The 115343-nt window shown below is 73.9% G+C and carries 77 protein-coding genes and 2 pseudogenes (1 of these 79 running past the window's edge); 43 read left to right on the top strand and 36 right to left on the bottom strand.

All coding sequences use genetic code 11. The features are described 5' to 3' along the window. Positions 1 to 254: 254 nt before the first annotated feature. Positions 255 to 1517 (bottom strand): BTAD domain-containing putative transcriptional regulator, encoded by a 1263-nt coding sequence (locus ACFV18_RS01405; RefSeq protein WP_380478123.1) that lies wholly within the window; start codon positions 1515 to 1517, stop codon positions 255 to 257. A gap of 280 nt (positions 1518 to 1797) precedes the next feature. Between ACFV18_RS01405 and ACFV18_RS01410 the strand changes: the two genes are divergently transcribed. From ACFV18_RS01410 to ACFV18_RS01425, 4 genes are read left to right on the top strand one after another with little or no spacing between them, the layout of a single operon-like run. Beyond that, the gene (locus ACFV18_RS01410; protein WP_380478124.1) at positions 1798 to 2403 is read left to right on the top strand and encodes a VOC family protein; all 606 of its coding nucleotides are present in this window, start codon (positions 1798 to 1800) and stop codon (positions 2401 to 2403) included. Positions 2404 to 2417: 14 nt separating this feature from the next. After that, on the top strand, positions 2418 to 3212 hold the full coding sequence (locus ACFV18_RS01415; RefSeq protein ID WP_380478125.1) for a LuxR C-terminal-related transcriptional regulator: 795 nt from the start codon (positions 2418 to 2420) through the stop codon (positions 3210 to 3212). A gap of 28 nt (positions 3213 to 3240) precedes the next feature. Further along, on the top strand, positions 3241 to 4284 hold the full coding sequence (locus tag ACFV18_RS01420; protein WP_380478126.1) for an alpha/beta fold hydrolase: 1044 nt from the start codon (positions 3241 to 3243) through the stop codon (positions 4282 to 4284). Beyond that, entirely contained in the window at positions 4281 to 4463 is a 183-nt protein-coding gene (locus ACFV18_RS01425) for a hypothetical protein (protein WP_380478127.1), read from the top strand. Before ACFV18_RS01420 ends, ACFV18_RS01425 begins: the two co-directional genes overlap by 4 nt. 73 nt (positions 4464 to 4536) lie before the next feature. Here ACFV18_RS01425 and ACFV18_RS01430 read toward each other — a convergent pair whose 3' ends face one another. The 12 genes from ACFV18_RS01430 to ACFV18_RS01485 form a co-directional block, all read right to left on the bottom strand. Then, the gene (locus ACFV18_RS01430) at positions 4537 to 4896 is read right to left on the bottom strand and encodes a hypothetical protein (protein ID WP_380478128.1); all 360 of its coding nucleotides are present in this window, start codon (positions 4894 to 4896) and stop codon (positions 4537 to 4539) included. 155 nt (positions 4897 to 5051) lie between these two features. Beyond that, a complete protein-coding gene (locus ACFV18_RS01435) occupies positions 5052 to 6287 on the bottom strand; it encodes a biotin carboxylase (protein ID WP_380478129.1) in 1236 nt (411 codons plus the stop codon). A gap of 11 nt (positions 6288 to 6298) precedes the next feature. Next, positions 6299 to 7456 carry a hypothetical protein gene (locus tag ACFV18_RS01440; RefSeq protein WP_380478130.1) on the bottom strand — a complete coding sequence of 386 codons (1158 nt, stop codon included), beginning with the start codon at positions 7454 to 7456 and terminating at the stop codon, positions 6299 to 6301. A 58-nt stretch (positions 7457 to 7514) separates the two neighbouring features. Next, positions 7515 to 9116 carry a tannase/feruloyl esterase family alpha/beta hydrolase gene (locus tag ACFV18_RS01445; RefSeq protein ID WP_380478131.1) on the bottom strand — a complete coding sequence of 534 codons (1602 nt, stop codon included), beginning with the start codon at positions 9114 to 9116 and terminating at the stop codon, positions 7515 to 7517. Positions 9117 to 9312: 196 nt separating this feature from the next. Beyond that, positions 9313 to 12027 (bottom strand): AAA family ATPase, encoded by a 2715-nt coding sequence (locus ACFV18_RS01450; RefSeq protein WP_380478132.1) that lies wholly within the window; start codon positions 12025 to 12027, stop codon positions 9313 to 9315. 75 nt (positions 12028 to 12102) lie between these two features. Next, entirely contained in the window at positions 12103 to 13941 is a 1839-nt protein-coding gene (locus tag ACFV18_RS01455) for a hypothetical protein (RefSeq protein WP_380478133.1), read from the bottom strand. After that, on the bottom strand, positions 13934 to 19219 hold the full coding sequence (locus ACFV18_RS01460) for a hypothetical protein (RefSeq protein WP_380478134.1): 5286 nt from the start codon (positions 19217 to 19219) through the stop codon (positions 13934 to 13936). Before ACFV18_RS01460 ends, ACFV18_RS01455 begins: the two co-directional genes overlap by 8 nt. Then, on the bottom strand, positions 19201 to 22428 hold the full coding sequence (locus tag ACFV18_RS01465; protein ID WP_380478135.1) for a hypothetical protein: 3228 nt from the start codon (positions 22426 to 22428) through the stop codon (positions 19201 to 19203). Before ACFV18_RS01465 ends, ACFV18_RS01460 begins: the two co-directional genes overlap by 19 nt. Then, positions 22425 to 23585, bottom strand: coding sequence for a Kelch repeat-containing protein (locus tag ACFV18_RS01470; protein ID WP_380478136.1), 1161 nt, complete (start codon positions 23583 to 23585; stop codon positions 22425 to 22427). Before ACFV18_RS01470 ends, ACFV18_RS01465 begins: the two co-directional genes overlap by 4 nt. 253 nt (positions 23586 to 23838) lie before the next feature. Further along, positions 23839 to 28530 (bottom strand): DUF6603 domain-containing protein, encoded by a 4692-nt coding sequence (locus ACFV18_RS01475; protein ID WP_380478137.1) that lies wholly within the window; start codon positions 28528 to 28530, stop codon positions 23839 to 23841. Beyond that, positions 28523 to 31075: a hypothetical protein gene (locus tag ACFV18_RS01480; RefSeq protein ID WP_380478138.1), complete on the bottom strand. Its 2553-nt coding sequence runs from the start codon at positions 31073 to 31075 to the stop codon at positions 28523 to 28525. Before ACFV18_RS01480 ends, ACFV18_RS01475 begins: the two co-directional genes overlap by 8 nt. A 143-nt stretch (positions 31076 to 31218) precedes the next feature. Then, entirely contained in the window at positions 31219 to 32382 is a 1164-nt protein-coding gene (locus ACFV18_RS01485; RefSeq protein ID WP_380478139.1) for a cytochrome P450, read from the bottom strand. A gap of 156 nt (positions 32383 to 32538) precedes the next feature. Between ACFV18_RS01485 and ACFV18_RS01490 the strand changes: the two genes are divergently transcribed. The 7 genes from ACFV18_RS01490 to ACFV18_RS01520 are packed head-to-tail and all read left to right on the top strand — an operon-like array spanning position 32539 to position 48744. Next, positions 32539 to 33435, top strand: a complete 897-nt coding sequence (locus ACFV18_RS01490) for a sterol desaturase family protein (protein WP_380478140.1) — start codon at positions 32539 to 32541, stop codon at positions 33433 to 33435. Between the two features lie 60 nt (positions 33436 to 33495). Continuing rightward, positions 33496 to 42777 (top strand): amino acid adenylation domain-containing protein, encoded by a 9282-nt coding sequence (locus ACFV18_RS01495; protein WP_380478141.1) that lies wholly within the window; start codon positions 33496 to 33498, stop codon positions 42775 to 42777. Beyond that, positions 42764 to 44398: a phytoene desaturase family protein gene (locus ACFV18_RS01500; RefSeq protein ID WP_380478142.1), complete on the top strand. Its 1635-nt coding sequence runs from the start codon at positions 42764 to 42766 to the stop codon at positions 44396 to 44398. Before ACFV18_RS01495 ends, ACFV18_RS01500 begins: the two co-directional genes overlap by 14 nt. A 20-nt stretch (positions 44399 to 44418) precedes the next feature. Further along, the gene (locus ACFV18_RS01505; protein ID WP_380478308.1) at positions 44419 to 46053 is read left to right on the top strand and encodes a phytoene desaturase family protein; all 1635 of its coding nucleotides are present in this window, start codon (positions 44419 to 44421) and stop codon (positions 46051 to 46053) included. 20 nt (positions 46054 to 46073) lie between these two features. Further along, entirely contained in the window at positions 46074 to 47129 is a 1056-nt protein-coding gene (locus ACFV18_RS01510) for an MDR family NADP-dependent oxidoreductase (protein WP_380478143.1), read from the top strand. Positions 47130 to 47156: 27 nt separating this feature from the next. Continuing rightward, on the top strand, positions 47157 to 48281 hold the full coding sequence (locus ACFV18_RS01515; RefSeq protein ID WP_380478144.1) for a Rieske 2Fe-2S domain-containing protein: 1125 nt from the start codon (positions 47157 to 47159) through the stop codon (positions 48279 to 48281). Beyond that, positions 48244 to 48744 (top strand): peroxiredoxin, encoded by a 501-nt coding sequence (locus ACFV18_RS01520; protein ID WP_380478145.1) that lies wholly within the window; start codon positions 48244 to 48246, stop codon positions 48742 to 48744. The genes ACFV18_RS01515 and ACFV18_RS01520 overlap by 38 nt, the downstream gene beginning before the upstream one ends. A gap of 19 nt (positions 48745 to 48763) precedes the next feature. Here the strand turns inward: ACFV18_RS01520 and ACFV18_RS01525 are convergent. Next, a pseudogene (locus ACFV18_RS01525) lies at positions 48764 to 49225 on the bottom strand (diaminopimelate decarboxylase family protein); the annotation flags it as partial. A 79-nt stretch (positions 49226 to 49304) separates the two neighbouring features. On the opposite strand from ACFV18_RS01525, the gene ACFV18_RS01530 reads away from it, so the two are divergent. Beyond that, positions 49305 to 49460 (top strand): hypothetical protein, encoded by a 156-nt coding sequence (locus ACFV18_RS01530; RefSeq protein WP_380478146.1) that lies wholly within the window; start codon positions 49305 to 49307, stop codon positions 49458 to 49460. Positions 49461 to 49648: 188 nt separating this feature from the next. Beyond that, the gene (gene thpR / locus ACFV18_RS01535; protein ID WP_380478147.1) at positions 49649 to 50239 is read left to right on the top strand and encodes an RNA 2',3'-cyclic phosphodiesterase; all 591 of its coding nucleotides are present in this window, start codon (positions 49649 to 49651) and stop codon (positions 50237 to 50239) included. A 165-nt stretch (positions 50240 to 50404) separates the two neighbouring features. Here thpR and ACFV18_RS01540 read toward each other — a convergent pair whose 3' ends face one another. Both ACFV18_RS01540 and ACFV18_RS01545 read right to left on the bottom strand, forming a co-directional pair. Next, positions 50405 to 51070, bottom strand: coding sequence for an ABC transporter ATP-binding protein (locus tag ACFV18_RS01540; RefSeq protein ID WP_380478148.1), 666 nt, complete (start codon positions 51068 to 51070; stop codon positions 50405 to 50407). Continuing rightward, positions 51067 to 52176, bottom strand: a complete 1110-nt coding sequence (locus ACFV18_RS01545; protein WP_380478149.1) for an ABC transporter permease — start codon at positions 52174 to 52176, stop codon at positions 51067 to 51069. The genes ACFV18_RS01540 and ACFV18_RS01545 overlap by 4 nt, the downstream gene beginning before the upstream one ends. Positions 52177 to 52279: 103 nt before the next feature. Here ACFV18_RS01545 and ACFV18_RS01550 point away from each other — a divergent pair, with 103 nt between their 5' ends. The 6 genes from ACFV18_RS01550 (at position 52280) to ACFV18_RS01575 (ending at position 58057) form a co-directional block, all read left to right on the top strand. Continuing rightward, positions 52280 to 52876 (top strand): TetR/AcrR family transcriptional regulator, encoded by a 597-nt coding sequence (locus tag ACFV18_RS01550; RefSeq protein ID WP_380478150.1) that lies wholly within the window; start codon positions 52280 to 52282, stop codon positions 52874 to 52876. A gap of 44 nt (positions 52877 to 52920) precedes the next feature. Continuing rightward, complete coding sequence (locus ACFV18_RS01555) at positions 52921 to 53196, top strand: hypothetical protein (RefSeq protein WP_380478151.1); 276 nt, start codon at positions 52921 to 52923, stop codon at positions 53194 to 53196. 338 nt (positions 53197 to 53534) lie between these two features. Next, on the top strand, positions 53535 to 54176 hold the full coding sequence (locus tag ACFV18_RS01560) for a hypothetical protein (protein WP_380478152.1): 642 nt from the start codon (positions 53535 to 53537) through the stop codon (positions 54174 to 54176). Continuing rightward, the gene (locus ACFV18_RS01565) at positions 54173 to 56131 is read left to right on the top strand and encodes a GMC oxidoreductase (protein ID WP_380478153.1); all 1959 of its coding nucleotides are present in this window, start codon (positions 54173 to 54175) and stop codon (positions 56129 to 56131) included. Before ACFV18_RS01560 ends, ACFV18_RS01565 begins: the two co-directional genes overlap by 4 nt. After that, complete coding sequence (locus ACFV18_RS01570) at positions 56128 to 57312, top strand: ferritin-like protein (RefSeq protein WP_380478154.1); 1185 nt, start codon at positions 56128 to 56130, stop codon at positions 57310 to 57312. The genes ACFV18_RS01565 and ACFV18_RS01570 overlap by 4 nt, the downstream gene beginning before the upstream one ends. A 76-nt stretch (positions 57313 to 57388) precedes the next feature. Then, entirely contained in the window at positions 57389 to 58057 is a 669-nt protein-coding gene (locus tag ACFV18_RS01575; protein WP_380478155.1) for a ribonuclease H, read from the top strand. 9 nt (positions 58058 to 58066) lie between these two features. Here the strand turns inward: ACFV18_RS01575 and ACFV18_RS01580 are convergent, their stop codons facing one another. Together ACFV18_RS01580 and ACFV18_RS01585 are read right to left on the bottom strand one after the other, a co-directional pair. Continuing rightward, positions 58067 to 58558, bottom strand: coding sequence for a flavodoxin family protein (locus ACFV18_RS01580; protein ID WP_380478156.1), 492 nt, complete (start codon positions 58556 to 58558; stop codon positions 58067 to 58069). Between the two features lie 168 nt (positions 58559 to 58726). Then, on the bottom strand, positions 58727 to 61150 hold the full coding sequence (locus tag ACFV18_RS01585) for a glycoside hydrolase family 65 protein (protein ID WP_380478157.1): 2424 nt from the start codon (positions 61148 to 61150) through the stop codon (positions 58727 to 58729). Between the two features lie 184 nt (positions 61151 to 61334). Between ACFV18_RS01585 and ACFV18_RS01590 the strand changes: the two genes are divergently transcribed. Together ACFV18_RS01590 and ACFV18_RS01595 are read left to right on the top strand one after the other, a co-directional pair. Continuing rightward, entirely contained in the window at positions 61335 to 62378 is a 1044-nt protein-coding gene (locus tag ACFV18_RS01590) for a zinc-dependent alcohol dehydrogenase family protein (protein WP_380478158.1), read from the top strand. A gap of 20 nt (positions 62379 to 62398) precedes the next feature. Further along, on the top strand, positions 62399 to 63082 hold the full coding sequence (locus tag ACFV18_RS01595; RefSeq protein WP_380478159.1) for a pyridoxamine 5'-phosphate oxidase family protein: 684 nt from the start codon (positions 62399 to 62401) through the stop codon (positions 63080 to 63082). Between the two features lie 52 nt (positions 63083 to 63134). Here the strand turns inward: ACFV18_RS01595 and ACFV18_RS01600 are convergent, their stop codons facing one another. Beyond that, entirely contained in the window at positions 63135 to 64007 is an 873-nt protein-coding gene (locus tag ACFV18_RS01600) for a universal stress protein (protein WP_380478160.1), read from the bottom strand. A gap of 222 nt (positions 64008 to 64229) precedes the next feature. Here ACFV18_RS01600 and ACFV18_RS01605 point away from each other — a divergent pair, with 222 nt between their 5' ends. From ACFV18_RS01605 to ACFV18_RS01625, 5 genes are all read left to right on the top strand, one after another. Continuing rightward, a complete protein-coding gene (locus ACFV18_RS01605; protein WP_380478161.1) occupies positions 64230 to 64385 on the top strand; it encodes a hypothetical protein in 156 nt (51 codons plus the stop codon). Positions 64386 to 64469: 84 nt separating this feature from the next. Beyond that, on the top strand, positions 64470 to 64628 hold the full coding sequence (locus tag ACFV18_RS01610; RefSeq protein WP_380478162.1) for a hypothetical protein: 159 nt from the start codon (positions 64470 to 64472) through the stop codon (positions 64626 to 64628). 100 nt (positions 64629 to 64728) lie between these two features. Further along, complete coding sequence (locus tag ACFV18_RS01615; protein WP_380478163.1) at positions 64729 to 65892, top strand: radical SAM protein; 1164 nt, start codon at positions 64729 to 64731, stop codon at positions 65890 to 65892. Between the two features lie 69 nt (positions 65893 to 65961). Then, positions 65962 to 66765: a class I SAM-dependent DNA methyltransferase gene (locus tag ACFV18_RS01620; protein ID WP_380478164.1), complete on the top strand. Its 804-nt coding sequence runs from the start codon at positions 65962 to 65964 to the stop codon at positions 66763 to 66765. 15 nt (positions 66766 to 66780) lie between these two features. Further along, positions 66781 to 68091 (top strand): MFS transporter, encoded by a 1311-nt coding sequence (locus ACFV18_RS01625; protein ID WP_380478165.1) that lies wholly within the window; start codon positions 66781 to 66783, stop codon positions 68089 to 68091. A gap of 6 nt (positions 68092 to 68097) precedes the next feature. Here the strand turns inward: ACFV18_RS01625 and ACFV18_RS01630 are convergent, their stop codons facing one another. After that, positions 68098 to 68232 (bottom strand): hypothetical protein, encoded by a 135-nt coding sequence (locus ACFV18_RS01630; protein WP_380478166.1) that lies wholly within the window; start codon positions 68230 to 68232, stop codon positions 68098 to 68100. Positions 68233 to 68395: 163 nt separating this feature from the next. Between ACFV18_RS01630 and ACFV18_RS01635 the strand changes: the two genes are divergently transcribed. Together ACFV18_RS01635 and ACFV18_RS01640 are read left to right on the top strand one after the other, a co-directional pair. Then, positions 68396 to 68812 (top strand): hypothetical protein, encoded by a 417-nt coding sequence (locus tag ACFV18_RS01635; RefSeq protein ID WP_380478167.1) that lies wholly within the window; start codon positions 68396 to 68398, stop codon positions 68810 to 68812. 94 nt (positions 68813 to 68906) lie between these two features. Next, entirely contained in the window at positions 68907 to 70475 is a 1569-nt protein-coding gene (locus ACFV18_RS01640; RefSeq protein WP_380478168.1) for a multicopper oxidase family protein, read from the top strand. 48 nt (positions 70476 to 70523) lie between these two features. On the opposite strand, the gene ACFV18_RS01645 is transcribed toward ACFV18_RS01640, so the two are convergent. The 5 genes and pseudogenes from ACFV18_RS01645 to ACFV18_RS01665 form a co-directional block, all read right to left on the bottom strand. Continuing rightward, positions 70524 to 71057 carry a hypothetical protein gene (locus ACFV18_RS01645; RefSeq protein WP_380478320.1) on the bottom strand — a complete coding sequence of 178 codons (534 nt, stop codon included), beginning with the start codon at positions 71055 to 71057 and terminating at the stop codon, positions 70524 to 70526. A gap of 95 nt (positions 71058 to 71152) precedes the next feature. Continuing rightward, positions 71153 to 71821 (bottom strand): annotated as a pseudogene (locus ACFV18_RS01650) (lytic transglycosylase domain-containing protein); the annotation flags it as partial. A 118-nt stretch (positions 71822 to 71939) separates the two neighbouring features. Beyond that, a complete protein-coding gene (locus ACFV18_RS01655; protein WP_380478169.1) occupies positions 71940 to 72851 on the bottom strand; it encodes a 2-hydroxyacid dehydrogenase in 912 nt (303 codons plus the stop codon). Between the two features lie 107 nt (positions 72852 to 72958). After that, the gene (locus ACFV18_RS01660; protein ID WP_380478170.1) at positions 72959 to 73633 is read right to left on the bottom strand and encodes a response regulator; all 675 of its coding nucleotides are present in this window, start codon (positions 73631 to 73633) and stop codon (positions 72959 to 72961) included. 88 nt (positions 73634 to 73721) lie between these two features. Continuing rightward, on the bottom strand, positions 73722 to 75032 hold the full coding sequence (locus ACFV18_RS01665; RefSeq protein WP_380478171.1) for a sensor histidine kinase: 1311 nt from the start codon (positions 75030 to 75032) through the stop codon (positions 73722 to 73724). Positions 75033 to 75199: 167 nt separating this feature from the next. Here ACFV18_RS01665 and ACFV18_RS01670 point away from each other — a divergent pair, with 167 nt between their 5' ends. After that, the gene (locus ACFV18_RS01670; protein ID WP_380478172.1) at positions 75200 to 76132 is read left to right on the top strand and encodes an ATP-binding cassette domain-containing protein; all 933 of its coding nucleotides are present in this window, start codon (positions 75200 to 75202) and stop codon (positions 76130 to 76132) included. Then, positions 76122 to 76883, top strand: coding sequence for an ABC transporter permease (locus tag ACFV18_RS01675; protein ID WP_380478173.1), 762 nt, complete (start codon positions 76122 to 76124; stop codon positions 76881 to 76883). Before ACFV18_RS01670 ends, ACFV18_RS01675 begins: the two co-directional genes overlap by 11 nt. Before the next feature lie 83 nt (positions 76884 to 76966). On the opposite strand, the gene ACFV18_RS01680 is transcribed toward ACFV18_RS01675, so the two are convergent. From ACFV18_RS01680 to ACFV18_RS01705, 6 genes are all read right to left on the bottom strand, one after another. Then, entirely contained in the window at positions 76967 to 77746 is a 780-nt protein-coding gene (locus ACFV18_RS01680; RefSeq protein WP_380478174.1) for a GntR family transcriptional regulator, read from the bottom strand. Positions 77747 to 77918: 172 nt separating this feature from the next. Next, positions 77919 to 78707 (bottom strand): sulfite exporter TauE/SafE family protein, encoded by a 789-nt coding sequence (locus tag ACFV18_RS01685; protein ID WP_380478175.1) that lies wholly within the window; start codon positions 78705 to 78707, stop codon positions 77919 to 77921. Continuing rightward, complete coding sequence (locus tag ACFV18_RS01690) at positions 78704 to 80170, bottom strand: rhodanese-like domain-containing protein (RefSeq protein ID WP_380478176.1); 1467 nt, start codon at positions 80168 to 80170, stop codon at positions 78704 to 78706. Before ACFV18_RS01690 ends, ACFV18_RS01685 begins: the two co-directional genes overlap by 4 nt. Positions 80171 to 80238: 68 nt before the next feature. Further along, on the bottom strand, positions 80239 to 81438 hold the full coding sequence (locus tag ACFV18_RS01695; RefSeq protein WP_380478177.1) for an FAD-dependent oxidoreductase: 1200 nt from the start codon (positions 81436 to 81438) through the stop codon (positions 80239 to 80241). A 226-nt stretch (positions 81439 to 81664) separates the two neighbouring features. After that, positions 81665 to 83200, bottom strand: coding sequence for a M1 family metallopeptidase (locus tag ACFV18_RS01700; protein ID WP_380478178.1), 1536 nt, complete (start codon positions 83198 to 83200; stop codon positions 81665 to 81667). Between the two features lie 305 nt (positions 83201 to 83505). Continuing rightward, positions 83506 to 84684, bottom strand: coding sequence for a LuxR C-terminal-related transcriptional regulator (locus ACFV18_RS01705; RefSeq protein WP_380478179.1), 1179 nt, complete (start codon positions 84682 to 84684; stop codon positions 83506 to 83508). Between the two features lie 231 nt (positions 84685 to 84915). On the opposite strand from ACFV18_RS01705, the gene ACFV18_RS01710 reads away from it, so the two are divergent. The 7 genes from ACFV18_RS01710 (at position 84916) to wecB (ending at position 100190) form a co-directional block, all read left to right on the top strand. Beyond that, the gene (locus tag ACFV18_RS01710; RefSeq protein ID WP_380478180.1) at positions 84916 to 86193 is read left to right on the top strand and encodes an acetyl-CoA carboxylase biotin carboxylase subunit family protein; all 1278 of its coding nucleotides are present in this window, start codon (positions 84916 to 84918) and stop codon (positions 86191 to 86193) included. A 210-nt stretch (positions 86194 to 86403) separates the two neighbouring features. After that, the gene (locus ACFV18_RS01715) at positions 86404 to 90141 is read left to right on the top strand and encodes an amino acid adenylation domain-containing protein (protein WP_380478181.1); all 3738 of its coding nucleotides are present in this window, start codon (positions 86404 to 86406) and stop codon (positions 90139 to 90141) included. Positions 90142 to 90185: 44 nt separating this feature from the next. Then, positions 90186 to 95195 carry an amino acid adenylation domain-containing protein gene (locus tag ACFV18_RS01720; RefSeq protein ID WP_380478182.1) on the top strand — a complete coding sequence of 1670 codons (5010 nt, stop codon included), beginning with the start codon at positions 90186 to 90188 and terminating at the stop codon, positions 95193 to 95195. A gap of 89 nt (positions 95196 to 95284) precedes the next feature. Next, the gene (locus ACFV18_RS01725) at positions 95285 to 96622 is read left to right on the top strand and encodes an MFS transporter (RefSeq protein ID WP_380478183.1); all 1338 of its coding nucleotides are present in this window, start codon (positions 95285 to 95287) and stop codon (positions 96620 to 96622) included. 13 nt (positions 96623 to 96635) lie between these two features. Then, the gene (locus ACFV18_RS01730; protein ID WP_380478184.1) at positions 96636 to 97826 is read left to right on the top strand and encodes an ATP-grasp domain-containing protein; all 1191 of its coding nucleotides are present in this window, start codon (positions 96636 to 96638) and stop codon (positions 97824 to 97826) included. A gap of 104 nt (positions 97827 to 97930) precedes the next feature. Next, positions 97931 to 98449: an isochorismatase family protein gene (locus ACFV18_RS01735; RefSeq protein ID WP_380478185.1), complete on the top strand. Its 519-nt coding sequence runs from the start codon at positions 97931 to 97933 to the stop codon at positions 98447 to 98449. 571 nt (positions 98450 to 99020) lie between these two features. Then, a complete protein-coding gene (gene wecB / locus ACFV18_RS01740) occupies positions 99021 to 100190 on the top strand; it encodes a non-hydrolyzing UDP-N-acetylglucosamine 2-epimerase (protein ID WP_380478186.1) in 1170 nt (389 codons plus the stop codon). Positions 100191 to 100224: 34 nt separating this feature from the next. Here wecB and ACFV18_RS01745 read toward each other — a convergent pair whose 3' ends face one another. Continuing rightward, the gene (locus ACFV18_RS01745; RefSeq protein WP_380478187.1) at positions 100225 to 101115 is read right to left on the bottom strand and encodes a universal stress protein; all 891 of its coding nucleotides are present in this window, start codon (positions 101113 to 101115) and stop codon (positions 100225 to 100227) included. 294 nt (positions 101116 to 101409) lie between these two features. Here ACFV18_RS01745 and ACFV18_RS01750 point away from each other — a divergent pair, with 294 nt between their 5' ends. The 3 genes from ACFV18_RS01750 to ACFV18_RS01760 all read left to right on the top strand — a co-directional run bounded on the left by ACFV18_RS01750 (position 101410) and on the right by ACFV18_RS01760 (position 103503). Beyond that, positions 101410 to 102102: a response regulator gene (locus tag ACFV18_RS01750; RefSeq protein ID WP_380478188.1), complete on the top strand. Its 693-nt coding sequence runs from the start codon at positions 101410 to 101412 to the stop codon at positions 102100 to 102102. 114 nt (positions 102103 to 102216) lie between these two features. Continuing rightward, on the top strand, positions 102217 to 102510 hold the full coding sequence (locus ACFV18_RS01755; RefSeq protein ID WP_380478189.1) for an SHOCT domain-containing protein: 294 nt from the start codon (positions 102217 to 102219) through the stop codon (positions 102508 to 102510). A 15-nt stretch (positions 102511 to 102525) separates the two neighbouring features. Continuing rightward, positions 102526 to 103503, top strand: a complete 978-nt coding sequence (locus ACFV18_RS01760) for an Acg family FMN-binding oxidoreductase (protein WP_380478190.1) — start codon at positions 102526 to 102528, stop codon at positions 103501 to 103503. A 2-nt stretch (positions 103504 to 103505) separates the two neighbouring features. Here the strand turns inward: ACFV18_RS01760 and ACFV18_RS01765 are convergent, their stop codons facing one another. Further along, on the bottom strand, positions 103506 to 105224 hold the full coding sequence (locus ACFV18_RS01765) for a GAF domain-containing protein (protein WP_380478191.1): 1719 nt from the start codon (positions 105222 to 105224) through the stop codon (positions 103506 to 103508). A gap of 309 nt (positions 105225 to 105533) precedes the next feature. On the opposite strand from ACFV18_RS01765, the gene ACFV18_RS01770 reads away from it, so the two are divergent. Beyond that, positions 105534 to 108311, top strand: coding sequence for a GNAT family N-acetyltransferase (locus ACFV18_RS01770; protein WP_380478192.1), 2778 nt, complete (start codon positions 105534 to 105536; stop codon positions 108309 to 108311). Positions 108312 to 108363: 52 nt separating this feature from the next. Here ACFV18_RS01770 and ACFV18_RS01775 read toward each other — a convergent pair whose 3' ends face one another. Next, positions 108364 to 108591, bottom strand: a complete 228-nt coding sequence (locus tag ACFV18_RS01775; protein ID WP_380478193.1) for a DUF1918 domain-containing protein — start codon at positions 108589 to 108591, stop codon at positions 108364 to 108366. 226 nt (positions 108592 to 108817) lie between these two features. Between ACFV18_RS01775 and ACFV18_RS01780 the strand changes: the two genes are divergently transcribed. Continuing rightward, positions 108818 to 109516 (top strand): CBS domain-containing protein, encoded by a 699-nt coding sequence (locus tag ACFV18_RS01780; protein ID WP_380478194.1) that lies wholly within the window; start codon positions 108818 to 108820, stop codon positions 109514 to 109516. 29 nt (positions 109517 to 109545) lie between these two features. Here the strand turns inward: ACFV18_RS01780 and ppsA are convergent, their stop codons facing one another. Beyond that, a complete protein-coding gene (ppsA, locus tag ACFV18_RS01785; RefSeq protein WP_380478195.1) occupies positions 109546 to 111912 on the bottom strand; it encodes a phosphoenolpyruvate synthase in 2367 nt (788 codons plus the stop codon). A 257-nt stretch (positions 111913 to 112169) separates the two neighbouring features. Continuing rightward, entirely contained in the window at positions 112170 to 112721 is a 552-nt protein-coding gene (locus ACFV18_RS01790) for a hypothetical protein (protein WP_380478196.1), read from the bottom strand. 779 nt (positions 112722 to 113500) lie between these two features. On the opposite strand from ACFV18_RS01790, the gene ACFV18_RS01795 reads away from it, so the two are divergent. Then, a protein-coding gene (locus tag ACFV18_RS01795; protein ID WP_380478197.1) for an LPXTG cell wall anchor domain-containing protein crosses the window boundary here: on the top strand, positions 113501 to 115343 show its 5' portion. Its footprint extends 446 nt past the window's final position; only the first 1843 of its 2289 coding nucleotides appear in the window; the start codon lies at positions 113501 to 113503; its stop codon lies off the right edge, out of view.

Below are 115343 nucleotides of genomic sequence, written 5' to 3' on the forward strand. Positions count from 1 at the left end.
ACGGCCGCATCCCAACACGCGGCGCAGCTGACCACAGGCGACGGCCAGCGCGCGGGCAGCGCGGCGTTCACGACCCGGCCGACAGCCCCGGCACGGGCGCGGGGAGCACAGCGGAAATCGGCCAGGCAGGACGGCGCACCAGCCGATCAACCGCATCCCGCAGCGCGCGGAGCGTCGCACCAACCGGCCGGCCGCATCCCAACACGCGGCGCAGCTGACCACAGGCGACGGCCAGCGCGCGGGCAGCGCGGCGTTCACGACCCGGCCGACAGCCCCGGCACGGTCGCGGGGAGCACAGCGGAGATCGGCCAGGCAGGGCGGCGCACCAGCCGATCGGCCGCGTCCCGCAGCGCGCGGGGCAGGTGGCCGCAGGCGGCGGCCAGTGCGCGGGCGGCCTCCGGCTCACGTTCGGAGCGCTCGCGGCCGATCATCCGGCCGAGCAGCTCCAGCGCCTCGTCCGGGGCCAGCGGCCCGACCGGGACCTCGATCGAACTCCCCTGTCCCGCCGGACCGTTGAGGACGATGATCGCCGCGCTCCCGGGCGTCTCGGGCAGCAGCGGCCGGATGCCCATGACGTCGGCGGCGCCGTCCAGCACGACCAGGATCCGGCGGTCGGCGAGCAGCCGGAGGTACAGGGCGCGGCGCTCGGCGAGGCTTGCCGGTACTGCCTGTTCCTCGACGCCCAGCGCGCGCAGGAAGGGCGCCAGGTAGCCGGGGGCGTCCTCCGCACCGTGCAGGTCGGCGTACAGCTGCCCGTCGGGGTGGTCGGGGCCCGCGAGGTGGGCGGCGCGGACCGCCAGTGCGCTCTTCCCGGCTCCCGGCGGGCCGGTGACCGTGACGACCTGCGACTGCGTCCGCCCCGATGCGGTCAACAGCTCGGCGATGACGGCGAGTTGGGCGAGTCTTCCGGTGAAGTCGGCCGGATCGGGCGGAAGTTGGAAGGGCCGCAGCACCGGCCGGGCGGCCCCGGCCCTGAGCTCGGCAGAAGGCCCGGCCCCCGACAGGTCGGCTTCGCGAAGTGCCCGCAGCGCCTCCTCCCGGCGTCCGGCCAGCATCCGGCGCTCGTGGTCGGCGAAGGGGCCCGGTACGCCGTCCAGGGCCGCCGGGCCCTGCCAGAGGCCGAGCGCGGTGGTCAGCAGCTCGTGGGCGCGCTGCGGCTGCCAGTTCAGGCGGGCGGTGGCGGCGTCGGCGAGCGCGGACAGGAAGACCGTCCGGTCGATGAGTGCCGGATCGACGTCCAGGCAGTATCCCTTGCCGACGTGCCGCAGCAGGTTCCCGTCGCCGCCCAGCGCGCTGCGCAGCCGGTACATGTTGCCCGGGAGCGCCCCGGCCCGGTCGGGCGCCTCGTCCCCCTCCTCGCCCCAGACCCCGTCGATGATCTCACCGACTGTCACCGGCCGGCCGGCGTGCGCGAGGAGTACGGCGAGCACGGCCCGGTCCCGGGCCCGGTTGATGCGCAGCTCCTGGCCCGCGCGCCGGGCTTTCAGGGGGCCGAGGGTGGTGAAGTGGAGCTCCAACGCGCCCTCCCCGCAGTGATCATGTTGACGTTCCGTCATGTTATAGCTCTGCCCCGCGCCGCCCCTGGGCCCGCACCGGGAACCCAGGCCCGGCAACCCGCACCCGGGAACCCAGGCCCAGCAACCCGCACCCGGGAACCCAGGCCCAGCAACCCGCACCCGGGAACCCGGGCCCGGGTACGGGCCAGGGTTCGACACGGGCTCGACGGGCCCGCGTTCCCGGGATCGTCTGCGGTGGAGGCCGAAGGACGGCTTCCCGCACAGCACAGGGAGCCGACTGATGGCGGAATTCAAAATCGAGGTTCTGGTCCTCCCGGTCTCGGACGTGGACCGGGCCAAGGAGTTCTACACGCGGATCGGGTTCCGCGAGGACGTCGACCACTCCGGCCCCGGCGGCTTCCGGGTCGTGCACCTCACCCCGCCCGGCTCGGCCGCCTCGCTGATCATCGGCAGCGGTGTGACCGACGCGGCGCCCGGCTCCGAGCGCGGCGTGCACCTGGTCGTGGACGACGTCCTCGCGGCCCGCGCCGAACTGGTGGCGGCCGGGGTCGAGGTCAGCGAGGTCTTCCACGACGCGGGCGGCGTCTTCCACCACGCGGGCACCGCCGGGCGGGTCGCCGGCCCGCACCCGCAGCGGCGCTCGTACGGTTCCTTCGCCTCGTTCGCCGACCCGGACGGCAACCTCTTCGTCCTGCAGGAGGTCACCACCCGCGGGCCCGGCCGGATCAGCCAGGTGGTGCACCGCTCCGCCGCCGAACTCGAATCGGCGCTCCGCGACGCGGCGGCCGCCCACGGCAGGTACGAGGAGGAACTCGGCCACCGGGACGCCGACTGGCCCGCGTGGTACGCCGCGCACATGGCCCGCGCGGCCGGTCTCGACAGCTGAACGGAGGAAACGGCATGGCCGAGCGGGCCGAACTCACGGCGTTCGTGACCTCCGCATCGGGCGGTGCCCTCCTGCTGCGCGGCGAGGCGGGGGCGGGCCGGAACGCGCTGCTGCAGCACGCCGCCGCGCTGGCGGAGCAGCAGGGCCGAACTGTCGTCCGGGCGGCGGGCGTCGAAGTGGAGTCCGCGCTGCCCTGGGCGGGCCTGCACCAGCTGCTCCACCCGCTGCTCGCCGAGCTCGCGCGGCTGGACGACCGGACCCGGGAAACCTTCGACTCGGTGTTCGGCGGGCCCCGGAGCTGCCCGCCGAACGTCATGACACTCGGCATCGCCGTCCTCCGTCTGCTGGAGCTCGCCACCGAACAGCGGCCGCTGCTGCTGGTCCTCGACGACGGGCAGTGGCTGGACGAGGCCAGCGCCGACGTCTGCGGCTTCGTCGGCCGGCGCCTGGCGGGCCGCCCGGTGCAGTTGCTGGTCGCGGTCCGCAGTGGCCTCCCGTCCCGCTTCGACGCCGCCGCCCTGCCCGAACTGTCGCTCACCGCCCGCCCCGGCGAAGACGCGCCGGCCCCGGACGAACTGCGCGCCGCCCGGGCGGCCCGCCGCGCCTGCGCCCCGGAACCGGGTGCGCTGACCTGGCAGGAACGCCGGGTCGCCGACCTGGCGGCCGGCGGCCTGACGAACAAGCAGATAGGCGTGCGGATGCACCTGTCACCGCGCACCGTCAGCTCGCACCTGTACCGCGTGTTCCCCAAGCTGGGCGTCACCAGCCGGGCGGCACTGCGCGACGCACTGAGCCGCGCCGCCGGATGACACCTCCGCCACCGAAAGGCATCCAGACATGATCAGCAGGCGTATCTTCACCACGGCACTCGGCCTCGGCCTGGGCGCCACCGCCCTCCCGTCCGGCGCGCACGCCGCCGCACCGGCCCCGACCGTCCCGAGCAGCACGCCGGGCACCCGCACCGGCTTCACCGACCTGAAGCGCGTCCGGGCCGGCGTGCTCGACATCGGCTACGCCGAGCTCGGGCCGCAGCACGGCCCGGTGGTCATCTGCCTGCACGGCTGGCCCTACGACATCCACAGCTTCATCGACGTCGCCCCGCTCCTCGCGGACGCCGGCCACCGGGTGATCGTGCCGTACCTGCGCGGCCACGGCACCACCACCTTCCGGTCGCCGACCACACCCCGCAACGCGCAGCAGTCCGCGATCGCCCTCGACATCCTGGCCCTGATGGACGCCCTGAAGATCCGCCGGGCGGTCCTGGCCGGCTTCGACTGGGGCTCGCGGACCGCCGACATCATCGCCGCGCTGTGGCCGGAACGGGTCAAGGCCCTGGTGTCGGTCAGCGGCTACCTCATCACCAACGTCCCCTCGCAGCAGAACCCGCTGCCCCCGAAGGCCGAACACACCTGGTGGTACCAGTACTACTTCGCCACCGACCGCGGCCGCCTCGCCATGGAGACCCGGCAGAACCGGCACGACCTGTGCCGCCTGGTGTGGGACGAGGTCTCCCCCACCTGGGACTTCGACGACGCCACCTTCGAACGCACGGCCGCGTCCTTCGACAACCCCGACTACGCCGCCATCGTGATCCACAACTACCGCTGGCGCCTCGGCCTCGCCGACGGCGAACGCCGCTACGACCACTACGAACAGCTCCTCGCCGCCCGCCCGGAGATCACCGTCCCGACCATCACCCTGGACCCGGCCCTCGACCCGTTCCTGCCCTCCACCGACGGCAGCGCCTACCGCAGGTTCTTCACCGGCGCGTACGAACACCGCGTGCTCCCCGGCATCGGCCACAACGCCCCGCAGGAGGCCCCGGCGGCCTTCGCCCGGGCCGTGCTGGACGCCGACCGCCTGACGACGGTGCGCGGGTGACCGGCCCCGAGCAGGCCGCGGAGCTGCGCCGAATCCGGTTCGGCGCCCTCCCGCAGCGGATCCCTTTCGCGGACATGGTCGAGGAGCGGCCCGTCCCCCCGACGAACCCGGCGGCCGCCTTCGACCCCGACAGCCAGGCAGTGCGCTTCTCCTGCCTGGCCGCCGACCTGGGCCTCTGAGCCCCCCGCTGACAAGCTGTCACCGCGAAGTGGCCGCTGGACGGACGCCGCCGACGGCGCATCGGAGTGGGGATCAGGCGGGGACCACCCGGTAGCTCAGCGCCGGCCGCGGCAGGTCGGACTGGGCCAGCGAGCCGGTGGCCCACGGGTTGGCGTCGGTGCAGCCCGCGCCGGAGTACAGCACCACGGACGCGGAGCCGGAGGCGACCTGGACCGACCGGGCGGGCGTCGCCAGCGTGTGGCACGTGCCGAAGTCGTCGAGGTCGACCACGGTCACCGCGCCACTCCCGCCGGTGCCCAAGTAGAGGTGGGCGCCCGGCTGCAACGGGGGCCAGCCACCGGCCTGGGCCGATCCGGCACCGAGGCCGATCACGGCCGCGAGGAGGGTCGCCGCGACGGCCGAACCGCGGAGCATTGCCTTGGGTGTGAACATGTGAACCACCTTTCCGTGGGTGTGAGGGTGTTGCTGAAGGGTGCTGCTGCAGGGATCGGCCGGTACTCCGCCCGGAGCCTCCAGCCCTGCTTCTCCGGTTCGGCGATCAGCCCGATCGGCAGACCCGGAGCCGGGCCTCCGGGCCCGGAGGCCCGTCACTCGATCTCGTACATCCCGGCTCCGTCGAGGTACCGCACCGTGTTGAGGTCGCGCTGGAGCACCGCGTCCACCGGGTGCTCCAGCGTCAGGGTCGCCGGGTAGCCCCGGTCGTAGACGGTCGGGGTGATGGGGTCGCCGGGTTCGACGTGCACGGTGAGGTCGCGGAAGCTCTCCAGCTCCCGGATCCGGTCGAGTGCCCGGTAGCGGACCAGCCGCCCGGCCGCCGGGGCGACCAGTGCGGCCCAGGCGAACGCGTGGCGCCGCCGGTAGCCCCGGCCGGCCCGGGCCCGGAACCGCTCCGGGCGGGCACAGGCGTCCACGATCCACTCCAGCTGGCCCTCGCCCAGCACGTGGGCGGTGTAGTACGGGAGTCCGGACATCCGGGCGCCCGCCTCGATCAGCCGCGGGCCGTCCGGCGTCAGCTTGATCTCCAGGTGGGCGGCGCCGTGCCGGATGCCGAGCGCGTCGAGTACCTGGCGTCCGTACGCGGCGAGTTCGGCCACCGGCGGTTCGTCGGAGCGCAGCAGCACCTGGGCCACGACCAGGTCCCGTACCCCGTTGGCCGTGATCCGCTCGGTGCGCCAGGCGTCGGTCAGGTGGTGGATTCCCCCGCTGCCGACGGTGTTCAGGATGTACTCGGTGCCGACCAGGTACTCCTGGGCCACCACCTCCTCGATCGGCTCGCCGTGAACCGTTCCCCGGCTGCGGAGCCCGCGCAGCGCCGCGGCCGACTCCTCCGGCGTGTCGCAGCACGTGACGCCGTCGCCCCAGTAGCTGCGCAGCGGCTTGACCACCGCCACCCCGCCCAACTGTTGGTGCCAGGCGCGCAGTTCGCGCTCGTCCCCGGTGCGGAGCTGCCGCATGACGGGGACGCCCCGGGCCCTGAGCGTCTCGATCTGCAGGTACTTGTCGCGCCGCGCCGCGCTCAACTCCGTGCCGTTGGTGGGCAGTTGGAGCTTCTCGGAGAGCGCGTCGGCGAGTTCCACCCCGGTCTCCCGGCCCGCCAGCACCGCGAGCGGCTTCAGCGCTTCCAGCTTCGCGGCCAGGGCGTCCACCTCGCCGTCGTGCACCAGCACCTCGCTGAACCGCGAGGAATCCACCGGCTCGACCCCGAAGGGGAGTTGGGGCGTGCTCTGCACCTGGACGACCTCGCCGCCCACCGCCCCGAAGGCGTCGATGTGGCCGTAGGCCGCCCCGAACGCGTCGACCACCGCCACCCGGAACGCGGACATTCTTCTGCCTCCTACTGATCGGTCGGAACTGCCGTGAGCGAAAGAACCTCCCGGCGCAGCGCGAGCAGCCGGTGGACGGCGTTCGTGAGCACCTGCCGCACGCCGAACCCCGAGGTGCCGGAGTGATCGGCGTGCAGGATGTCGCTCTCCCCGGCCTGCGCGCCGATCGCCCGGCGGGTCAGCCCGGTCCGGTCCGGGAACGCCTCGGGCACCATGCGCCGGGTGATACCCAGGTGCACCATGCGGAAGTCCACGAATCTGTCGATGAGTTGGACCAGCCGGGCGGTCCCGGCCTGGTCGAGCACCAGCCTGCCGTCCCGTACCGCCTGCCACACGTTCACGCCCAGGCTGGAGGCGCTCCGCCACTGGGCGACGACCGGCCGGGCCCAGGACGGGAAGTAGGACATCGCCTGGTCCAGGTAGCTGCCGTAGTCCACGGTCGGGGGCTGCAGGACCAGTTCGAGCAGCTGGACGCTGGGCATGAACGCCCCGCTCGCTCCGCGCGGCCCGCCGGGGTGGCCCAGGTGGAAGTGCCGGAAGTGGCCGAACGCTTCCCCGGACAGTCTGCGGTAGCTCGCCATGTGCGAGGTGAACTCCGCGACGCAGCGCGCGGCGTCCTCCAGGGCCGCCGCCGGCTTCACGGCATCCGGCGCCGTGACCAGCGCGCGCAGGCCGTAGGCGGCCGACCTGGCCCACGGCTCGGAGAGGTAGTGGCCGAGGTAGAAGTCCCGTTCCAGGGTGCCGAGTCGGCCCTGCGAGAACACCCTGATGTCGCCGCAGCGTTCGTACTCCTCGCTGTTCACGTCGATCAGCAGCTCGTAGCTCAGGTACGGGTCCAGCGAGGGGAACCTCGCGCACTGCGCGGAGATCAGCTCCGTCAGCTCGCGGGGCGCGGCCCGCGGCCCGGCGGGAGCGAATCCACCGCGCATGAACAGCAGGTCGAGCTGCGTGACCCGGGCCGCCCGCGGGTCGTCACCGAGCGCCCCGAGACCGGCCACCATCTCCCGCTGTTTGCAGGCGAGTTGGCTGTACGTCAGGCCGCCTCGCCCGAGCTCGGCCAGGTCTCCTGGAAGGTCGTGCAGAACGTAGTCGCGAAACGGCGAGGAGGACCGGACGAGCGCACGAGGTCCGGAGTCCGCGGAACCGTTGAAGAGATCGTTGCTGTCCACTTCCACTCCTTGTCCGCAACCGGAACGGGGGCGGGCCGCCGACCCGCCCCGGCTCAGCTCAGGGCTTGACGCAGCGGAAGCTGCTCGCGGCGGTCGGGTCTCCGTAGGCGTAGCGGGAGACCATCGGGTAGCGGCACACCTCGCGGGCGAGGTTCCGGCCGTCGGCGGTGGGCAGAGTGGCGTGCAGCACGCCGGGGGCCTGCCCCCGCTCGACCCAGGCGGTCAGCGCTGCCAGGTCGTCCGCACCGTTCAGCGCGCAGTGCGCGACGCCGGGCGCCAGGAAGAGCCGGTAGAAGCCGTCGACCTTCGCGCTGCCGCCCATCCTGGCCTCGACGCGCTTGCGGTAGTCGACCGTGCCGGCGGTGGGGATCACCGGGTCGGCGTCGCCGTGCCAGGTGAGCAGCTTGCCGCCGGCGTCGCGGAACGCGGAGAGGTCCGCGTCCCGGCTGCCGATGACGGTGTCGTACTCGGCGCGGGCCTTGCGGAAGATCTCCTCGAACTGCGGGTACGTCAGGTTCGCCGAGCTGAACCCGGGCTGCTTCTGCACGAACGTGGCGACCCACTGGGCGGGGACGATGAACGGCCGGCCGGTGGTGACGCCGTCCGTGGTGGTGCTGGTGGCGAGGGGGCCGAAGTCGGCGCCGACCGGCAGTCCGTACCAGAGCCGCTTGCCGTCGCTGGAGCGCGGGCCGTCCCAGATCCGGCGGACCACGTCGGCGTCGGCGGCGCTGATCGTGTACTCCTTGCCCTCGCACACCACCTTGGTGCCGATCAGCCGGCGCGGGTCGAAGTCGCAGCGGTTCGGGTTGCTGATCAGCCCGTCGGCGATGCCGTCGAACTTGTCGCAGGCCTTCAGCGCGGCCTGGTTGAACGCGTTGAACTCGCACGTGGTGGGGTACGTGTGCTGCTGGCTCATCACCACCTGCGGCCACAGCGTGGCCACCTCGAACTGGTTCCAGTTGATGGCGGGGGCGGCGGCATTGATGCCGTCGAAGTCGGTGGGGTGGCGCTGCGCCTCCAGGTAGCCCTGGCGGCCGCCGGTGGAGCAGCCGTTGAAGTAGGAGCGGAACGCGGTGTGGCCGTACACGCCGTCGACGACCTGCTTGCCGACGACCGCCATCTCGTGGACGGAGCGCGAGGCGAAGTTCTCCAGCAGCGCGGCGTTGACCTCGCCCTCGGGGTTGAGGCCCCAACTGCTGTCCAGGCCACTGGTGTCCACGCCCGCGTCGGTGGTCGCCGCCGCGTAGCCCTGCTTGACCGCCCCGGCCACCGAGCCGATGCTCCCGGCGGCGTACGCGGCGCCGCCGACCGCCTGGAAACGCCCGTTCCACCCGGACTCCGGCAGCCAGATCTGCACCGTGGCACGGTCGTTGGCGCCCGGGTGGGTCAGCGTGACGGTCACCTCGCAGTGCGCCGGGACGTCCTCGACCTGCCCGCCGCCCAGCGGCGGGGAACCGGGCACCTGGAACGTGCCCGCCGGCACGGCCGTGGCCGTCACCGACTCCACGGCGACACCCTCCGGGGCCGCAGGCCGCAGCGGGCCGCAGGTGAACGGGGCGGGGCCGGAGGCGGCCGGAGCCGCGCTCGCCGGCACGTTGACGGCCGCGGCCGCCGCCAGCGAGAACCCTGCTGCGGCGAGCCTCAGAAGCCGTCGGTCCATGTCTCTCTCCTCGAACTCGGGAATCGCGCGACCACTGTCACCGACCCACCGACTCGGGCACATCAGTCATCTGACGGCAGACTTCCGCGGGCCCGGGCGGCCCGTGGACACCTCGGACACCCGCTCTGCTCCTCCTGACGGGTCACGAGGGGCGGCCGGACCTCCGGTCGCTGTCGCGACCCCGCTTGATGCTCCCTCAGCGGGCGGCGAGGGCCCCGTCGAGCTCGCGACGGCTGGAGATCCCCAACTTGCCGAACACCTTCCGCAGGTGCCACTCGACCGTCCGCGGGCTGAGGAACAGCTGGGCGCCGATCTCCGCGTTGGGGTGCCCACCGGCCGCGAGACGGGCGATCCGCGCCTCCTGCGGGGTGAGTTCCGGCCCGCCGACCGTGCGCTTGCGCACCGTCTCGCCGGTGGCCAGCAGCTCGCGCCGGGCCCGTTCCGCGAACGCCTCCAGGCCCGTCCGCGCGAACTCCTCGTGCGCGGCCCGCAGTTCGTCGCGGGCCCGGGACCGCCGGTTCTGCCGGCGCAGCCACTCGCCGAACAGCAGCCGGGCCCGGGCCTCGAACACGCCGAGCCCGCCCGCGCCGAAGTGCCCGACGGCCTCGCGGTAGCGCTCCTCGGCCTGCCCGGGCTCCCCGGCCAGGGCCTCGGCGACGGCGTGCGCGCCGAGCGCCCACGGCGTGCCGGCCCGGGCCCAGTCGGCCAGCCGCTCCCGGGCCCCGGCCGCCGCGGCCGCGTCGCCGACCCGGACGGCCGCCTCGACGAGCTCCCCGCACGTCCAGTGGTGCACGGCCAGGTCCTGGTACCGCGCACCCCGCAGCGCCGCCTCCAGTGCGAGCGGGTAGCCGCCCAGGCCGTTGTGCAGCACCGCCCGTGCCCACGCCGCGCTCGCGGTGAGCCGTCCGAGGCCGCGCCGCTCGCCCTCCCGTTCGGCCGCCCCGATCGCGGCCAGGGCCGGGTGTTCCCGGCCCTGGTACGCACCGAGCAGGGCCGTCACGGCCAGGCGCGTCGCCGTGCCCGCCGCGTTCTCGACGGCGCTCGCCCCGGCCAGCAGTTCGCGGGCCTCTTCGAAGCACCCCGCGAAGCCCAGCGCGGCCGCCCGGTACGGCAGCGCCACCGCGAGCGTCGACAGCGTGCCCGTCGTCCGGGCGGAGCGCACGGCCCGGTCGGTGACGTCCAGCCAGGCCCCGAGGTCGCCCAGTTCGGCGGCGGCGTTCGCGGCCGCCCACAGCAGGGCCGGGTCCTCGGCCTCGGTGACCTCGCGCAGCGCCCGCGCCAGCAGCGGGCGGGCAGCGGCCGGCCCGTCCGTGGCCCACCCGGCCAGGGCGCGCAGCAGGGCACCGGCCGCCTCCCCGCCGGGCGGCAGTGCCCGCGCCACCTCGCTGACCCGCCGCAGCGCCGAGTCGTCCGCCCGCCCGGCCCGGACGGCCGCGCCGAACGCCGTGAGGCAGGTCTCCCGCGCGGCGGCCGGGTCGAGCCCGCCGAGCCGCTCGGCCGCCTCCAGCAGCGGCCGCACCACGCCGGGCCCCTGATCGGTCAGGTCCGACGCCTTGGCCCGCAGCCGGTGGACGCCGGCCTGCTGCAAGGGGTCCAGCGCCCCGAGTTCGGCGGCGGCGAGCAGGTCGGGCACCCGGGCCGTCAGACCGGCGGCCAGGTACGCCGACGCGGCCGCCAGCGCCCGCCGCGCCCGGCCCTTCGGGTCGGGGGTGAGCGCCGCGGCCCGCTCCAGGAACGAGGCGGCGGCGGCCCGGCCGCCGCGCGCCAGCGCCCGGTCGGCGGAGCACTCCAGGCCGTGGGCCACCTCCTCGTCCGGCCCGGGCGCGGCGTGCGCCCGGTGCCAGGCCTGCCGGTCGGGGTCGCGCCCGCCGTCGGTGGCCTCGGCCAGGGCCCGGTGCGCCGCCCGCAGCGTGGCGGCGTCCGCGCCGCGCCGGACGGCCGAGCGCACCAGCGGGTGCCGGAAGCGCACCACCGCCCCCACGGTGATCAGGTCCCCGGCGGGCGCCGCCGCCTGCGGCCCGATACCCATCCGGCGCAGCGCGTCCCACAGCAGCGGCCCGTCGCCGACCGGTTCGACCGCGGCGACCAGCAGCAGGGCGCGGGTGTCGGCGGGCAGTGCCTCGATCCGCCGCCGGAATCCGTCCTCGACCCGGGTCGCCAGCGGCCCGGCCCCGGGTTCGCCGAAGCCGAACGCCAACTCGGCGGCCGACAGGCCCCGGGGCAACTCCAGCAGCGCCAGCGGATTCCCGCCGGTCTCGGCCACGATCCGGTCCCGCACCCGGGCATCCACCGGCCCGGGCAGCACGCTGTCGAGCAAGGTCCGCGCCTCGGCGTCGGCCAGCCCGCCCAGCAGCAGATCCGGCAGCCCGGCAAAGCCCTCGTCCCCGGCCCCGTCGGCGGCCCGCTCGGCGAACACCAGCGCCACCGACTCGGCGTCCAGCCGCCGCCCGACGAACGTCAGGATCCGCTGGGACATCAGGTCCAGCCACTGCGCATCATCGACCAGACACACCAGCGGCACCTCCGCCGCCGCCTCCGCGAACAGCCCGAGCACCGCCATCCCGACCAGCAGCATCTCGGGCGCCGCCCCGCCGCTCAGCCCGAACGCGACCCGCAGCGCGTCCTGCTGCACCTGCGGCAGGCGTTCCAGCCGGTCCAGCAGCGGCGCGCACAGCCGCTGCAGCGCCGAGTACGCGAACTCCGCCTCGGCCTCCACCCCGGCCGCCCGCACCACCTGCAACTGACCTGCCAGCGCCGCCAGTTGATCCAGCAGCGCGGACTTCCCGACGCCCGCCTCCCCGCGCAGCACCAGCACCCGGCTGCGCCCGCCGCGCACCTCGCGCAACAGCCGCTCCCACTCCGCCGACTCCCGCTCCCGTCCGAGCAGTTGACGCTTCCCCAGTTCCGCCATGTCCCCTCCGGTGCAGACCCCCTCCCGGAGGAACTGCACCCATCCTACGAACCCTGCCCGGAAGCCGGGCCGGCGTCAGTGCGGCGGCTCCGGAGTGTCCACCAGCAGGTCGAACGCCAGCCCGCTCGCCCCCTCGCCCCGCCCCGCGCCGCGCTTGGCGCCGAGCCACACGCACACCCGGCCGCTGCGCCACCGCGTCCGGTGGTAGGCGACTGAGAGCCGGGTGCCGGTCTGCGGGACTTCCTCCTGGTTGACGAAGTACCCGTGCGGCGTCGCCGCGTCCAGGCCCTCGCGCAGCAGCGAGGTCCTGGGCTGGACGGGCGGCAGGACGTCCACCACGTCGGGCATCGCGGCGCGTTGCAGTTGGACGGTGCGGTTGTCACCGGGGACGTGCACGGGGATGAACGGGATCCAGTTCTCGGGGACGGAGTTCATCGCCTCGTAGGCGATCGGCGCGAGCGGCGCGTCCGGCGGGGCGGGCGGGTGCAGGCGCAGGTGGTGGGCCCGGATCTCGGCGGCGACCTCGCTGCCCCGGCGGCCCGGGCCGGTGGGGCGCGGGACGGTCAGCTCGATGCCCCAGACCAGGTCGGCGGCCTCGTCGCGGATCAGCGACACCTCCTCCAGCGCGGGGCCGTCGGCGACCTTCGGGACACTGGCGGGCAGGAGCAGGCTGGTGTCGGCGGCGGTGCCGGGGCCGGCGTCGATGGTGTCGAGGGTGTACATCGACCAGCGCTGCCAGTCCTCGTCCAGGCCGGTGCCCGCCGGGGTGATCCACCGCCGCTGCCCGAACACGTCGGTGATCGCCAGGCCCTGGATCGACGCCAGGGTGCCGACCGGCAGTTCGCACGGGAGCTGGAACCAGTTGTTGCTGTAGACCAGCGCGAACTCCAGGAAGATCAGCCGGGCCAGGTCGGTGCTGTCCGGCGACACCGCGGCGAAGTTGGTGCCGCCGTCCTCCACCGCCCACCAGCGCGGCAGCGGCATGCCCGCGTAGCGCAGCGGCGCCGGGAAGACGGTGCGGTTGATCGGCGGGAGCGGCGGTTCGGCGCCGCCCACGGGGTGGTCGGGGTCGATCGAGAAGGCGTGCCAGTCGAGTTCGCCGCCGGGGAACTCCTGCGCGGTGAGCACCTTCTCGGTGCCGTCGGGGGCGGTCCCGGCCACCGAGAAGCGGTGTTCCAGGCGGCGCGGGTCCCAACTGGCGTCGCCGTTCGGCTGGTCGATCAGGTCGTCGAACCAGGCGACCAGGCGCTTGCCGAGAGCGTCGAGGGCGGGGTAGTGCAGGTGCAGGATGTCGTTGATGCCGTCGGAGGCGTGGCCGCCGTCCTTGATGTGCCGGTAGAGCTGGTAGCCGTCCATCCGGCGTCCGGCGACGGCCTGCAGGGTGGCCCAGGTCTCCGGGTCGGACACCCGGGGCGCGTCGGTGTCGGTGGTCGGGTCGGGCAGCGCGATCGGGTACAGCCGGACGTACTGGCCGCGGAAGTCGAAGGCGATGTCGGCCAGCACCTGGTCGCGGCCCAGCAGTTTGAGCCACCGCCGGCCGATCGCCAGCCTCAGGTCGAAGGCGATCCGGTCGCTTCCGGCCGCGAACGCCGGTGGGCGCCGCTCGGCGAGCGCCTCCAGCGGCCGGTCCGGCGGCAGCGGCTCGGCGGCGCCGCCGGCGGGGCGGAAGCGGCTGGGCCGGGCGCCGGCGATCGAGTAGGTCGCGGTGACGGGTGAGCCGCCGTCGGTGGCGCGGAACTCGCCGAGCTGCCACTGCCGGGTCAACAGCCAGAGCGGGTCGCGTACTTCGGCCCGCAGCGCCCGCTGGAAGTCGGTGGTGCGCGGCCGTCCCTCCAGCCGGTTCCACACCCCGACGGCCGGGTTCGACCGTCCGGCGAGCGCCTTGGGCAGGTCGGCGATACGGGGCTCAGGCATGGGCGGCCTTCCAGCGCTGGTTGGCGGTCGCGAGGTCGGTGGAGATGGTGATCGGCTGCCGGGTCGCGGACATCACGGTGGCGGGCAGCAGTTGGGCGTAGGCGGTGTTGTCGAGGTGCTCGGGTTCGACGCCCCGGGCTTTCGCCAGGTCGAGGGTCTCGCCGATCGCGGCGATCAGGTCGTCGGTGTTCCAGGTGCCGGTGCGCACCGGCGGCACGACCAGCAGCATGGCCTGCGGCGGCTGGGAGTCCGGCCCGTCGTAGTGCAGCGCGATCCCGGTGGTCTCGCGGTCGGCGGGAATCACCTCCGTCCATTCGTCGAACAGCAGGCCGACCTGGGTGCTGGAGGGAATCGGCGGGGCGGGCGCGTAGTGGGCGGTGAACAGCACCTTGTCCTCGGTGATGGCCGCGCCGGAGGCGAACTCCATGGCCAGCCAGTGGTCGTTCGGCCGGTAGGGCAGCTGGATCGGCGTCAGTTGCGGTTCGGCGGACTGGAGCAGGTTGCCGAGCAGGCCGCCGGGCCCGCGCAGGGCGTCGCTCAGCAGGACGGCCTGCTCCCACAGCCGGGGCTTGTCGCGGACCCGGGCGATGCCGTGCGCCCAGTCGTCGATCGGGAAGTCCCGTCCGAACGGGGGCTGGGTGAGGTGCTGGACGAGGGTGCCGCTGTCGGCGAGGGCGTTCTTCCAGTCGGCGGCGAGCTGCGGGCCGGGCGTGAACTCCGGTACGGCGAGGACGTCCTGGCCGATCAGCGCCTTGAGCGCCTCGATCGCGGCGGCGACCTGGTCCGGCCCGGTGACGGCCGCGTCGTACGCGGCGAGCGCCCGGTCCGCGCCCGCGAGCCGGGCGAGGACCTCGGTGTGCAGCGCGCCCGCCCGGTCCAGCAGGTCGCGGCAGAACAGCACCACCCGGTCCTGGAACGGCTGGAGGCTGAGGTCGGTCGGGTCGAAGGCGGTCAGCGGGAGCTTGCCGGCGACTTCGGCGAGCAGGCCGCTGAGCGTGGTGCGGACGGTCCTGGCCTCGGCCCGGAGCGAGGCCAGCTTGTTGGCGAAGGCCTGCCGCCGTCCGGTGATGATCCCGCGCAGGACGGCGGGCAGCGCGGGCAGCGGCGTGGTGGGCGTGGTGGCGATCAGCCGTTCCGCCTGTTGCAGCAGCCGGAACCGCTCGGCGGCGGAGGTGGGAGGCGGCAGCGCGTCGTAGGCGGCGAGCAGCGCGTCCGCCCGGGCCAGGGCCCTGGTCATCCGGTCCGCGGCGTCGGCCACGGCGGCCAGCACCTCGGTGAAGACGCCGCGCCGCCACATGGCGAGTTCGCCCCAGCCGCTGCGGACCATGCCGAACCCGGCGGCGGTGGTGACCAGGTTGGCGTACCCGGTGAGCAGGGTGTCGACGGTGGCGAGGATCTGCTCGCGCTGCGGTGGGGCGCCCGCCGGGTAGAGCGGTGCCAGCGTGGCGAGGTAGCTCTCGACGTCCGTGCGCAGCACGTCGAGGGAGGCCCGGACGGCGGCGGGGCGTTCGCGGGGCAGCGAGACGGCCTCGTCGGCGGCCCGGTCGGCGGGGGCCGGTCCGGCGGCGGGCATCAGGTCGGTGGGGCGCAGCGGCCGGGCGGTGGTCAGCAGCGGACGCAGCACGCCGATCAGCGGGGCGAGTTCGAAGAAGGTGAGCTTCCCGGCGACCCGGTCGGTGTAGTGGATGGTCAGTGCGGCGTCGGGCCGCGGGTTGTCGAGGGCGATGACGGCGCCGGTGATCCGGTCGTCGAGGTCGGTCATGGCGCTGTCGCCCGCCGGGCGCACCGCCCAGAGCAGGTCGATGGGTTGCAGGTGGAGGTCGAACTGGCTGAGGGTGCGGCTGCGGGGCTGTCCGGTGATCGGGTCGGTCCAGGTGACTCGGGCGACGACGCCGGTGGCGGGCGGCAGCAGTGCGGGCAGCCAGGCGTTGACGGCGGGTTCGGCCTGGGCGCGCGGGGTGTTGTGGGACAGCGGCGGCGCGCCGGTGTCGGGTTTGAGGCCGGGGGTGAGGCGCAGGCCGAAGCGGTGGGTGAGGGTGGTGCCGCTGCGGGGGGTGGTGACCACGGCGGGTTCCGGCGGCAGTCCTTCCTTGGCGTACGCGTCGAGGGTGGCGGAGGCGCGTTCGGGGTTGCCGAGCAGTGCCTGGTGGGTGCTTTCGGCGATCGCGAGGTCGGAGAGCGCGTCGTGGACGTCGAGCAGGTCCTGGACGGAGCGGTCGACGACGGCCTGCTGGGTGGCGTCCACGGCGGGCAGGCCGTCCAGGCCGAAGGGGTAGGTCTGCGGCGCGTCGCCCCTGGTGAGCAGGCGGACCAGGGCGAGGCCGTCGATGACGTTGTGGGCTTCGATCTGGCCGATCGCGAGGGGTGTGGCCGGGTCGGGCCGGTCGGCCTGGCCGGGGACGGTGTCGGCGATCCGCCCGGCCCGCAGCGGGAACTCGAGGCGCAGCGCGGAGATCAGGAAGTCGACCTCGGCCTGTTCGTGGGCGTCGTGCAGGGCGCGTTCCAGCCGGTAGCCGAGCAGGGCGCCCAGGGACTGCCCCTGGCGCATGCCGTCCAGCAGGCCGAGGGCGATCCGGACCCGCCCGGAGCTGAGGTTCACGGCGAACGAGCCGGGGTTCTGCGGTGAGCCGTTGGCGAGGTAGCCGGCCCGCAGGACGGCGGCGGTGCGGGCGTGGCCGGGTGACGGGGCGTGCAGGTGGCCGCCGTTCCTGGCGTCGTGCAGCAGCGGCCCGCTGCCCTGGAAGACCTGGGCGAGCGGCCCGGTCAGGGTGATCTCGGTGAGGGTGCTGGTGTCGCGGCGGCGGACGTCCTCCAGCCAGCCGTAGACGCCCAGGTGGAGGCCGCGGGTGGCGGGGGCGGTGCCGTCGGGGCCGTAGCGCAGTTGGGCGAGGCGCTCGTTGGCGAGGCCGAGGCGCCAGGCGTCGAGCCGGTAGGTGGCGCAGTCCAGGTGTTCGGCCAGGACGCGTTCCAGCCGGGCGGTGGGCAGGGTGGTCAGCAGGTCGAGCGCGGCGGCCTGTTCGGCGAGCCGGGCGGTGGCGGGGGCGGTGCCGAGGATGCGGGGGATGTGGTCGACGACCAGGCGGGTGGGGTCTCCGGTGATCTCCGGTGCGGGCGAGTAGAGCCGCCGGAACCGGCTCTCGCTGGGCAGGCTCTGGCCGGGCGCCGGGATCCTGACGTGGATGAACGCCGGGTCGGCGGCGGCCTGTTCGGCGGGGCCGGCGATACCGGCGGCGATGGCGAGTTCGGTGGCGGCGTCGGCCCAGCCGAGCAGCAGCGCGTGGCGGGCCAGCAGGTACAGCAGCGCGGACGGCAGGTCGTCGTCGGGGAAGCCGGCCTCGGTGCGGATGGTCTCCAGGTCGGTGCGGGCGTGCGCGGCCAGCCACTGGAGGTAGTTGGCGCCGTCGGCGGTGTAGGGCCGGATCGGGTCGGTCTCGGAGAGCGGCCGGTCGTCGACGGGCGGGGCGAGCAGCGGGTGCTGGGTGTCGGCGAACAGGCGGCGGGTCAGGTCGGGGTCCTGGGCGTTGCCGGTGTCGGGGTGGCCGAAGCGGGTCAGCAGGGCGCGGATCGGGCCGGGCTGGTTGAGCCGTTCCAGGGCGGGCAGGACGGTCGAGCCGAGGGCGCCGAGGTTCTCCCGGTTGAAGACGTCCTCGACGCTCAGCGCGTACCGCTGGTAGTACTCGGCGGAGGTGGGGTGCGCGGCGAGGATGTCCAGCAGGTGCTGGTGGGCGTCGGCGCCCTGGGCGCCGAGATGGGCGACCTTGCCGGTGGCGGCCTGCCAGTCGGCGGCGGCGGCCTGGAGCACGGTGTACAGGCCGCGGCGGTGGGGCGCGACGGGGTCGGTGTCCGGCCAGGCGAGCCGGGAGAACGCGGTGGTGGGCAGGATCCCGTAGGGCTGCCGGCCGATCTGCACGGCGGGGAGGGGGCCGCGGCCGGAGACGTGGCCGAGGAAGTACTGCCGGGTCTGTTCGACGACGGCGCGGCCGAACACCGGGTGCAGCACGGTCTGCAGGTGGTTGCCCCAGGTCGCGGGCCACAGGGCGGTGTCGGCGGCGCGGGCGTCGCGCTGGTCGGTGGTGTCGGCGCCCGCCATTCCGGCGAGGTCGGCGGGGTCGAGGCCGAGCAGTTCGGCGAACCACTGGCCGTCGGTGCGGGTGGTCCAGTCCGCCCCGGCGGGGGCGGCGCGCAGCCCGGTGGCGGAACGCAGCCCGGCGTCGGCCTGCTGGGTGGGGTCCACGCCGGCGGGTGCCTGGGCGCTGTTGTTGGTGGGGGTGCCCTGGGGCAGCAGGCCGAGCCCGGCGGGGCTGCGGAGTTGCCGGGTGAGCCGGTCGGTCAGGTCGGCGGCGGACTGCTCCGGGGTGGACTGGGCGCGCAGGCCCAGCACCACCAGCCGGTCGAGGCCGCCGGCCAGGTCGGCGGTCAGCGGGATCCGGAAGCCCATGCCGTCGGTGACGGCCCGGTCGAAGTCGGTCAGCCAGCGCAGTGCGTCGGGGACGGTCAGTACGCCGGTGGTCTCGTCGGCCTTCAGCGGGTCGGTGGAGCCCGGGTCGGGGCTGACCGCGAGGCTCGCCGGGACGGGGTTGCCGACCAGGTCGAGCACCTTGGTGCCGCCGGCCCAGCCGAGCAGCCGCAGCCGGTCGGGCAGCAGGCCGGCCGTGGCGGCGACCGTCCAGGACTGCGGGGCGATGCCGGTGTCCGGCGGCCGGGGCACCACGGGGAAGGCCACCAGGACGGCGTCACCGCTCTCCAGCGGGGCGGCCTCGATCCCGGCGGGCCGGCGGGCGCGGATCACCGCCGCCCTGGCCTGGCCGACTGCGGCAAGCAGCGCGGTGTCGGCGGCCCGCAGTTTCAGGCGGTCGCCGTGGGCGCGCCAGACCGCCGTCCAGTAGTCGGCCGTCGGTTGCCGGTCGGCGGCGGGCAGCGCGGTGGTGGTGAGGACGACGAGGACGGTGGTGCCGGCGGGGACTTGCATCGGCCGGTCGCCGGGGTTGGCCGGCCGGTGGTTGCTCAGCAGCCAGGTGGCCCGCCCGGGGGCGATCCGGCCGACCAGTTCGTGCCAGGCCGCGCGGTCGCCGACGGGGTTGCCGCCGGTGCGCCACAGCGCCGTCCAGTAGGCGTCGAGCGCGCCGAGTTCGGCCTCGGTGGGCCGGGGTTCGAAGGTGTCGACGGACCAGTCGTCGGGGAAGACGCGCACCAGCAGTTCGGTGGCGGTGAACGTGGTCTCGATCCGTACCGGGCCGAGCAGGACGGGGAAGTCGTCGCTCAGGGCGTTGTCGGCCATACCGGGAGCATCTCCTGTGCGTGAATGGCGACCATGATCGGCGCCCGGAAGAGGATGTAGGCGATATCGGCCGAGCTCAGCCGCGAGTACCACAGCGGCAGTGCCGCGTCCTCGGTGTGCTGCTGCTTGGTGTCCGGGTCCTCCTCGGCGGGGTCGAGGGGTGCCAGCGGGACGTGCGTGGTGTCGGTGAACTCGACGAAGCCGAGCTGGTCCGGGTCCACGTGCTGCCAGCCGAGGTCGTTCCACAGTTCGACCGGCGGTGGCGGGCCGGGCTCGGGTTCGTTGAGGCCGAAGCGGGGTTCGCCGGGGCGTTCCTTGATGACGAAGAACCAGCCGGGGTCGCCGGGCGGGTTGCCGCGCGCCTCGGCGGCGTCCAGGTCGAAGCCCAGCAGGTAGATGTCGGGTTCGACCTTGGCCTCGTAGAGCGGCAGCCGGACCAGGTCGGGCGTCGGGTGGTCCTCGTCGGGCAGCGGCGCGGGGATGCGTTCCCCGGTGGTGATCGGGTTTCCGGCGTCGTCCAGCGGCCAGGCCGCCCGGTGCGCGTACACGGCGGTGTTCGGGTACTTCTTCAGCAGTTCGCCGCGGATCACCAGCACCAGGTCGTCCTTCTGCGCGGTGCCGGGCAGCTGCCGGTTGTCGTTCTCGCCGAGCAGCGCGGCGGGGCCCCAGCGGTGGATCGGCTTGATGTCGTAGAGCCGCTCGCGGCGCTGCTCGGGGCTCTCGCCGGGCGGGGAGAGCGCGGCGCGCGGGTCCCAGAACTGGCGGAACGGGGTGCCGCGCTGGTCGGTCGGGTACTCGCGCCACAGCATCAGCCGGGCCATCTCGTGGTTGAGGCCGACCAGGAAGGACTCGATGAAGCGGCGGTTGTTGGCCAGCAGGGTGATCGAGTTCGCCGGGATCAGGCCGAGGTTGGGCGCGAACACGTCCGTCGACAGGTCGAGCAGCGACCGGTACATCGGCAGGTCGATCACCGGGTAGGCCATCGCCTCGATGAACTCCTCGGCGAACGGACGCAGCCGCTCGGGCACGTCCACCGAGCCGAGCAGGCACCGGGGGACGGTGGTGTCCGCACGCAGCCCCTGCAGCACCGTGTCCGTCGTCCCGGCGACACCGAGCGGTTCCCGGGCGGGGGCCTGCCCGACGGCGGTGGCCGCGTCCCAGCCCTGGTAGAGCTCGGTCAGCGCGTCCTTGAACCGCTGTGCCTCGGGGCTGTCGATGGTGCCGCCGGTGGTCGGCGGGACGGGGTCGCCGAGGTCCTTGAGGACGAAGTCCGGGCTGTGCGGCAGCGCGCCGACCGGGTCCGCCGCCGCCAACAGGCCGACGCCGGGGTGCAGTTCGTGGTCGAGCTGGTCCGGGGTGACCAGGGCGGCCGGTTTGACCTTGGGCGCGGCGGCGGTGACGGCGCCGGTGTCGGCGTCCATCCGGGGCAGCAGCGCCTCGGGGGGCTGGTCGGGCGGGAAGGTCAACGAGCGCATCAGCCGGGCGCCGGGGCGGGTGAGGCGCCGCATCGTCGCGGACAGCGGCGCGGCCGCGACCCGGCTGGCCGCCACCTGGAAGCCGACGGCCAGCTGCTCGGCGCCGGGGTCCGCCCCCGCGAGCAGGGCCGGCCCGGGCCCGGGGGTGGTGACGCGGGGGTGCGCGGGCGCGGTCAGGGTCAGGTACTTGCCGGTGGGCGGCGGCGCCACCGCACCGGCCGGGGCGGCGGGCGGGGACAGGTGCTTGACCTGGAGCCGGTGCCCGACCTCGCGGGCCAGCTGGGCGGCGCGGATCTTCGCGTTGGCCGCCAGGACGTCGCCGATCTGGGCCCACGCGGCGTCCATGAACTCGTCCTGCCGCGCCTGGACGACCTTGGTGCCGAAGTTCGCGGCGACCCGGTGGCGCGGGTCGAGGTTGAGCCGGTGCACCCAGTTGCGGTTGGCGGGCGAGGGCAGCGGCTGCCCGGCGCCGTCGATCAGCAGGTGGTTGGTGAGCGCGTGCCAGCGGCCGTACAGCGGCGGGGTGATCACCGGATCGACGCCCGCCGACAGCGACCGGGCCTGGTCGGCGGGCAGCGCGGCGTGCACGGCCGCCGGGGTGGCGGACTGGTACGCCTCGGCCAGGTTGACCAGCTTCGCCAGCGCCTGCTCGAAGGGGTGCGGGTACGGCGCGGCGGGCGGCGGCTTGTCGTACCAGTTGTCCCAGTTCTCCCAGTCGTCGATGGGCTGCTCGGGCACCTGGAGGGCGCCGCCGAGCTTCAGCACCCCGCCGATCGCGGCCGGCGTGGTGATCGGCGGCAGGCCCGGCCCGGCCGAGCGGTGCACGTCCAGGTCGCGGCGGCCGACCGCGGGGTCGGGGCGGCGCGGCTTCAGCAGCCGGACCAGGTACTCGAAGTCACCGGTGGCACCGGTGGTGAACGACCAGCGCAGGTAGTAGGGCAGTTGGCCCTCGCCCTTGCGGTCGGGGTAGTGCGGGCCCCAGCTGGAGTACAGCGCGCCCGGCGCCTGCCCCGGATCGAAGCCGAGCCCGGCGAGCCGCCCGGTCTCGAACGCGGGCACCAGGAACGCCTCGTACGCCCGGTCGTGCTGAAGGTGGCGCGGGCAGACCAGCCGCGAGCAGGCCCGGTCCGGGTCGGTGCGCAGGATCCCGGCGAGCGCCCCGAGCACCGGGTCGCCGGGCCCAGTGAGCTCCCGGGCCACCGCCTCGTCCAACGAGCCGTTGACGTGCACGTGCGCCCAGGCACCGAGCTGGTCGGGCGGCGGGAGGGCGTTCGGGTCCTTGACGGTGACGAACGGCAGCGGGGTGCCGCCCCCGCCCTCCTCGAACTCGGCGGGCGCGCCCGTCGCGTCGGTCCGGGCAGCGAGCACGACGAGCGCCAGCCAGGGCGCGAGGCGGTCGGTGGAGCCGTCGGCCACCGCGGGGCTGTAGCGCCAGGGGAAGTCCTCGTCGTAGAACTCGATGTGCGCGAGGTAGTTGGGCTCGATGTTGGTGGTGCCCGGCAGCGGCTCCCGCCGGGAGACCGCCCGGGCCTCGACACCGACCACGTCACCGGGCCCGTAGAGCTGCACCGCCCGCTCGACGCTCCGACCGAGCGGGGTGCCGTCCAGCGCCTCGCCGCTCAGCAGCAGCTTGACGGGGATGGTGGCGCGGGCGGCGGCGCCCGGGTCCTGGGTGATCCGGGTGGACAGGCCGGAACGCAGCCACGGCAGGAACGAGTAACCGTTCGCGGTCATGCGCCGCTCCCCTGGAACAGCTCGGTGGCGGCGGTGAGTTCGGTGGCCGCCGGATCGGCGGCGGCCAGTCCGGAACGGGCGGCGCCGCCCGCGACGAGCACCCGCTTGTCGGGCAGAACCGCCGCGGCGAACCCCCACCGGCCGGTGAGCAGGCCCGGTTGGGCCGTCCAGCTGTCGGTGGCCGCGTCGTACTGGACGACGCTGCGGTACCCGGCCTCGTCCGCCTCGCTGCCGGTCCCGCCGATCACCAGCACGGTGCCGGTGCCGACGGCGACGGCGCGGTGCTGGGCGCGTCCGGCGGGCATGTCCTTGGCGGCCGTCCAACTGCCGGTGGTGAGGTCGTACTTCTCCGCCGTCCGCCGGCTGACCGGGTCGAAGGTGCCGTCGTCCCCGGCCCCCGGAGCGCGGCCGCCGGTCACCAGCACCGTGGTGTCGGACAGCGCGGTGGCCTGGTGCAGCGCGCGCGGACGCAGCAGGCTGCCGGTCGGACTCCAGGTGCCCGTGGCCGGGTCGTACAACTCGCAGAAGGCGAGCGCCGGATCCTGGCCCGTCCCGACGGCGGCGGCGCCACCGACCACCAGCACCTTGCCGTCCTTGAGCACCACCGCGACATGCCCGGACCGGGCGTCCGTGAGCTCCCCGGCCGCCGTCCAGCTCCCCGCCACCGGGTCGTACAGCTCTGCGGACCGCAACGCCTTGATGGTGCTCCCGGACCGCACGGCGCTCCCCCCGGCAACCAGCACCTTGCCACTCGGCAGCAGCACCGCGCTGTGCCCCCAGCGGGCCTGGCTCATGCTGCCGACCGGGCTCCAGGTGTCGGCCGCCGGGTCGTACACCTCGGCCGTGGCCAGCCCCGGCGCGGTGGAACCGCCGATACCGCCGCACACCAGCACCTTGCCGTCGGCCAACGCGACCACCGCGTGCAGCCGCCGGGGCGAGGGCTGGGTGGCGGTCGCCGTCCAGGTGTCGGCGGCCGGGTCGTAGGCGACGGCCCGCCCGAGAGCGGCACCACCGGAATCGGTGCCGCCCACCACCAGGACCTTCGAGGTCCCCTTGAGCACGACCGGCCTGTCGTGCTGCCCGTACCAGGCCGTGGCCCCGGTCAGATCATGGGCGGCGGTCCACTTCGCTGCGGCCGGCGCGATGGTGCTGGTCATGGGAGTCGAACCTTCCGTCATGGGGACTTGCGAGTTCACCGGGGAGCGAGCCGGACCGGTCATGGTGGAAGAACCTCCGCCGCGGCGAGACGTAGCCGGCAAGCACCGGAACCCTCCGGCACCGGGCGACCGACGCTCCGGCGGCACCAGCGAGTCGGACCGCCCACCGACCGCCGCCCCGAACACCGGACCGCCACCGCCGCACGCCCCCACCCCGCCGCAGGACCGGCCATGCTCGCGCAACCCTCCGTCATCAGGGGACGTACACCTCGGCGGTGACGGCGAGCTCGACCGCCTCCGGCCCGGGTGCCGCCGCGCCGGCCCGCGCGGTGCCGCCGGCCACCAGCACCCGGCCGTCCGTCAGTTCCGCGACCGCGAAGCCGAAGCGGCCGGTGCCGAGCCCGCCGGTGAGCGTCCAGCTGCCGAGGGCGGGGTCGAGGACGGCCACCTGGCGGAAGCCCGTCTCGAAGGCCGGCCCTCCCGTGCCGCCGAGGAGCAGGACCAGGCCGGAGCGCAGGGCCAGGCAGCGGTGTCCGCGGCGGCCGCCGCCCGGCATCGGGCCGAGGGCGGTCCAGGTGCCGGTGGCCGGGTCCCAGACCTCGGCGGTGGCGAGGCTGCGCGGGTCGTAACCGCCTGCCGGGGCCGTCGCGTCGCCGCCGGTGACCAGCACCCGGCCGTCGGGCAGCAGCGTGGCCTGGTGGCCCTTGCGGGCGGTCAGCAGGCTGCCGGTCGGTGTCCAGGTGCCGGTGGTCGGGTCGTACAGCTCGCAGTGGGCGAGGGCGGCGTCCGGTCCGCCGGTGGGCAGCGCGCCGCCGACCACCAGGACCTTGCCGCCCGCCAGCAGGACGGCCCGGTGCCCGGTGCGGGCGTCGGTCATCGCGGGGCCGGTGGCGGACCAGGTGAGGGTGGCCGGGTCCAGCAGTTCGACGGTCGCCAGCGCCCGGCCGCCGGCGCCGGTGCCGCCGGTGACCAGCAGTCGGCCGTCGCCCAGCGTGGTGGCGGCGTGCCCGTGGCGGGCGGTGGCGAGCGCGGCGGTGGACGACCAGGTGCCCGGCGCCGGGTCGTAGACCTCCGCCGAGGCGAGAGCGCCCGCGGTGCCGAGGCCGCCCGCGACCACCACCCGGCCGTCGCCGAGCCTGCTCGTGCTGTGCCCGGAGCGGGCGGTCGCCAGCGCGGGCGCGGCCGTCCAGGCACCGGCCACCGGGTCGAACAGGGCCACCGAGCCCTGCGCCGATCCAGCGGCATCCGCTCCCCCGGCCACCAGCACCTTCCCGTTGGCCAGCCGAACCGCCTCGACCTCCCCGGCGGGCACCGGCAGCCCTCCGACCGCACTCCACGCACCCGGCGCGGCGGGCGACCCGACGGCCTCCTCCTCCGGGATGACGTGCAGCCGGCCCGCCAGCGCCCCGTCCCGCCCGATCCAGTCGGCGAGCGCGTCCTCGGCGGTGGCCCGGCTGCGGAAGGTCCCGCCGACGCCCCCGGCCGGCGGGTGCGCCTGGACGTTGTTGCGGAGGTTCGCGACCACGAAGCGCCGGTCGGTGAGCCGCACGGTCTGCTCGGCCGCGAACGGCTGGCGCAGCTGGGCTTCCCGCTGCGAGATCGGCGAGCGGCTGGTGCTGCTGCCCTGGAGCAGTTGGCCGAAGATCGCGGGGCTGACGTCGTGGAAGCGTTTCGGCGCGGCGACGGCGGAGCGGGCCGCCATCGGGACCACCCGGCGTGCGGCGGCGGCCGTCGCGGGCGCGCCGCTGTCGATGATGTGCAGTTCGTACCGGGCGCTGCGGCGCACCACCCGCGGCGAGAGCAGGGTGCCGGCGGCCGCGGTCAGCTCCAGTCCGGCGTCCTGGGTCTCGTACGCGGGGCGGGAGAGCTTGGCGGCGTCGTCCAGGTCCTGGAACTGCGCCATCGCGAACCTGTCGCCGGTGACGGAGACCCTGGCGAGGCCGCTGTCGGGGGCGGGTGCGATGCCGAACCGCCGCCCGTCGCTGGGCCGTTGGGCACCGATCCGGTCCAGCCGGACATCCAGCGGGACCGCTCGCTGACGGACGAACAGGGTGCCGAGCGGGTGCAGCACCAGCTGGTCGGTGGGGGGCAGCTGCCGAAGGGTGACCAGCGGGTTGAAGCCGCCCGAGGGCAGCTGGGTCTGCCAGCTCTCGATCTTGCCGAACTCGCCTGCCAGCAGCGGGAGTACGGCCACCGGGGGCAGGGTGGTGTTGTGTTCCTCGCCCCAGGTGATGTCGAAGTCGGCGGAGATCTCGAAGAACAGCAGCGAGATGGAGCCGCGGCCGTGCGCCCGCCAGGGCGCGGGGCCCTCCAGCGCGAAGTTCAGGTCGATGCCGAACACGCCGACGCCGAAGGCCTTCAGGGTGACCCCGGCGGAGATCCGGATGGTGAACGCGAACGGCGAGAAGCGGAACAGCGCGTCGAAGGAGAGGTGCCCCTCGATGCCGAACCCGCCGAAGCCCAGCCGGAGTTCGGCGGCCGCGCCGAACTGCACGGTGTTGCTGGTGACGGCGAAGTAGCCGGAGACCCGGATCAGTTGGCCGGGCCGGTTGAGGATGTCCACGGAGAGCCGCTTGGGCACCGGGAACGGCAGCGGCGGCGGCTTGAAGGACGGGTGGAAGCCGCCGACCGTCAGCACGAAGTCCGGCGCGTCGCCCCAGGCGACCAGCAGGCCCATCCCGCCGTCGATGGTCATGGTCAGTACATGCGAGTCGAAGAGTTCGGCGAAGAACCAGAGCCTCGATTTGTCGACCTCCAGCGCGCCCACGAAGTTCACCTGGAGCGCCAGCAGCGGCAGGTCCTTGCTGGGCAGCAGGCACTGGAGCACGCCGAGGATGGCGATGTCCCCGGGCGGGATCTCGATGACCACGCCGAGCGAGACGCTGACCAGCGTGGGTGTCCCCCAGCCGATCCTGGCCATCGGCCCGATCAGGAACCGGCCCTGCTCGGGCGGGAAGAAGCGGCGCAGGTCGGAGAGGATCCGGGGGGCGTTGGCGATGACGTCCTTGGGGAACATCACCGATTCGACCGAGCCGGTCCGCACGCCCTCCGCCAGGGCCTGCAGGTTCATCGCCCGGTTCAGCCCGATCAGGCCGCCGACCGCCAACAGCGTGAATCCGTAGCCGAGTTGGATACCGGTGGAGCCGAAGTCGGTGGTGATCACGATCAGCAGCGAGAAGCCGCTGCCGCCGTCGGGCATCCGGGTGCTGATCAGGCCGATCGCCTTGAGCTCGACCAGTCCGGCGAAGTCCAGGTCGAGGGCGCCCGCGTACTCGCCGCGGTCGGGATCGAAGGACAGGAACCCGCCGCCCTTGACCGCCCCCGCGTCCACCGACAGACCCACGCCCTTGGGCGGTTTGAAGCCGAAGGTGAGATCGACGGGGCCGAGGTTGCCGTCCCCGCCGGAGCGGAAGGCCACCTCGGCGTTGAGCCCGATCTGCTCCACCACGGCGGTGACGGGGCCGAGTTGGGCGCGGAAGGACGCGCCGAGGCCGATCGGCAGCCCGTCCGGTCCGGGCGCGGCGGAGATGGTCAGGCCCTGGATCTCCAGCGGGCCGAGCTCCAGGTGCGCCGGGAGCTGGAGCTCCAGGTTGGAGGTGCCGCGGAAGTAGAAGCCCTGCCGGTAGGAGAGACCGACCGTCAGATCGGTGCCGAGGGTGAACCCGCCGGCGGGCAGCACGGCGCCGACGAAGCCGTCCGCACCGGCCGGGGAGAAGACGAACTCCAGCCCCTCCAGGCCGAATTCGGCGAAGAAGTCGACGGCGTCCCCGACCAGCCGCACCCCGCCCGCGCCGGAGATCCGGCTCAGCTGGAGCCGCGTGCCGTCGGCCTGGCCGAACAGGATGCGCGGCTGGTCGGCCGGGCCGGACCGGTCCACCTGGACGTCGATCGAGCCCTTGGCGTGCACCGGCGCGGAGGAGGACTCGAAGCCCAGCACCATGTCGATGCCCCGGCCGGGCCGCACCAGCAGCGCCACGCCGCCCTGCAGGTCGAGGTCGCCGCGGATGGTGACGGCGATGTCCGGCCCGAGCTCGAACCGGAAGCCCTGCGTCCCGGTGAACGAGGGCAGCAGCGCCAGCCCGGGCGGGGCCCCGTCGGCGGTGGCGGGCAGCGGCAGCAGCCGAATCGCGGCGGCCATCTCGGCCGAGGGCTGGACGCGCTGGAACAGCACGGCGGCCAGCGCCCTGGTCCGCGGCCCGAACGGGTCCGGCGTCGCGCCCTGGACGGCCAGCGCGGTGGACGGCACGACCCGCTGGCCTTGGACGTTGGCGCCGATGCTGCGCAGCAGGTTGTCGAGCTGGTTGAGCAGCTCCGGCTGGTCGAAGTTCGCGGTGCCCCAGCCGAAGGCGTCCTTCAGCACCTGCGCCGGGTCGGCGAGCGTCCGCGGCAGGTCGCCGAGGTCGAGCGCGAGGTGTTGGTGGGGCGGCCGGTTCCCGGTGGGCGGCGCGTAGGCGGACTTGACCACGCCGAGGCCGCGCAGCGCGAAGCCGAGGTTGGGGTGGTAGCGCTGCAGGTAGCTGACGATCAGGTGGTCGAGCAGCTGGCCGGGGAAGAGCGTGAGGAAGCCGTCCGCGCGGAGCGTGTCGGGGATGGCCGAGGCGGGCGCGTCCGCGATCGCGTGGATGCCCTTGATGAGTGCCTGGACGGCGCCGAGGGCCCGCTTGACGTCGTCCGGGGAGAACGACACCGCCGCGGAGGCCCCGCCGTCGCCGACCGTGCCGTCGACGTTCAGTCCGCCGTCGCCGAGCAGCGAGTGCAGGCTGTCGTAGAGCGTCTCGACGGCGGCCCGGAGGTCGACGAACGGCTGCGGGATCGCGGTGACCGTCCAGCCGAGGCGGCGCAGCAGTCCGATGAACGCGGCGGGGGTGGCCAGGCCGTCGCGCAGTGGCAGCAGCGCCTGGCCGATCTCCGCCAGGATCCGTTCGAAGGTGCCCGGCTCACTCATGCTTCCTCTTCTCCGCCTTGGACTCCGGGTAGAACTTCCGGTCGAGGAGCGCGTGGAAGGTCGGGTCGACCCGGTTGACGATCAGCCAGGCGCAGACGTGGCAGAAGTCGGTCTCGCCCTGGCGCATCTTGCAGCGGCCGGTGGGCCGGTAGTGGGCGCCCGCGAAGGTGGCGCCGCCCTCGAAGATCCCGATCGTCCGGGCGCCCTTGCAGGGCGGGCTGAAGTCCGGGATGTCGACCGGGGTGTCCTCCTTGGGGTTGGTGTCCTCGTGGTTCGGATCCTGGTTGAGCGGGCTCTGGTTGAGCTGGAGGAACCTCAGCACCTCCGGTTCCACCACCTGGAGCGGCTGGTGCTGCTTGTCCTTCAGCGGGACGAAGACGATCGAGCCCTTCGCGAAGGTCGGGAACGGGGCGCTGCCCGCCCGGGTGAGGATGATCGCGCCCTCGCCGGGCAGCACCTGACCGACGATCAGCCCTTCCAGGTAGTGCGCGGGGTCGGTGTCCAGCGGGAGCTGTCGGCCGCCCGGCGCGATGCCGAAGTTGCGCACCCGCACCTCGGACAGGAGGGTCTTGGCCTGCTGCCACTCCGCCGTGTTCCGGCTGCCGATGGTGAGCTTGAGGCCCTGGACGGGGCTGGTCACGTTCACCGAGTCGGCCAGCAGGACCGCGGCGGTGCCGATCCGGGGCAGTTGGAACCACTTGACCTTCGCCGGGTCGATGCGCCGGTCCGGGGCCGCGGCGACCCGCAGGAAGCCGAGCCTGGACACGTTGTCCCCGATCAGGTCCTCGGGTCGTTCCTCGTCGGGCCCGCCGTCGCCGCGGAACTCCTCGTACTCGTCGAGCAGGTTGAAGCTGTGGCCGAACTCGTGGGCGATGGTGTCGATGACTTCGGCGAAGTTCACCGGGATGTCGGCGACCGGGTCGCGGCGCTGTTCCCGCTTGTCCGTGGCGTTGGCGTAGACGTACGCGACGCCCTGTTCGGTGTTGACGGTCTGGGCGGTCACCGTCCGGACGTTGAAGTTGGTGCCGCCGTCCACGCTGTCGTTGACGATCAGGGCGATCAGGCCCCGGCTGGGCTGGAAGTGCTGGTCGTCGGGCTGCCACACGGCGCCGACGGCGGCCGTGGAGCCGGTGATCTTCAGGCTGCCGACGTAACGCATCAGCGTGGTGGCCGGGTTGAGCTCGGTGGGGTCCATGTACAGCTCGGGCGGGTGCCGGCGCGGGTCGAGGGTCAGGTTCCGGGTCGGCCTGTTCCGGTAGAACTCGTACACCCGGGCGACGAAGGCCTGGACCACCGGGTCCTTGACGGCGTCGGCGGCGGGCCTGGCCACCGGGCCGAAGCCCGAGAGCCGGTCCGCGAACCGGGGGCCCAGGCGGAGGCCGAAGAAGGTGTCGCGGGCGTGCAGGTACCCGACCGACTGGTGCAGCTTCCAGGCCTTGACGAGGTCGTCGTCGATCTTCTTCGGGTCGAAGACGAGGTCCTGCGCCTGCCACTTCGCCACCAGGCCGGTCCGCTGGTCCCCGCGCATGGGCAGCCCGACCAGGCGGACCAGCTCCTCCAGGCTGTAGAGGTTGCCTCCGCCGATCTGGTTGGTCGGGATCGGGAAGCCGGTGCCCTTCGCCTGGCCGGCCTCGGTCCGTTCCTCGCCGGCCGCGACCCGGAAGCCGCAGGTGACGGTGTGCTGCTGGGAGGCGGTGAAGGACTTGAAGGCGTTGAAGCTGGTGCGCAGCATGCTGTACGGCTCGTGCGCGGGCTTCTCGAACATCTCGTGGATGGCCCGGGTGACGAGCTCGTCGAACTTCGGGCGGTCCTGTTCGCGGAACCCCTCGGCGAGGAACAGCACGTTGTGCTTGTCGGCGAGGGCCGCCGGGTCGCCGCCGCCCAGCTCCCAGGTCAGCGCGTGGTCGGCGCCGTAGTCGACCACCCACACGTTCAGCAGCTGTGCGCCGCCCAGGCCGGGGAACAGCCCGGACAGCACCCATGGGGTGCCCGGCTGGGTGGGCAGCACACCCCGCAGGCGGCCGGTGGGCGACACGGCGAGCTGCCGGGCGTCGGCCGGTACCAGCTGGACGTACCCGTGGCCGGTGATGTCGCCGATCAGGTCCGTCCCGGCGCCGGCGTCGTCGCTGAACTTCGCGTACAGCGACGGCTGGGCGTGCGCCACGGTGGTGTCGAGCGCGGTGGTGATCGAGTCGTTGCCGAACCACCAGCCGACCACCGACCGGTGGACCTGGAGCCGGCCGACGATGTACTGGTCGGCGGTGTGGGCCTGGAACAGGAAGACCCCGGGGGTGGTGGCGGTGACCTGCCCGGTCGTGCTGTTGTAGGTGGGCAGGCCCTCGAACCGGTGGCCCTTGTCGTTGAACGGGGCGAAGAAGTCGACCGTGACCTGGCCGGGCGGGACCGGGGTGAGCACGAATCCGTTCGTCGCGGGCACCGCCACCTGGCGGGTGGCCAGGGTGAGGGTGAGCGGCGGCGTTCCGCTCAGGGCCAGGTGCAGGTCGCTGTGCGGGAAGATCAACAGGTCGGGGGTGGGGTCGGCCACGGGGGACCTCCTGTCCAATGCTTCGCAACCGTACTGACCGGCGCGGGGAAATTCGACACGAACGCGGCGTCAATGCCTCGAAAGGGGTCATTCGCCCGACCGATCGTCAGATCATGTCCCACACAAGGGAGTTGACGCCCGGCCTACCACTCCACCCGCAGGACGCGCGGGCTGCGGGTGGTGCTGCCCAGGCGCCACTCGACGGCCGCGCCCGGCCCGGCGAGCCGCAGGCCGGGGAGCCGGGCGGCGAGCCGCTGCAGGACGACCTGGAGCTGGGTGCGCGCCAGCCAGGTGCCCAGGCAGTGGTGCGGGCCCGCGCCGAAGGCCAGGGTGGGTGCGGGCAGCGGGGCGAACAGGTCGCCGGACAGGCCGTCCGGGAACACCGCCGGGTCCCGGTTGGCACTGCCCAGGCAGACCGCGACCGTCGCGCCGCCCGGGATCCGCACGTCGCCGACCTCGACGGCCTCCACCGCCCGACGGGTGGTGAACTCGTCGTCGCCCAGCGGGATGTGGTGCAGCAGCCACTCGGTGGCCAGCCGCGCCCGCTCCGCCTCCGCGAGCCGGGGCCAGCTCTCGGGCCGCTCCCCCAACAGGTACAGCAGGGCGTTGGCGAGGGTGCCCGCGACGCTGTCGCTGCCGCTGGCCACCAGACCGCCGAGCAGGTACGTCAGCTGCTCCTCGGGAATGCCGCCGAGCCGGTCGGCGGCCTGCACCAGCCGGCTCGCCAGGTCCTCCCCCGGCCGGCCCCGCCGCCCGGCCAGCAGCTCGGCCGCGAACCGCGCGAACTCCCGCTGCTCGGAGGCCACTTGGCCCTCCGAGTCGGAGGCGTCGACGGTCACGCAGGCGGCCCACCGCTGCAACCACCCGGGCTCCAGGCGGTCCACCCCCAGCAGCCGCTCCGCCACGGCGAACGGCAGGACGGAGGTGAGATCGGCGACCAGGTCGGCCGGCGGTCCGGCCGCCACCAGGCCGTCCAGCAGCAGCTCGGCCTCCGCCTCCACCCAGGGCCGCCAGTGGGCGACGGCCCGGGGCGTGAACGCGCCCTGCGCGGTGCGCCGCAGCCGCTGGTGGCCGGATCCGTTCTGGTTGTAGAGCGACGCCGGATCGGTGGACACGTTGAGCGCGCCACCGCCCCCGGGCTCCAGGTCGCGGACGAACCGCGGGTCGGTCAGCACCTGCCGCACCTCGTGGTACCTGGTCACCACCCAGGCCGCCGAGCCGTCCCGCAGGGTGGCCGACCGCGGCGGGGCCGGCTCGGGAAGGTCCAGGGCGTGCAGCGGCGGAAGTTGGGCGATCGGGCCGGGCATGGCACCTCCACGTGGGCGACCGGAATTTTCCGATTACGCTAGCTGATGGATCGTCAGATTTTCTTCAGCCGTGCCACGTCGGTTCCGCAGCGACCGCCCGCCCTGCGGTTAGCATCGAATCCCGTTCAGTTCGGTGACGATTCATCTGGAGGGCCGTTGAACCGGGAAAGATCCTTTGGTCCGGCGGCCGGATTTCGCACCGTTCTGCGGTACGCCTCCTATCCGGTCCTGCTGTGCACCGTACCCGCCTGGGCCACGGCGACCCTCCACGAACACTGGGACATCGGCCGCGTCCTCGCCCTGTTCCAGGTCGGCACCATCAGCTACCTCTGGGCCCTCGAACGGCTCATCCCCTACCGGCGGGACTGGCACCCCGGCGCGCGTGAACTCCGGTGCTACGGCGTCTACTTCGTCCTGACGATGGTGGGCGGGGCGCTCGGCCAGCTGCTGGTCGCGGCGCTGGTCGCCCGGCTGGCGCCGCCGCATCCGGCCCTTCCGCTCCGGGCGGAGATCCCGCTCGCCCTGCTCACCGGTTCGCTGGCGAAATACCTCTTTCACCGATGGTCGCACCACCAGCCGTGGCTGTGGCGGCTGCACGGCGTCCACCACGGGCTGGACAAGGTGAACGTCACCAACAACGGCGTCAATCACCTGCTCGACGTCCTGCTCGGTCAGGCGGTCGTGCAACTCGCGCTGGCCTGGCTCGGTTTCTCCCGGGAATCCGTTTTCTGCACCTCCCTGTTCGTCGTCGCCCAGGGATATTTCGTCCACGCGAACATCGATGTCCGAATCGGCCGGCTGAACCATGTACTGGGCAGCCCGGAACAGCACCGGCTGCACCACAGCACCGAGTTGGCCGAGTCCGGGCACTTCGGCGCGGACCTCGCGATCTGGGACCACCTGTTCGGCAGCTTCACCTGGCGGCCGGGGCGCCGCCCGGTGGCGGTCGGACTGCACGACCCCGCCAGTTTCCCGCCCACCACCAGCGTGCTCGCCAGCCTGCTGCACCCCTGGCGCCCCGCTCCCGACGCCACCACCGGATCCTCCAGCTGACCCGGTCCTGCCACCCCCCACCCGTCCCCTGCAGGGGCGCCACGAGACACGGATTGGATCATGACGGACTCGACCGACCAACCCCAGGACCGGATCGCGATCATCGGCATCGGCTGCCGGTTTCCCGGCGGAGTCCGCGACCACCGAAGCTTCTGGCGCAACCTGATCGAGGGCCGGGACTGCATCGTGCCGACCCCGGCCGACCGCTACGACACCACCACCCTGGCCAGCCGGGACCGGGCCAAGCCGGGCCGCCTGATCGGCGCGCGCGGCGGCTACATCGACGGCATCGACGAGTTCGACCCCGAGTTCTTCGGCATCAGCCCGCGCGAGGCCGAACACATGGACCCGCAGCAGCGCAAGCTGCTGGAGGTGGCCTGGGAGGCCCTGGAGGACGGCGGCCAGCTGCCGAGCCGGCTCGCCGGAACCGAAGTCGGCGTGTACGTCGGCGCGTTCACCCTCGACTACAAGATCCTCCAGTTCGCCGACCTCGGCTTCGACACCCTGGCCGCGCACACTGCGACCGGCACCATGATGACCATGGTGTCGAACCGCATCTCGCACTGCTTCGACTTCCGCGGCCCCAGCGTCTCGATCGACACCGCCTGCAGCTCCTCGCTGGTGGCGCTGCACCTGGCCCGGCAGAGCCTGTTGCGCGGCGAGACCGATCTCGCCCTGGCCGGCGGAACCCTGCTGCACCTGGCACCGCAGTACACCATCGCCGAGACCAAGGGCGGCTTCCTGTCCGCCGAGGGCCGCTCGCGCGCTTTCGACGCGACGGCCGACGGCTACGTCCGGGCCGAGGGCGTCGGCGTGGTGGCGCTCAAACGCCTCTCGGACGCGCTGCGCGACGGCGACCCGATCCACGCGGTGGTGCTCGGCAGCGGCGTCAACCAGGACGGCCGCACCGACGGCATCACGGTGCCCAACCCGGACGCCCAGGTCACCCTGGTCCGCCGGGTCTGCGCCGAGGCGGGCATCGCCCCGGGCAGCCTGCAGTACGTGGAGGCGCACGGCACCTCCACCCCGGTCGGCGACCCGATCGAGGCACAGGCGCTGGGACGGGTCCTCGCCGAGGGCCGGGAGCCGGGCGCCCGGTGCTACGTCGGCTCGGTGAAGACCAACATCGGGCACACCGAGGCGGCCGCCGGCATCGCCGGGCTGGTCAAGACGGTGCTGGCGCTGAAGCACCGCCGAATCCCGCCGCACATCAACCTGGAGCGGCCCACCGACGCGATCGACTGGGCCGCGCTGCCGTTCGAGGTCCCGACCCGGGCGGTGGACTGGCCCGCGCACGAGGGCCCGGCCCGGGCGGGCGTGAACTCCTTCGGCTTCGGCGGCACCAACGCCCATGTGCTGCTGGAGGAGGCGCCGGTGCGCCCGGCCGCCGCCCCGGCCGCGCGCCAACCGGCCTGGAGCGTCCTGCCGTTGAGCACCCGGGACCCGGCCGGGCTGCCCGAGCTGGTCGCCGGGATCCGGCAGGAACTCGCCGGCACGGACGGCCCGCCGGTGGCGCCGGCCGACCTCGGCCACACCCTGGCGCGGCGCCGCGAGCACCACGAGCACCGGCTGTCGGTGGTGTACCGGCCGGAGTCCGGGGAGTCGCTGGACGAGGCGCTCGCCGCCCACCAGCGCGGCGAGCCGCACCCCCGGGTACTGACCGGCCGGCGGCTGGAGCGCGCCCAGCGCCGGCTGGTGTGGGTGTTCACCGGGATGGGCCCGCAGTGGTGGGGCATGGGCCGGGGCCTGTTCGAGACCGAGCCGGTGTACCGCGAGACGGTCGAGCGGTGCGACGCCGAGATCCGCCGCCAGGCCGGCTGGTCGCTGCTGGACGAACTCGCGCGCGGCGAGGCCGAATCGAGGATGGCCGAGACCTGGCTCGCCCAGCCCGCCAACTTCGCCGTGCAGCTCGGCCTGGCCGCGCTCTGGCGCAGCTACGGGGTGTGCCCGGACGCGATCGTCGGGCACTCCACCGGTGAGGCCGCCGCCTTCCACGAGGCCGGGGTCCACGAACTCGCCGAAGCGGTCGGGGTGATGCTGCACCGCAGCCGGCTCCAGCACCGCCTGGCCGGGACGGGCGGGATGCTCGCCGTCGGCCTGACCGAGGCGGAGGCCGCCCGCCGGATCCGGGCCTGCCAGGACCGGGTGTCGGTGGCCGCCGTCAACAGCCCGTCCTCCGTCACCCTCTCCGGAGACCTCGACGCCCTCGGGCAGCTGGCCGCCGAGCTGGAGCGGGAGCAGGTCTTCGCCCGCTTCCTGCCGGTCCAAGTGCCGTACCACAGCGTGCGGATGGACCCGATCCGGGACGAGCTGCTCGCCGCGCTGGCCGATCTGAAGCCGCGCCCGGCCGAGGTTCCGCTGTACCTGACGGCCCGTGAGGGGCGCGCCCACGGCACCGAACTGGACGCCGGCTACTGGTGGCAGAACGTCCGCGAGCCGGTCCGGTTCCGCTCCGCCATGGACCTGCTGGCCGAGGACGGCCACCAGGTGTTCCTCGAGATCGGCCCGCACCCCGTCCTCGGCCACGCGATCCGCGAGTGCCTGGACGGCCGGGAGGCAACGGGCTGGACGGTGCCCTCGATCCGCCGGGAGGAGGACGAGCCGGAACGTTTCGCCAGGTCGCTGGCCGAACTGCACAACCTGGGCGTCGAGTTGGACTGGGAGGCGCTGCAGCCGGGCGGCCGCCCGGTGCCGCTGCCGGGCTACCCCTGGAAGCGGGACCGGTACTGGGTGGAGCCGGCGCCGGTCGAACAGATCCGGCTCGGACGGCTCGACCATCCGCTGCTGGGCCGGCGCACCGCGAACATCCGGCCGACCTGGGAGGTCCAGCTCGACCTGGAGCGGCTGCCCTACCTGGCCGACCACCGGATCGAGGACGCCGCGGTGTTCCCGGCCGCCGGCTACCTGGAGATGGCCACGCAGGCGGTGCGGGTGCTGACCGGCGCCGACCGGGCGGTGCTGGCGGACATCGAGCTGCCCAAGGCGCTGTTCCTCTCCGAGTCCCTGCCGCCGACCGTCCAACTGGGCTTCGACTCCGACGGCGTGAGCTTCTCCGTCGCCTCCGTCGGCGCCGAGCGCACCATCCACGCGACCGGCGTGGTCCGCACCGATCAGCGCCGCGGGCCCGCCGCCGCGCCGGATCTGTCGGCGCTCCGGGAACGCGCCGCCCGGCGGCTCGACCGCTCCGGCTGCTACCGGGAGCTCGCCGACCTGGGCTACCGGTACGGCCCGGCGTTCCAGCGCATCGAGGAGGTCTGGATCGGCCCCGGGGAGGCGCTGGCGCGGATCTGCCCCGCCGAGCCGCGCCCGGCGGACGCCGACGCCGCGCACGTCCACCCGACCCTGCTGGACGCCTGCTTCCAGGCCCTGCTGACGCCGCAACTCCTCGACGGGGACCGCCAGGAGAGCGGCATCCGGCTGCCGCTGTCGATCGGGGAGGTGAGCCTCGACCAGGTCGGCCACCGGCCCTTCTGGGTGCACGCGACCGTCACCCGGGAGAGCGCGGACGAGCTGATCGGTGACCTCGCCCTGTACGCCGAGGACGGGAACCCGCTCGGCCGGGTCACCGGGTTCCGGGCGGCGGGCGTCGAGGGCGCCTCGGCCTCCGCGGGCCTGGCCGCCATCGACGGCTGGCTGGCCGAACCGGTCTGGATCGACCAGCCGTTGGAGAGTGCCGACGCGCCGCCGCCGCAACGGCTGCTGGTGTTCGCCGACGCGCACGGCCTCGCCGAGGAGCTCGCCGCGCAGCTGCGCGAGCGCGGCGGCGCCTGCCACCTGGTGCGCCCGGGCGCGGAGTACCGGCACGGCGGCGACAGTTCGACCGTCCGGCCCGGCTCCGCCGCCGACCTGCGCGAGCTGTTCGCCGACCTCGACGGCGGCTTCGACACCGTGCTGCACCTGTGGAACCTGGACCTGCCGTCGATCGACGCGGTGGGCCGGGAACAGTTGGCGCACTGCGGCACCCTCGGCGGCTGGTCGCTGATCACGCTCGCCCAGGTGCTGCCGTCCGCCCGGCCCGGCGGGCGGCTGCACATCGTCACCCGGGGCGCCCAGGCGGTGGCCGAGGGCGATCCGGTGGAGCCGCTGGGCGCGCCCGCCTGGGGCATCGGGCGGGTGCTGTGGCAGCAGGAACTCGTGGCGCAGCGCGGCAAGTTGATCGACCTGGGGGCGGCGGCCGAGCCCCGTGAGGAGGCGGCGGCGCTGCTGCGGGAGCTGGCGGTCGCCGACGTGGAGGAGATCGCGCTGCGCGGCGAGCGGCGCGCCACCTGCCGGCTGCGCCGGCCCGCCGGGCTCACCCGGCCGCTGCCGCTGCGGCTGCGCGCCGACGGCAGCTACCTGGTGACGGGCGCGTTCGGCGCCCTCGGGCAGTTGCTGTGCCGGACGCTCGTCCGGCGCGGCGCGCGGCGGCTGATCCTGGTCGGCCGCACCGCGCTGCCCGCCCGCGAGCAGTGGGCCGGGCTCGACCCGCACAGCCCGGCGGGCAGGCGGGTGGCGTTCCTGCGGGAGTTGGAGGCGCTGGGGGCGCACCCCGTCCCGGTGCCGCTGGACGTGACCGACGAGGCCGCGCTGGCCGACTGGCTGGCGGACTACCGGCGCCGTCAACTCCCGCCGGTGCGGGGCGTCTTCCACCTCGCGGGGCAGGTCAGGGACGCGCTGGTGCCCGAGCTGGACCGGGAGGTGTTCGACGCCGCCTGGGAGCCGAAGGTGGTCGGCGCGCACATCCTGCACCGGCAGCTGCGTGACGAACCGCTGGACCACTTCGTGCTGTTCGCCTCCATCGCCTCCGTGCTGACCACCGCCGGGCAGACCAACTACGCGGCGGGCAACGCCTTCCTGGACGCGCTGGCCCACCACCGCCGGGCCCGCGGGCTGCCCGCGCTGAGCATCGACTGGGGTCCGTGGGCGACGGGCATGATCGAGGAACTGGGGCTGGTGGGCCACTACCGTGATGCGCGCGGGATGAGTTCGCTGCCTCCGGCGGCGGGCATGGCCGTGCTGGAGCGGGTGGTCGGGCAGGACCGGGCGCAGCTGCTGGTGGCCACGGTCGTCGACTGGCCGGTGTTCCAGGCGTGGTACGCCTCGCCGCCGGCGCTGGTGGCGGAGCTGGCGGCCGCCGCCGACGTCCCGCAGGCCGCCCCGGCGGGCGGGTTCCCGGCCGCTTTCCGGGCCGCGGACGCCGGGGTGCGGCGGCAGTTGGTGGCCGAGCGTTTCACCGAGCTGGTGGCGAACGTGCTGCGGGCGAAGCCGGAGCGGATCGATCCGGCGGCGGGCCTGAACAGCCTCGGTCTGGACTCGCTGCTGGCGATGGAGCTGCGCGCCCGCGTCCACGCGGAGCTGGGCGTCGCGCTGCCGGTGGTGACGCTGCTGAGCGGCGACCCGTTCGACGAGCTGGTCGAGCGGCTGTACACCGGGCTGTTGGAGTCCGCGGCGGCCGACGGGCCCGTGCCGGAGGCGGAGGTGGAGGTGCACACCGACGAGCACCGGTATCCGCTGACGCACAACCAGAAGGCCCTGTGGTTCCTCAAGCACCTCAACCCGGACGCCTTCGCCTACAACATCGGCGGTGCGGTGGAGATCCGCACCGAGCTCGACCCGGAGCTGATGTTCGAGGCCTTCGGGGTGCTGCTGGAGCGGCATCCGTGCCTGCGGGCCAACTTCGTGCTGGAGGAGGGCCGGGCCGTCCAGCTGATCTCCCCCGAGGCCCGTCCGGACACCGGCCTGTTCGACGTGCAGGACCGGGAGTGGGACGAGATCCACGACATGATCGTCCGCGAGTACCGCAAGCCGTACGACCTCGAACGGGACCCGCTGGTGCGGCTGCGGCTGTTCAAGCGCGGACCGGACCGCTGGGTGATCATGAAGGCGGTGCATCACATCGTCTCCGACGCGATCTCGACCTTCACCTTCATCGACGAGCTCTTCACCCTGTACGAGGGGCGGCGGCACGGCCGCCCGGTCGAGCTGCCGCCGGTGCCCGCGCGCTACCTGGACTTCCTCAACTGGCAGAACCGGCTGCTCGCGGGGCCGGAGGCGAAGCCCATGCTGGACTACTGGCGCGGCCACCTGCCGGCCGAGGCGCCGGTGCTCGGCCTTCCCACCGACAAGCCGCGCCCGTCCGTGCAGACCCACAACGGGGCGTCCGAGTTCTTCCGGCTGGACGAGGAACTCAGCTCCCGCGTCCAGGAGTTGGCCCGCGAGCACGATGTCACGGTGTTCATGGTGCTGCTCAGCGCGTACTACCTGCTGCTGCACCGGTACTCCGGGCAGGACGACATCATCGTGGGCAGCCCGGTCACCGGCCGCACCCGCGAGGAGTTCGGCTCGGTCTACGGCTACTTCGTCAACCCGCTGCCGCTGCACGTCACGCTGGCCGACCGGCCGTCGGTGGCCGAGCTGCTGGGCCGGGTCCGGGAGACCGTGCTGGGCGGGCTGGACAACCAGGAGTACCCGTTCGTCCTGCTGGTCGAGCAGCTCGGGCTGCAGCGCGACCCGAGCCGCTCGGCGGTGTTCCAGGCGATGTTCATCCTGCTCACCCACAAGGTGGCCACCGACAAGTACGGCTACCACCTGGACTACATCGAACTCCCGGAGGAGGAAGGACAGTTCGACATCACGCTGTCCGCCTACCAGGACCGGGCGGACGGCTGCTACCACTGCGTGTTCAAGTACAACACCGACCTGTTCGAGCCCGCGACGATGGAGCGGATGGCCGGGCACTACCGCAACCTGCTGGACGCGCTGACCCGGGCCCCCGCCGGGCAGCCCGCCGACCGGCTGCCGCTGCTCGACGACGCCGAGCGGGAACGGCTGCTCGACCGGTGGAGCGGCGCGAGGCGCACCGAGCCCGCCGAGGTGCCGGTGCACGAGCTGATCGCCCGGGTCGCCGCCGAGCGGCCCGAGGCCGTCGCCGTGACCCTCCCGGCGCCGGACGGCACCGCCAGGCGGCTCGACTACGGCGAACTCGACCGCCGCAGCCGCCGGGCCGCCGGGCAGCTGCGTGAACTCGGCGTCCGGGACGGTGCGGTGGTGGCCCTGTGCCTGGACAAGTCGCCGGAGCAGATCGTCGCCCTGCTGGCTGTGCTCCGGGCCGGCGGCGCCTACCTGCCGCTGGACCCCGGGCACCCGGTGGACCGGCTCGCCTACATGACGTCGAACGCCGGCGCCGTGCTGCTGCTGACCGACCGCACCCGGCCCGAACTGGCCGGCCTCGCCCCGCGGATGCTGACCCTCGACGAGCTGGACCGGGCGCCCGGGAGCCCGGCCCCCGAGCCCGCCGTCGCACTGGACGCCCCCGCGTACGTCATCTACACCTCCGGCAGCACCGGCCGCCCCAAGGCGGTGCGGGTCAGCCACCGCAGTCTGGCTTCGGTGTACGCCGGCTGGCGCGCCGAGTACCGGCTGGACAGCGAGGTCCGGGTCCACCTCCAGATGGCCGCCCAGTCCTTCGACGTCTTCACCGGCGACCTGGTGCGCGCCCTGTGCTCGGGCGGCCACCTGGTCCTGGCCGACCGTGACCTGCTGTTCGACACCGCCCGGCTGTACCGGACGATGCTGGACGAACGGGTGGACTGCGCCGAGTTCGTCCCGGCGGTGGCCCGCGGCCTGCTGGCGCACTGCGAACGCGCGGGCCACCGGCTGGACTTCATGCGGCTGCTGATCGTCGGCTCGGACGCCTGGAAGGTCGAGGAGCACCGCCGCCTGCACGCGCTGTGCGGCCCCGGCACCCGGCTGGTCAACTCCTACGGGCTGACCGAGGCGACCATCGACAGCGCCTGGTTCGAGGGCCCGGCGGACGGCCTCGAACCGGGCCGGATGGTGCCGATCGGCCGGCCGTTCCCGAACAGCGCGCTCTACGTCCTGGACGAGCACGGCGAGCCGGTGCCGCCCGGGGTGACGGGCGAACTCTGGGTCGGCGGCGCGGGCGTCGCCGACGGATACGTCGGCGACCCGGAGCAGACCGCCGAGCGCTTCACCGTGCGCACCCCGGGCGGCCGGCCGGTACGGCTGTACCGCACCGGCGACCTGGCGCACTGGGCGGCCGACGGCACCGTGCGGCTGCTCGGCCGGGCCGACAACCAGGTCAAGGTGCGCGGCCACCGCATCGAGCCCGGCGAGATCGAGACCCAGCTGGCCGCGCTGCCCGGCATCGCCCAGTGCGCCGTGACGGTGCGCCAGGTCGACGACGGCGGCGGGGTGCTGTGCGCCTACTACGTCCCCGAGCCCGGGGCGCGGCCGGACCGGCGTGAACTGCGCCGCCTGCTCGCCGACCGGCTGCCCGCGTACATGACGCCCTCGCACCTCACCGAGCTGCCCGTGCTGCCGCTCACCCCGAACGGAAAGGTGGACACGGCCGCCCTGCCGTCGCCCCGGTTCGACCCGGACGACAGCGAACCCGAACCGCCGGCCACCCTGTTCGAGGTGCGGATGGCCGCGCACTGGGAGTCCCTGCTCGGCGTGGAACGGGTCGGCCTGCAGCACGACTTCTTCGAGGCGGGCGGCAGTTCGATCAAGCTGATCGAACTGATCCACCACCTGCGGACCGAGTTCAACGTCTCCATCCCGGTCAGCCTGCTGTTCGAGTCCACCACGCTGCGCGGCATGGCCCGGACCCTGGAACACGTCATCACCGGCCGGATCGCCGGCGCCCAGCCGTACCTGTGCTTCAACCCCGGCGAGGCCGCCGACGGGACGGTGTTCTGCTTCCCGCCCGCCGGTGGGCACGGCCTGGTGTACCGGCAGCTCGCGGCGCACCTGACGGAGTACCAGTTCGTCGCGTTCAACTTCCTGACCGGCGAGGACAAGGTGGCGCGCTACGCCGACCTGATCGAGTCCTTCCGCGAGCAGGGCCCGTACACGCTGCTCGGCTACTCGCTCGGCGGCAACCTCGCCTTCGAGGTGGCCAAGGAGCTGGAGCGCCGGCACCACGAGGTGCCGCACGTGCTCATCGTGGACTCCTACCGGATCACCGACTCCTTCGCCCTCGAGGACGAGCACCTCGACGCGTTCGAGCGGGAACTGCGCGAGCACCTGCACCGGCACACCGGCTCGGACGTGGTCGCCGAGGAGACGCTGAGCCAGGCCCGGGAGTACCTGCACTTCTGCGCCCGCACCCCGAACCTCGGCGCCGTCCGCTCGCTGATCAGCGTGATCTCCGACCAGGAGAAGGTCCCGTTCTACGCGGCCGGCAACCAGGGCACCTGGCACGGCAGTTCGACCACCCGGACCACGGTGTTCCGCGGCTTCGGCAGCCACGCCGAGATGCTCGACCAGGACTTCGCCGCCCGCAACGCGGAACTGACCCGCGACATCCTCACGGGAGGAGCGACCGGTGCCGCGGGCTGAGGACGGACCCCGGGTCATCATCATCGGCGGCGGGGTCGGCGGGCTCGCCACCGGCTGCTACGCCCGGATGAGCGGGATGCGGACGCAGATCTTCGAGAAGCACGTCCTGCCGGGCGGCTGCTGCACCGCCTGGTCCCGCAAGGGCTACCTGTTCGACTACTGCATCGACTGGCTGATCGGCACCGCCCCGGGCAACGACGCGAACCGCGTCTGGCGGGAACTCGGCGCCCTCGACGGCAAGACCGTCACCAACTTCGACCTGTTCAACCAGGTGGTCGACGAGCACGGGCGGGCGGTGAGCTTCTACAACGACCCCGACCGGCTGGAGCGCCACCTGCTCGACCTCTCGCCCGCCGACGCCCGGCCGATCCGCGCGTTCTGCCGGGACCTGCGGCGCTTCGCCGCGCTCGACCTGCACCCCTTCCTCAAACCGTCCGCCCTGATGACGCCCCGGGAGAAGCTCGCCACCCTGCGGACGGTGCTGCCGTCGTTCCGGCTGCTGTGGCGGACGGCGGCGACCCCGCTCAACACCTTCGCCGACCGCTTCCAGGACCCGCTGCTGCGCCAGGCGTTCCGCAACATCCTGTTCCAGGACCCGGACGGCTTCCCGCTGCTGCCCTACCTGTACAGCATGGCCGCCGCCCGCAACCTCAACGCCGGTTTCCCGCAGGGGGGTTCGCTGGGCCTGGCGCGTTCGGTCGAGCACCGCTACACCTCGCTCGGCGGCGAGATCGCCTACCGCGCCCGGGTCGAGCGCGTCCTGGTCGAGGACGGGCGCGCGGTCGGCGTGGAACTCCGCGGCGGCCGGCGGCACTACGCCGACCACGTGGTGGCGGCCTGCGACGGCCGGACCGCCATCTATCGCCTGCTGGAAGGCCGTTACACCGGGCCGCGGATCGACCGGCTCTACCAGGACGTGCTGCACCAACCGGGCACCCTGTTCCCGGCCGTGGTCTCGGTCTTCCTCGGCATCGACGGCGAACTCGACGCCGGCGGCCCGCACTGCACCACGTACCTGCTCCCCGCCGAACAGGCCGCCGAACTGCCCGGCGCACTCCAGCGCGGCCTGGTGGTGCAGCAACGCTCGCACTACTCGGACGGCTTCGCCCCGCCGGGCAAGTCGGTGATCCACTGCACCTACTTCAGCGACTACGACCACTGGAAGTCGCTGCGCGGCCGGGACCGCCGGGCGTACCGGGCGGAGAAGCAGCGGGCCGCCGACGTGGTCCGGGGCTTCCTGGAGCGGCGCTACCCGGGGATCGGCGGGCGCATCGACCTGATCGAGGTCGCCTCGCCGGCCACCATGGAGCGCTACACCGGCAACAGCTTCGGCAGCATCCTCGCCTGGAAGGCGTTCTCCGGCGCCGACGACCTGGTGACCAAGCTGATCAACCGGGACCGGATGCGCCTGCCCGGGCTGAGCGGGTTCTCCATGGCCGGCCACTGGGCCAGCCTCGGCGGCCTGATCCGCGCCGCCTCCAGCGGCCGGTTCGCCGTCCAGTTCCTCTGCGAGGAACTCGGCCTGGAGTTCCGGGCCTGGGAGAGCGACAACCAGGACCCCTGGCAGCCCGGCCAGCTCGGACACCTGCCCCAACTCGCCCGCTGGAGCGCGTCGGCATGACGGAAGCACGCAGACAGACCATGATCGTCATCGGCGGTGGCCTGGGCGGACTGTCCACCGCCTGCTACGCGCAGATGAACGGCTACCGCAGCACCGTCCTGGAGATGCACGAACTGCCCGGCGGCTGCTGCACCGCCTGGGACCGCGGCAACTTCACCTTCGACTGCTGCATCAGCTGGCTGCTCGGCTGCGGACCGGGCAACGAGATGCACCAGATCTGGCTCGAACTCGGCGCGCTGCAGGGCAAGCAGATGCGGCACTTCGACGTCTTCAACATCGTCCGCACCGAGCACGGCGAGGTGTACTTCTACTCCGACCCGGACCGGCTGGAGGCCCACCTGCTGGGCATCTCTCCCCAGGACGCCCGCCCGATCCGGGAGTTCTGCGGGGGCTTGCGCAAGTTCCGTGCCTGCCTGGCGAGTTACCCCTTCCTCAAGCCGGTCGGGCTGATGGGCACCATGGAACGCTGGCGGATGCTGGCCGGCTTCCTGCCCTACTTCAACGTCGTCCGGCGCTCCATCGGCACCCTGATGACGGACTACTCGGCGCGGTTCCGGCACCCGCTGCTGCGCGAGGCGTTCAACTACATCCTGTACGAACGCCACCCGGCCTTCCCGGTGCTGCCGTTCTACTTCCAGCTCGCCTGCCACGCCGACCTCTCCGCCGGCGTGCCCGAGGGCGGCTCGCTCGGGCTGGCCCGCTCGATCGAGCAGCGCTACCTGCGGCTCGGCGGCGAGATCCAGTACAACGCCAAGGTGACGGAGGTACTGGTCGAGGACGACCGTGCCATCGGCGTGCGGCTCAGCGACGGGCGCGAGCTGTTCGCGGACATCGTGGTCTCCGCCGCCGACGGCCGCACCACCCTGATGGACCTCCTCAAGGGGCGCTATCTCGGCGACACCTACCGGGAGTTGTACACCAGCACCATCAAACAGCCGGGCATGGTCTTCCCCGGCTACGTCACCGTCTTCCTCGGCCTGCGCCGCCCCTTCCCCGAGGGCGAGCCGTGCACCACCTACCTGCTGGACCAGGACCGGGCCGCCACCCTGACCGGCATCCGCCACCCCAGCATCAACGTCCAGTTCCGCAGCCGGCACTACCCCGAGCTGTCACCGGCGGACACCACCGTCGTCTACGCCAGCTACTTCTGCGACATCGCCCCCTGGCGGGCCCTCAGCACCGGCCCGGAGCAGCAGAGCCGGATGCGCAGGGGCGAGGAACTGCACACCCTGCCGACCGGGCGCGGCCGCGCCTACCAGACCGCCAAGCGCCAAGTCCGGGACACCGTCGTGGACTTCCTCGACCTGCGCTACCCGGGTCTGAAGGCCGCCGTCGCGGTCAAGGACGTGTCCACCCCGCTCACCCAGGTCCGCTACACCGGCAACTACGACGGCACGGTGCTCGGCTGGCAGCCGTTCGTGACCAGCGGCGAGACGCTGGAGCAGGAGATGAAGCGCAACGGCCCCGTGCTGCCCGGGCTGCGGAACTTCTACCTCTCCGGCGTCTGGGCGACCACCGGCGGCCTGATCCGCGCCGCTGCCGCCGGACGCCACGTCATGCAGTTCGTCTGCCGTGACGACGGCGTGCCGTTCCGCGCCGAGATCGACCGCAGCGCGCCACCGCCCACCCATCTCGTCGTCCCCGTAGGCCGTTGAGCCGTTGAGGAGAGCGCACCGTGCAGATCGCCAAGTGGGTCGTCCAGGAACACCTCGACGGAGTGCCCGACGCCCGTCGGATGTACCGGAAGGTGGTGGAGGACATCGACGTCAGCCTCCGGGACGACGAGATGCTGTTCCGCACCCGCTACCTCTCGCTCGACCCCTACCTGCACGGCATCACCCTGGACACCCCGCTCGGCGACCTGATGGGCGGCGACGCCGTCATGGAGGTGCTGGCGGCCGGGCCGCGCGCCCGGTTCGCGGTCGGCGACCTGGTCCAGGGCTACGGCGGCTGGTGCACCCACCTGGTGGGCACCGGGGAGGCCCGGCTGTGGCAGACCGGGACCTTCCCGATGGTTTTCCCGGCCTACCGCCGCCTCGACCCCGCGCACTACGACGACACCCTGCCGATCAGCACCGCGCTGGGCGTCCTCGGTGGCCCCGGTATGACCGCCTGGGGCACGCTGACCAAGTTCATGACCGTCCGCCCCGGCCACACCGTGCTGGTCAGCGGCGCGAGCGGCGCCGTCGGCTCGCTGTTCGGGCAGCTCGCCGCCCGGGCGGGCGGCCGCGTCATCGGCACCACCAGCTCCGAACAGAAGGCCGAGCACCTGGCCAGCCTGGGCATCGAACCGCTGGTCTACCGGCACGGCGACCACCCCGAGCGGATCGACGGCCTGCTGCGGAAGGCCGCCCCCGACGGGATCGACCGCTACCTCGACAACCTGGGCGGTGCGATCACCGACGCGGCGTTCACCATGCTGAACGTCGACAGCCAGGTCGCGGTGTGCTGGCAGTGGGCCACCCAGGTCGGCAACGACCACACCGGGCCCCGCCTGCTGCCGTACATCCTCTTCCCGCGCACCACCATCCGCGGCATCTTCGCGCCCGAGTGGTTCACCGAACCCAACTGGACCGCACTCCGCACCGAGGTCGGCGGGCTGGTCCGCAGCGGCGAGATCGTCCACCGACAGACCGTCCACCACGGCTTCGACGCCATCCCCACCGCCTACCAGAGCCTGTACGGCGACGCCCGCTCCGCGAACCGGGGCAAGGTCGTCGTCGGACTCTGAACCGGGCGACCAGAATCAGGAGGACTCATGCGACCGTCCCGGACCTTCGGGCAGGTCACCCAGCAGGGCCCGACGCCGGGCGACGCCGCACTGCCGCCGGCCCTGCCCTGCCCCGACGGCTGGTCCGCGCTCGCGTTCGGCGCCGAGCTGCGGCCCGGCACCGTGCTGACCCGTCAACTCGCGGGCGAGGACGTCGTGCTGTACCGGCAACGCGACGGCCGCGTCCGCGCCACCCGCCCCTACTGCCCGCACCTGGGCGCCCACCTCGGCCTGGCGAAAGTCACCGGCAACAACCTGGTCTGCCCGTTCCACCGCTTCGCCTTCGGCCCCGACGGACGCTGCGTGCGCACCGGCTACGGCACCCCGCCGCCCAAGACCGCGCTGACCCACCTTCCGGTGCGCGAGGTGAACGACGCCGTCTTCGTCTGGCGGCACCACGACGGCCGGGAGCCCGACTGGGAGATCCCGGCCTGGCACGTCCTCGGCCACCTGCCGGCCCGGCACGCCACCTGGGAGATGGCCGGCTACGCGCAGGACGTCATGGAGAACTCCGTGGACGTCGGGCACTTCCGCACCCTGCACGGCTGGTCGCGCGGCGAACTCGCCGCCCCCGTCCGCTTCGACGACAAGACCTTCCACGTCTCGATGCGGGTGCAGGAGCAGTTCCCGCTGCTCGGCCGGCGCCAGGTGGACGTCGAGGTCGACGGCTACGGCCTCAGCTGCCTGCACACCGACATCCACACGCCGGCCCTCGGGCTGAAGATGTGTTCGCTGGTGATGGCCACCACGACCGCACCGGGCCGGATGCAGTTCCGGCAGGCCAGCCGGTTCCTGGTGACCGAACCGTCCCGGCTGTCGCCCGCGCTGGCCCGGACGGTCAGCCGGTCGCTGTCCCGGCTGCTGGCCGGCCCGATGTTCCGCTTCAGCTGCGAGTTCACCGCCGCCGACTTCCCGATCTGGTCCACCAAGCAGTACCTTGCCAGGCCCCGGCTCGCCGCCGGCGACGGGCCGATCGGTCCGTTCCGGCGCTGGTCCCGGCAGTTCTACCCGCCGGCCGCCAACGGCCGGCTTCCGCTGCCCACCACCCTCGCCACCTCCGAGGAAGGACACCACGATGGCCAGAGCGCCCGAACCGGGCACGCCCGCCCCTGACTTCACCCTGCCCGGCGTCCAGCTCGACCAGGACACCGCCCACCGCCGCGAGTTCCGGCTCGCCGACGCCGCGGGAAGCCCGCTCGTGCTGGTCTTCTACCCCGGCGACGACACCCTCGTCTGCACCAGGCAGCTCTGCTCCTACAACTCCGAGCTCCACCAGTTCACCGAGCTCGGCGCCACCGTCTGGTGCATCAGCGGCCAGGACCTCGACAGCCACGAACGCTTCGCCCGCAAACGCGGCCTGCACCTGCCCCTGCTGTCCGACACCGGGGAAGCCGTGGCCAGGGCCTACGGCATCACCGCACCGGGCATCGGGCTGCGCCGCTCGGTGTTCGTCCTGGACGGCGCCGGGACCGTCCGCTGGCGGCACGTCGCACTGGCCGGGCTGACCTTCCAGCGGCCGGACACGCTGCTCAGGCAGCTCGCCGCACTGGGCTCCTCACCGGCCGCCCGGGGGTGAGTCCCGGGCCGTGCACCGGTCAGCGGCCGACCTCGCGGGCGCGGAAGTCCTCGACGCTCTCGCGGCGGATCAGCAACCGGGCCCGGCCGTCGCGGACCGCGGCGACGGCCGGGCGGCCCACCAGGTTGTAGCTGGAGGCCATCGACAGGTGGTAGGCGCCGGCGGCGGGGACGGCCAGCAGGTCGCCCGGCCGCAGGTCGGCGGGGAGCGGCGCGTCCCGGGCCAGCACGTCACCGGCCTCACAGTGGCAGCCCACCACGTCGAACGGCCTGCTCGGGGCGGTGCCGCACCGGCCGAACGCCCGGACCGTGTAGGCGCAGCCGTAGAGCGCGGGCCGCGGGTTGTCGCTCATGCCGCCGTCCACGGCGGCGAAGGCCCGCCCGTCGGCGGTGTGTTTCACGGACAGGACCCGGTAGACGGCGACCGCCGCCGGGGCGGCGATCGCCCGCCCCGGCTCCACCGTCAACCTCGGTACGGCCAGGCGGATCGGGCCTGCCCTGACAGAACGTTGACGGCCTGGCGGGGCGCGCGTCAACAGGCCGTACGGATCGCCTCGGGAGGTGAGCGTCTTCCGTACCGCCCTCGGTGACCGCGAGCCGCTGGGTGTCACCGTGCTCACCATCGACCCGCAGCTCGCCGCGCCCGCACCGGCCCCGCTGCCGGCCGGCGGCCCGGCTGTGGTGCTTCCCCGGGAGCTCGGGGAAGTCGCGGCCTGAACCGCCACCGCGTCGGCCCCGGTTCCGGACGGCCCGCTGTCGCCGTTGAACCACCCGTTCGGGAGACGCCCCTTCGTTCGGATCCGGCCACCGCTCCCGCCGGGGAGCAGCGGGGCGCGCGATGTGTACGGTGGGTGGGGGTGGTGGCCGTACGGAGGCCGCTCGGGAACTGAAGGCGGTGCTGGGCGGTGAGCCTCCCGGAGTCCCCGACCCGGCGCATCTTCGTGGCGCTGGCCCCGCCCGACGAGGCCAAGAACGAACTGGCCCGCGCCCTTGCGCCGGCCTACGCCGCCCACCCGCAACTGCGCTGGAACCGGATCGAGGACTGGCACATCACCCTCGCCTTCCTCGGCGAACTCCCCACCACCGCCGTGCCGTTGCTGCTCTCCGCGCTGTCCGGCACCGCCGCCTCGCAGCCCGCCCTCGCGCTGCGCCTGCGCGGCGGCGGCCACTTCGACGACCGGCTGCTGTGGAGCGGCATCGACGGCGACCTGGAGGGCCTGCACCGCCTCGCCGCCGAGATCCGCCGCCTCGTCCGGTCCTGCGGCATCGACTTCCTGGAACGCCCGCTGCGCCCCCACCTCACCCTGGCCCGCGCCCGCCGCGACGACCCCCTCGGTGTCCCGGCCGTCGCCGCCGCCCTGGCCGGCTTCACCGGCCGCACCTGGCACACCGAGCACCTCCACCTGGTCGGCAGCAACATCGGCCGCGGCCCCGGCCCGATCCACTACCGGGACATCACGGCCTGGCCGTTCGCCACCGCCACCACCCGCCCGTAGTCGGATCGCCTCGACCGGCGGGGGCCGGGGCCGGGGCTCCCAACTGCCCAGCGCCGCCGAACCGGACGAGAACCGGGAGCAGGCGCTCGGCGCGCCGCGCGACGGCCTCGCGGTGGGGCTGCTCGGGGTAGCCGGGCCGGACGGCGTTGGGTGGCTGACGCCGTCTCAGTTCCGTCCGGCCGCCATGTCGATCGTGTCCCCCGCCGCGTCGGTCACCACCGGGTCGTGGGTGGCGACCAGCGCCACGCAGCCGCGGGCTTTCGCGGTGCGGGCGATCAGGTCGGTGAGGGTGCCAGCCTGCTCGCGGTCCACGGCGGCGGTGGGCTCGTCGATCAGCAGGAGCCGGGGTTCCAGGAACAACGCCCGGGCGAGGGCCACGCGTTGGCGTTCGCCGCCGGAGAGCTGGTCGGCGCGGTGGCGCAGCCGGTGGCCGAGTCCGACCTCGTCGAGGGCCGATTCCGCTGCGGCGCGCAGCCGCCGCGCGGGGCGGCCGGCGATCGAGGCGGCGGCGAGGAGTTGTTCGACGGTGGTGAGTCCGCCGAGCAGGTTGCCGCTCTGGAACATGTAGCCGATCCGTTCGCGGCGGACCTTCGCCCGCTCCGCGTCCCCGAGCGCCGCCAGGTCGGTGTCGCCGAGCAGTACGTGGCCCTCGTCGGGGCGGAGCATCGCGCCGGCCACGGCGAGCAGCGTGGACTTCCCGGAGCCGGAGGGTCCGACGAGTGCGGTGAGGATGCCCGGGCGGCAGGTGGCGTCGATGCCGCGCAGTACGGGTGTGCGTGCGTCGCCGTGTCCGAGCGAGACGGTGATGCCGCGCAGGGTCAGTGAGGTCATCGTCCGGCTCCCAGCATGGTCATCGGGTCGGCGGTGGCGACCCGGCGGAGGGTGAGGGCGGCGCCGGCGAGGGCGGCCAGGGCGACGGTGCCCATGGTGGCGGCGAGCGCCAACCCGGGGAGGCTGAACGGGACTTCGGTGCCGACCAGCAGCCCGACGGCCGAGGCGAGTGCGGCGCCGGCGACGGTTCCGCCGAGGACGACGGCCGCGGCCTGGACCAGGGTGTGGCCGAGGAGCCGGCGCCGGGAGGCTCCCATCGCGCGCAGCAGGGCGAGTTCGGGCCGGCGTTGGACGGTCCAGACGCCGAAGAACGCGCCGACCACCAGGGGGGCGATCAGGTACAGGAAGAACTGGATGGACGTCATGGTGACCCGTTCGCCGGTGTAGCCGGGCGCGGCGGCGAAGGCGTCGGCCAGCGGGACGGTACGGGTCCCGAGCTCGCGGTCGGCTCCGGTGAGGTCCGAGGTGCCGGCCCGCAGGGCGATCGCGCTGTACTGGTGCGGGAGTTCGGCGGCGGGGGTCTTCGCGCCGGGCGTGGTGAAGCGGATCCGCTGCCAGGTGGCGGTGGTGACGTAGCCGGCCGGGACGTGGCCGTAGGAGGCGCGGCCGGTGATGCCGGTGACCTTGAGGGCGATGCCGAGCCGGTCGATGGTGAGGGTGTCGCCGATCGCGACGCCTTCCTCGGCGAGCTTCCGGGAGATCACCAACTGGTCGTCGCCGCCGAGGCGTTGACCGTCCTCGACACCAGGGTCGAGGAACGATCCGGGTTCGACGCCGAACGCGGCGAGATCGACCTCGGTGTGCCGGTCGGTGGTGCCGCGGGTGATGCCGACGCCGAGCGGGGTGGCCTGGACGCCGGGGCGCTGCTGCCAGCCGGTCAGGGTCTCGGCGGGGACGAGGCTGCGGGCGAACTGGTCGGACTTGGCGTCCGGGGAGAACGCCAGGTGGGTGGCGGGCAGGCGGCGCAGCGCGGAGACGGTGTCGTCGCCGAGTCCGGTGGTGAACCCGGAGACGATTCCGACCAGGGCGGCGACCAGCAGGACGACGCAGCCCATGAGCAGGAAGCGGCCGCGGGCGGCTTTGAGTTCGAGCAGGGCGAGGTACACCGTGCTCCTTCCAAGATGGGGACAGGGTGTCCCCAAGATAGGTCATGGCGACGCCGCGTCCCCAAACCGGGGTGCGGGTCGCCCGGGCTCCTACACTGTCGGGGTGCCGAAGATCAGTGCCGCCACGGTCGCCGACCATCGCGCCCAGCAACGCCGGGCGCTGGTCGCGGCTGCCCGCGACCTGCTGGAATCCGAGGGCGACGCCGCCGCCGTCACCTTCACCGCCGTCGCCCGCCGCACCGGCCTGGCCCGCAACAGCGTCTACAAGTACTTCGCGGACCGCACCGAACTGCTCGCCGCCGTGGTGCGGGAGTCCACCCCGCGCTGGACCGAGCGGATCACCGCCGCGATGGCCGCCGCCGACACCCCCGAACAGCGGGTCGCCGCCTACGTCCGGGCCCAGTGCGAACTGGTCCGCGACGGCGAACACCGGATCGCCCGCGCCCTGGCCGGCGACCGCGACGCCGCCACCCTCCGCGAGGCCGCCGGCCACGCCCACCACCAGCTGCTCGCCCCCCTGGTCGCGGCCCTCACCGAACTCGGCGACACCTCACCGGAGTTCACCGCCCGCCTGCTCCAGGGCCTGGTGAACGCCGCCGTCACCGCCCTCGAAGCCGGCGCCCCCTACCAACCCACCACCGACCGCACCACCACCCTCGCCGTCGCGGCCCTCACCGCCCTGCGGCCTCCCGCGACCTGACGCCCCCGCCCAGATCGGTGGGTACATCAAACAAGGAGTGACAGATGCTGGTGTCGGTCGACTGGCAGGCCGTCGCAGCGCAGACACCGGCGGGCGGCCTGCTCCGGCTGCGGCCGGATGCCGCCGCCCGGATCTGGCCGGACGAGGCCGACGCCCGGTTCGCCGCGGAGAAGCCACTCCCCGAGGAACGCCCCACGCCCCACGACTGGGCCGACGTCGAAGAGATCATCCGCGAGGACATGACCGCCTGGGACCACCTGCCGTTCGAAAGCGGCGCGCGCTTCTGGGAGGCGTACCTGGAGTCCTACCCGATGCTGTGAACCAGCGACGGGTGCAGCACAGCCGACCGACACGCCGCGGGCCGGTGCTGGATGACCTGCCGGCCGGATCCTCGCCCCACTCTCCTGACGAAGCGCCGCCGGGCCGGAAGTTCGGGGCTCACGGCGCGGGCGCGGGCGTCGTACCCCGAGCCCCGTTCGCGGCGTGCGCTCCGCTGCCGCACGGGTGAATACGGGGGCTCCTGCTGGCTGGGACAGTGACGGGGGGCCGATGTGGGCGAAGAATCAGGGCGGTTCGCCTGAGGACTGTCCGAGTTCACGGCATCCCGCCCCGGGCCGGGCGACCTCCCCGTGAGAGGAGTGCGATGACAGTGCCCGCTGTGACGGCAGAGGTTGAGGAGTTCGTCGGCCTGTGCGTACCGCTGACCGGGTTCTCCGCGTTCGACCTGTATGCCACCGGTATGGCCGAGCGCTATTTGGAGACTGCCCAACAGCAGGTCGGGGCAAGGCGGTTCGCCGAGTTCTGGGCTGCCTGGACGGTCGCCGTCTCGGAGGGGGGCGGCCCGCAGGGCCTCTCGCCCGTGCACCTGGAGGTGGCCCGGGCGCTCGCCTATCTGTGGCTCACCGGGGCCTGGCCGCGCCTCGCACCGGCCGCCCATGCGGCGCTGCGGCGGCAGGTGGGCAACGAGGAGTTCGTGGTCGCCCCGGAGTCCTACGTCGAGGGGCTGGTCTGGCGCACCTTTCACGGGCACCCGTCCGGTGCCAAGCCGCCGGGTTTCGGCACCTGGGCGGTCAAGCCGCCCGACCAGCCCGACACTTCGGCGCTGCGCCGGGACCTCGGTCTTGGCGAGCGCCCGTTCCGCACCGGGCTGACCGCCGAAGTCGCCCTGGACGCCGTACCCGTGCACCTGCTGCCCGGGTTGCGCGCTGCTCGCCGCATTCCGCCGTCCGCCGTCCCCACCGCCGAAACCGCCGCCGGGACGGCCGTCGAACGGCCCGGCAGTTCGAAGGAGCGCGCATGACCGGGGCCGTTGGCGCGGACGAGGCGGCCCGTCGCCGGTACGACGTCGTCATTGTCGGCGGCGGCTGGGCCGGCAGCCTGCTCGCCAAGGACCTCGGCGACCGGGGCTGGCAGGTGCTGGTCCTGGAGGCCGGGAACGGCGGTACCGAGACCTGGCCCGGTTATCTGGGATCGCTGTCCACCTTCTACTCCGCCGTCGCCAAGGTGCCCAACTCCGGCTACCGGCGCAGCACCGCCGCGCCCTTCCCCGACGTACTCGACCTCGCGCCGGTGACCGATCCGAAGCCCGGCGAGCGGGAGTACACCGCCAACGGCTACTTCGTGCAGAACGGCCGGCTGCCCTACGGCACCGACTACCTGCGGGAGTTGGGCGGCAGCGCGATGCACTGGCTGGGGGCGGTGCCGCGCATGCACCCCGAGGACTTCGCCACCAGGGAGCTCTTCGGCTACGGCCGCGACTGGCCGATCGGTGCGGCGGATCTGCAGTACTGGTACGCCCGGGCCGAGTACGAGATCGGTGTCGCGGGGGACGCCGCAGGCCAGCGCGAGATCGGTGTCGTCACGGACCCCGACTACGTCTACCCGATGCACCGGATCCCGGCCAGCTACATCGACCAGTACTGCACCGGCCTCGACGGCACCCGGATCCCGGACGAAGTCGCCCACGACTCCTACCCGTTGCGGGTGCACAGCCTGCCGCAGGCCCGCAACTCCACGCCGAACCCGGACTACCGGCCGGGGCCGTACCGTCCGGCGAGCGCGGTGGGCCTGCCCAACTACGGCGAGCGCTGCGTGGGCAACGCGAGCTGTGTGCCGATCTGCCCGGTGCAGGCCAAGTCCCACCCGCTGCGCCAGCAGGCCCGGTTCGCGGAGTCGGTCACGCTCGCCACCCGCTGCGTGGCGACCCGGGTCCGCCTGGCGGGCCCGACCAGGGGCGGCCGGGTGAGCGGCGTCGAGTTCCGCACCTACACCGACCCGGTCTCACCGGTCGGCCGGTCGTACGTGGTCGAGGCGAACGTCGTCGTGCTCGCCGCGCACGCCATCGAGAACGCCCGCCTGCTGCTGTTCTCCGGGCTCGCCAACGGCAGCGACCAGGTGGGCCGCAACCTGATGGACCACCCCACCCTGCTCAACTGGGCGCTCGCCGACGAGAAGCGCGGGCCGGTCGGCCCGTTCCGCGGGCCCGGGCACACCTCCGGCTGGGAGGTCTTCCGCTTCGGGGACGGACGCCGGCGGCGCGCCCCGTTCCGGATCGAGATCGGCAACTGGGGCTGGGGCTGGGCCACCGGCGCGCCGATGAGCAACGTCGCCACCGCCCTCGGCATCGGCGGCGACCGGCAGGGCGAGATCCGCCCGGACGGCGTCTTCGGCCCCGAGCTGCGCCGGCTGCTCGGCTCCACCATCGGCCGGCAACTCCAACTGCAGATCGCCGTCGAGCAGTCGGCGAACCCGGGCAACCGGGTCACCATCGACCGCCGCCACCGCGACGCGATGGGCAACCTGCGCCCGGTCCTCACCTACGACCTCGACCGGCACACCCGGGACGGCATCTACGCGGCCCGCCTGGTCGCCGGCCGGATCTTCCACCACCTCCACGCCACCGACTACACCGACCACGCACCCCGCGACGGCGTTCCACCGCTCGGCCACTTCACCCACACCATCGACGGAACGACGCTGGACCTGGGCTACAGCGGCGCCGGACACGGAGCCGGCACCCACCTCATGGGCAGTTCCCCGAACAACTCCGTGGTCGACGGATTCCAGCGCACCTGGGAGCACCCCAACCTGTACGCCGTCGGCTGCGGCAGCATGCCGTCCATCGGCACCAGCAACCCCACCCTCACCATGCTGGCCCTCGCCCTGCGCAGCGCGGAGCAGATCCACACGGACCTGGTCCTCGACCGCCGGCCGGCCGACATCAGTGGCGCCGACGACGTGGAGGTACCCGCATGAGGACCGCCCTTGCCGTGGAGCAGGCGGGCTTCGCCGTCCCGAAGACCCTGGACGAGCTGCGCACCTACCTCCAGGCGGCCCTGGAGGTCGAGCACCTCACCATCCCGGTGTACATGACCGGCCTGTACACCATCCGCCCCGGCACCAACGCCACCGCCTTCTACGCGATCCGCGCCGTCCTGATGGAGGAGATGCTCCACATGACGCTGGCCGCCAACCTGCTCAACGCGGTCGGCGGCGCCCCGGTGGTCGACTCCCGCGTCGTCGCCGAGTACCCGGCGAGGCTGCCGTTCAGCGGCGAGAGCGTCCCGTCGATCGGGTTGCGGCACTTCTCCCCCGAGGCGCTGAAGACCTTCCTGCGGATCGAACAGCCGAAGAGCATGACGCCCGCGCCCGCCCCCGGTGACGGCTGGACCTCCATCGGGCAGTTCTACGACACCGTCCGGGAGGGGCTGGAACACCTCATCAGGACCCTCGGCCCCGCTCAGGTCTTCACCGGGGGCCCCGAACGCCAGGTCGGCCCGGAGGACTTCTACAACTCCGGCGGCGAGGTCTTCCGGATCGGGGACCGGGCAACCGCCCTGCTGGCGATCGAGACCATCACCGAGCAGGGCGAGGGCGTCCACGACACCATCTGGAACAGCAACGAGGTGTTCGGCGAGGAACGCGAACTCGCCCACTGGTTCCGCTTCAACGAGATCTTCACCGGCCGCAGTTACGGCCCGCACGACCGCCCCAAGGATCCGCCCAGCGGCCCGCTGATCGACGTCACCTGGGACGACGCCTACCCGATCCACGGCGACTCCAAGGTCGCCGACTACCAGCGGTACGAGCGGACCAGCGACGTCCATCGGCAGGCCGTCGCCTTCAACTCCCGCTACGCGGTGCTGCTGCGCTACCTCGACTCGGCCTTCAACGGCCACCCCCGCCACCTGGCGCTGGCCATCCCCACCATGCTCGAACTGCGCGACCGCGCGCCGCAGTTGTACCACAACCCGCACCCCGACCCGGCCCTCGCCGCCCAGGGCCGCTACGCCAGCGCCACCTTCGAGATCACCGCCCCCCAGTTCGCCGCCGCCGACGCGGAAGTCGCCCGCAATCTCCGAACCGCTTCCCTGCGCCCCGGCGCCCCGATCGACCTGACCGCCGTCACCTCCGCCTCCGCCGAGGCCTTCACCTGACCGCTGCCGCCCGGCCGCAACGGTCCCGCCACCCCGTCCGCGACCGTCCCGGCGCCGCGGCTGGCATGATCGACACATGCTTGAACGAGTGATCGCCGCATGTGACGGAGCAGCCAAGGGCAACCCGGGGCCGGCGGGCTGGGCGTACGTGGTCGCCGACAGCGCCGCCGTGCCGCAGCGGTGGGAGTCCGGGGCCCTCGGGCACAGCACCAACAACGTCGGGGAGTTGACCGCGCTCCAGCGGCTGCTGGCGTCCACCGACCCCGGGGTGCCGCTGGAGGTGCGGCTGGACAGCACCTACACCCGTGACGCCGTCACCAAGTGGCTGGCGGGGTGGAAGCGCAACGGGTGGAAGACGGCCGCGGGCAAGCCGGTCGCCAACCAGGAGCTGATCCAGCGCATCGACGCGCTGCTGACCGGGCGGGACGTCACCTTCGTCTATGTCGCGGCCCACCAGGTGAACGGCGATCCGCTGAACGCCATCGCGGACAAGGCCGCCAGCGACGCCGCGCGGACCCAGCAGGACGCGGCCGGCACCGCGTCCGACCTGCCCGAACCCGACCCGCAGCGAAACACCGCGCCCGCGAGCAAGCCCCGCCGCTCCACCGCCGCGAAGAGCGGGGGCCGCACCCTCGCCGCCCGCTTCCCGGGCACCTGCCCGTGCGGCGGCGCCTACCCCAAGGGCGCGACCATCACCAAGGTCGGCGCCGGCTGGGGACACCCGGACTGCGCCGCCGCCCACTGACCCGCGTCGTCAGGCCAGCGCCGCGCCCCATTCCTTGGCCCGGTCCAGCTCGCCGTCGCGCAGCGGTCCGTTGATCTCCTCCACCAGGAAGCCGACGGGCTCGGCCGTGAGGTCGTAGTGGTGGCGGGTGAGGCGCGCGGCGATGCCCTCGGCCGCCGCTCCGGAGTGCTTCCCCTCGACCCGGGTGTCGAACGCGGCGGCGCGAACGCCCGCGCCGTCGGCCGGCAGGGAGCGGAACCAGGAGCGCAGGCCGGGGCTTTCCTCCGGTGCGCCCGTCTTCGCGGCCACGGTGCGGCTGAGGCCGGTGGACATGCCCCGCATGTGGGTGGGGCCGCCGACCACCAGCAGGTCGGCGTCCCCGAGGGCCTCGGTCTCGGCCTCGGCGACCGGTAGGCACCGCACGTCGGCGTCCGGCTTGGTCGTCCGGATGCCGTGGGCGATCGCCGTGGCGACCTGCTTGGTGTTGCCGTACATGCTCTCGTAGACGATCACGGCACGCATCGTTCGTTCACCTCTCTCCGGATCGGGCTCTCCACCGGACCGGACGGCCGCACGCCGTTGCGGCGGCCGTGGTCCGGTGTGGCCTGGTCGCTTTCCACGCTAGGCGCGCCCGGCGGGACGGGCGAGGGCCGACCGGCCCGGCCCGGTGGGGCATCGGGCCCCACCGGGTCAGAGCGTGAAGGTGCGGCTCTCGCCGGGCCCCACCGGGACGGCCGCGCCGCGAAAGCGCACCGTGACGGGTTCCTGCCGGTCCGTGCCGAGGGCGACGGTCGCGGTCTGCCGGTCCACGGTGATCCGCACACCCCAGTGGCCGCGGTAGTGCAGGTCGAGGGCGAGGCCGCTGAGCGCGGCGGGCAGCCGCGGGTCGAGCCACAGGGCGTCCTCGCGCAGTTCCAGGCCGGTGTAGCAGCGTTGCAGCAGGTCGGCGGCGCCGGCCATCGCCCCGAGGTGGATGCCCTCCCGGGTGGTGCCGCCCTGCGCGTCCCGCAGGTCGGCGGTGAGGGCGTCGCGGAAGTGCTTCCAGGAGGCGCGGCGGTCGCAGCGGGTCAGTACCCAGGCGTGCACCACGGAGCTCAGGGTGGAGCCGTGGACGGTGCGGTGCAGGTAGTAGGAGACGGTGCGGCGCATCAGTTCGTGTCCGGCGGGGTGACCGAGCCGGCGCAGCAGGTCGCGGACCTCGTGGGCGGAGAACAGGTACCAGAGCATCAGCACGTCCGCCTGCTTGGAGACCCGGTAGCGGTTCGCGGTGTCGCCCTCGGCCTCCAGGATCCGGTCGAGCCGGCGCAGGTCCGGGTAGCGGTGGCGGTAGGCGTCCCAGTCGAGTTCGGCGAGCCGGTCGTAGCCGTCGAACTGGCTGATCACCCCGTCGTGGAAGGGCACGTGCAGGTGCCGGCCGATGTCCTGCCAGCGCTGGAGTTCCGTGGCGTCCAGGGCGAGGCGCTCGGTCAGCTCGCCGCGGCGGCGGCCCGGCAGGAGGCCGAGGGTGTCCAGGGCCCGGGCGAGCACCCAGGAGGCGAGGACGTTGGTGTACGCGTTGTCGTCCAGCCCGGGCCGGTCCGTCCAGGGGTAGGCGTCGTGGTACTCGTCGGGGCCGAGCACCCCGCGGATCGACCAGTGCGCGCGGGACGGCACGTACTCGGCGGCCGACGCCCAGTAGCGGGCGATCTCCAGCAGGGTCTCGGCGCCGGCTTCCGCGAGGAAGTCGAGGTCGCCGGTGGCCTGGTAGTACTGCCAGATGTTGTAGGCGACGGCGGAGCCGATGTGCCGTTGCAGGTGGCTGTGGTCGGGCAGCCAGCGGCCGGAGAGCGGGTTGAGGTGGACGCGGGCGGACTGCTCCTGCCCGTCGCTCCCGCTCTGCCACGGGTAGCTCGCGCCCTGCCGGCCCTCGGCGCGGGCGGCGCGGCGGGCGGCGTCGAGGCGGCGGTGGCGGTGGCGCAGCACCGCGCGGGCGAGTTCGGGGAAGCGCAGGTCGAGGACCCGCAGGACGAACAGTTCGTCCCAGAAGACGTGGCCCCGGTACGCCTCGCCGTGCAGGCCGCGGGCCGGGACGCCGACGTCCAGGTCGGCGGAGTGCTCCGAGTAGGTCTGCAGCAGGTGGAACAGGTCGAGGTGCAGCGGTCCGAGGCCGGGGAAGTCCGCGTCGATCCGGCAGCGCCGCCACAGTTGTGCCCAGCGCAGGGCGTGTTCGGCCAGCAGGTGGTCGAAGTCCTCGGCTTCGGCGACGAGTTGCCGGGCGGCGTCGAGCGGGTCGCCGGTGGCCGGGTCGTGCGAGGTGTGGACGGCGACGGCCTTGTCGACGGTGACGGCCAGGCCGGCGGCCGTCTCCACGGTCAGGGTCCGGACTGCCAGGCCCTCGCTGGTGCGGGTGGCGGACGCGGCCTCGACGGGCCGGCCGCCGAGGCGGACGCGGTGGCGGGCGGCGAGCGCGATGCGCCGGCCCGCGCCGGTGGACACCTCCAGCCACAGCGTCCCGTCCGGGTCGTGGCCCTGGCGCAGTGGGGTGAGGTGTCTGCTGGTCAGGCCCGTGTAGCGGGGCACGCCGGTGTTGGCGACGGTGCCGTCGAGGGCGGAGCGGACCTCCAGCGGGCCGGACCAGTTCTCGGCGGTGAGGACCGTCTCCAGTGCCACGAGGTGCGGCCGGGCCTGGCTGGCGATCCGGCGCTGGACCAGCCGGGTGCGCCGCCCGGCGCCGTCCACGCACACGGCGCGGCGGGTCAGGACACCGCGGCGCAGGTCGAGTTCGAGTTCCTGCTGTTCGGGCGGGCCGGTGAACCAGTCGCCGCCCGCGCAGCGGAAGGTCACGGGCAGCCAGTTCGGGCAGTTGACCAGGTCCTCGTGGGTGAACACCCGCCCGCCGATCTCGGAGTCGGTGCGGTCGTAGCAGCCGGCCAGGTAGGTGCCGGGGTAGTGCACGCCGTCCGCGACCGCCTCGGGCGCGGCCCCGCGGGTGACCAGGTAGCCGTTCCCGACGGCGCACAGTGCCTCGCGCAGCCCTTCGTCCAGTGGCGCGAAGCCGCTGTAGCGCAGCGTCCAGGCGTCCGGCATCAGGCGGTGCAGGGCCTCGGCCTGCCGCTCCGGGGAGTCGGACCGCACGCGACCCACCTCCGTTCGTGTGCGTCACCCGGCTTCCAGTGTGCCCACGGGGCGTCGGCCGTGCCGGGCGGGCCGAAGCGGGGCCCGTGGCAGGGGCGGGCCGAAGCGGGGCCCGTGGCAGGGGCGGGCCGAAGCGCCGAGGCTGATAGTGGAAGCAACCGCGATCGCGGAGGGCGTGAGAGCGATGAAGGCACTGACCTACCACGGGCCCGGCCGGCGCACCTGGGGCGAAGTCCCCGACCCGGTGGTCCGTGACCCGGAGGACGCGGTCGTCCGGGTGGACGCCGTCACCATCTGCGGCACCGACCTGCACATCCTCAAAGGCGACGTGCCCGAGGTCGCCGAGGGCCGGGTGCTCGGCCACGAGGCGGCCGGGACGGTCGTCGAGACCGGCAGCGCGGTGCGCACCGTCAAGGTCGGCGACCGGGTGCTGGTCTCCTGCATCTCGGCCTGCGGCCGCTGCGCGTACTGCCGGCAGGGCAGGTACGGGCAGTGCACGGGTGGTGGCGGATGGATCCTGGGGCACCTGGTCGACGGCACCCAGGCCGAGTACGTGCGGACGCCGTTCGCCGACAACTCGCTGCACCCGCTGCCGGACGGCGTCGACAACGAGACCGCGCTGATGTTCGCCGACATCCTGCCCACCGCGTACGAGGTGGGGGTGCTGAGCGGCCAGGTGGGGCCGGGCGACACCGTGGCGGTGATCGGCGCCGGACCGATCGGCCTGGCCGCGATCGCCACCGCCCGCCTGTACAGCCCGCGCCGGATCGTCGCCGTCGATCTGGCGCCGAGCCGGCTGGCCGCCGCCGAGCGGGCCGGGGCCGACGAGGTGCTGCGCGGCGACGGCGACCCGGCGGAGGCGGTGCGCGCGCTCAGCCCGGACGGGCTCGGCGTCGAGGTGGCGATCGAGGCGGTCGGCGTCCCCGACACCTTCGAGCTCTGCACCCGGGTGGTGCGGCCCGGCGGGCACGTCGCCAATGTCGGCGTGCACGGCAGGCCCGCCGTGCTGCACCTGGAAGACCTGTGGATCAAGGACATCACCATCACCACGGGCCTGGTCGACACCGACAGCACTCCCCTGCTGCTCGACCTGCTCGCCACGGGCCGGCTCGATGTGACCGGCCTGGTCACCCACCGGTTCGGGCTCGACGAGATGCCGGACGCCTACGACGTGTTCGGCAACGCCGCCGAGACCGGGGCGCTCAAGGTCGCCCTGTTCCGGGCCTGACCGCCAGGAGGTGCAATCCCATGGACCCGCAGCCCCGGCCCGGCCCGCCGTCCGCCGAAGCGATCGCCCGCCGGATCGCCGACCGCCGGGCCCGGCTCGGCCTCGGCCCGGACGCGCTGGCCCACCAGGCCGGCATGTCGCGCCGCTACCTGGAGTTCCTGACCACGGCCGGTCCGGGCTTCGACCCCAACGGCTTCCTGCGGATCGCCGCCGCGCTCGGCCTGACGTACCACGAACTGGTCGCCGGCCGAGCCGACGCGCCGCCCGGGCAGGCACCGCCCGCGCCCCGGCCGGTGCTGGCGCGGCTCACCGAGGAGGAATGCTGGGACCAGATGGGCACCCGGGGCGTCGGGCGGATCGCCCTGCCCGGCGAACACGGCCCGGCGATCTTCCCGGTGAACTACGCCGTCGATCACGGCACCGTCGTCTACCGCACTCACCACCACAGCGCCGCCGACCCGCCGCCCGGCACCGAGGTCGCCTTCGAGGTCGATCGGATCGACGACCACCGCAGCAGCGGCTGGAGCGTGCTGATCGCCGGCACCGCCGAGCCGATCGAGGACGAGCCGACGCTCCAGCGGCTGATGCGCGACCTCGCCGTCCAGCCCTGGGCGGGCGGCCCGCGCACCAGCTGGGTGCGCATCCGGCCCGTGTCCGTCACCGGCCGCCGGATCACCAGCATGCCCGCCGGGGACGAGGACTGAGCCGGGGCGCCGCGCCCGCCGTGGGGCGCCGTCGCCTTCCGGTGTCTCGCCGTCAGCTCCGGTCGGGCGCGCCGGGCACCGTGACGACGGGACAGCTCGCCTCGTGCAGCAGCCCCCGGGGGACTGAGCCGAGCCGCATGCCGGTGAAGCCGCCGCTGCCGCGTCTGCCGATGACGACGGCCAGGGCGTGCCGGGACTCGTCGGCGAGCACCCGGACCGGATGGCCGCTGACGACCTCGCTGGTGACGGCCACGTCCGGGTTCTCGGCCCGGGGGCCGGCCGTTGTCCCGTCGAGCGTGCGGCGCAGCTCGTCGAGTGTGGCTTCCTCGTCGAGGCGTGCCAGGCGCGGTCGCTGCCACACCCACACGGCGTGCACTGTCGCGCCGTGGTGCCGGGCCAGTTCCAGGGCGGCCGCGAAGGCGATGGCCGAGGACGGGCTGCCGTCCACTCCTACGACGAGCCGGGGCGGGTCGTCCGCCTCGCCCTGCCGTTGAGGGACCACGACCACCGGGCAGTGGGCCTGCGCGCTCACCGGCACGGTGATCGAGTAGCCGCTGAGCAGTTCCTCGATCCGGCTGAGCGACCGCGAGCCGAGGACCACGAACGCGGCCTCGCGGGAGACGTGGACCAGGACCGGTCCCGGCGCCCCCTGCTGGATCTCGGCGGACACCTCCAGCTCCCGGTGCCGCGCGCGGGCGAGCCGGCCGGCGAGGTGGAGCTGGCGGCGCCCGACCCGTACCTGGTCCTGCTGGAAGGCCGTCCCGAGGACCCGCATGCTCCGGGGGGACGGCTGCACCACGTGGATCATGCGCAGCGGGAGACCGCGGTGGGCCGCCTCGTCCGCCGCCCAGCGCAGCGCGTCGTCGTTCTCGCCGAGCGCGTCGACGCCCAGGACGATCGAACGGCCCTGATCGGTGGCTGCCATCACTCCTCCAATGCGCTTATCGACATGTCGGCCTCCCTTTCGCACGGTATGCGGCGCCCGGGGACGGCGCGCGGCGGAGCGGGTGGGGCGCCACCGGGGCGGCCACGACCTGCGCATTAGCCGGTGGTTAAGCGATCGCAGACCGCTTTTGAACCATGCGCGCCAATGCTGGTACCGCGCCGGTACGGCATCCCGCCGCGCGGCCGACACAGGAGGAACCAGGTGATCGAGAAGTTCGAGCTCGGGTCCGGCCTGGCCGGTTGCCCGCTCTACATGGAGGCCATCGGCGTCTCGGACGACGAGGTCGTGGCCCACGGCATCGAGCTGCCCGAGCCGGCCCCCGAGCCGGACGGCAGCCGCCCCGAGGACCCGGCCTGACGGGCCGATTTCCCGCCCGCCGCGACTGCCGAGGTACTGGCGAACGACACCCGGAACATCCGCTTCCACTCCCTGGAGAGACTCATGTCCGAGAAGTCCGAGAAGTTCGAGACCCCCGAGGTCGTCTGCGGCATCTACGACAAGGCGCCCGCCAACTCCGACGACGTCCTGGCCCACACCGCCGAGATGCACGAGGGCGCCGAGGTGCTCTGCGGCATCTACGACAAGTCGCTCGAGAGCTGATCGTTCGCGGCGCCGCGCGGCCGGATCCCCCGGGTCCGGCCGCGCGCCCCGCTCCCCGCGGCTGCCCCGTCCGACTCGTCACAGGAAGCACAGGCCATCCGTGAGAATCATCGAAGGCACGTCCGGCGTCTGGCACTTGGGTCCCGGAGGGACGCTGCTCCTCCCGCACCGCTACTACCAGGACGGTGTGCTGACCGAGGAGGGCGCGCAGGAGCTTGCGCAGGCGGACATCGCGCGGCGCGCGCCGAGGAGCGCCTACAGCCTGACCGTGGTCACCTCGACGGCCTGCAACCTCGGCTGCCCGTACTGCTTCCAGAACACCGACGCGGCGGCGCCGGGGCGGTTCGACCCGCCGCGGATCGACAAGCAGGTGCTCGACGGCCCCACCATCGACCGGATCGTGGAGTTCACCCGGCCCCGGATGGCCCGCGCGGCGGCCCGGCGGCTGTTCGTCCTGCTGTTCGGCGGCGAGCCGCTGCTCAACCCCTGGGCCTGCCGTGAACTCCTGGTCCGCCTGGCCGCGTTGGGGCCGGTCACGGCCTCGATGGTCAGCAACGGGGTGCTGCTGACGCCGCGCAGGGCCGGGAAGCTGGAGGAGGTCGGGCTGCGTTCGGTGCAGGTCACCCTGGACGGCCCCAGGGACCTGCACGACTCCCTGCGCGCGACCCGCTCCGGGCGCGGCACCTACCAGTCGATCCTGGACAATCTCGCGGCCGTCCAGGACGCCACCGCCCTGCGGTTCGGCCTGCGGCTCAACACCACCGCCGAGGGCCTGCCCCGCCTGAGGGGCCTGGTCCAGGAGCTGGCCGAGCGGGTGGACCCGTCCCGCTGCACCCTCGACATCGCCCCGGTGCTCAACTACGAGGGCATGTTCGGCGACGTGCTGGACCGCTCCGGCGGCGAGGTGGAGACCATCCTGGCCGCCTACACCGCCGCCCTGGAGGCCGGTTTCACCGTGAACTGGCCCGGCGGCGGCGAGTGCGGCTTCTGCGGCGAGCAGGACGGCACCTCCGGCGCGGTCGTCAACGCCGACGGGACCCTGTACAGCTGCTGGGAGACGATCGGCAAGCCCGGGTACGAGGTCGGGGACATCGACGGCGGCTACACCTCCTACCCGCAGGACCGCTGGGTCAGCTGCGGCGAGTTCGCCGAGCAGTCGGCGACCGAGGCGGCCTCGCGGGCGTTCGACGACACGCTCTCGGTGGGCCTGCTGGAGCTGCTGCGCGCACACAAGCGCCGCGCCGGGGCCGCAGCGGCCGGGTGAGGACGCCGGTCCGAGCACCGCGTCGGCCGCTGCGGCCCATGACACATCCACCCCGAACAGGAGTCGCTCATGAGCACCGTCCCCACCGACCACGCGGCCGTCGCCTACGACGCCACCGCCCCGTTCTACGACGCGCTGACGCGCGAGGACAACTACACCGTCTTCGGCGACCTGCTGGAGCAGCTGATCAAGCGGGCCGACCCGCCCGGCGACCGGCTGCTGGACGCGGGCTGCGGCACCGGGCGCAGCACCGTGGCGTTCGCGCAACGCGGCTTCCGGCCCACCGGGACGGACATCAGCCCCGCCATGATCGAGATCGCGCGGACCACGCACGCGGACACCGGTATCGACTTCCACGTGCACGACATCCGGCTGCCGTTCGCGCACGGCGGGCCCTACGACGTGGTGCTGTGCATGAGCGACATCGCCAACTACCTGGCCGACCCCGCCCACCTGGCCGAGGCCCTGGTCAGCCTGGGCCGGGTGATGAGCCCGGGCGGTGTGCTGGTCTTCGACGCCAACACCCGGCGCGGCTACCGGCTGATGCACGAGCCGCACGTCTTCGAGTCCCCGGGCCTGCACGTGACCCTGCGCGGCCGCTACCTGCCCGAGGAGGGCGACCCGGAGCGGTTCCGGCTGAACATGACCGCCTTCCGGCAGTCCGCCGAGGACCCCGGGGTGTGGTCCCGGGAGAGCATCGACCACCTCCAACGGCACCACTCCGTCGAGGAGTTCACCCGTCTCCTGGACGCGGCCGGACTGGACCTGGTCGCGGCGCACGGCCTGAACCGCGACGGCAGCATGGCCGACTCGGTGGACGAGGACAGCCACACCAAGGGCCTCTACGTCGCCGTTCGCCGCACCACCGGCTGACCCCGGGAACCGGCCGTGATCAGCAGGGGTTTCCTCAACAGGAGCCGCATCAGCCGGAGTTACACGCTCATCTGGGTCAGCCAGGCGATGTCCGACATGGCGAGCGAGATGACCTCGCTCGCCCTGCCGCTGGCGGTGCTGGCCTCCACCAGGTCGCCGGTGGACGCGGCCCTGGTGGCCACGGCCGTGGGTGTCGCCCAGCTGGTCGCCAAGCTGCCCAGCGGCCTGATCGCCGACACGGTCAACCGCAAGTCGCTGATGCTGCTCTGCGACGCCGGCCGGGCCGTGATCGCGCTGCTGCTCGTGCTCACCCTGGCGACCGGGCAGCTGACCACGCTCTTCGCGGTGGCCGCCGCGGCGGCCACCGCCGTGGTCTCCACCCTGTTCTCCTCGGCCGAGGCGGGTGTGCTGCGGCAGTCCGTCCCGGTCGAGCGCCGGCGGGAGGCCATCACCCGCACCATCGTCCGCACCAACATCGCCATCGCGGTCGGCCCACCGCTCGGCGGGCTGCTGCTCACCCTCGGCGCACCGATCGCCTTCCTGGTGGACGCCGTCTCCTACCTGCTCTCCCTGGCGCTGCTCTCCCAGGTGGTGTACCAGCACCTGCCGCGCCCGGCCCCGGCCGGGAACGGCGCGGGTCCGGTGCGCCGCACCGCGACCGAGCTCACCCGGGGCTTCGGCTGGGTGGCCCGGCGGCGGTCGCTGCTGTTCCTGGTGGGCGTCGTCGCCTACATCAACCTGCTGGGCCGCGCCGTCGAACTGCTCGCTGCCATCGACGCCTCGGACGTGGGCCGGCACCCGGTCTCGGCCGGCTGGGTGCTGACCGCCGCCGGCTGCGGCGGGATCGCCGGCGGGGTCTGCACCGGGTGGATCCTGCGCCGGTTCCGGCCGGTCACGGTGCTGCTGGGCGTCACCGCGGTGTGGCTGTCGATCACGCCCCTGGTGGCGCTCGGCCCGACCCTGCTCACCGTCACGGCAGTGGGCGTGATCGTCTTCTTCCTGCCGCCGATCGGCTCGCTGGTCTTCCTCCAGGTCAGCCTGGACTCCCCGGCCCACCTCCAGGGCCGGATCTCGGCGGCGGTCATCCTGCTGGCCGGCAGCATCGCCTGGGCCGGGCCCGGCATCACCGGCTTCCTGATCTCCGGCACGGGCGGCCCGACCGCCTCGGTCGTCCTGGTCGCCCCGCTGCTGCTGCCCCTGGCCGCCCTCGCCGCCAGCCCGCGCCTGCGTGCCGCCGTCAACGCCGGCCCCGCGCCGGCGCCCGGCCCGGCCGCCACCCAGGAGCCCGCGCAGGTCGCCCCGGCCGCGCCTGCCGCGCAGAGCTGAGATCCGTCAGAGCTGACGCCAGTGGAGTTCGTCGGGATCGGTCACCCGGGTGGCGGTCCTCCCGGCGAACACCCCACGGGTCCGCCGCCCGTCCAGCGGAGCGGCGACGGCCAGGCGCGGGGCACGCTCGGCGATGGGCACGACCGCACCACCGGCCGACCCGTCACCCGCTCACTCATCGCCTACGTCCACTGACCGACTTCGGAACTACTCGTCCAGCCGGTCCGGCGGCTTGGCCCGGCGTTGGCGCGGCTACAGTTTGCGGACGGCGGCCGGGACCGCCCACAGAAACGGGCAGGAGCACATGGCGGCAGCGCTGACGTTCGGAGGACCGGTACGCCGGCCACGGGCACGCCTGCTCCACGTCCTGCTGCTCGCCCTGGCCGCGGCGCTGGCCCTGCTCGTGCATCACAGCGTCTCGGCCGAGGCGTCCCCGGCCATGTCAGGGATGCCCGGCATGGTTCACGGCACCACCATGTCGGCGGGTGTCCCGGTACCGGACGCGCAACTCGCCCACGCCCCCGCCGGCCAATCGTGCGCGGCCGGCACGCACTGTGTCGGAACCGACGTGCGTGGGCCGGTGCTCACCGCGCCGGCGGCGCACCCGGCGCCCGTCGTCGCGGCGGTGGCCGACACCGGATCCGGCGGCCCGCACGGCGGCCGGCATTCCGCCGGGCCGTCCCCGCCCGATTCGTCGCTCCTCTCGGTCCTGCGCATATAGGCGCGGGCCGCGGCTGCCGCATGCCCGGCGGCCGCTGCTGCCCACGTCCACCGGCACGGCCGGGCCGTGCCATGCGCACCCACCAAGAGGAACGATGAACACGATCAACCGACGCTCCCTGCTGCTCGCCGGACTGGGGCTGGTCGGCGGCGGAGCGCTGGCCGCCTGCTCCAGCACGAAGAGCGGCTCCGCCGAACTCGTCGACCCGTCCGGCTCCGCCGTGGCGGCGGCCGAGAGCAGGCGCGCCACCGGCGGCAGCGAACGCACCGTCGAACTGACTGCCGCCGCCACCCCTGTGGACCTCGGCGGTCTCACCGTCAACACCTGGACCTTCGGCGGGCAGTTGCCCGGTCAGGAGATCCGCCTCACCGCAGGCGACACCCTGGTGGCCCAGCTCGCCAACACCCTCGCCGCGCCGACCTCGATCCACTGGCACGGCCTGTCGCTGCGCAACAACATGGACGGCGTCCCGCCGGTCACCATGCGCGAGGTGCCGGCCGGCGGCGGCTTCGGCTACCGCTTCGTCGCGGACCGGCCCGGCACGTACTGGTACCACCCGCACGTCGGGGTGCAGCTCGACCGCGGGCTGTACGGACCGCTGATCGTCGAGGACCCGCACGAGCCGATGAAGTACGACGACGAGTGGGTCGTCGTCCTGGACGACTGGCTCGATGGCGTGAGCGGCACCCCCGACGAGGCGTTCGCCGAACTCTCCAAGGGCATGGGCGGGATGGGCGGCATGAACCACGGCATGGGCGGCATGGACCACGGCTCGGGCGGGATGGGCATGGGCCAGAGCCCCTCGTCCACCGGCGGCATGGCGATGAGGTTCATGCTCATGGGCGCCACCAGCCCGCTGCTCGGGGGCGATGCCGGAGACGTGAATTACCCGCACCATCTGATCAACGGCCGACTGCCCACGGCCCCGGCGGTCAAGCAGGCCAAGCCGGGGGCCCGGGTGCGGCTGCGGATCATCAATGCGGGCGGCGACACCGCCTACCGTGTCGCCCTGGCCGGCCACAAGCTCACCGTCACGCACACCGACGGCTACCCGGTCGAGCACCAGGAGGTCGACGCGCTGCTGCTGGGCATGGGCGAGCGGTACGACGTCCTGGTCACCCTGCAGGACGGGGTGTTCCCGCTGGTGTCGCTCGCGGAGGGCAAGAACGCCACCGGCACGGCGCTGATCCGCACCGGCTCCGGCGGGGCCCCGGCACCGTCCTTCCGTCCGACCGAGCTGGACGGCAGGCTGCTGACGGCCGATCAGCTGCGCGCCGACGCGAGTGTCCGGCTCGCCGCCCGCACGCCCGACGTCACACACCGGCTCCAGCTCACCGGCACCATGGCCGGCTACGACTGGTCGATCAACGGGCGGCGCTTCGACATGGACGACCCGGCCGCCGGTGCGTTCCTGGTCGGCCAGGGCCGGCGCGTGCGGCTGGAGTTCACCAACGCCGGCCAGATGTGGCACCCGATGCACCTGCACGGCCACACCTTTCAGGTGGGCGACTCGGGACCGCGCAAGGACACCGTGATCGTCAAGCCGAAGCAGCGAGTCGTCTGCGACTTCGACGCCGACAACCCCGGCCAGTGGATGGTGCACTGCCACAACGCGTACCACGGCGAGAGCGGCATGATGGGCCTGGTCGCCTACCGCGCCTGACGGCAGACCACCGACCGGGACCGGCACCCGAGTGCCGGTCCCGGCGGCCTACCGGCCCGCCCGCAGCCCCGGCTTCCTCACCTGGCCGGAACGGGTGCGGGCGGGGACGACGGGGCACCACCGACCGCCCGCGCCGACGGCGACGGCGACGGCGATGGCGATGGCGACGCGGACGCCGACGGCGCGGGAGCGTTGCAGCCGGGCGAGGGCGAACCCGTGGGCGTCGCGGAGGGCCCCGGCGCGGACGGCGACGGCGACGCACTCGTCATCGCCGACGGCGAGGCACTCGCACTCGTACTCGGGCTCGAACTCGCCGACGGGGACGGCGACGGGCAGCCGGAGGGAGTCCCGCCCGGTGTGGCGGACGCCGACGGTGACGGGCTCGCCGTGGGCGAGGGCGAGCCCGTCGGAGACGGACCGGCAGTCGGCGCCGGTGCGGACGCAGACGGGGACGGGGACGGGGACGGGGACGCAGACGGGGATCGGGACGGGCTGGCAGCCGGCGCCGGTGCCGGAGCCGACGCGGCTTGGCCGGGCCGGTCCGCCGCCACCGAGGTGCCGGCCTGGAAGTGCACCATCCACGCCCGGACCGTCCGCAGGTACTCCGCCGAGTTGTTGTAGCCGAGGACCGCCCGGTCGAGCTGCGCCGGCACGGCCAGGTCCCGGCCGCCCGCGCAGAGGTAGCGGCCGGCGGCCAGCGCCGCGTCCCAGATGTTGTTCGGGTCCGCCTTGCCGTCGCCGTTGCCGTCCGCACCCCAGCTCTCCCAGGTGGACGGGATGAACTGCATCGGACCAACTGCCCGGTCCCACACGGTACTTCCGTCGTACCGTCCGCCGTCGGTGTCGGCGATCGCCGCGAAACCGTTCCCGTCGAGGACCGGGCCGAGGATCGGGCGATAGGTCGTGCCGGTGGCGTCCACCCGGCCGCCGTCGGCCTGCCCGGACTCCACCTGGCCGATCGCGGCGAGCAGCTGCCACGGCAGGTGGCACCCGGCGGACGAGGTGGCCAGGGACGCCTCCGCCTTGCGGTAGGCGTCGAAGACGGTGGACGGCAGCCTCGCCCTGCCCACGTCCTGGAGCGCGACGGTCTGCGCACCCGCACCCGGCGTCTCGTCCACCGGCGCCGGCGGCTGTGGGAGGGCACGGTCACCGCCACCGTCCAACGGCACCTGACCCGCCGACAGGTCGGCCACCGGGCCGCCGTCCCCGGCGGCGTCGAGCGAGCCGACTGCCGGTGCCTGCGCTGCCAGGGGTTCCGCCGGTGCCGTGGGTGCCGTCACCGCGGCGAGGGCCACCACCGCCCCTGCCGCGTGCAGGAGCATCCGCTTGCGTATCCGTCGTCCCATCCGGGTACCTTTCGCCGATCCTGCGGTCAGCAAGTCGGACGAACCGACGGCCGATCAGGTTCCAGGCCCGCGCGCACCACTGACCGCCGCACTCCCACCAGTGGCCCGGCCGCAGGTGTCAGCGCCCGGGGGCGAGCAGCTCGCCGTTCTCGAACCGCAGGATCTGCCGGCGCAGTGTGCGCTTGGCCCGCGGCAGGAAGGCGCTGCTGGGGCCGCCGACGTGCGGGGTGATCAGCACGCCGGGGGCGTGCCAGAGCGGGTGGTCGGCGGGCAGCGGCTCCGGGTCCGTGACGTCGAGCGCCGCCCGCAGCCGCTGCGCGGAGAGCTCCGCGAGCAGCGCCCCGGTGTCGACCACGGGTCCCCGCGCGACGTTGACGAGCAGCGCGCCGTCCTTCATCCGGGACAGGAACTCGGCGTCCACGAGATGGCGGCTCTCGGGGGTCAGCGGCGTCAGCAGCACGACGACGTCCGCATCCGGCAGCAGCGCCGCCAACTCCGCCACGCCGTGCACCCGTTCCTCGGGACGGGCGCGACGTGCGACCCGGACGACCTCGCACTCGAAGGGCTCCAGCCGCGCGGCGAGCGACCGGCCGATCGAGCCGTAGCCGAGGATGAGCACCGTCCGGTCGGCGAGGGACTGGTGGAACTCCTGGCTCCAACGCCCCTGGTCCTGAAGGCGGGTGAAGTGCGGCACGCCCCGCAGCGAGGCGAGGATCAGCGTCACCGCCAGCTCGGCGGTGCTGGCGTCGTGCAGTCCGCGCGCGCTGCACGCGAGGACACCTTCCGCCACGTGCGGCAGGACGTCGTCCATCCCGGCCGTGAGGGTCTGAACCACCTTCAGCGACGGCAGGTGCGGGATCAGCGGAAGCGCGGCGGCGTGCCGCAGGTAGGGCAGGCAGAAGAACTCCACCTCGCGAAGCGCCTCGTCCGGCGGCACCGGCCCCTCCCCGTCCCACACGAGGGCATCGAGACCGGCGGGCAGACCGCCGATCACGTCGGGGGCGTACGGAAGAAGGTAACGGGCGCTCATGCTCCGACCCTAGCCAATGCTCCCGCCGGTGGTCCCCGGCAGTCCTCCCGGCCTGCCCGAGCCCCCGGAGCAGCGGAGGCCCTGCGGCGGGGGCGGGTGCCGGACGGTCAGACCCGGTGGCGCGGGGTGAGCAGGCCGCTCTCGTAGCCGATGATCACCAGCTGGACGCGGTCCCGGGCGTCGAGTTTGTCCAGCAGGTGGCCCAGGTGCGTCTTCACCGTCGATGCGGAGACGTGCAGCTCCTGCGCGATCTCCGCGTTGGAGCGCCCGGCGCCCACCAGGTGGAGCACCTGCCGCTCCCGGCCGGTCAGACCGTCCAGTGCGGGTGACGGACCGGCCGGTTCGAGGGCGGGGTGGCGGCAGAACTCCGAGATCAGCCGCCGGGTGAGGTTCGGCGAGAGCAGGCCCTCGCCCGCGGCCACCACCCGGATCGCGTGCAGCAGTTCGGCCGGCGGGATGTCCTTGAGCAGGAACCCGGCGGCTCCGGCCCGCAGCGCCGCGAAGACGTGCGCGTCCAGGTCGAACATGGTGAGCATCAGGACCCGCACGCCCGGGTTCCGCCGGCAGATCGTCCGGGTGGCCTCGATGCCGTCCGTTCCGGGCATCCGCACGTCCATCAGCACCACGTCGGGCCGGTGCTCGGCCGCCAGCTCGATCGCGGCGGCGCCGTCCGCCGCCTCGCCGACCACGGTCAGGCCGGGTTCGGCGTCGATCAGCATCCGGAAACTGCCGCGCAGCAGCGCCTGGTCGTCCACCACCAGGACACGGACCGGCTCGGTCACAGGCTTTCCTCCACACGCTCGTCGTCCCGCCCGGGGGCGGGGTGCGCCACGGGGGCCGTCCCCGGGCGCCCGGTCGGGCCGGTCCCGGTCAGGGCTCCACCGGAACCTCGGTCCGGTACGGCAGTTCGGCCCGCACGGCGAAGCCGCCGCCGGGCAGCGGCCCGGCGGCGAACCGTCCGCCGAACAACTCCACCCGCTCCCTCATGCCGATCAGGCCGTGGCCGCTCCCGTCCCCGGCCGCCCCGGCCTCCCCGGTGGGCCCGTGCCGGGTGAGGTATCCGCCGCCGTGGCCTGCCCGACGGGCGGCCCGGGCCGGGGCGGCGCCCTCGTCGGTCACCTCGATCCGCAGCTCCCGCCCGTCGGCGAGCAGCTCCACCCGGCAGTGCGTCGGCCCGGCGTGCTTGAGGACGTTGGTCAGCGCCTCCTGCACCACCCGGTACGCCGAACTCTGCACCCCCTGCGGCAGGTTGGCGGTGCCCTCGGTGCGCAGCTCGGCGGTGAGCCCCGCCGCGGTGGCGCCGGCCACCAGCTCGGGCAGCGCGGCGAGCCCGGGCGCCGGGCGCAGCCCGTCCGCCCCGTCGGTCTCCGGACCGGACTCGCCGGCCCGCAGCACGCTGAGCATCTGCCGCATCTCGGCCAGTGCCGAGCGGCTGGCCGTCTCGATCACCCGCAGCGCCTCGCCGGCCCCCTCCGGGCGGGTGGCCAGCAGGTGGTTGGCCACCCCGGCCTTCACCGCGATCACCCCGACGTGGTGCGCCACGATGTCGTGCAACTCCCGGGCGATCCGCAGCCGTTCCTCGGCGACGGCCGCCACGGCGACCCGCCGGGCCGAGCGCGCCGCCTGCGCACGCCGCTCGCGGACCGCCCGGCCGAGCACCCAGGCCATCCCGGCCACGGCCAGGCCGGCCAGGCGGAGCACCAGGTCCGGCCCGCCGCCGTGCGGGGAGCCCGAGATCAGGAGCAGCACCAGTACGGCGCCGCTCACCGCCCCGATCACCGGGGTGAGCACCCGCCGGGCCCTGGGGCCTGTCCGGCCGATCCTGCGGGGCTGACCGGCCCCGGTGGAGACGGCCACCTGGTAGAGCGCGAAGGCCACCGCGAGGAACGGCTCCCGGACGGCGCCAATCACCGAGGCCACCACCGAGGCCGCCGCGACCAGGGCACAGACCGCGGCCGGACGGGCCCGGCGCAGGGCCAGCGGCAGTCCCATCGCGGCCGCGAGGGCGAACCGGAGCGACCACCCGCCGTCGGGGCGCCACGCCGGGCCCGGCAGGGCCAGGAAGAGCGCGGTCAGCACCACCGCCACCAGGGAGTCGAGGGCCACCAACTCCCGGCGGCGCAGCGGCCGGACGGCGCCGTCACGGTACAACGGCTGCCAGGTCGAGGGGAGTTGGGACATACGCTCACCGTATCCGCTCGAACCCACCGGCACCTCGGCCGCGAGAACGACCGACCGTGGGAGGAGATCGGCGCCGGTGCGGCCCGCCGCCTCCGCCGCCCGGTGGAGGCGGCGGTTCGGAGCGCCGGGCGATGTGCCGGGGCACCGCTGCGCGACAGCCTGGTGCCGTGATCGAACTGAGGCAACTGACCAAGCGTTATCGCGGCACCGTCGCGATCGACGGGCTCACCTTCACGGTCCGGCCCGGCCGGGTGACGGGCTTCCTGGGCCCGAACGGGGCGGGCAAGTCCACCACCCTGCGGATGATGCTCGGCCTGGAGCGCCCCGACCGGGGCGAGGTCCGCTACGACGGCAGGGCCTACCACGAGCTGCGCGATCCCCTGCGGCACATCGGTGCGCTGCTGGACGCCGGGGCGGTGCAGAGCGGCCGCACCGCGTACCACCACCTGTTGTGGCTCGCCCAAACCAACCGGATCGGCCGCGACCGGGTCCGCGAGGTGCTCGCCCTGGTGGGCCTGGAGTCCGTCTCCGCCCGCCGGGCCGGCGGCTTCTCGCTCGGCATGAGCCAGCGGCTCGGCATCGCCGCCGCGCTGCTCGGCGACCCGCAGGTGCTGCTGCTGGACGAACCGGTCAACGGCCTCGACCCGGAGGGCGTGCGCTGGATCCGCACCCTGCTGCGCGGCCTGGCCGCCGAGGGCCGGACGGTCCTGGTGTCCAGTCACCTGATGAGCGAGATGGCGATCACCGCCGGGCATCTGGTGGTGATCGGGCGCGGCCGGCTGCTCGCCGACACCGGCATGGACGCGTTCGTCGCCGAGCACTGCCGTGCGCAGGTGCTGGTCCGCACCTCGCAGCCGGACCGACTGCTGGACGCCCTGGGCCGCGCCGGGCTGACGGCACGCCAGGAGGAGCGCGGCGCCGTGGTCGTCGACGGTGCCGGAACGGAGCAGGTGGGCCGGATCGCGGCCGGGGCCGGGCTGGTCCTCGGCGAGCTCGCCACCCGCACGGCCTCCCTGGAGGACGCCTTCCTCCGTCTCACCGACGACGCCGCCCAGTACCGGGCGGAGACCTTCACCGGGGGGAACCGGCATGTCCTCTAACGCCCTCACGGCCGTGGTCCGGGCCGAACTGACCAAGATCCGCACGGTCCGGTCGACGCTCCTCCCGCTCGTTCTCGTCCCGGTCGTCAGCGTCGGGATCGGCGTGCTGAGCTGCGCCTCGGCCCGTTCGGCGATCGACCGGAAGAGCAGGCTGCTCCGCCCCGACTTCAATCCCCTGGACGCCGGCTTCGTCGGCGTCCAGATCGGCCAGCTGACCCTGATCGCCTTCGCGGTCCTGCTGGTCTGCGCCGAATATGGCAGCGGCATGATCCGCACCTCGCTCGCCGCAGTGCCCGACCGCGGCCTGTTCCACCTCTCCAGGATCACCGCCGCCGGCGGGGTGGCCCTGCTGGTGGCCGTCCCTACGGTGTTCCTCTCCTTCCTCGCCTCCCAGACGGCCCTTGGCCCGTACGGCGTCGAGCTGAGCCGTCCCGGAGCGCTGCGCGCCGCCGTCGGGGCCTGCCTGTACCTGACCCTGATGTGCCTGTTCTCGGTGGGCGTCGCGACCCTGCTGCGCAGCACGGCGCTCGCGCTCACCCTGCTGTACGCCCTCGTCCTCGTGCTCCCTCCGGTGGCCAACGCCGTCCCGGGGCTGCGCACCGCCGCCCGCTACCTCCCCGACCAGGCCGGCACCGAACTCATGAAGGCCGATCCGACGCTCGCCCCGGGATGGGCTCTGCTGGTCCTCGCGGCCTGGACGGCGGCGGCCCTGCTGGCCGGCCACCTCACGCTGCGCGGCCGGGACAGCTGACCGGGGCCCCGCCCGGACGGCCCGGAGATCCGGCGCGAGCAGACATACCCACGCCGCACCGTGCGTGCACCGGACGGCCGTGGTCAGAGCGTGTGGATCGGTGCGCCCATGCGGTAGTCGGTGTGGGAGAACGCGGCGGAGACGGCGAAGCGGTCCGCGCGGACGAGGGTCTGGCGCCACTCGATCAGGCGCCCGTCGGTGTCGCGGCCGAGCCGGTCGATGGCGAGCAGGGCGGTGGTCGGGGGGCAGTCGAGCAGGATGCGCTCGCCCCGGCCGGGCACGACGGCGCGGATGCGTTCCCAGCCGCCGCAGATGCGGCTGCCGCAGTGGCGTTCGAGTTCGTCGTAGAGGGAGGTGTGGGTGAAGTCGACGTCGAGGAGTGGGCGGGCCACGTCCGCGGGGAGCCAGATCCGGTCGACGGCGAGTGGCTCCTCGTCGGCCAGGCGGATTCGTTCCAGGTAGATCAGCGGGGTGGATTCCTCCAGCCCCAGGCGGGCGGCGACGACGCCGTCGGCGCGCTGGTCGAGTGCGCGCACGACGCTGCGCTGGACGGCTCCGACTTCCTCGACGGAGCGGAAGAGGCTGTATCCCTCGCCGACGTCCTGCTCCAGCGGGCGGTTCGCGGTGAACCGGGAGGCCTTGCCGCGGTGCGCGCTGACGAGGCCTTCTTCGCGGAGCTTGCGCAGGGCCTCGCGGACGGTGTGCCGGCTGACCTGGTACTCGGCGACCAGGTCGTGCTCGCCGGGGAAGACGTCGCGGAACTCGCCCTCGTCGAGCCGGCGCAGCAGGTCGGCGCGCAGTTGTGCCCAGAGCGGGTTCCCCGGGGCTCGGACGAGGGGCCGGGGGCCGGGGGCGGTGGTCACGGCGCCGTCCTGGGGGTGATGGGTCGGATCGGGGTGCGGGGCACGGAGTGAATGTTGGTACCTCCGCCGGGATAGCACAAAATCGGCGCCGGCCGCACTCGGCGGGCGTCCGGGGTGAGCCGGCGACCGCTGCCCGGCGGGGTCGTTCCGGGCAGCGGTCGTGCGGGGGCGGTCAGGCGAGGACGCCGGTCATCATGGCGGCGGCCACCGCGAGCAGCAGAGCGGCGAAGGTGCGCTGCAGGGCGGTGCCGGTGAGTTTGGCCGCCAGTCGCTTGCCGTCCCAGGCCCCGAGGACGGCGGCGCCCACGAAGGGTCCGAAGACCGCCAGGTCGAGGGACAGGCCGGAGACCGTCAGTCGGGTGGCGAGCGAGACCAGCGAGTTGACGAGGATGACCACCAGGCTGGTGCCCACCGCCTTGCGCATCGGCAGGCGGAGCACCGATACCAGGGCGGGCACCGCGAGGAAGCCGCCGCCGACTCCCAGCAGCCCGGTCACCGCGCCCAGTCCGGCCCCGGCCGCGAGCGTCCCCAAGTGCCCGCCCCGGCCGCCGGTCTCGCCGCCGCGGTCTGCGCTCTCCGGGGTGGGAGCGCGCCGCGCGGCGCGGGTGCCGCGCAGCATCGCCGCGGCGGCCAGCGCGGCCAGCGCGGCGAACGCGGTGGTCAGCACCGCCTGCGGGATGCGGTGGGCGAGCGCGGACGCCCCGATGGCGGGGAGCACGCCGGCCGCGGCGAACAGCAGGCCGGTCCGCCACTCGATGGTGCCGGCGCCGCGGTGGCGGGCGAGCGCGGTGAGCGAGGTGGCGATGACGATGACCAGGCTGGTGGTCCCGGCCTCGGCGGGCGCGACGCCCAGCAAGTACACCAGGGCCGGGACCGCCAGCACTCCCCCGCCGCCGCCCAGCGCGCCGAGCGCCACGCCGACCACGGCTCCGCAGAGCAGAGCGGTGATCAGCACGCTCACGCCGTGACGCCGTCCACGTCCTGGCCTGCGGCACAAACGTCCTGGCCGGCGTCACAAGCAGCCTGGCCGGTGGGACGCGCGACCTCGCCGTGCCAGGCGGCGAAGCCGCCGCGCAGGTCGGTGGTGTCGAAGCCGCGGGCGCGCAGCACGGAGGCGGCCACCGAGGAGCGGTTGCCGCTCGCGCAGATCACGGTCAGCGGCTGCCCGGTCGGCAGTTCGCCCAGGCGGGCGAGCAGTTCGGGCAGCGGGATCAGGCGGGCGCCGGGGATGGTGCCGTTGTCCCGCACCTCGCCCGGGCCGCGCACGTCCAGCAGCGTGAACTCGGCTTCCGCATCGGCCAGTTGGCCGGCGAGGGCGTCGGCCTCCACCCGTATCGCCTGGGTCAGGTACTCGGCGCCGACCTCCTCCACCGGGCCGGCCAGGGCGCCCAGTACGCGGTCGAAGCCGATCCGGGCCAGGCGGGTGCGGGCCTCGGCCGCGGTGTCCGGGTCGCCGCACAGGACGATGGCGTCCTGGGCGTCGAGCACCTGGCCGGCGAGTTCGGCGAACCGGCCGCCGAGCGGGATGTTGACCGCGCCGTGCAGGTGCGCGGCGGCGAACGCCTCCGGGTTCCGGGTGTCCAGCACGATCGCGCCGCCCGCCCGCGCCTGGAGCAGTTCCTCCACGGTGAGCGACGGGACGAGGGTGTCCTCGTCCAGGACCGGGCGGGCCTGCCGGTTGCGCACCGAGGTGAACGCGAAGTAGGCGGGCACGGCGGGCTGGCCGTCGGTCACCACGGCGACGAACTCGTCCTCGGTCATGTCGGCCAGCGCGTAGTTGCCGGTGCGCTGGTTGCCGATGGTGCAGCTCAGGTCGCTGGAGAGGTTCTTGCCGCAGGCCGAGCCGGCCCCGTGCGCCGGGTGGACGCGCGTCTCGTCGGGGAGGGTGAGCAGCGCGCGGGTGGAGCGGTACAGCAGCCGGCCCATCTCCTCGGCCGACCGGCCGCGCGAGCTGAGCAGGTCGGGGCGGCCGACGTCGCCGATGAACAGGGTGTCGCCGGTGAGCACGCTGTACGGGACGGTGTCGCCCGCATGCTCGCGCACCAGCACGCAGATCGACTCCGGGGTGTGGCCCGGGGTGTGCAGGATCTCCAGCTCGACCTCGCCGAGGCCGAGGCGCTCGCCGTCGGCCAGCGGGTCGGTGTCGAAGTCGAGGGTGGCGGCGGAGCCGTAGGAGATCCGGGCGCCGGTGCGCTCGGCCAGCTCCAGGTGGCCGGAGAGGAAGTCGGCGTGGATGTGGGTCTCGATGACCCGCTCGATGGTCAGGCCGTGGTGCTCGGCGGTGGCGAGGTACTCGTTGACGTCGCGCTGGGGGTCGACCACGACGGCCCGGCCGGTGGTGCGGTCGCCGACCAGGTAGGAGGCGTGGGAGAGGCAGTCGAGGTAGAACTGCACGAAGACCAGCGGTCCGGCGTTCTCGGGCATGACGGGCTCCTGGGAGTGAGCAGGGATGGTTGCGCCGCGAGGCACGGGGATGGGTGGGGGCCGGCGGCTCAGGCGAGGCCGCGGAGCATCAGGTTCCAGTAGAGGAACGGCAGTCCGCGGCGCTTGAGGTGCCACATGTCGGCGCGCTCACGGATGGTGTTGATCACCGGGATGGACGGGGCGGGCCGTCCGCTGTAGTCGAACTCGGCGAGCAGCATCCGGTTGCGGGCGGTGGTCAGCGGGCAGGACGAGTAGCCCTGGTAAGCGGCCGTGGGTTCCCGGCCGTTGAGCACGGCGAGCAGGTTCTCCACCACCACGGGCGCCTGCTTGCGCACCGCGGCTCCGGTCTTGGAGTTCGGGGACGATCCGGCGTCGCCGAGGGCCCAGACGTTCGGGTAACGGACGTGCCGCATGGTGTGCTTGTCGATCTCGACGTAGCCCGCCGGGTCGTCGGCGCCGGCCAGCGGGCTGCGCTTGATCCAGTCCGGGGCGCTCTGCGGCGGCACCACGTGGGCCATGTCGTACGGCAGGGTCGTGGTGGCCCCGCCGTCCAGCTCGGTGACGACCAGCTCGCGGGCCCCGGGGCGCACTTCGGTGACTTCGCTGCCGTAGTGGACCTTGATGCCGTACCGGCGCACCACGCCTTCGAGCACGCTGGCGAACTCCGGCACGCCGAAGATCGCGGTGCCGGGGAGCACCAGGTGGACGTCGATCTTGTCGAGGACGCCCTGCTGGCGCCAGTAGTCGGCGGCGAGGTAGGCGATCTTCTGCGGGGCGCCACCGCACTTGACGGCGCCCGTCGGCGCGCTGAACACCGCGGTGCCGGAACGGGTTTCGCGGATGAAGCGCCAGGTCGCGGGGGCGTGCTGGAACGAGTAGTTGCTGGACAGGCCGTCCTTGCCGAGCCCCGCCGCCAGGCCCGGTATGCGGTCCCAGTCCAGCTGGATGCCCGGGCAGACCACGAGCTGCTCGTACGAGACGGTGCCGCCGCCCTCCAGCGCCACCTCCTGCGCCTCGGGGTCGATGGCGACCGCGGCACGGCGGATCCACCGCACGCCCTTCGGCATGACGGACGCCTGCGAACGGACGCTCTCCCCCAGCGGCGCCCGTCCCCCGCCCACCAGCGTCCACAACGGCTGGTAGTAGTGCTGCTCGCTCGGATCGAGCACCGCGACGTCCCGTTCCCCCGCCCGGCGGAGCCGAGCCGCGACCGTGATCCCGGCGGTACCGCCGCCGATGATCACGATCCGGTGGTGCTGCTTGGTCATCAAGGGCCTCCTCAAATGTACGGACATTAAACTAGGACGGCACGGCCCAAACACGCAAGCCACCTGCGGCGATTCAGCCCCAATTTGTCCGTACATTCAAGTGGCAGTCCCAGAAACACGTGAGCCGCAGTGGGCTTCCCCACTGCGGCTCACGTCGTTCAAGCCCGCCCCCGCCCTCCTTCACGGGGTGTCCGGGCGCCCCCGGGCAAGGTTCACCGCGCGCCCGTCACGGCCGGCCCGCGTGAACGGCATTGGCCTCCTGGATCTTCCGCCAGGACTTCGGTTCCACCGGCAGCCGCCCGTCGCCCCGGCCCGCAGCCGCACCGGCCGCCGGCCGGGCGGCAGCCGTGGTGCCGGTCGGCACCGGCCCGACGGCGGGCTTGCCGGGGGTGAACAGCCAGGTGTTCAGCAGGTCGCCGAGCTTCCGGCCGGAGAGCTTCTCCGCGTACGCCTGGAAGTCCTGGATGGTGGCGTTGCCGTAACGGCGCTCGGTGGGCCAGCCCTTCAGGATCCGGAAGAAGGTCTCGTCCCCGACGGTGTTGCGCAGCGCCTGAATGGCGAGCGCGCCGCGCTGGTAGACCGCGGCGGAGAGCTGGTTCTCCTCCCCCGGGTCGCCCGGCTTGACGCTCCAGAACGGGTCGTCGGCCGGGTAGTAGGCGTAGATGTAGTCGGCCAGTTCCTGCACGGTGCCCTCGTCCTCGTGCTCGGACCAGAGGTACTGCGCGTACTGGGCGAAGCCCTCGTTCAGCCAGATGTCGCTCCAGCGGGAGAGCGAGACGCTGTCGCCGTACCACTGGTGGGCCAGCTCGTGCACGACGACCGAGGTGTTGGATCCCCGCGCGAACAGTCCGGGCCCGTAGAAGACCCGGGTCTGGGTCTCCAGGCCGCCACTGGTGCGGACGTTGGGCACGAAGCCGCCGACCGAGCTGAACGGGTACTCGCCGAAGTAGCCGCTCAGCCAGTCCACCAGCTCGCCGGTGCGCTCCACGCTCGCCCGGGCCGCGCCCGCGTTCTCGCCGAGGTCCTTGCTGTAGGCGTTGTAGACCGGCAGCCCACTGGCCGTGGTGTCCTGGATGACGTCGAACTTCCCGATCGCCAGGGTCGCCAGGTAGGTGGCCTGCGGCTTGTCCTCGCGCCAGCTGTAGCGGGTCCAGCCCGCCCGCGAGCTGGTGCCGGTCAGCACCCCGTTGCTGATCACCTGGGTGCCGTCCGGCACCAGCACCGAGACGTCGAAGGTCGCCTTGTCGCTCGGGTGGTCGTTGCTCGGGAACCACCAGCCGGCCGACACCGGTTCCCCGGCCACCACCGCGCCGTCCGGGGTACGGCGCCAGGCGGTGTAGCCGCCGTACTTCTGGACGGTCGAGGGCACGTCCCGGTAGCGCACCACCACGGTGGCCGGGGAGCCCTTGGCCAGCGGCCGGTCCGGGGTGATCTCCAGCTCCTGGTCGCCACTGGTGGCGAAGGCCGCGAGCCGCCCGTTGACCCGGACCTCGGAGACCTTCAGCGCGAAGTCGAGGTTGAACCGGGAGAGGTCCTGGGTGGCCGTGGCCAGGATGGTCGTGGTGCCCTCCAGCTCGTCGGTGGCGGGCTGGTACTTCAGCCGGACGTCGTAGTGCGAGACGCGGTAGCCGCCGTTGCCGAGGGTCGGGTAGTACGGGTCCCCCAGGCCGTCCGCACCCGGCTGGAAGCCGGAGGCCGAGGCGGGGACGGCCAGGAACAGGCTCAGCGCACTGGCAGCAGAAACGATCAACCTCTTGCGCACATGGTCCTCCAGGGATCACCAAAACGGTGGGGTCGGATCGATCCCTGTCCCGGCAACTCCCCGCCTACTCCCCGATTGTGAGAATTTCATGAAGGGAAACGCCTCGGCCGACACATATGACTCTCCATCAGCTTCGGTTGCCATGAAAGGAGTTGACCCCTCGAAAGCTCAACCGGCCGGCGATGCGGTGAACCTGAACCGCGAAGCCGCCGGCCAGGGCGCGGCAGGTGGCCCTGCGGGCTTCGCCCGGCTCGGCCCGCCGCCGGTGGGCCGGGGTTCGGCGGGAGAACCGGGCGAAGCGCGGATCACCTCTCGGTGCGGCGGCCGGCGGGTCTGGGAACGGCGCCGAGCGGGACCGGGACGACCCCGTCGGCCTTCCCGCACCCCGTGAGGCCGGTCCCGCCCGGGCCGGCCTCCTCGTGGGCGGCCTCGGGCGGCGCTGTCATGGCCGGCCCGGCCGGGAGGTCGTCGTCCGGGGGCGGGAAGCTGATGCCGGCCAGCTCGTCGCGGAGCAGGTAGCCGGCGTGCAGCCGGTTGCGTGCGCCGATCCGGCGCATGATCTCGGAGATGTGCCGTTGGCAGGTGCGCACGGACATGCCGAGGCGCTTGGCGATCAGCTTCTCCTCGTAGCCCTGCACCAGCATCCGGACGATGGCGGACTTGATGTTGTTGGAGGTCTCGCGGACGCGCTGGCGCTGCTGCACGGCGGGGAATTCGTCGGACGCCACCCAGGCGCGTTCGAAGGAGGCGACAGCGAAGGCGATCATGCTCGGGTCCTGGACCAGGGCGGCGCCGAGCGGTTCGTCGTGGAGTTCGATCAGGGCGGTGGTGCGGTCGAAGATGAGCACCCGGACGAAGGCGTCGCTGACCGTGCGGATCTCGGCGCCGAGTGCGGTGACCTTGCGGACGTACTCGACGGTGGTCTGGTCAAACTGCGCGGTGTGCTGGTAGATGGTACGCATCCGCACGCCGCGGTTCAGCAGGGCCTCGGTGCGGCTGAGCGATTCGTTGAGCACCTCCTCGGAGCGGGCGCCGCCGGGCTGGGAGGCGAGCACCTCGGTGGTACTGCGGGCGGCGAGCTCGGTGATGGTGCGGCGCACCGATGCCAGATCGGTGAGGCGTTCCACCTGTTGTCCGGAGACCCGCCCGAGGGTGCTGGACTCGTATACCGGTAACAACGCGGCCAGGGTGCTGTGCATCTCCTGGAGTTCGCGGTGGTGCCGGACCAGGTCACGGACGGCGGGGGCGAGCGCCTCCAGGCCCGCCCGGGCCGGGGTGTCGGCGTGCAGGCGCCCGTCGGGGGCCTGCCGGACCAGGCGCAGCTCCAGCAGGTGCCGGACGGCTGCGTTGAGGTCCACGCGGTCCTCGGCGAGGGCCGCGTGGAGTTCTGCGGGAGTGGCCGGGCCGTGGTCGGCGAGGTGACGGTACACCTCGGTGCCGACGGTGCGGGCCACTGCTGGATCCAGTTGCGTACTGATTTCCACCTGTTCCTCACTTCATGCCCGTCGTTTTCCTGCCTGGCGAGGATACGAGCCCCAGGGGACACATCACTCACACTTTTGATCATGCACAGTAATTTCTGAGCGGCGACGACCGGTTGCCGCCCGGATTTGACGGGTTATCACCATGTCCACGCGTTTCGTCCGTGACCTCGGGTGGGGCTGACCGTCGACGCCCGACCGTACGAACCCACGCTTTCGAACGGAGCAGGTCAGTTGTCCAGCGCACCCAACCCCGTGTCACCCGACCGGCGTTCCCCGCACGAGCTGCCCCTGCTGGCGGTCGTCTACGACCTGGGGGCGGTGGGACCGGCGGAGATCGTCGCCGCCGCCCGCGGCCTGTGCCGCGTCATTCTGTTGTGCGACCCCGCCCGCCCGCACGTCGCCGGGATCCTGCCCGAACTGCGCAGGTTCGCCGACGTGCTGGAGACCGGAGCCGACCCCGAGCAGAACGCCCGCACCCTGGCGGAGCTGACGCCGGACGGCATCACCACCTTCAGCGAGTACGCGATCCGCACCACCGCGGACCTCGCCGCCCGGCTCGGCCTGCCGTACCACGACGGCCCGACCGCGAGCCGGCTCACCGACAAGTACCTGCAGCGCGAGGCGCTGGCGGCGGCCGCGGTGGACGCCGTGCGGTGCGTCGCCGTCCGGCAGCGGCCGGAGATCGACCGGGCGCTGGCCGAGGTCGGCGCGCCCGCCGTGGTCAAGCCCCGCCGCGGCGCGGGCAGCCGGGCCACCCACCGCGTCGACACCACCGCCGAACTGGCGGACCTGCTCACCGTCCTGACCACCGACGGCGAGGAGGAGTACGTCGTCGAGGAGTTGCTCGCCGGCGACCCGGCGGCGGCCGGCGCCGAGTGGGGCGACTACGTCTCGGTGGAGTCACTGGTCCGCGACGGCGAGGTCCGGCACGTCTGCGTCACCGGCAAGTTCCCGCTGGCCGAACCGTTCCGCGAGGTCGGCCAGTTCCTGCCCGGCGTGCTGCCGGCCGGCCTCGCCGAGCGGTGCACCGCGCTCACCGAACGGGCCCTGCGCGCCCTCGGCGTCACCGTCGGCGTCACCCACACCGAACTGAAGCTCACCGACCGCGGCCCGCGCGTCATCGAGGTCAACGGCCGGATCGGCGGCTACGTCAACGACGTGCTCAACCGCTCGGCCGGCTACAACCTGCTGGCCGCCGCGTTGCGCACCGCACTCGGGCTCCCGCTGCCCGACGGCGGACCGGCGTTCCGTCAAGTCGCCTTCCGCCGCTACCTGGTGGCCCCCGCCACCGCCCGGCAGGTCCTCAGCCTGGACGGCGCGGAGGCGATCGGCGCCATCCCCGGCGTCCAGTACGTCGAGTGGCGGGCAACTCCCGGCGCCCCGCTCGACTGGCGCGACGGCACCCAGGGCTGTCTCGGCGTGGTCTACGGCATCGCCCGCGACCACGACGCCCTGCGGCGGATCGGCACCGAGATCGACCGCCTCTTCACGCCCGTGTTCGCCCACTGAGCGACCCCCCGACCGGGCCTTCCACCACCTCTCCCCCGTCGCAGGCCATCGACCTCCGGCCGCGACGCGGCTTCCGCACGCCCTGTTCCGGTTCACCGGCACCGCCAGGCCCGCCCCCGACCGGGGTCACCGGGCGGCTCGCCGCCGCGCGTCCCCGAGCGCCTGACCGGCCCAACCGTGTCCGTCCCACCACCGAAGGAGCGCACGTCCGTGGATCGTCATGCCGTCGGCGCACCCGCCGACCCACCCCACTCCCGACCGGTCCAGCGTCCCGAGCGGCCGCTCGACCTGCCCGGCGCACGGCCCTGCACCGGCCGCTGCGAGCTGCGGCACACCACCGTCCGCCTGCCGCGCACCGGCGGCGACCCGCTCGCCGCCCTGCTGCTGGTGCTGCGCAAGTACACCGGCGCCGACCTGATCCCACTCGGCCGCCTGGACGCGGCCGGCCGGCCGCTGCCCGCCGTCGAGGCGAGCATCGACCCGGCCGCCACCCTCGCCGAGTTCACCGCCCGCGCCGCCGAGGCGCTGCGCACCGCCGACGGCGGCACCGGCCCGCAGAGCGTGCTGCTCGCCGACTCCCCGCAGGCGCTCGACGCGTACCTCGCGGCGGAGGGCGGCCGGGTGCCGTTCGACCTTGCCGTCTGCGCCGCCGAGGACGGCGCCGAGCTGCGGCTCGACGCCTGGGTGCACGCCGACGCCGTCGATCCGGCCCTCGCCGAGGCGCTGCCCCGGCACCTCGCCCTGGTGCTGGACGCCCTCGCCGACCGGCCGACCCGGCGGGTCGCCGACACCGGCATCATCAGCGCGCCCGAGCGCGACTTCGTGCTGCACGAGGTCAACGCCACCGCCGTGGACTACCCGCGCGACGCCTCGCTGCACGCGCTGTTCGCCGAGCAGGCCGCCGCCCATCCGACCCGCACCGCGCTGGTCGGCCCGGACGGCGAGACCCTCGACTACGCCGAACTCGACCGGCGCTCCGCCCGGTTGGCAGAGCGGCTGCGCGCCGCCGGGGTCGCCCCCGGCAGCCGGGTCGCGCTGCGCGCCGAGCGCACCACCGCGATGGTGGTCGCCACCCTGGCGGTGCTGCGGGCCGGCGCGGCCTACGTGCCGATCGACCCGGGCTACCCCGAGGACCGGGTCAGCTACACGGTGGCCGACAGCGGCGCGGTGCTGATGCTCACCGCCGACCCGGGCCGCCCGGCCCCGCTGCCGCTGCTGTCCTGGGACACCGCCGACGGCGACCCGACCGGTCCGGACAGCCCGGCGGCCGCCGAGGCGACCGCGTACGTGATGTACACCTCCGGCACCACCGGCCGGCCCAAGGGCGTGCCGATCAGCCACCGCAACGTGGTGCGCCTGGTGCGGGGCAGCAGTTTCGCCGAACTCGGCCCGGACACCCGGGTGCTGCAGACCGGTGCGCCGGTCTTCGACGCCGCCACGCTGGAGATCTGGGGGCCGCTGCTGAACGGCGGCACCCTGCACCTGGTGGACGACGCCGTGATCCTGGACGCCCGGGCGCTCGGCCGGGCAGTGCGCGAGCGCGGCATCACCACCATGTGGCTGACCGCAGCCCTCTTCAACCAGCTGGTCGATCAGGACCCGGCCCTGCTCACCGGCCTGCGCGAACTGCTGGTCGGCGGCGACGCGCTGTCCGTCCCGCACATCGACAAGCTGCTCACCGCCTGCCCCGGCCTGCGGGTCACCAACGGCTACGGGCCGACCGAGAACACCACCTTCTCCACCACCCACCTGGTCACCCGCCCGCTCGGCGAGCGCATCCCGATCGGCCGGCCGATCGCCAACTCCACGGCGTACGTGGTCGATCCGGACGGCGCCCTGCAGGCCGTCGGCGTCCCCGGCGAGCTGCTGGTCGGCGGCGACGGCCTGACGGCGGGCTACCTCGGCCGGCCCGACCTGGACGAGCGTGCCTTCGTCCCCGACACCTTCGGCGGCGGTGGACGGCTGTACCGCACCGGCGACCGGGTGCGTCTGCTGCCCGACGGCGCGCTGGAGTTCCTCGGCCGGGTGGACCACCAGGTCAAGATCCGCGGCTTCCGCGTCGAACCCGCCGAGGTCGCCCAGCAGTTGATGCGGGAGCCCGGCGTGCGCGAGGCCGTGGTGGTGGCCCGGCAGTACCCGGAGACCGGCGAGAAGTACCTGTGCGGGTACGTCGCGGCCGACGCCGCCGTCGATCCGGCCGCGCTGCGCACCGCCCTGGCGGCCCGGCTGCCCGAGCACCTGGTGCCGGCCCGGATCGTCCGGCTGGACGCGCTGCCGCTCACCCGCAACGGCAAGGTCGACCGGACGGCGCTGCCGCTGCCGGAGACCGCCGCGCCCGACCTCGCCGGGTACGCCGCCCCGCGCGACGATTTGGAGCGCTTCCTGTGCGAGCAGTGGCAGCAGGTGCTCGGCCGTGAACTCGTCGGCCTGGACGACGACTTCTTCGACCTCGGGGCGAGTTCGCTGACCGCCGCGATGCTGGCGGGGGCGATCCAGCGCGAGTACGCCGTCGACTTCTCGGGCGTGCTGATCCTCACCCACCCGACGGTGCGCGAGGTCGCCGAGCTGCTGCGCACGGCGCTCGCCGAGGCCGCCGACGGACCCGCAGCGGCGGGCGCCCGGGAACTGCCGACCGCGCCCGAGCTGCCCGACCACCCGGTCACCCCGCAGCAGAAGCGGCTCTACGTCGAACAGTTGAAGGACCCCTCGACCACCCAGTACCACGTCCCGCTGGTGATCGACCTGCCCGCCGGGCAGGTGGACGCCACGGCGCTGGAGGCGGCGCTGCGACAGCTGATCGCGCGTCACGAGGTGCTGCGCACCGCTTTCGTGCACGACGGCGAGGAGCCCCGCCAGCGGGTGCTGTCCGACGTGCCGTTCGCGCTGGAGCGCGGCGCGCGGACGGTGCGCGAGCTGCTGCGGCCCTTCGACCTGGCCGAACCGCCGCTGCTGCGCGCCGCGTTCTTCCGGCACGGCGAGCACGACCGGCTGCTGCTGAACATCCACCACATCGTGGCGGACGGCACCTCGGTGGCGGTGCTGCTGGCCGAACTGGCCGACCTGTACCGGGGCGTGCCGCTGCCGGAGCCCAAGCACCAGTACCGCGACTACGCGCACTGGTGGCGGCAGAGCGGCGAGGCGCTCGCCGAGCGCGAGCACCGGCCGTACTGGCTGGAGCTGTTCGCCGAGCCGCAGGACGCCGCCGACCTGCCGGTGGACCGGGCACGGCCCGCCACCCGGGGGACCGCCGGCGACCGGATCGCCTTCGACCTCGGACCGCAGCGCACCGCCCGGATCCGGGAGTTGGCGGCCCGTCGGCGGGTGACCGTCTTCGGGTTCCTGGCCGCCGTGCACGCGCTGTTCCTGTCCGCGGTGACCGGCAGCCACGACGTCACGGCGGGCGTACCCACCGTCGGCCGGACGGTGCCGGGCACCGAGCGGCTGCCCGGCATGTTCGCCGGCACGGTCTGCCTGCGCAGCCGCTTCGAGCCGGACACCCCGTTCGCCGAGCACCTGCGGGCGGTCGCCGACCAGGCGGTGCAGGCCTTCGCCCACCAGGACCAGCCGTTCGACACCCTGGTCGAACTGGTCGCCGGGGAGCGGGACTACAGCCGCAACCCGCTGTTCGACGCGATGCTCGCCTTCCAGGGCGGCGGGGTCGGGCCGGGCGAGTTCCTCGGCGCGCTGCCGAGGTTCGCCGACACCGACACCGACCACACCATGTTCGACCTGAACCTCCAGTTCCACGAGGCCGGCGAGTCCGTCGAGGCGGTGTGGGCGTACAGCACCGACCTGTTCGACCGGGCCACCGCCGAGGCCTTCGTCCGCCTCCTGCTCGACCTCGTCGACGGCGCGCTGGCCGACCCGCACGCGCCCGTCGGCCGGCTGATCCGCCCCGCGGCGCCCACCGTCGTCGTGTCGGCCCTCGCCTTCGAGTTCGACCTGTGAACCGCGCCCCGGGCGTCCCCGCTCCACACCCCAAGGAGAAGACCATGGCCCAGCACGAGACCTTCGGACAACGCAAGATCATCGCGGCGCAGCGCCCGCTGGCGACCGCCTACTGGAAGGGCCTGATCCGGCCCGGCCGGTACCGATCCGCCTTCCCCGCCGACCTGCACCACGGCATGCCCGAGGACGCGCCGCGGGTCACCGCCGACGTCCCGCTCGGCGAGGGTGCGACCGCCGTGCTCGACCGGCTGACCAAGGGCAGCCCGGACGCGCTGCACACCCTGCTGACCGCAGGCGTCGCCGCCCTGCTGCACCGCTACGGCGCCGGCGAGGAGCTGACGCTGGCCCAGCCGTACCCGGCGGCCGACTCCGAGCCGCTCGGCGACGCCCTGCCGCTGGACCTCGCGCTGGAGGCGGACACCGACCTGCGCACCGCGCTGGCCCGCACCCGGGAGGCCGTCCTCGGCGCCCTGGAGCACCGCGACTACCCGCTGGACGTGCTCGCCGTGGAGGCCGGGCTGACCGCCCCGGCCGGCGACAACCCGCTGTTCGACGTGGTGGTCCGGCTGGAGGGCCTGCACGCGGCGGCCCCGGCCGCCGGCGTCCGCTTCGACGTCCGCCGCGAGGCCGACGGCCTGCACCTGAGCGTGGACTGCGACGGCCGCCGCTACGAGGCCGGCACCGCGCGGCGGCTCGGCGCCCACCTGGCGCTGCTGCTGGAGCGCTGGGCGGACGCGCCCGGGACCGCGCTCGGCGACCTGTCGCTCTTCACCGAGCAGGACGCCGCCCGGCTCGCCGAGGCCAACGCCACCGAGGCGCCGTTCGAGGACGGCGTGCGGCTGCACGAGCTGTTCGAGCGTCAGGTCCGGGCCACCCCGGACGCGCCGGCCGTCGTGCTGGACGGCGAGAGCGTCAGCTACGCCGAGTTCAACGCCCGCGCCAACCGGCTGGCCCGCACCCTGGTCGAGCGGGGCGTCGGCGCGGACACCGTCGTCCCGGTGGTCGCCGAGCGCTCGGTGGAGATGCTCACCGCCGTGTACGCCGTGCTCAAGGCGGGCGGCGCCTACCTGCCGGTCGACCCGTCCTACCCGGCCGAGCGGGTCCACTACCTGCTGCAGGACAGCGGCGCCGGGCTCGCCCTCGCCCGCACCGCGCACCTGGGCCTGCTGCCCGACGGCGCCGCCGTCCTGGACCTCGACGACCCGGCCTCCTACGCGGACGCGGACAGCGACCTGGAGCGCCCCGGCACCGCCCGCGACCTCGCCTACGTGATCTACACCTCCGGCTCCACCGGCAACCCCAAGGGCGTCGCCGTCGAGCACCGCTCGGCCGTCAACCGGATCGGCTGGATGCAGCGCGCCTACCCGATCGCCCCCGGCGACGTGGTGCTGCAGAAGACCTCGATCTCCTTCGACGTCTCGGTGTGGGAACTGTTCTGGTGGGGCCGGCAGGGCGCCGCCGTCTGCCTGCTCGCCCCCGGCGGCGAGAAGGACCCGGAGACGATCATCCGCACCGTGGAGCGGCACCGGGTCAGCACCCTGCACTTCGTGCCGTCGATGCTCGCGGTCTTCCTCGACTACGCGCACGGCACCGGCGCGACCGGCGCCCTGACCACCCTGCGGCAGGTCTTCGCCAGCGGCGAGGCGCTCCCGCCGCACCTGGCCGCCCGGTTCGCCGAGGTGCTGCCCGGCAGCCGGCTGATCAACCTGTACGGGCCGACCGAGGCCACCGTCGACGTCACCCACCACGAGGTGCACGGCCGGCCCCACCGCGTCCCGATCGGCGCGCCGATCGACAACACCCGCCTGCACGTGGTCGACCACAAGCTGCGCCCGCAGCCGATCGGCCTGCCCGGTGAGCTGTGCATCGCCGGCGTCGGCCTGGCCCGGGGCTACCTGCACCGGCCGGAGCTGACGGCGGAGAAGTTCGTCGAGCGGCCCTTCGACGGCGAGGAGCGGGTCTACCGCACCGGCGACCTGGCCCGCTGGCTGCCCGACGGCACCATCGAGTACCTGGGCCGGATCGACAACCAGGTCAAGATCCGCGGCTTCCGGATCGAGCCCGGCGAGATCGAGGAGCAGCTGCGCCGCCACCCCGCCGTCACCGAGGCCGTGGTGGTCCCGCACCGGGGCGCGGACGGGCAGCTCCAGCTGCACGGCTACGCGGTCGCCCCGGCCGACGGCCCCGACGAGCGCGAGCTGAAGGAGCACCTGCGGGCCGCGCTGCCCGAACACCTCGTCCCCGCCCGGGTGGTGCGCCTGGACGCGCTGCCGGTCACCCCGAACGGCAAGCTCGACCGGCGTGCCCTGCCGCTGCCCACGGACGCCTTCACCGGGCCGGAGTACACCGCGCCGAGCGGCGCCACCGAGCAGCGGCTGGCCGAGATCTGGGGCGAGGTGCTGGGCCTGGAGCGGGTCGGCGTGCACGACTCCTTCTTCGCGCTCGGCGGCAACTCGATCCACTTCGTCAGCGTGCTGGCCCGCAGCCGCCGGCACGGTCTTGAGTTCACCTTCCAGGAGTTCTTCCAGCACCCGACCATCGCCGAGCTGGCCGCCCTGCTCGACGACGAGGGCACCGAACGCACCGGCGAGAGCCAGGAGTTCGCGCCCTTCTCGCTGATCTCCGAGGCCGACCGGGCGCTGCTGCCCGCCGACGCCCAGGACGCCTACCCGATGTCGATGCTGCAGGCCGGCCTGATCTTCCAGAGCGAGATCACCCGGGGCACCGCGCAGTACCACGACATCATCAGCTACCTGATCACCAGTCCGTTCGACGCCGAGCTGTTCACCGAGGCGGCGCGGATCCTGGTCGAGCAGGCGCCGATCCTGCGCACCACCTTCCACCTGGTCGGTTTCTCCGAGTCGCTGCAGATCGTCCGCTCCGAGGTGCCGCTGCCGCTGACCATCACCGACCTGCGCGGGCGCACCCCCGACGCGCAGCAGTTCTGGTTCGAGCAGTGGGTGAAGGAGGAGCGCGGCCGGCGCTTCCGCTGGGAGGAGCCGGGCCTGATCAGCCTGCACGTCCAGGTGCTGCGCGACGACCTGTACCGCTACAACATCAGCCTGCACAACTCGGCGCTGGACGGCTGGAGCATCAACCTCGTCCACACCCGGCTGTTCGACATCTACTACCGGCTGCGCGACGGCCGCCCGCTGCCCGAGGCGCCCGGCGACCACCTGCGCAACCACGTCGGCCTGGAACTGCGCGCGCTGAACTCCCCGGCCGCGCGGGAGTTCTGGGCGAACATGCTGGACGGCGCGCAGAGCACCGCGGTGCCGCGCCCGGCCGTGCCCGACAGCGAGGAGTTCGCCGTCGGCATCCGCCCGGTGCCGATCCCGGCCGAGCTGTCGGCCCGGATCGTCCGCCTCGCCGACCAGCTCGGCGTCCCGGTGAAGAACGTGCTGCTCGCCGCCCACCTGCGGGTGCTCGGCCTGCTGGCCGGCCGCACCGACGTGCTCACCGGCTACGAGCACAGCGGGCGACCGGAGCTGGAGGGCGCCGACCGCTCGATCGGCATGTTCCTCAACACCGTGCCGCTGCGGATCGAGCTGACCGGCGGCAGCTGGGCCGAGCTGATCCGCTCGGTCTACCGGGCCGAGACCGACCTGCTGCCGCACCGCCGCTACCCGATGGCGCGGATGAAGCAGGACGTCGGCGCCCACCAGCCGCTGTTCGAGACGGTCTTCAACTTCACCCACTTCTACCTGCTCAAGGAGCTGAAGAAGCTCCCCGAGTTCGCGCTGCTGGACGTGCAGGTGCAGGCGGAGACCGAGTTCGTGCTGCGGGCCGAGTTCTCCCGGCACTTCTTCGAGGACAACGTGCGGCTCAGCCTGCACCACCACGCCGACGTGCTGAACAGCGAGCAGATCGACCGGATGGGCGGCTACTACCTCACCGTCCTCGACCTGATGACCGCCGACCCCGACGGCCCGTCCGTCACCCCGGAGCTGGCCCTCGCCCCCGAGGACCGCGAACTCCTGCCCCCGGACGCGCAGTCCGAGGCCCCCGCGCCGGCGGCCAAGCCGACCGCCGGCGGCCCGACCGCCGTCCAGCGCCGGATCGCCGAGGCCTGGTCGCAGGTGCTGGGCGTGCCCGCCTCGCGGATCGGCGCCGGGGACGACTTCTTCGAGCTCGGCGGCAACTCGCTGGCCGCGCTGCGGGTCGGCATGATGCTCGACGGCACCGTCTCGCTGGTCGACGTGATGCGCTACCCGGTCCTCGGCGACCTGGCCGCCGCCGCCGAACGCTCCGCCGGGCGGAGCGAGGAGCAGCCCGGCCACCTGCAGCCGCTCACGGTGCCCGACGGCACCCCCGACGCGACGCTGGTGTGCTTCCCGTACGCGGCCGGCAACGCGGCCAACTTCGTGCCGCTGGCCCGCGAACTGGCCGCGCTGGACGACCGGATCGCGGTGTACGCCGTCGAACTGCCCGGCCACGACCTGCACCGCACCGACGAGCCGTGCCTGGACGCCGCCGCCACCGGCCGCCTGGTCGCCGAGGAGATCACCCGGCGCATCGAGGGCCCGGTGCTGCTGTGGGGCCACTGCGGCGGCGCCGCGGTCGCCGTGGAGACCGCCCGGGAGCTGGAGCGCCGCGAGGCGGACCTGCGCCACCTGGTCATCGGCGCCAAGCTGCTCAACCCCGTCGAGGACATCCACGAGGCGATCGGCATCCTGCACGGCATGTCCGACCAGGACATCGTCGACTGGCTGATCGAACGCACCGGCTACAGCATCGACGACGGCCTGGCCATGGAGCGCGCCCGCACCATCGCCACGCTGTTCCGGCACGACGTGGAGTCCAGCCACCGCTACCTGCTCGCGGTGCGCGAGCAGGCCGGCACCCCGCTGCGGGCGCCGCTGACCTTCGTGGTCGCCCAGGACGACCAGACCACCGTCGAGTACCCGCAGTACCACCAGGACTGGAAGCTCGTCGCCCCCGACCTGCGGCTGTGCGAACTCGACTCCGGCGGCCACTACTTCATCCGCACCAGGGCCGCCGACGCGGCCCGGATCGTCCGCGAGGCCTGGCAGCAGGCCGCTCCCGCCAGCTGATCACCCCTCGTCCCGGGCCGGTGCGGCACCCCGCCGCACCGGCCCCGGCCGACCGCACCGCCCGACCCCTTTGAGATGAGAGATCCCCGATGAAGTCCTATCTGTCCGTCCTGCGCCTGCGGGACTACCGACTCCTGTGGTCGGCCTCCGTGCTCAACCTGCTCGGCGACGGCGCCACCTGGACGGCACTGTCCTGGCTGGCCATCTCCAAGGCCGGCGCGGGCGCGCTCGGCGTGCTCGCCATCTGCTACACCATGCCGGTCATCGTCGGCGGCGCCTTCGTCGGCCCGCTGCTCGACCGCTTCTCCCGCAAGGCCGTGCTGATCGGCGACTCGGTCCTGCGCGGCATCGTCGTGGCCGGGGTCCCGCTGATCGCCCTGTTCGGCGACGTGCCGCTGTGGCAGCTGTACGCGGTGGCGGGCACCTACGGCCTGCTGAAGATCGTGCCGCTCGGCGCGGTGCCCACCATCGTGCCCGAGCTGGTCCCCAAGGAGCAGCTGCAGCCCGCCGCGGCGCTGGAGACCATCGCGTACGGCGCGGCCGGCTTCGCCGGTCCGGCGCTCGGCGGTGTGCTCATCCCGGTGATCGGCGGCGAGGCGGTGCTCGCCCTGGACGCCGTCAGCTACCTGCTCTTCGCGCTGGCCATCTGGGCGATCCGCGCCCCGCTCAAGCGGCCCGAGCCCGCCGCCCCGGCCACCCCGGCCACGGCAGGGGGGAAGAAGAAGAGCTCCGGCAACTGGGGTTGGGGCCCGGTGTTCGCGCTGCTCAAGCAGGACAAGGTGCTGCTGAGCATCACCGTCGGCTTCGCCCTGTTCAACTGCGCGATGGGCATGCTGCGCGTCACCAACCCGTGGCTCGCCCACAACGCGCTGCCCGGCGGCGCCGAGACCCTCGGCCTGCTGCTCGCCGCCGCCAACGGCGCCGGCCTGATCGGCTCGCTGATCGCCGGTGCGCTCAAGCCGTCCGACAAGCAGATGGGCCGGATCGGCCTGCTGCAGATCTTCGCCGGCGCCTCGCTCGGCCTGCTGCTCGTCCTCAACCTGCCGGTGGTGCTGATCGGCCTGGTCCTGTCCGACCTGCTCTCCGCGCCGATGACGGTCTCCTCGCAGGTGGTCCGCATGGTCCGCATCCCGGCCGAGGTCCGCGGCCGCACGATGACCTTCATGCGCACCCTGATGAACAGCACCAGCCCGGCCGGTGCCGCGCTCGCCGCCGCCCTGTTGGCGAGCAACATCTACCGCCCGACCGTGGTGATCATGACCCTGGTCGCCGCCGTCCCCGGTGTGTTCATGTGGCTGGCCTACCGGAAGACCTCCTTCTCCGAGGAACTGGGCCTGAACAAGCCCACCGAGCCCACCGAGCCCGCCGACGCCTCCCCCGAGCCCGGCTCCGAGCCGACCGCCGCGGCCCCCGCCCCGGCCCGCTGAGAGGACACCGCCCATGCCCAAACTGCTGCTGGTCGGGGTCGGTGAACTCGGCCTGCCCTACCTGATCGCCGCCAAGCGGCTGCAGGCCTCCGTCGGCCTGGTGGAGACACCGAGCCGGGCGGCCCTGCTGCGCGACCTGGTGGACGAGGTCTTCCCGGTCGCCGGGACGGCCGAGGAACAGTGGTCCGAGGCCGCCCTCGGCGCCGCCGCCCGCTGGTCCCCGGACGGGGTGCTGGCGCTCGGCGAGCCGCAGGTGCTGGCCGCGGCGCTCACCGCCGAGCGCCACGGCCTGCCCGGGCCGTCGCTGGGTGCCGCGGTGGTCTCCCGCAACAAGGCGCTCCAGCGGGCGGTCTTCGCGGCGGCCGGGCTCCCACAGCCCGCCTTCACCGTCACCGAACGGCTCGGCGCCGCGGCCGACTGGGCCGCCGAACGGCTGCCCGTCGTCGTCAAACCGCTGTCCTCGTCCGGCAGTTCCGGCGTCGAGCTGGTCCCGGACGGCGCCGCCTGGGCGGACGCGGTGGGCCGTCGCGACGGCGAGGGCCGGCTGCTGGTCGAATCCGCCGTCACCGGACCCGAGTTCAGCTGGGAGGGCCTGGTCCGGGACGGGCGGGTGCTGCTCGGCAACGTCACCGAGAAGGAGACCGGCCCCGCCCCGTACTTCGTCGAGGTGGCGCACCGGGTCGGCACCGCCGCCCCCGCCGCCGTGACGGCCGGTCAGCACCTCGGCCGCCAGGTCGTCGAGGCGCTCGGCATGCGCACCGGCATCGTCCATCTCGAGTTCCGGCTGACCGCCGACGGCCCCGCCATCATCGAGGTCGCCGTCCGCACCCCCGGCGACTCGATCATGGACGCCGTCGGCCTGGTGCACGGCCTCGACCTGTACGAGGCCGTGGTCCGGCTCGCCCTCGGCCTGCCCACCCCGGCGGTCGAACGTGCCCGCCAACTGCGGTGCAGCGCCAGCCTGTTCCCCACCGCCGCGCCCGGCCGGGTGGTCGCCGTCCACGGCACCGCCGACCTTCGCGGCCGCCCCGGCGTGGCCCGCGTCCACGTGGGCGTCCGGCCCGGCGACGCGGTCGGGCCGGTCCGCTGCTCGGCCGACCGCCCCGCCGCCGTCCTCGTCGAGGCCGCCGACCCCGAATCCCTGGAGAAGGCCGTCGCCGACGTCCGCGCCACCCTCCTCATCGAAACGGAGCCCATCCTCTGACACCCCGCCGGCGGGGCCGGCCCCGAACGCCGGCCCCGCCGCCTCCTCCCCCCCTTGCTCCCCTCGTGGCACGCGGGCGGTCCGTCACTCGCTAGAGTCACCCCGTGACTACTCAAGGACGCCTTGCCCTGATGCTGATCGACCTTCAAACCCGAATCGTGGACCAGGAGTTCAAGCCGCGCAGCGGCCGGGAGGTGGTGGCGGCCGCGCGCACCCTCGCCGACGCCTACCGCACCGCCGGCGCCCCCGTCGTCGTGGTCCAGGTCCACCGCCCCGGCGTCCCCGAGCAGCCCCCGGGCAGCGAACTGGTCGACGACGTCCTGGCCGAGGGCGACCTGCTGTTCACCAAGCGAGCCATCGGCGCCTTCCACAGCGGCGAACTCGACACCCAGCTGCGCGAGCGCGGCATCGACACCCTTGTCCTCGCCGGCCTGGTCACCAACCTCGGCGTCGAATCCACCGCCCGCGCCGCCGTCGACCACGGCTACAAGCTCCACTTCGTCGAGGACGCGATGGCCGCCCTCACCGCCGAGGAACACGAACACGCCTTCCGCCACACCTTCCCCCGCTTCGGCACCATCACCACCGCCACCGAAGCCGCCACCCTCCCCCGCTCCTCCTGAGCTCCGCCCGCCAGGAAGGCACGGCTGGTTCCACCGGGTCGTCCGGGCAGCCGTTGCCCAGACCCGGAGCGGTGCCCACGTCGCCGACACGTGGGCACCGCTCCACCCCGCGCGTGTGTCAGAGCCGGCCGCTCACCCGCCGGCCCCGACCGAGGTGCGGTCGGTGGCACCGGACGGCAGAAGACCGCAAGGAATTGGCCCGGGCGCGATAATCCCTCCTTCTTCTCCGTCGAATGACCGGCACCATTCGACAAATCGGCCGGGACAGCCCGGGTGATGCCGGACCTCCCGCCGTCGCCGGAGTGACGCCACGCCCCGCCGGCCGCGCAGCCACCCGCATGCCGCACCACGCGAAACCGCCGCCCCGACTGCGGCATCAAAAAGCAGAACCCCCACGTCAGCACGGGCTTCGAAGGCTCGACCGCGAGCCGCGCAGACCCCGCACGCGTCTGCCGCACACTGGGCCACCCGGGCGGTGTCGGCGGGATCCCGGCGAATTCTCCGCATTTCACGGCCGTCAACGGGTCGATACTGCACCAGCACCCGAGACACCTCTCACCGTCGGAGAACAATGCCCTCCCCCGCTGTCGCCCTGATTTTCGGAACCCGGCCGGAAATCGTCAAACTCGCCGGCGTCGCCCGCCTTCTCGGAACCCGGGCCAGGCTCGTGTGGACCGGCCAGCACTGGGACGCCAAGCTCACCACCTGCTTCTTCGACCAGTACGGCCTGCCCCGCCCGGACCACGTCCTCGACGGCATCGGAGGAGAGGCCCGCGGCCGGCAGATCGGCCGCATGGTCGCCGCCCTCAGCGACCACTTCACCAGGCAGCCCCCGGCCGCCGCCGTCGTGCAGGGCGACACCAACACCGCCGCCGCCGGAGCACTGGCCGCACACTGCGCGGGCATCCCCGTCGTCCACGTCGAAGCGGGCCTGCGCTCCTTCGACAACGCCATGCCCGAGGAGGCGAACAGGCGCCTGATCGCCCCGCTCGCCGACCTGCACTGCGCCCCGACTCCGACGGCGGCCGCCCACCTGCTGCGCGAAGGCGTCGAAGCCGGGCGGGTCCTGATCACCGGCAACACCGTCGTCGAGGCGACGCTCGAATCCCTGCCCGGCAAGGCCGAGGCCGACCGGCTCCTGACCCGGCACGGGCTGACCGAAGGCGGCTACGTACTCGCCACCGTCCACCGTCCGGAGAACACCGATGACCGCGCCCGCCTGGCCCGGCTCCTCGACCAGCTCGCCGGCGTCGGCCTGCCCGTGCTGCTGCCCCTGCACCCGCGCACCCGGGCCGCCGTCGACCGGTTCGGCCTCCACCGCTCGATCGCCCGGCTCCGGCAGACCGACCCGCTCGACCACGCCGCCTTCCTCGGCCTGGCGCGCCACTGCCGTCTGCTCGTCTCCGACTCCGGCGGTGTGCAGGAGGAGTGCACCGTCCTCAAGCGCCCGCTCGTCGTCGTGCGCAACTCCACCGAACGCCCCGAAGCCGTCCGGGCCGGCTTCGCCCGCCTGGCCCGGCCGGGCCAGCAACTCGCCCTCGCACTGCGCGAGATGCTCGCCGACACCACCGCCACCGAGCGCCTCGCCCGGACCCCCTCCCCGTACGGCGACGGCAGCGCCGGCACGGCCATCGTCGCCGCCCTCCGCGAGCGCTACCTCGGCCCCGAACCGACGGCCGCCACGCCGCTGCCCTCGCCCGGCCACCTGCACCCGGCGCCTGCCGCCACCGCCATGGCCTGAGCGACGGAGTCTGATCGCGGCACGCAGCCTTCGCTCAGCTCTCCCGCGCCAGCGGTTCGTCCGCGCCGCGCCCAGCCGGAACGGTGACGACGGGGCAGAGCGCTCGACGGATCAGGCCGTGCGGGACGGAGCCGAGCCGCAGTCCGGTGATTCCGCCGTACCCGTGCCGCCCGACCACGACGGCCAGCGCGTGGGCGGACACCCGGACGAGTTCGTCGACGGGCTGGCCGCCGATGATCTCGTGGGTGAGGTCGAGGTCGGGTTCCTCGGCGGCGCAGCCCGCGGTGGCCTCGAACAGGCGCCGCCGGATCTCCGGCTCGCTCTCCAGTCGCTCGAACGGCCGCACGGGTGTCCGCCGGACCCGGACGGCGCGCAGGGCCGCTCCCCGGCGGGCGGCCAGGTCGGCGGCGAAACGCACGGCGGCCTCGCAGTACGGGGAGCCGTCCACGCCGACGACGACGTGGGGCGGGCGGAGGGTGGTGTGCTCGGGTTCCCGTACCACGGCGACCGGGCAGTGCGCCTGGGCACTGACCGGAACGGCCACGGAGTAGCGGCTCAGCTTCTCCTCCAGCAAACCCAGGCGACGCGAGCCGAGCACCACGAGCGCGGCCCGCGCGGACTCGGCGCACAGCAGCGGGGCCGGACTCCCCTCGCGCAGGACGGACTGCACCGGGAGCCCGGGGTGGCGTTCCAGCGCGATGCCCTCGGCCTTCTCCAACGCGAGGGATCCGGCCTCCCGCAGCGACTGGAGGTAGCTGCGGCCGTCGCCGTGCAGGTCCCGGGGTTCGTCGGGGACGGCCTGCACCAGGCGGAGCGGGATCCCGCGCCGCTCGGCCTCGGCGGCGGCCCAGCCGACCACCATGGGGCTGACCTGCCGGGCATCGACGCCCAGCACGATCGGGCGGGGTTCGGTGGGCGACGTCATGACTCCTCCACCGTCACGCCGGCCGTTGTCCGGTGACGGCCGGATCGACTTCCACGCTAGGCGCGCCCGGTGGAGCGGGCGAGGGCCGACCGGCCCCGGCCGGGTGGGGCCGTCGCGCCGCCGGCCGGCCGCGTCGCAAAAGCGCACCGTTCCGGGTTCCTGCCGCCGTGCCGGGGGCCCGCTGCCGACGGCGCACAGACCTCGTGGTGGGCCCACCGGGCGGCAGCCGTGCCGCCCCGGCGGGCGGCGGGCAGAATCGGAGGGGGATCGAATCCGACGTCTCCGGGAGCCGACATGAACGGGACCGAGCCCGGCGCGGCCGGACAGCGGGTGACGGTCTTCCTGCTCGACGACCACGAGGTGGTGCGGCGCGGCGTGAAGGACCTGCTGGAGGCCGAGCCCGGTATCGAGGTGGTCGGCGAGGCGGACAGTTGCGCCCGGGCCCTGGCGCGGATCCCGGCGCTCCGCCCCACGGTGGCGCTGCTGGACGTGCGGCTGCCGGACGGTGACGGCGTGACGGTCTGCCGGGAGCTGCGGGACCGACTGCCGGAGCTGGCCTGCCTGATGCTGACCTCCTTCGATGACGACGACGCCCTGCTGGACGCGATCATGGCGGGTGCCGCAGGGTACGTGCTGAAGCAGGTCAAGGGCGCGGACCTGGTGAGCGCGGTGCGCACCGTGGCCTCGGGCCAGTCGATGCTCGACCCGGCCACCACGCGCAAGCTGATGGAGCGCCTGCGCCACCACGACGAGAGCGGCGCCGAAGCGGCCCTCGCCCGGCTCACTCCTCGGGAGCGGGAGATCCTGGCGCTGATCGGCCGGGGTGAGACCAACCGCGAGATCGGGCACGACCTGTACCTCTCCGAGAAGACCGTGAAGAACCACATCTCCCGGCTGCTGGCCAAGCTGGGCGTGGAGCGGCGGCTGCAGGCCGCCATGCTGGCCGCGCACGCCGAGGAGGGACAGCGGACCGCGCGTCCGCGCTGAACCCGGTCGGCCGGCCGGTTGGGGCCGGTCGGCCCAAGCAGCGGCGGCCCGCCCGGGCGCACCGTGGACGGTGAAGGGCACCGGCCCGGTGCCCATCGGCCCGGGGAGGCCGCGATGATGTACTGGAACGACGATGGGATGAACGGCTGGGGCGTCGGCCTGATGATGCTGTCGATGCTGGTGTTCCTGGGCCTGCTGATCGCCGCGGCGGTCGTCCTCTTCCGCCACCTGGGCCCGATCGAACAGCACGCCGCGCAGCAGCACCCCTCCCAGCAGCACCCCGCGCAGCGGCACCCCGAAGCCGAACAGGTGCTCGCCGAACGCCTCGCCCGCGGCGAGATCGACCCCGAGGAGTACCGCCGCCGTCTGGAGGTGCTGCGCGACAGCACCGGACCGGGCACGGGCTGAGTGGAGGTGGGCACCATGACCGTCCCGGCCCTGGACGCCCTCGCGCTGGAGACCCTGGTCTCCGCCGCAGTCGCGGCGCCGTCCATCCACAACACCCAGCCGTGGCGCTTCCGGCTGGTGCCCGAGACCTCCGTGCTGGAGGTCAGGGCCGCCACCGAGCGGTCGCTGCCGGCCGCCGATCCGGAGGGCCGGGCGCTGCACATCTCGGTGGGCGCCGCCGTGCTCAACCTGCGCACCGCGGCCCGCCATCTCGGGTGGGCGCCCGAGGTGCGGCTGCTGCCCGACCCGGCCGAGCCGGAGTTGCTGGCGGGGGTGCGCCTCGACGAGTCCGAGGTCTGCCACCTGCCGGCCGTCGAGGCGCTGTACGACGCGATCTGGCGGCGGCACTCGATCCGCTCGCCGTTCACCGGGCCGCCCGTCCCGGCCGAGGTGCTGGCCGAACTCGCCGACGCCGCCCGCGCGGAGGACGCCGAGCTGCTGCTTCCCGACGACACGGAGACCGAGCGGCTGCTGCGGCTGACCGCCGAGGCCGAGCGCCGCAACACCACCGACGCCGGCCAGCGGGCCGAGAGCCGCAGCTGGATCCAGGCGCCCGGTGCGCCACCGTACGGCATCCCCGTCTCCGCCCTGGGGCCGCAGGACGCGGGCGGGCACCTGCCGATGCGGGACTTCGGCGCGCTCGCCCCCGCGCGTCACCTCGCCCCGGTGCGGTTCGAGGCACGGCCGCGGATCGCCGTCCTGCTGACCCACGGCGACCGCCCGGTGGACTGGCTGCGCGCGGGCCTGGCCCTGGAGCACGTGCTGCTCGCCGCCACCGTCCACCGGGTGCGGGCCTCGCTGCTGCACCAGGCGATGGAGTGGCGGTTCCTGCGCTGGGAGGCCCGGGAAGCCCGGCACGGGCCGGCCTTCGCGCAGATGCTGGTCCGGCTCGGCTACGGCCCGGAGGGGGCGCCGACCCCGCGACGGCCGGCCACCGACGTGATCGACGGCTGAGGTCAGTCGTCCGGCAGCGGTACCCGCCAGACCAGTTCGGTGCCGCCCGAGGGGCGGGCCCGGGCGTGGAACTCGCCGCCCAGCGCGGCGGCCCGCTCGGCCAGGTTGGCCAGCCCGCTGCGCCGGCCGCCCTCGGGCAGGCCCACGCCGTCGTCGGACACGGTGACCGTGAGGTGCCCCCCGCCGACCTCGACCACCACCTCGACGGCGCTCGCCTTGGCGTGCTTGGCGGTGTTGGACAGGGCCTCCTGGAGGACGGTGGCGGCCTCGTCGGCGACCTCCCCGGGCACGCCGACGTCGAGCAGTCCGGTCATCCGCACCGCCGGGGCGAAGCCCAGCAGGCCGGTGGCCCGTTCGGCGGCCGACACCACGGCGGCGCGCAGGCCGTGGGCGGCCGGTCCGGCGTCGCGCACCCGCAGGCCGAAGATGGTGGCGCGGATGGTCCTGGAGGTCTCGTCGAGCTCGTCGATGGCCCGCAGCACGCGTTCCTCGGCCTCGGGGTGCTCGATGAAACGGGTGGCGCCCTGCAAGGTCATGCCGACCGCGAACAGCCGCTGGATCGCCAGGTCGTGCAGGTCGCGGGCGATCCGGTCACGTTCCTGGAGCAGCGCGACCTGCTCGGAGTCGCGGCGCCGCTCGGCCAGCTCCATCGCGACGGCGGCCTGTCCGGCGAAGCCCATCAGGGGTGTCGACTCGTCCGACTCGAACAGCGCCGACCCGGTCGTCCTGGCCAGCATGAGGACGCCTCGCACGCCCAGTTCGGCGGTGCCGATCGGGACGGCGACGGCCGGGCCAAGGCCCGCCCAGCGGGGCGGTCCGACGGTGATCCGCGGGTCGTTGCGGACGTCACTGCTGGTCACCAGGGCGCCGGAACGGGCGGCCACCCCCATGAACGTGCCGTCCAGCGGGAGCATCAGCCCGCGGTGTTCGCGGGCCCCCCGGCCGACGGCGATCCGTACCTCCAGCTCCTCGCTGCCGGGCAGCAGCAGGGCGACCGCCGCGAGGTCGGCGCGGGCGATCTCGCCGGCCCGGGTCACCAGCAGGTCGAGCACCTCCTGCTCGGCGCTGCCCGACAGCAGGCTGCTGGTGACCGCGGCACCCGCGGCCAGCCACTGCTCGCGCAGCCGGGCCCGGGCGTACAGCCGGGCGTTCTCGATGGCCACGCCCGCCGCGACGGCGAGGGTCTCCAGCACCGCCTCGTCCTCGGCGTCGAACTCGTCCGCGCCGCGCTTCTCGGTCAGGTAGAGGTTGCCGAACACCTTGCCGCGGATGCGGATCGGCACGCCCAGGAAGCTGTTCATCGGCGGATGGTTCGGCGGGAAGCCGTAGGAGGCGGGGTGGTCGGCGATCCGGGCGAGCCGCAGCGGTTCGGGGTGGCGGATGAGTTCGCCGAGGATGCCGTGGCCGGAGGGCAGCGGGCCGATCCGCCGGGCCTGCTCCTCGGTGACACCGACCGGGACGAACTGCGACAGCCGCTGGTCCTCGCCGATCACGCCGAGCGCCCCGTACGCGGCGTCGACCAGGTTCACCGCGGCCTCGACGATGTGGCGCAGCACCTGGGCCAGGTCGAGGTCGCGTCCGACGGCGAGCACGGCCTCCAGCAGGCTGTGCACCCGGTCGCGGGTCGCCCGCGCCGCGTCCAGCCGGCTCTGCAGCTCGTCCAACAGATCGTCGAGCCTGAGCTGCGGCACCGGGTTCGGGCCTTCTTCTGCGCTGCCCACCGTGATCCTCCGGACTGGGTGACGGCGTCTTCCAGGGTAGGCGCGGGGCCCGGACGGCGCGTGGCGCGGCCCCGGACCCGGCAGGCCCTGGCCGGGGCGGTTCGGGGACCGGGGCCGGAACGTGGCGGCGGACGCGAATCGCGGCGGGCGTGCGAGCAATCCGGGCCGGGGTGGGCCGGGCGGCCCCGGTTGAACAGGGTCCGCTGCGCCCCGGAAGGTCCCCGCGAGCCCTGGCCGGTGCTGCCGCACCGTCGCACGGTGGATCGGAGGGGTCCTTGTCCCGGACCCACCGGCCGAAGGAGCGCCGCCATGACCGAGCAGCCCGCGAGGACCACCCCTTCCCCGGCACCGCGTGGACGAGCGGGCCGGACGCCCGGCGAGGAGGCGCTGCTCGCCGACGGCAGCACCGTGTCGATCCGGCCCCTCGTCCCGGCCGACCGCCCGCAGGTGCTCGCGCTGCACACGGAGCGGATGTCGGAGGCGAGCCGGCGGCTGCGCTTCCTCGGCACCAGCCGCCGCGCCCCGGAGCTGACGGCCGACCGGCTGTGCGGGCCGCCCCGTCCCGAGCTGTACGCGCTCGGCGTGTGGGCGGGCGGCGTGCTCGTCGGGGAGGCCGACGTCGAGACCGCTGCCGAGCAGCCCGGCACCGCGGAGCTCGCCCTCGCGGTGGCCGACGCCTGGCAGCACCGGGGCGTCGGCAGCCTGCTGCTGGAGCACCTGGTGCACGCCGCCCGGGAGCGCGGCGTCACCGTCTTCGAGGCGGACGCCCTGGCGGGCAACAGCGCCGTGCACCGCCTGTTCTCCGACCTCGGGCTGCCGGTGCACCGCCGCTACCGGGAGGGCGAGGTCCGGATCCTGGTGCCGCTGGCCGGCGCGAAAACGGACGAGCACTACCTGCGGGCGGTGGAGGAACGCGGCCGCACCGCCGACCTCGCCAGCCTCACCGCCCTGCTGCGGCCGCGCTCGGTCGCCGTCCTGGGGGCCTCCCGGCGGTCCAGGTCGGTCGGGCAGAGCGTGCTGCGCAAGATCCACGACGGCGGTTTCCGCGGCGAGGTGTGGGCGGTCAACCCGCACGCCGAGCAGGTCGCCGATCTGCCCTCCTACTCTTCGCTCGCGGCGCTGCCCCGGGCACCGGAGCTGGCGGTGCTCGCCGTTCCCGCCGACGCGGTCCCCGCCGCGGCCGAGGAGTGCGGCCGGGCCGGCGTCCGCGCCCTGGTGGTGCTGACCTCCGGCCTGGACGCCGACCAGGCCCGGCAGCTGCTGCACAGCTGCCGGGCGCACTCGATGCGGCTGGTCGGCCCGAACAGCCTGGGCCTGGCGCAGACCGATCCGGCGGTACGGCTGGACGCCGAGTTCGGCGGCGCGTTCCCGCAGCCCGGCACGGCCGGGGTCGCCGCGCAGTCCGGCGGCGTCGGCATCGCGCTGCTGGAGCGGCTGGCCTGGCTGGGCATCGGCGTGTCGACGTTCGTCTCGCTCGGCGACAAGTACGACGTCAGCGCCAACGACCTGCTGCAGTGGTGGGAGAGCGACGGCCGCACCGACCTGGCCCTGCTGCACCTCGAATCCTTCGGCAACCCACGGGCGTTCGCCCGCACCGCCCGCCGGGTCACCCGCCGCTTCCCGGTCCTGACCGTCGATGCCGGACGTTCCTCGGCCGGCCGTCGCGGGGCCGCCGCGCACACTGCCGCCGCCGCCGTCCCGGCCGTCACCCGGGCCGCGCTGTTCGACCAGGCCGGCATCACCGCCACCCGCTCCGTCGCCGAGCTGGTGGAGACCGCGGCGCTCCTGCACACCCAGCCGCTGCCCGCCGAGCGCGGCGCGGTCGCCGTGGTCTCCAACGCCGCCGGGATCGGCATCCTCACCGCCGACGCCTGCGCCGAGGCCGGCCTGGACCTGCCCGGTCTGCCGGACGGCCTCGCCGCCCGGCTGCGCCGCGCGCTGCCCGACGGCGCGGGCACCGGCAACCCGGTCGACATCACTCCCGCCGCCGGGCCGGACCAGCTGCTCCACTGCCTCGACCTGCTGGAACACAGCGACGCCGTGGACGCCCTGGTGGTGTGCCTGGTGCCCACCGCGCTGACCGAGGGCCCGGAGCGTGATCCGCTGCGTGCCCTCCTGGACGGCCCGGGCCGGCGCCGTCTTCCGCTCGCCGCCGTACGGATCGACCAGCAGGCGCCGGTCAGTTGCCTGACCGCCCGGGACGGCGCGCTGATCCCGGCCTACGCCGACTCCCGTTCGGCTGCGTCCGCCCTGGCCGCCGCCCGCGCGCGGGCCCGGATGCTGGCCCGTCCGGCGGCCGCCGAGGCCGAGCTGCCGGGCTGCGACCCCGAGGCCGCGCAGCGGCTGGTGGACGGCTTCCTCGCCGAACGGCCGGACGGCGGCCTGCTCGACCCGGCGCGCACCGCCGACCTGCTGGAGTGCTACCGCCTGCCGCTGACCACGACGGTGTGGGCGCCCGACGAGCACACCGCCGTCCTCGCCGCCCGCTCGCTGCGCCTGCTCGGCCACGGCGGCCGGGCCGTGCTGAGCGCCCACCGAACCGGGCACCCGGCCGGGGACGCGCCGAGGACGGTCCGCACCGACCGCGAGACGCGCGACGCCTTCCGGGAGGCGACCGCTTCGGCGGGCGGACGGACGGCCGGCGGGCGGACGGCCGGCGTGGTGGTGCGCCCGGCGGCCGCGCCCGGTGCCGACCTGCGCATCGATGTCCGCCAGGACGAGGTGTTCGGCCCGCTGGTGCTGCTCGGCCTCGGCGGCCCGACCGGCGAGGTGCTGCACGACCGGTCCGCCCGTCTCGCGCCGCTGACCGATGCCGACCCGGCCGCGATGGTCGCCGAACTGCACGCCGACCCGCTGCTGCCGGGCCACCGCCCGGCCGACCTGGCCGACCTGCACCGGGTGCTGGTCGGGGTGTCCCGGATGGCCACCGACCTGCCGCAGCTCACCGAGGCCCGGCTCGGCCCCGTCCTCGTCCGGTCCGACGGCGTGCTCTGCACCGACGCCCTGATCCGCGTCGAACCGCGGCTCCCGTTCGACCCGTACCTGCGCCGGCTGCTCCGTCGGCCGCTGCCCGCGCAGGACGGATGAATCGCCGGCCGGCGGGCACGGACCGACCGCCGGCCCGGCGACCGGGGCGGTGTCAGCCCGAGGCGGGGTGCGGCCGCTGCTGCGATTCGGGCCCGGGGTAGTGGTGGATCCGGGCGTCGGGGCCGGGGAAGTACTCCGACACCCGTCCGGTGTCGGACCAGCGCACGTCGTACGGCGGGCTGCCGTCGGTGTGGTGCAGGGCGACGACTTCGCCGTCGCGGCGGGCGGCGCCGGGGCGGGTGCCCTCGACGATGATGCGGTCTCCGATCGCGGCTCTCATTCCGCGTTCTCCTCTCCTGAGGGCACACCGCCGAACCGGCCCGGGCACGGTGGCGGGCCGGTCGGTCCCTGACGGCCTCCCGGGGTCCCTTTCCAGGATCCGCCGGTCCGCCGGGCGTCCGCGTGGGCCGCCGGGGCCGGACGCGGGGCCGGTCGGCCCTGTCCCGGTACCGGCGGTCGGGCCGATGGTGGAGGTAGCGGAACCGAGCGGCGGAGGAGTGAGGACCATGCAGCACCGCAGTGTCGCCGAACTGATGACCCGTGAGGTGGTGACGGCCCGGCCGGACACCCCGTTCAAGGAGGTCGCCGCGCTGTTCCACCGCAACGACATCACCGCCGTGCCGGTGGTCGACGACCAGGACCGGCCGGTCGGCATGGTCTCCGAGGCGGACCTGCTCCGCAAGGAGGCCGTCCTGCCGGACCCGGAGGACCGCCATCCGGGCCGCTGGCTGCGGCCGCCCGACCAGGCCCGGGCGGAGGCGGAGACCGCCGGGGGGCTGATGACCAGCCCCGTGGTGACCGCGCGCGCCTCATGGAACGTCGGCGAGGCCGCCCGCCAGATGGACCGCCACCGGGTCAAGCGCCTGCCGGTGGTGGACGAGGCGGGCCGCCTGATCGGCATCGTCAGCCGGGCCGACCTGCTCCAGGTGTTCCTGCGGCACGACGGCGCGATCCGCGAGGAGATCGTCCACGACGTCCTCGGCCACACCCTGTGGCTGGCCCCGGACGCCGTCGCCGTCGCCGTGCAGGACGGCGTGGTCACCCTCACCGGCCGACTGCCCCGCCGCAGTCTGATCCCCCTCGCCGAACGCCTGTGCCGCGCGGTCGACGGCGTGGTGGCCGTCCACCAGACCCTCGACTGGACCGAGGACGACACCAGCCCCGACTTCGAGCACCCCCACGCCTACCGGACGCCCGGCCGCTGAGCGTCCGGACGTCCCGGGGAGACGGTCCGTCACCTGCCGCTCTCCGCGTCGGCCACGCACTGTTTGACGGCGGCGAAGCTGTCCGGCGCGACGGACACCGAGTCGATGCCGCAGCGCACCAGGAAGCGGGTGAACTGCGGGTCGTTGCTGGGGCGTTGGCCGCACAGGCCGACCGGGCGGCCGGCCGTGTGGGCGGCGGTGACCAGATGCTCGATCGAGCGGGTGACGGCGGGGTCGGTCTCGTCGAAGAGGTGGGAGAGCAGGTCGGAGTCCCGATCGACGCCCAGGGTGAGCTGGGTGAGGTCGTTGCTGCCGATCGAGAAGCCGTCGAAGCGTTCGGCGAACTCCTCGACGAGCACGATGTTGGAGGGGATCTCCGCCATCACGTACACCTTCAGGCCGTGGTGCCCGCGCTCCAGCCCGTTGGCGGCCATTTCGGCGAGCACCCGGTCGGCCTCCTCCGGGGTGCGGCAGAACGGGATCATCACCACGAGGTTGGTCAGGCCGATCTCGTCGCGGACCCGGCGCAGCGCCCGGCACTCCAGCGCGAAGCCTTCGCGGTAGCGGTCGTCGTAGTAGCGGCTCGCGCCGCGCCAGCCGATCATCGGGTTGGCCTCGACGGGTTCGAAGGGGCGGCCGCCGAGCAGGCGGGCGTACTCGTTGGTCTTGAAGTCGCTGGTGCGGACGATCACCGGGTCGGGCCGGCGGGAGGCGACGAGCGGGGCGATTCCCTGGGCGAGCCGGTCCACGAAGTACTCGGTGCGGTCGGGCATGCCGTCGGTGAGGGCATCGACGGCCCGCCGGTCCTCGGGGGACAGGCGTTCCGGGTGGACCAGCGCCATCGGGTGGACCCGCACCTGGTGGGCGACCACGAACTCCGTCCGGGCCAGGCCGACGCCGTCGGCGGGCAGCTGCCACCAACGGAACGCGGCGGCCGGGTCGGCGAGGTTCAGCATGACGCGGGTGCGGGTCTGCGGGAGCGCGCCGAGGTCGGTCTGCGTCTCCTCCCAGGCGACCCGTCCGGCGTAGACGTGGCCCTGCTCGCCTTCGGCGCAGGAGACGGTGACTTCCTGGTCGTTCGCCAGGACGTGGGTGGCCCGGCCGGTGCCGATCACCGCGGGGACGCCGAGTTCGCGGCTGACGATCGCGGCGTGCGAGGTGCGGCCGCCGTGGTCGGTGACGATCGCCGAGGCGCGTTTCATCAGCGGTTCCCAGTCGGGGTCGGTGATCGTGGTGACCAGGACGGCCCCTTCGGGGAAGCGGGCGATCTCGCCGGGGGCCGACAGCGCGCAGACCGGGCCGTGCCCGACCGCCTGGCCGACGGCGAGGCCGTCCACCAGCCGTTCGCCGGTGCCGGTCAGCCGGTAGTGGCGCAGCACCGCGCCGGCCCGCCGGGACTGCACGGTCTCCGGCCGGGCCTGGACCAGGAAGAGTTCGCCGGTCCGGCCGTCCTTGGCCCATTCGAGGTCCATCGGGCAGCCGTAGTGCCGTTCGACGGCGACCGCCCACCGGCCGAGCGTGTCGAGGTCGGTGTCGTCGAGGACCCGGGCGGTGCGTTCCCCGGCGGTGGTGTCGACGATCCGGGTGGAGCCGTGCTCGTCGTAGACCGCCTTGCGGCGTTTGGCGCCGACGGTGGCCCGCAGCAGCGGGGTGCGCGCGGCGCCGCCGTCCAGCAGTGGCTTGTCCAGCAGGTACTCGTCGGGATCGACCTGTCCGCCGACCACGGTCTCGCCGAGCCCCCAGGCGGCGCTGATCAGCACCACGTCCGGATATCCGGTCTCGGTGTCGAGGGTGAACGCGACGCCGGCGCTGCCGAGGTCGGAGCGCACCATCAGCTGCACCCCCACGGAGAGGGCGACCGCGAGCTGCTCGAAGCCCAGCCGCTGCCGGTAGTCGATCGCCCGGTCGGTGAACAGCGAGGCGTAGCAGCGTCGGCAGGCGTCCAGTAGGGCGGGGACGCCCCGCACGTTCAGGAAGGTCTCCTGCTGCCCGGCGAAGCTGGCCTCGGGCAGGTCCTCGGCGGTCGCGCTGGAGCGCACCGCGACGTCCGGGTCGGACCGGCCGGCGGATTGCGCCAACTTCCGGTAGGCGTCGGCGAGTTCCGCTTCGAGTTGCGGCGGCAGCGGGGTGGCCAGCAGTGCGGCCCGGACGGCCGCGCCCACCTCCGGCAGCGGCGCGTCCCGGTGCAGCCGGCCGAGCTGTTCCTCGACCCGCTGCCGCAGACCGGCGGTGTCGAGGAATTCGCGGAAGGCGTCCGCGGTGGTGGCGAAGCCGTCGGGTACCCGGACTCCGGCCGCCGCGAGCCGGGTGGTGAGTTCACCGAGCGAGGCGTTCTTGCCGCCGACCAGGGCGACGTCGGCGCGGCCGAGTTCGTTGAAGGGAATGATCCGTCGCATGTCGTCTCCCCGGTCAGTAGGGCATCGGTCGGCCGGACGGGGTCCGCGGGTCCAGGGGCGGGCGCGGCTGCGGGCGGGGCGGGCGCCGGGGGATCCGGGGTCCATGGCTGCCACCTCCTCGGGGGGTGTCTCCTCCACGGTCCCTCGCCGCCGGGCCCGCTCCCAGGGCCGCGCAGCCCGAACCCCCGGGGCCGACCGGCCCAGGGGGCGGGCGGGTGCGCGGGTGGGCCGGTGCGGCGGCGGTCGGCCGGGGGTCGTCAGCTCGGCTGGCGGCGGGTCCAGCGGGGCTCCACCTGCCGCCACTCCGCGTCCCAGCGGGCGTAGCGGCCGCGGTCGAGGACGTACAGCGTGCCCTTCCATGCCAGCGCACCGGCCGCGGGCAGGGCGGTGGCGGTGACCAGGGCGGCGGTCCACGCCGCCGCGGTGGCCCGGCCGGTGGTGGCCGGCGGGTGGACGACGGCGCCGTTGGCGTCCAGCCAGATCCGCACCGGGGTGCCGGCGCTCCGGCCGGGTGCCACCTCGGCGGTGGCCCGGTGGAGGGTGCCGTCGGCGGACCAGGTGACGGCGGCCGGCACCTTGCCGACGAGCCCGGCCGGGGCGTCCTCGGCGAGCCGTGCCACGACGGGGTGCCGGGCGGCGGCCTGGGCCCGGGCCGCCGCGGCCTGCTCGTGCTGGACCGCCAGGCCGACGGCGAGCGCCGCCGGGAGGCCGGCGACCGCGAGCACCAGCAGCACCCGGGCCACCCACCACTGGACGCGGTCGCTGCCCCGCCTCAGCGGGTTCGTCCGTTGCCGCGCACGCGTGCGCATGACGTCCGCCTCCTCATCGGGTCGGCGTGACTCCCCTCGTTCCCAGCCTTCCCTGGACGGGCGTGGCTCCACGTGGTCCGAACGGCCCTTTCGCCCCGGCAACCGGACCGGGCAGCCCCGTTCGGCCTGCTCGGCCCAGGCGTCCTGCACGGCGCCGACGAGGGCTACCGGGTCGCCTTCACGGCCCCGGCAGCGCGGACGCCGTCCTCGCGGCGATGTGGGCCGATCCGGCAAGCGCCGGGACGCGGTGGCGATCGGCACGTGTCCGAGCCCCGTGGGGTCACCGATCGCCTCCGGGCGGCTCGCTGGGCGGTTGCGGGGCAGCCACCGGGGAACGCCGGTCCGAGGAGGGGCCGCCGGCGCGCAAGTCCCGGTGCGCCGGGCGCAGTTGGCGGTTGTGCCCGTGAGTGAAGGCGGGAACGTGCCCAGCACGGACGGACCCCGCCGAACAGCCGGTCCGTGGCACCGTGCCGCAACCGGTCCGTGTCGTCGATGGAGTCCGCCCCGGCGCACACCGCCGCGACCGGGGCCATCACCTTCGCGGCCGGATGGGCGCCGGCGCTGCTTTCAAGGCCTTCGATCCGCAGCCGCTCGCGGACGAGGCGGGGCGGCCCGGCCCGCGCCTTCGCGGTCCCGTCACCGGCGCACCGGCCACACTCCGGGCGATCCGGCCAGCCGGGCTGCTCCGGCGGAGTGAAGAGCCCGGCCGTCGGGCTTCGGCGGTCGTGCGGGCAGGTACGAGGTTTGCTGTTCGTGTCCCTCCTGACAGCGAGGTTCCCGTGTCTTCTGTCCGACGACCGCGCCGGCGTCCGCCGCGCGTCCTGTCCACGTTGCTGGCGGTGGTGCTCGGTGCGGGTGCCGCCACCCTGACCGGCGCGGCCCCCGCGGCCACCGCCGACACCACCGGGTCCGGGCAGGCCCAGGCCGCCGCCCGCCCCGCCCCGGCGCCGGCGAAGCCCGCGGCCGAGGCGGTCGGCGCCGCCGGGGCGAGGCCGCGCGGGGCCGGGACGCAGCGTCCGATCGGCCCGGACCCGGTGGTCGACCTGCTGGCGCACGGCAACCTGACGATGGCCTCCAACTCGGTGCTGACCTGCGACGACAGTGACGGCACGGTCTGTTCGGACACCGAGGGCTCGAACAACGGGCGGACCAAGTTCATCAAGGTCGACCCGAACGCGCCGGGCCCGAACGCCTCCTCCGCGCAGCTGCTGCTTCCGGCCGGCGCGAACGTCCTGTCGGCCCGCCTGTACTGGCAGTTCAACCCGACCAACACCAGCACCGCGGGCGGCACCTCCGGCGATATCAACACGGGCAACCAGGTCTTCTGGAAGGTCCCGGGCGCGAGCGACTACCAGCAGGTGACCGCGGACACCTACGACTGGTTCGACCAGAAGGTCGGCGGGAACCCGCCCGAGCCGCTGCTGGCCGCCGGGGCGGTCAAGGACGTGACGGCCGAGGTCAGGGCCGCCGGCGCGGGCAGCTACACCGTCGCCGACATCCAGGCGTGCGCCGGCCGTTCCTCGGCCCAGAACTTCGGCGGCAACAACGTGGGCTGCTGGGGCGGCTGGTCACTGGTCGTCGCCTACGAGGACCTGGCCGAGCCGATGCGCTACCTCCAGGTCTGGGACGGCTACCAGCTGCTGCGTGACCCCGACAGCGAGACCACCCTCACTCTGGGCGGCATCCGCACCCCCGCCACCACGGCCCCCCGGGCCACCCTGGGCATCACCGTCGGCGACGGCGACGCACCGATCGCCGGGGACACCCTGGCCGTCGGCTCCACCCCGGAGAACCTGATCCTGCTGCCGATGCCCGGGCCCACCGGGGTCAGCACCGACAACGCGTTCACCAGCCGGATCGACCACGTCGCGGCGGACGGCACCGGCACCAACATCACCACCCGCGACCCCGACCCGATCAACAACTACGGCTACGACGCCCGGATGATCGACGTCACCGGCAAGATCCCGGCCGGTGCCGCGCAGGCCCTGGTCCGCATCAGCGGCGCCGGCGACGCCCTGGAACCGCAGGCCGCCTGGCTGGCGCTGGACGCCCTCGAACCCGACCTGCGGATCACCAAGGCCAACACCCCGCCCGGCAACCCGGACGACAACCCGCCCGGCCTGGTCGGCCCCGGCGAGACCATCACCTACACCTTCACCGTCGCCAACCGCCGCCAGGACGGCAGCTCCGCCGACCTCGACACCGCCACCGAGATCACCGTGACCGACACCATCCCGGCCGGCACCACCTTCGTCCCCGCCTCCAACCCCGACTGCCAGGCGAGCGGACGGACCGTCACCTGCACCGTCAACGACCTGCCGCCCGGCGCCGAGACCAACGTCGCCCTCCAGGTCACCGTCGACGCCGACGCCGCCATCGGCACCCACCTCGACGACACCGCCACCCTCCAGTTCCAGGGCAGCCAGACCGGCCGCGTCCAGGAGCGCACCAGCAACACCGTGCGCAACACCGTCGCCGCGGTGCCCGGCTACACCATCATCAAGACCGCCGAGCCCACCGGCGCCGAGCCCGGCGACACCGTCCACTACCGGATCCAGGTCACCAACACCAGCCGGACCGACGCCCCCGGCGTCACCCTCACCGACGACCTGGCCGGCG

The organism is Kitasatospora sp. NPDC059673, assembly GCF_042734215.1.
In the GTDB taxonomy this organism is placed as follows: Bacteria; Actinomycetota; Actinomycetes; order Streptomycetales; family Streptomycetaceae; genus Kitasatospora.

Coding starts and splice junctions, on each gene's coding strand:
- ACFV18_RS01435 (WP_380478129.1), bottom strand. CDS start 6,287: ATGTCCGCGTTCCGGGTGGCGGTGGTCGACGCGTTCGGGGCGGCCTAC.
- ACFV18_RS01410 (WP_380478124.1), top strand. CDS start 1,798: ATGGCGGAATTCAAAATCGAGGTTCTGGTCCTCCCGGTCTCGGACGTG.
- ACFV18_RS01515 (WP_380478144.1), top strand. CDS start 47,157: ATGCGACCGTCCCGGACCTTCGGGCAGGTCACCCAGCAGGGCCCGACG.
- ACFV18_RS01720 (WP_380478182.1), top strand. CDS start 90,186: ATGGCCCAGCACGAGACCTTCGGACAACGCAAGATCATCGCGGCGCAG.
- ACFV18_RS01750 (WP_380478188.1), top strand. CDS start 101,410: ATGAACGGGACCGAGCCCGGCGCGGCCGGACAGCGGGTGACGGTCTTC.
- ACFV18_RS01745 (WP_380478187.1), bottom strand. CDS start 101,115: ATGACGTCGCCCACCGAACCCCGCCCGATCGTGCTGGGCGTCGATGCC.
- ACFV18_RS01570 (WP_380478154.1), top strand. CDS start 56,128: ATGAGGACCGCCCTTGCCGTGGAGCAGGCGGGCTTCGCCGTCCCGAAG.
- ACFV18_RS01495 (WP_380478141.1), top strand. CDS start 33,496: ATGACGGACTCGACCGACCAACCCCAGGACCGGATCGCGATCATCGGC.
- ACFV18_RS01665 (WP_380478171.1), bottom strand. CDS start 75,032: ATGTCCCAACTCCCCTCGACCTGGCAGCCGTTGTACCGTGACGGCGCC.
- ACFV18_RS01520 (WP_380478145.1), top strand. CDS start 48,244: ATGGCCAGAGCGCCCGAACCGGGCACGCCCGCCCCTGACTTCACCCTG.
- ACFV18_RS01675 (WP_380478173.1), top strand. CDS start 76,122: ATGTCCTCTAACGCCCTCACGGCCGTGGTCCGGGCCGAACTGACCAAG.
- ppsA (WP_380478195.1), bottom strand. CDS start 111,912: ATGCGACGGATCATTCCCTTCAACGAACTCGGCCGCGCCGACGTCGCC.
- ACFV18_RS01465 (WP_380478135.1), bottom strand. CDS start 22,428: ATGACCGCGAACGGTTACTCGTTCCTGCCGTGGCTGCGTTCCGGCCTG.
- ACFV18_RS01725 (WP_380478183.1), top strand. CDS start 95,285: ATGAAGTCCTATCTGTCCGTCCTGCGCCTGCGGGACTACCGACTCCTG.
- ACFV18_RS01460 (WP_380478134.1), bottom strand. CDS start 19,219: ATGGCCGACAACGCCCTGAGCGACGACTTCCCCGTCCTGCTCGGCCCG.
- ACFV18_RS01760 (WP_380478190.1), top strand. CDS start 102,526: ATGACCGTCCCGGCCCTGGACGCCCTCGCGCTGGAGACCCTGGTCTCC.
- ACFV18_RS01620 (WP_380478164.1), top strand. CDS start 65,962: ATGAGCACCGTCCCCACCGACCACGCGGCCGTCGCCTACGACGCCACC.
- ACFV18_RS01790 (WP_380478196.1), bottom strand. CDS start 112,721: ATGCGCACGCGTGCGCGGCAACGGACGAACCCGCTGAGGCGGGGCAGC.
- ACFV18_RS01445 (WP_380478131.1), bottom strand. CDS start 9,116: ATGGACCGACGGCTTCTGAGGCTCGCCGCAGCAGGGTTCTCGCTGGCG.
- ACFV18_RS01690 (WP_380478176.1), bottom strand. CDS start 80,170: ATGCCCGAGAACGCCGGACCGCTGGTCTTCGTGCAGTTCTACCTCGAC.
- ACFV18_RS01575 (WP_380478155.1), top strand. CDS start 57,389: ATGCTTGAACGAGTGATCGCCGCATGTGACGGAGCAGCCAAGGGCAAC.
- ACFV18_RS01595 (WP_380478159.1), top strand. CDS start 62,399: ATGGACCCGCAGCCCCGGCCCGGCCCGCCGTCCGCCGAAGCGATCGCC.
- ACFV18_RS01610 (WP_380478162.1), top strand. CDS start 64,470: ATGTCCGAGAAGTCCGAGAAGTTCGAGACCCCCGAGGTCGTCTGCGGC.
- ACFV18_RS01695 (WP_380478177.1), bottom strand. CDS start 81,438: ATGACCAAGCAGCACCACCGGATCGTGATCATCGGCGGCGGTACCGCC.
- ACFV18_RS01470 (WP_380478136.1), bottom strand. CDS start 23,585: ATGACCAGCACCATCGCGCCGGCCGCAGCGAAGTGGACCGCCGCCCAT.
- ACFV18_RS01430 (WP_380478128.1), bottom strand. CDS start 4,896: ATGTTCACACCCAAGGCAATGCTCCGCGGTTCGGCCGTCGCGGCGACC.
- ACFV18_RS01505 (WP_380478308.1), top strand. CDS start 44,419: ATGATCGTCATCGGCGGTGGCCTGGGCGGACTGTCCACCGCCTGCTAC.
- ACFV18_RS01780 (WP_380478194.1), top strand. CDS start 108,818: ATGCAGCACCGCAGTGTCGCCGAACTGATGACCCGTGAGGTGGTGACG.
- ACFV18_RS01450 (WP_380478132.1), bottom strand. CDS start 12,027: ATGGCGGAACTGGGGAAGCGTCAACTGCTCGGACGGGAGCGGGAGTCG.
- ACFV18_RS01580 (WP_380478156.1), bottom strand. CDS start 58,558: ATGCGTGCCGTGATCGTCTACGAGAGCATGTACGGCAACACCAAGCAG.
- ACFV18_RS01755 (WP_380478189.1), top strand. CDS start 102,217: ATGATGTACTGGAACGACGATGGGATGAACGGCTGGGGCGTCGGCCTG.
- ACFV18_RS01635 (WP_380478167.1), top strand. CDS start 68,396: ATGGCGGCAGCGCTGACGTTCGGAGGACCGGTACGCCGGCCACGGGCA.
- ACFV18_RS01540 (WP_380478148.1), bottom strand. CDS start 51,070: ATGACCTCACTGACCCTGCGCGGCATCACCGTCTCGCTCGGACACGGC.
- ACFV18_RS01600 (WP_380478160.1), bottom strand. CDS start 64,007: ATGGCAGCCACCGATCAGGGCCGTTCGATCGTCCTGGGCGTCGACGCG.
- ACFV18_RS01590 (WP_380478158.1), top strand. CDS start 61,335: ATGAAGGCACTGACCTACCACGGGCCCGGCCGGCGCACCTGGGGCGAA.
- ACFV18_RS01415 (WP_380478125.1), top strand. CDS start 2,418: ATGGCCGAGCGGGCCGAACTCACGGCGTTCGTGACCTCCGCATCGGGC.
- ACFV18_RS01420 (WP_380478126.1), top strand. CDS start 3,241: ATGATCAGCAGGCGTATCTTCACCACGGCACTCGGCCTCGGCCTGGGC.
- ACFV18_RS01455 (WP_380478133.1), bottom strand. CDS start 13,941: ATGCCTGAGCCCCGTATCGCCGACCTGCCCAAGGCGCTCGCCGGACGG.
- ACFV18_RS01655 (WP_380478169.1), bottom strand. CDS start 72,851: ATGAGCGCCCGTTACCTTCTTCCGTACGCCCCCGACGTGATCGGCGGT.
- ACFV18_RS01775 (WP_380478193.1), bottom strand. CDS start 108,591: ATGAGAGCCGCGATCGGAGACCGCATCATCGTCGAGGGCACCCGCCCC.
- ACFV18_RS01485 (WP_380478139.1), bottom strand. CDS start 32,382: ATGCCCGGCCCGATCGCCCAACTTCCGCCGCTGCACGCCCTGGACCTT.
- wecB (WP_380478186.1), top strand. CDS start 99,021: ATGCCCTCCCCCGCTGTCGCCCTGATTTTCGGAACCCGGCCGGAAATC.
- ACFV18_RS01565 (WP_380478153.1), top strand. CDS start 54,173: ATGACCGGGGCCGTTGGCGCGGACGAGGCGGCCCGTCGCCGGTACGAC.
- ACFV18_RS01770 (WP_380478192.1), top strand. CDS start 105,534: ATGACCGAGCAGCCCGCGAGGACCACCCCTTCCCCGGCACCGCGTGGA.
- ACFV18_RS01475 (WP_380478137.1), bottom strand. CDS start 28,530: ATGAGTGAGCCGGGCACCTTCGAACGGATCCTGGCGGAGATCGGCCAG.
- ACFV18_RS01730 (WP_380478184.1), top strand. CDS start 96,636: ATGCCCAAACTGCTGCTGGTCGGGGTCGGTGAACTCGGCCTGCCCTAC.
- ACFV18_RS01640 (WP_380478168.1), top strand. CDS start 68,907: ATGAACACGATCAACCGACGCTCCCTGCTGCTCGCCGGACTGGGGCTG.
- ACFV18_RS01555 (WP_380478151.1), top strand. CDS start 52,921: ATGCTGGTGTCGGTCGACTGGCAGGCCGTCGCAGCGCAGACACCGGCG.